95 protein-coding genes, 5 tRNA genes and 1 other RNA gene (1 of these 101 running past the window's edge) are annotated in these 115,343 nt (G+C 49.5%); 49 read left to right on the top strand and 52 right to left on the bottom strand.

Annotated elements, in window-relative coordinates:
• The 7 genes from DFR27_RS06770 to DFR27_RS06740 form a co-directional block, all read right to left on the bottom strand.
• Positions 1-2,117 carry the 5' portion of a TonB-dependent receptor gene (locus DFR27_RS06770; RefSeq protein WP_121876702.1) on the bottom strand. It extends 412 nt beyond the left edge of the window, so only the first 2,117 of its 2,529 coding nucleotides appear in the window; it begins with the start codon at positions 2,115-2,117; its stop codon lies off the left edge, out of view.
• A gap of 136 nt (positions 2,118-2,253) precedes the next feature.
• Entirely contained in the window at positions 2,254-3,750 is a 1,497-nt protein-coding gene (gene lnt, locus DFR27_RS06765; RefSeq protein WP_121876701.1) for an apolipoprotein N-acyltransferase, read from the bottom strand.
• A 9-nt stretch (positions 3,751-3,759) separates the two neighbouring features.
• On the bottom strand, positions 3,760-4,608 hold the full coding sequence (locus DFR27_RS06760) for a CorC family transporter (protein WP_121876700.1): 849 nt from the start codon (positions 4,606-4,608) through the stop codon (positions 3,760-3,762).
• Positions 4,605-5,084 carry an rRNA maturation RNase YbeY gene (gene ybeY, locus DFR27_RS06755; protein ID WP_121876699.1) on the bottom strand — a complete coding sequence of 160 codons (480 nt, stop codon included), beginning with the start codon at positions 5,082-5,084 and terminating at the stop codon, positions 4,605-4,607. Before ybeY ends, DFR27_RS06760 begins: the two co-directional genes overlap by 4 nt.
• Positions 5,074-6,093, bottom strand: a complete 1,020-nt coding sequence (locus DFR27_RS06750; protein WP_121876698.1) for a PhoH family protein — start codon at positions 6,091-6,093, stop codon at positions 5,074-5,076. Before DFR27_RS06750 ends, ybeY begins: the two co-directional genes overlap by 11 nt.
• A 49-nt stretch (positions 6,094-6,142) precedes the next feature.
• On the bottom strand, positions 6,143-7,501 hold the full coding sequence (gene miaB / locus DFR27_RS06745) for a tRNA (N6-isopentenyl adenosine(37)-C2)-methylthiotransferase MiaB (RefSeq protein WP_121876697.1): 1,359 nt from the start codon (positions 7,499-7,501) through the stop codon (positions 6,143-6,145).
• 363 nt (positions 7,502-7,864) lie between these two features.
• Positions 7,865-9,094: an aspartate aminotransferase type Ic gene (locus tag DFR27_RS06740; RefSeq protein WP_121876696.1), complete on the bottom strand. Its 1,230-nt coding sequence runs from the start codon at positions 9,092-9,094 to the stop codon at positions 7,865-7,867.
• 235 nt (positions 9,095-9,329) lie between these two features.
• On the opposite strand from DFR27_RS06740, the gene DFR27_RS06735 reads away from it, so the two are divergent.
• Positions 9,330-10,037 (top strand): OmpA family protein, encoded by a 708-nt coding sequence (locus DFR27_RS06735; RefSeq protein ID WP_121876695.1) that lies wholly within the window; start codon positions 9,330-9,332, stop codon positions 10,035-10,037.
• 198 nt (positions 10,038-10,235) lie between these two features.
• On the opposite strand, the gene dbpA is transcribed toward DFR27_RS06735, so the two are convergent.
• Positions 10,236-11,606, bottom strand: coding sequence for an ATP-dependent RNA helicase DbpA (gene dbpA, locus DFR27_RS06730; protein WP_211327589.1), 1,371 nt, complete (start codon positions 11,604-11,606; stop codon positions 10,236-10,238).
• A 155-nt stretch (positions 11,607-11,761) separates the two neighbouring features.
• Here dbpA and DFR27_RS06725 point away from each other — a divergent pair, with 155 nt between their 5' ends.
• The 5 genes from DFR27_RS06725 (at position 11,762) to bfr (DFR27_RS06705) (ending at position 16,944) form a co-directional block, all read left to right on the top strand.
• Positions 11,762-13,504 (top strand): DUF885 domain-containing protein, encoded by a 1,743-nt coding sequence (locus DFR27_RS06725; RefSeq protein WP_121876694.1) that lies wholly within the window; start codon positions 11,762-11,764, stop codon positions 13,502-13,504.
• A 71-nt stretch (positions 13,505-13,575) separates the two neighbouring features.
• Positions 13,576-14,190, top strand: a complete 615-nt coding sequence (gene bamJ / locus DFR27_RS06720) for a BamJ family beta-barrel-assembly machinery protein (RefSeq protein ID WP_121876693.1) — start codon at positions 13,576-13,578, stop codon at positions 14,188-14,190.
• 272 nt (positions 14,191-14,462) lie between these two features.
• Positions 14,463-15,683 (top strand): GGDEF domain-containing protein, encoded by a 1,221-nt coding sequence (locus DFR27_RS06715; RefSeq protein ID WP_170150807.1) that lies wholly within the window; start codon positions 14,463-14,465, stop codon positions 15,681-15,683.
• Positions 15,684-15,982: 299 nt separating this feature from the next.
• Entirely contained in the window at positions 15,983-16,456 is a 474-nt protein-coding gene (gene bfr / locus DFR27_RS06710; RefSeq protein WP_121876691.1) for a bacterioferritin, read from the top strand.
• Positions 16,456-16,944, top strand: a complete 489-nt coding sequence (gene bfr / locus DFR27_RS06705; protein WP_121876690.1) for a bacterioferritin — start codon at positions 16,456-16,458, stop codon at positions 16,942-16,944. Before bfr (DFR27_RS06710) ends, bfr (DFR27_RS06705) begins: the two co-directional genes overlap by 1 nt.
• A gap of 30 nt (positions 16,945-16,974) precedes the next feature.
• Here bfr (DFR27_RS06705) and DFR27_RS06700 read toward each other — a convergent pair whose 3' ends face one another.
• Positions 16,975-17,178, bottom strand: a complete 204-nt coding sequence (locus DFR27_RS06700) for a (2Fe-2S)-binding protein (protein WP_121876689.1) — start codon at positions 17,176-17,178, stop codon at positions 16,975-16,977.
• 122 nt (positions 17,179-17,300) lie between these two features.
• Positions 17,301-18,797, bottom strand: coding sequence for a flavin-containing monooxygenase (locus DFR27_RS06695; RefSeq protein ID WP_121876688.1), 1,497 nt, complete (start codon positions 18,795-18,797; stop codon positions 17,301-17,303).
• Between the two features lie 399 nt (positions 18,798-19,196).
• On the opposite strand from DFR27_RS06695, the gene DFR27_RS06690 reads away from it, so the two are divergent.
• Together DFR27_RS06690 and DFR27_RS06685 are read left to right on the top strand one after the other, a co-directional pair.
• Positions 19,197-20,798 (top strand): isocitrate lyase, encoded by a 1,602-nt coding sequence (locus DFR27_RS06690; protein ID WP_121876687.1) that lies wholly within the window; start codon positions 19,197-19,199, stop codon positions 20,796-20,798.
• A 163-nt stretch (positions 20,799-20,961) separates the two neighbouring features.
• Positions 20,962-23,730 carry an FAD-binding and (Fe-S)-binding domain-containing protein gene (locus tag DFR27_RS06685; RefSeq protein ID WP_170150806.1) on the top strand — a complete coding sequence of 923 codons (2,769 nt, stop codon included), beginning with the start codon at positions 20,962-20,964 and terminating at the stop codon, positions 23,728-23,730.
• Here DFR27_RS06685 and DFR27_RS06680 read toward each other — a convergent pair.
• The 6 genes from DFR27_RS06680 to DFR27_RS06655 form a co-directional block, all read right to left on the bottom strand.
• Positions 23,698-24,069 carry a periplasmic thioredoxin of cytochrome c-type biogenesis gene (locus tag DFR27_RS06680; RefSeq protein WP_121876685.1) on the bottom strand — a complete coding sequence of 124 codons (372 nt, stop codon included), beginning with the start codon at positions 24,067-24,069 and terminating at the stop codon, positions 23,698-23,700. The two genes, DFR27_RS06685 and DFR27_RS06680, sit on opposite strands and share 33 nt — an antisense overlap.
• Positions 24,070-24,095: 26 nt before the next feature.
• Positions 24,096-24,737 (bottom strand): pseudouridine synthase, encoded by a 642-nt coding sequence (locus DFR27_RS06675; protein WP_121876684.1) that lies wholly within the window; start codon positions 24,735-24,737, stop codon positions 24,096-24,098.
• The gene (locus DFR27_RS06670; protein WP_342766696.1) at positions 24,737-25,063 is read right to left on the bottom strand and encodes a hypothetical protein; all 327 of its coding nucleotides are present in this window, start codon (positions 25,061-25,063) and stop codon (positions 24,737-24,739) included. The genes DFR27_RS06675 and DFR27_RS06670 overlap by 1 nt, the downstream gene beginning before the upstream one ends.
• A 167-nt stretch (positions 25,064-25,230) precedes the next feature.
• Positions 25,231-27,348, bottom strand: coding sequence for a prolyl oligopeptidase family serine peptidase (locus DFR27_RS06665; RefSeq protein WP_121876682.1), 2,118 nt, complete (start codon positions 27,346-27,348; stop codon positions 25,231-25,233).
• Between the two features lie 102 nt (positions 27,349-27,450).
• Entirely contained in the window at positions 27,451-28,755 is a 1,305-nt protein-coding gene (locus tag DFR27_RS06660; RefSeq protein ID WP_121876681.1) for a Na+/H+ antiporter family protein, read from the bottom strand.
• A gap of 56 nt (positions 28,756-28,811) precedes the next feature.
• A complete protein-coding gene (locus DFR27_RS06655; RefSeq protein ID WP_121876680.1) occupies positions 28,812-30,047 on the bottom strand; it encodes a DEAD/DEAH box helicase in 1,236 nt (411 codons plus the stop codon).
• Positions 30,048-30,418: 371 nt separating this feature from the next.
• Here DFR27_RS06655 and edd point away from each other — a divergent pair, with 371 nt between their 5' ends.
• Genes edd through eda form a run of 4 tightly spaced genes read left to right on the top strand, consistent with a single transcriptional unit; the run spans position 30,419 to position 35,036 of the window.
• Positions 30,419-32,224, top strand: a complete 1,806-nt coding sequence (gene edd / locus DFR27_RS06650; protein ID WP_211327600.1) for a phosphogluconate dehydratase — start codon at positions 30,419-30,421, stop codon at positions 32,222-32,224.
• Between the two features lie 2 nt (positions 32,225-32,226).
• On the top strand, positions 32,227-33,699 hold the full coding sequence (zwf, locus tag DFR27_RS06645) for a glucose-6-phosphate dehydrogenase (protein WP_121876679.1): 1,473 nt from the start codon (positions 32,227-32,229) through the stop codon (positions 33,697-33,699).
• Positions 33,700-33,703: 4 nt separating this feature from the next.
• Entirely contained in the window at positions 33,704-34,399 is a 696-nt protein-coding gene (pgl, locus tag DFR27_RS06640) for a 6-phosphogluconolactonase (RefSeq protein WP_170150805.1), read from the top strand.
• Between the two features lie 10 nt (positions 34,400-34,409).
• Complete coding sequence (eda, locus tag DFR27_RS06635) at positions 34,410-35,036, top strand: bifunctional 4-hydroxy-2-oxoglutarate aldolase/2-dehydro-3-deoxy-phosphogluconate aldolase (RefSeq protein ID WP_121876677.1); 627 nt, start codon at positions 34,410-34,412, stop codon at positions 35,034-35,036.
• A gap of 104 nt (positions 35,037-35,140) precedes the next feature.
• Here the strand turns inward: eda and hutG are convergent, their stop codons facing one another.
• Complete coding sequence (gene hutG / locus DFR27_RS06630) at positions 35,141-36,064, bottom strand: formimidoylglutamase (RefSeq protein WP_121876676.1); 924 nt, start codon at positions 36,062-36,064, stop codon at positions 35,141-35,143.
• The gene (gene hutI, locus DFR27_RS06625; RefSeq protein ID WP_121876675.1) at positions 36,061-37,284 is read right to left on the bottom strand and encodes an imidazolonepropionase; all 1,224 of its coding nucleotides are present in this window, start codon (positions 37,282-37,284) and stop codon (positions 36,061-36,063) included. The genes hutG and hutI overlap by 4 nt, the downstream gene beginning before the upstream one ends.
• Positions 37,285-37,355: 71 nt before the next feature.
• On the opposite strand from hutI, the gene hutC reads away from it, so the two are divergent.
• The 4 genes from hutC (at position 37,356) to DFR27_RS06605 (ending at position 42,264) form a co-directional block, all read left to right on the top strand.
• On the top strand, positions 37,356-38,060 hold the full coding sequence (hutC, locus tag DFR27_RS06620; RefSeq protein WP_121876674.1) for a histidine utilization transcriptional repressor HutC: 705 nt from the start codon (positions 37,356-37,358) through the stop codon (positions 38,058-38,060).
• Between the two features lie 8 nt (positions 38,061-38,068).
• Entirely contained in the window at positions 38,069-39,745 is a 1,677-nt protein-coding gene (gene hutU, locus DFR27_RS06615) for a urocanate hydratase (protein WP_121876673.1), read from the top strand.
• The gene (gene hutH / locus DFR27_RS06610; RefSeq protein ID WP_245962621.1) at positions 39,742-41,277 is read left to right on the top strand and encodes a histidine ammonia-lyase; all 1,536 of its coding nucleotides are present in this window, start codon (positions 39,742-39,744) and stop codon (positions 41,275-41,277) included. Before hutU ends, hutH begins: the two co-directional genes overlap by 4 nt.
• A gap of 144 nt (positions 41,278-41,421) precedes the next feature.
• Positions 41,422-42,264, top strand: a complete 843-nt coding sequence (locus DFR27_RS06605; protein WP_121876672.1) for an isopenicillin N synthase family dioxygenase — start codon at positions 41,422-41,424, stop codon at positions 42,262-42,264.
• 141 nt (positions 42,265-42,405) lie between these two features.
• On the opposite strand, the gene DFR27_RS06600 is transcribed toward DFR27_RS06605, so the two are convergent.
• Entirely contained in the window at positions 42,406-43,662 is a 1,257-nt protein-coding gene (locus DFR27_RS06600) for a NupC/NupG family nucleoside CNT transporter (protein ID WP_211327588.1), read from the bottom strand.
• A 136-nt stretch (positions 43,663-43,798) separates the two neighbouring features.
• On the opposite strand from DFR27_RS06600, the gene DFR27_RS06595 reads away from it, so the two are divergent.
• From DFR27_RS06595 to ung, 3 genes are all read left to right on the top strand, one after another.
• Complete coding sequence (locus DFR27_RS06595; protein WP_121876671.1) at positions 43,799-44,635, top strand: SIS domain-containing protein; 837 nt, start codon at positions 43,799-43,801, stop codon at positions 44,633-44,635.
• A 30-nt stretch (positions 44,636-44,665) separates the two neighbouring features.
• Positions 44,666-45,667: a type I glyceraldehyde-3-phosphate dehydrogenase gene (gene gap / locus DFR27_RS06590; protein ID WP_121876670.1), complete on the top strand. Its 1,002-nt coding sequence runs from the start codon at positions 44,666-44,668 to the stop codon at positions 45,665-45,667.
• 128 nt (positions 45,668-45,795) lie between these two features.
• The gene (gene ung / locus DFR27_RS06585) at positions 45,796-46,479 is read left to right on the top strand and encodes a uracil-DNA glycosylase (RefSeq protein WP_121876977.1); all 684 of its coding nucleotides are present in this window, start codon (positions 45,796-45,798) and stop codon (positions 46,477-46,479) included.
• Here ung and DFR27_RS06580 read toward each other — a convergent pair.
• Positions 46,460-47,791, bottom strand: coding sequence for a TRZ/ATZ family hydrolase (locus DFR27_RS06580; protein WP_121876669.1), 1,332 nt, complete (start codon positions 47,789-47,791; stop codon positions 46,460-46,462). The two genes, ung and DFR27_RS06580, sit on opposite strands and share 20 nt — an antisense overlap.
• A 176-nt stretch (positions 47,792-47,967) precedes the next feature.
• On the opposite strand from DFR27_RS06580, the gene DFR27_RS06575 reads away from it, so the two are divergent.
• The gene (locus tag DFR27_RS06575; RefSeq protein ID WP_121876668.1) at positions 47,968-48,921 is read left to right on the top strand and encodes a hypothetical protein; all 954 of its coding nucleotides are present in this window, start codon (positions 47,968-47,970) and stop codon (positions 48,919-48,921) included.
• Between the two features lie 4 nt (positions 48,922-48,925).
• Here the strand turns inward: DFR27_RS06575 and DFR27_RS06570 are convergent, their stop codons facing one another.
• Positions 48,926-49,777: an EamA family transporter gene (locus DFR27_RS06570; protein WP_121876667.1), complete on the bottom strand. Its 852-nt coding sequence runs from the start codon at positions 49,775-49,777 to the stop codon at positions 48,926-48,928.
• A gap of 26 nt (positions 49,778-49,803) precedes the next feature.
• A complete protein-coding gene (gene sstT / locus DFR27_RS06565; protein ID WP_121876666.1) occupies positions 49,804-51,045 on the bottom strand; it encodes a serine/threonine transporter SstT in 1,242 nt (413 codons plus the stop codon).
• A gap of 175 nt (positions 51,046-51,220) precedes the next feature.
• Between sstT and DFR27_RS06560 the strand changes: the two genes are divergently transcribed.
• Positions 51,221-51,421 carry a hypothetical protein gene (locus tag DFR27_RS06560; protein WP_121876665.1) on the top strand — a complete coding sequence of 67 codons (201 nt, stop codon included), beginning with the start codon at positions 51,221-51,223 and terminating at the stop codon, positions 51,419-51,421.
• Positions 51,422-51,495: 74 nt separating this feature from the next.
• Positions 51,496-53,064, top strand: a complete 1,569-nt coding sequence (locus DFR27_RS06555) for an FMN-binding glutamate synthase family protein (protein WP_121876664.1) — start codon at positions 51,496-51,498, stop codon at positions 53,062-53,064.
• Between the two features lie 59 nt (positions 53,065-53,123).
• Here the strand turns inward: DFR27_RS06555 and DFR27_RS06550 are convergent, their stop codons facing one another.
• The 12 genes from DFR27_RS06550 to DFR27_RS06495 all read right to left on the bottom strand — a co-directional run bounded on the left by DFR27_RS06550 (position 53,124) and on the right by DFR27_RS06495 (position 61,223).
• On the bottom strand, positions 53,124-53,837 hold the full coding sequence (locus tag DFR27_RS06550; protein ID WP_121876663.1) for a YebC/PmpR family DNA-binding transcriptional regulator: 714 nt from the start codon (positions 53,835-53,837) through the stop codon (positions 53,124-53,126).
• A 113-nt stretch (positions 53,838-53,950) separates the two neighbouring features.
• A tRNA-Met gene (locus DFR27_RS06545) sits at positions 53,951-54,027 on the bottom strand.
• Positions 54,028-54,257: 230 nt separating this feature from the next.
• Positions 54,258-54,332: transfer RNA gene (locus tag DFR27_RS06540), tRNA-Gln, on the bottom strand.
• 16 nt (positions 54,333-54,348) lie between these two features.
• Positions 54,349-54,423 (bottom strand) — tRNA-Gln (locus DFR27_RS06535).
• Between the two features lie 155 nt (positions 54,424-54,578).
• Positions 54,579-55,670, bottom strand: a complete 1,092-nt coding sequence (gene ychF / locus DFR27_RS06530) for a redox-regulated ATPase YchF (protein WP_121876662.1) — start codon at positions 55,668-55,670, stop codon at positions 54,579-54,581.
• 15 nt (positions 55,671-55,685) lie between these two features.
• On the bottom strand, positions 55,686-56,267 hold the full coding sequence (pth, locus tag DFR27_RS06525) for an aminoacyl-tRNA hydrolase (protein ID WP_121876661.1): 582 nt from the start codon (positions 56,265-56,267) through the stop codon (positions 55,686-55,688).
• A gap of 26 nt (positions 56,268-56,293) precedes the next feature.
• The gene (locus tag DFR27_RS06520) at positions 56,294-56,929 is read right to left on the bottom strand and encodes a 50S ribosomal protein L25/general stress protein Ctc (protein WP_121876660.1); all 636 of its coding nucleotides are present in this window, start codon (positions 56,927-56,929) and stop codon (positions 56,294-56,296) included.
• 126 nt (positions 56,930-57,055) lie between these two features.
• Entirely contained in the window at positions 57,056-57,985 is a 930-nt protein-coding gene (locus tag DFR27_RS06515) for a ribose-phosphate pyrophosphokinase (RefSeq protein ID WP_121876976.1), read from the bottom strand.
• 70 nt (positions 57,986-58,055) lie between these two features.
• Positions 58,056-58,130, bottom strand: a tRNA-Gln gene (locus DFR27_RS06510).
• A gap of 9 nt (positions 58,131-58,139) precedes the next feature.
• Entirely contained in the window at positions 58,140-58,970 is an 831-nt protein-coding gene (gene ispE / locus DFR27_RS06505) for a 4-(cytidine 5'-diphospho)-2-C-methyl-D-erythritol kinase (RefSeq protein ID WP_121876659.1), read from the bottom strand.
• 1 nt (position 58,971) lies between these two features.
• The gene (locus tag DFR27_RS06500) at positions 58,972-59,520 is read right to left on the bottom strand and encodes an outer membrane lipoprotein LolB (RefSeq protein WP_121876658.1); all 549 of its coding nucleotides are present in this window, start codon (positions 59,518-59,520) and stop codon (positions 58,972-58,974) included.
• On the bottom strand, positions 59,517-61,223 hold the full coding sequence (locus tag DFR27_RS06495) for a tetratricopeptide repeat protein (protein ID WP_121876657.1): 1,707 nt from the start codon (positions 61,221-61,223) through the stop codon (positions 59,517-59,519). The genes DFR27_RS06500 and DFR27_RS06495 overlap by 4 nt, the downstream gene beginning before the upstream one ends.
• A gap of 121 nt (positions 61,224-61,344) precedes the next feature.
• On the opposite strand from DFR27_RS06495, the gene hemA reads away from it, so the two are divergent.
• From hemA to rhlB, 6 genes are read left to right on the top strand one after another with little or no spacing between them, the layout of a single operon-like run.
• Positions 61,345-62,625, top strand: coding sequence for a glutamyl-tRNA reductase (hemA, locus tag DFR27_RS06490; RefSeq protein ID WP_342766695.1), 1,281 nt, complete (start codon positions 61,345-61,347; stop codon positions 62,623-62,625).
• A 13-nt stretch (positions 62,626-62,638) separates the two neighbouring features.
• Positions 62,639-63,730: a peptide chain release factor 1 gene (gene prfA, locus DFR27_RS06485; protein WP_121876975.1), complete on the top strand. Its 1,092-nt coding sequence runs from the start codon at positions 62,639-62,641 to the stop codon at positions 63,728-63,730.
• Positions 63,727-64,569, top strand: a complete 843-nt coding sequence (gene prmC, locus DFR27_RS06480) for a peptide chain release factor N(5)-glutamine methyltransferase (RefSeq protein ID WP_121876655.1) — start codon at positions 63,727-63,729, stop codon at positions 64,567-64,569. The genes prfA and prmC overlap by 4 nt, the downstream gene beginning before the upstream one ends.
• A gap of 9 nt (positions 64,570-64,578) precedes the next feature.
• A complete protein-coding gene (locus DFR27_RS06475; RefSeq protein ID WP_121876654.1) occupies positions 64,579-65,256 on the top strand; it encodes a YciC family protein in 678 nt (225 codons plus the stop codon).
• A 10-nt stretch (positions 65,257-65,266) separates the two neighbouring features.
• Positions 65,267-65,875 (top strand): HvfX family Cu-binding RiPP maturation protein, encoded by a 609-nt coding sequence (locus DFR27_RS06470; RefSeq protein ID WP_121876653.1) that lies wholly within the window; start codon positions 65,267-65,269, stop codon positions 65,873-65,875.
• A gap of 31 nt (positions 65,876-65,906) precedes the next feature.
• Positions 65,907-67,370 (top strand): ATP-dependent RNA helicase RhlB, encoded by a 1,464-nt coding sequence (gene rhlB / locus DFR27_RS06465; RefSeq protein ID WP_121876652.1) that lies wholly within the window; start codon positions 65,907-65,909, stop codon positions 67,368-67,370.
• Between the two features lie 17 nt (positions 67,371-67,387).
• Here rhlB and DFR27_RS12650 read toward each other — a convergent pair whose 3' ends face one another.
• Positions 67,388-67,963, bottom strand: a complete 576-nt coding sequence (locus tag DFR27_RS12650; RefSeq protein WP_211327585.1) for a response regulator transcription factor — start codon at positions 67,961-67,963, stop codon at positions 67,388-67,390.
• 24 nt (positions 67,964-67,987) lie between these two features.
• Complete coding sequence (locus DFR27_RS06455; RefSeq protein WP_121876651.1) at positions 67,988-69,103, bottom strand: TonB family protein; 1,116 nt, start codon at positions 69,101-69,103, stop codon at positions 67,988-67,990.
• Between the two features lie 228 nt (positions 69,104-69,331).
• Here DFR27_RS06455 and DFR27_RS06450 point away from each other — a divergent pair, with 228 nt between their 5' ends.
• Positions 69,332-69,949, top strand: a complete 618-nt coding sequence (locus DFR27_RS06450; protein WP_121876650.1) for a cyclic nucleotide-binding domain-containing protein — start codon at positions 69,332-69,334, stop codon at positions 69,947-69,949.
• 37 nt (positions 69,950-69,986) lie between these two features.
• Here DFR27_RS06450 and DFR27_RS06445 read toward each other — a convergent pair whose 3' ends face one another.
• Positions 69,987-71,963: an ATP-binding protein gene (locus DFR27_RS06445; RefSeq protein ID WP_121876649.1), complete on the bottom strand. Its 1,977-nt coding sequence runs from the start codon at positions 71,961-71,963 to the stop codon at positions 69,987-69,989.
• A gap of 161 nt (positions 71,964-72,124) precedes the next feature.
• On the opposite strand from DFR27_RS06445, the gene DFR27_RS06440 reads away from it, so the two are divergent.
• On the top strand, positions 72,125-73,171 hold the full coding sequence (locus tag DFR27_RS06440; RefSeq protein WP_121876648.1) for an efflux RND transporter periplasmic adaptor subunit: 1,047 nt from the start codon (positions 72,125-72,127) through the stop codon (positions 73,169-73,171).
• A gap of 3 nt (positions 73,172-73,174) precedes the next feature.
• Positions 73,175-76,351 carry an efflux RND transporter permease subunit gene (locus DFR27_RS06435; protein WP_121876647.1) on the top strand — a complete coding sequence of 1,059 codons (3,177 nt, stop codon included), beginning with the start codon at positions 73,175-73,177 and terminating at the stop codon, positions 76,349-76,351.
• A gap of 101 nt (positions 76,352-76,452) precedes the next feature.
• On the opposite strand, the gene DFR27_RS06430 is transcribed toward DFR27_RS06435, so the two are convergent.
• Positions 76,453-76,908 (bottom strand): Lrp/AsnC family transcriptional regulator, encoded by a 456-nt coding sequence (locus tag DFR27_RS06430; RefSeq protein WP_121876646.1) that lies wholly within the window; start codon positions 76,906-76,908, stop codon positions 76,453-76,455.
• Between the two features lie 141 nt (positions 76,909-77,049).
• Between DFR27_RS06430 and DFR27_RS06425 the strand changes: the two genes are divergently transcribed.
• Positions 77,050-78,669: an aminotransferase class V-fold PLP-dependent enzyme gene (locus tag DFR27_RS06425; RefSeq protein ID WP_121876645.1), complete on the top strand. Its 1,620-nt coding sequence runs from the start codon at positions 77,050-77,052 to the stop codon at positions 78,667-78,669.
• Positions 78,670-78,936: 267 nt separating this feature from the next.
• Positions 78,937-81,399: a TonB-dependent receptor plug domain-containing protein gene (locus DFR27_RS06420; protein ID WP_121876644.1), complete on the top strand. Its 2,463-nt coding sequence runs from the start codon at positions 78,937-78,939 to the stop codon at positions 81,397-81,399.
• A 138-nt stretch (positions 81,400-81,537) separates the two neighbouring features.
• On the opposite strand, the gene DFR27_RS06415 is transcribed toward DFR27_RS06420, so the two are convergent.
• The 3 genes from DFR27_RS06415 to DFR27_RS06405 form a co-directional block, all read right to left on the bottom strand.
• Positions 81,538-84,306, bottom strand: coding sequence for a valine--tRNA ligase (locus DFR27_RS06415; RefSeq protein WP_121876643.1), 2,769 nt, complete (start codon positions 84,304-84,306; stop codon positions 81,538-81,540).
• 150 nt (positions 84,307-84,456) lie between these two features.
• The gene (locus tag DFR27_RS06410) at positions 84,457-84,885 is read right to left on the bottom strand and encodes a DNA polymerase III subunit chi (RefSeq protein ID WP_170150804.1); all 429 of its coding nucleotides are present in this window, start codon (positions 84,883-84,885) and stop codon (positions 84,457-84,459) included.
• Positions 84,882-86,354, bottom strand: a complete 1,473-nt coding sequence (locus tag DFR27_RS06405) for a leucyl aminopeptidase (protein WP_121876641.1) — start codon at positions 86,352-86,354, stop codon at positions 84,882-84,884. Before DFR27_RS06405 ends, DFR27_RS06410 begins: the two co-directional genes overlap by 4 nt.
• A gap of 87 nt (positions 86,355-86,441) precedes the next feature.
• Between DFR27_RS06405 and lptF the strand changes: the two genes are divergently transcribed.
• On the top strand, positions 86,442-87,530 hold the full coding sequence (gene lptF, locus DFR27_RS06400; RefSeq protein WP_170150803.1) for an LPS export ABC transporter permease LptF: 1,089 nt from the start codon (positions 86,442-86,444) through the stop codon (positions 87,528-87,530).
• Positions 87,517-88,587 carry an LPS export ABC transporter permease LptG gene (gene lptG, locus DFR27_RS06395; RefSeq protein ID WP_121876639.1) on the top strand — a complete coding sequence of 357 codons (1,071 nt, stop codon included), beginning with the start codon at positions 87,517-87,519 and terminating at the stop codon, positions 88,585-88,587. The genes lptF and lptG overlap by 14 nt, the downstream gene beginning before the upstream one ends.
• 18 nt (positions 88,588-88,605) lie before the next feature.
• Here lptG and DFR27_RS06390 read toward each other — a convergent pair whose 3' ends face one another.
• The 3 genes from DFR27_RS06390 to DFR27_RS06370 form a co-directional block, all read right to left on the bottom strand.
• Complete coding sequence (locus DFR27_RS06390) at positions 88,606-89,169, bottom strand: RDD family protein (RefSeq protein ID WP_121876638.1); 564 nt, start codon at positions 89,167-89,169, stop codon at positions 88,606-88,608.
• 455 nt (positions 89,170-89,624) lie between these two features.
• A complete protein-coding gene (gene putP / locus DFR27_RS06380; protein WP_121876636.1) occupies positions 89,625-91,082 on the bottom strand; it encodes a sodium/proline symporter PutP in 1,458 nt (485 codons plus the stop codon).
• A 419-nt stretch (positions 91,083-91,501) separates the two neighbouring features.
• Positions 91,502-91,587: transfer RNA gene (locus DFR27_RS06370), tRNA-Leu, on the bottom strand.
• 295 nt (positions 91,588-91,882) lie between these two features.
• Between DFR27_RS06370 and queA the strand changes: the two genes are divergently transcribed.
• The 4 genes from queA to secF all read left to right on the top strand — a co-directional run bounded on the left by queA (position 91,883) and on the right by secF (position 96,990).
• Positions 91,883-92,941 carry a tRNA preQ1(34) S-adenosylmethionine ribosyltransferase-isomerase QueA gene (gene queA / locus DFR27_RS06365; protein ID WP_121876634.1) on the top strand — a complete coding sequence of 353 codons (1,059 nt, stop codon included), beginning with the start codon at positions 91,883-91,885 and terminating at the stop codon, positions 92,939-92,941.
• Between the two features lie 10 nt (positions 92,942-92,951).
• Positions 92,952-94,082 carry a tRNA guanosine(34) transglycosylase Tgt gene (gene tgt, locus DFR27_RS06360; protein ID WP_121876973.1) on the top strand — a complete coding sequence of 377 codons (1,131 nt, stop codon included), beginning with the start codon at positions 92,952-92,954 and terminating at the stop codon, positions 94,080-94,082.
• 129 nt (positions 94,083-94,211) lie between these two features.
• Positions 94,212-96,062: a protein translocase subunit SecD gene (gene secD, locus DFR27_RS06355; RefSeq protein WP_121876633.1), complete on the top strand. Its 1,851-nt coding sequence runs from the start codon at positions 94,212-94,214 to the stop codon at positions 96,060-96,062.
• A 10-nt stretch (positions 96,063-96,072) separates the two neighbouring features.
• Positions 96,073-96,990 (top strand): protein translocase subunit SecF, encoded by a 918-nt coding sequence (gene secF / locus DFR27_RS06350; protein WP_121876632.1) that lies wholly within the window; start codon positions 96,073-96,075, stop codon positions 96,988-96,990.
• Positions 96,991-97,103: 113 nt separating this feature from the next.
• Here the strand turns inward: secF and DFR27_RS06345 are convergent, their stop codons facing one another.
• Positions 97,104-97,568 (bottom strand): Lrp/AsnC family transcriptional regulator, encoded by a 465-nt coding sequence (locus DFR27_RS06345; RefSeq protein ID WP_121876631.1) that lies wholly within the window; start codon positions 97,566-97,568, stop codon positions 97,104-97,106.
• Between the two features lie 194 nt (positions 97,569-97,762).
• On the opposite strand from DFR27_RS06345, the gene DFR27_RS06340 reads away from it, so the two are divergent.
• The 4 genes from DFR27_RS06340 (at position 97,763) to DFR27_RS06325 (ending at position 104,601) form a co-directional block, all read left to right on the top strand.
• Positions 97,763-101,254, top strand: a complete 3,492-nt coding sequence (locus DFR27_RS06340) for an indolepyruvate ferredoxin oxidoreductase family protein (protein WP_121876630.1) — start codon at positions 97,763-97,765, stop codon at positions 101,252-101,254.
• Positions 101,254-102,318: a Glu/Leu/Phe/Val family dehydrogenase gene (locus DFR27_RS06335; protein WP_121876629.1), complete on the top strand. Its 1,065-nt coding sequence runs from the start codon at positions 101,254-101,256 to the stop codon at positions 102,316-102,318. Before DFR27_RS06340 ends, DFR27_RS06335 begins: the two co-directional genes overlap by 1 nt.
• 96 nt (positions 102,319-102,414) lie before the next feature.
• The gene (locus tag DFR27_RS06330) at positions 102,415-103,686 is read left to right on the top strand and encodes a glycosyltransferase (protein ID WP_121876628.1); all 1,272 of its coding nucleotides are present in this window, start codon (positions 102,415-102,417) and stop codon (positions 103,684-103,686) included.
• 39 nt (positions 103,687-103,725) lie between these two features.
• Positions 103,726-104,601, top strand: coding sequence for a glycerophosphodiester phosphodiesterase family protein (locus DFR27_RS06325; RefSeq protein ID WP_121876627.1), 876 nt, complete (start codon positions 103,726-103,728; stop codon positions 104,599-104,601).
• Positions 104,602-104,654: 53 nt separating this feature from the next.
• On the opposite strand, the gene DFR27_RS06320 is transcribed toward DFR27_RS06325, so the two are convergent.
• Positions 104,655-105,449 carry an inositol monophosphatase family protein gene (locus DFR27_RS06320; protein ID WP_121876626.1) on the bottom strand — a complete coding sequence of 265 codons (795 nt, stop codon included), beginning with the start codon at positions 105,447-105,449 and terminating at the stop codon, positions 104,655-104,657.
• Positions 105,450-105,608: 159 nt separating this feature from the next.
• On the opposite strand from DFR27_RS06320, the gene DFR27_RS06315 reads away from it, so the two are divergent.
• Together DFR27_RS06315 and DFR27_RS06310 are read left to right on the top strand one after the other, a co-directional pair.
• The gene (locus tag DFR27_RS06315) at positions 105,609-106,358 is read left to right on the top strand and encodes an RNA methyltransferase (RefSeq protein ID WP_121876625.1); all 750 of its coding nucleotides are present in this window, start codon (positions 105,609-105,611) and stop codon (positions 106,356-106,358) included.
• 22 nt (positions 106,359-106,380) lie between these two features.
• The gene (locus DFR27_RS06310; RefSeq protein ID WP_121876624.1) at positions 106,381-107,529 is read left to right on the top strand and encodes an IscS subfamily cysteine desulfurase; all 1,149 of its coding nucleotides are present in this window, start codon (positions 106,381-106,383) and stop codon (positions 107,527-107,529) included.
• Here DFR27_RS06310 and DFR27_RS06305 read toward each other — a convergent pair.
• Positions 107,526-108,851, bottom strand: a complete 1,326-nt coding sequence (locus tag DFR27_RS06305) for an MFS transporter (protein WP_170150802.1) — start codon at positions 108,849-108,851, stop codon at positions 107,526-107,528. The two genes, DFR27_RS06310 and DFR27_RS06305, sit on opposite strands and share 4 nt — an antisense overlap.
• A 66-nt stretch (positions 108,852-108,917) precedes the next feature.
• Between DFR27_RS06305 and DFR27_RS06300 the strand changes: the two genes are divergently transcribed.
• Both DFR27_RS06300 and DFR27_RS06295 read left to right on the top strand, forming a co-directional pair.
• The gene (locus DFR27_RS06300) at positions 108,918-110,024 is read left to right on the top strand and encodes a serine hydrolase (RefSeq protein WP_121876622.1); all 1,107 of its coding nucleotides are present in this window, start codon (positions 108,918-108,920) and stop codon (positions 110,022-110,024) included.
• Complete coding sequence (locus DFR27_RS06295) at positions 110,014-110,217, top strand: SlyX family protein (RefSeq protein ID WP_121876621.1); 204 nt, start codon at positions 110,014-110,016, stop codon at positions 110,215-110,217. Before DFR27_RS06300 ends, DFR27_RS06295 begins: the two co-directional genes overlap by 11 nt.
• Positions 110,218-110,225: 8 nt before the next feature.
• On the opposite strand, the gene DFR27_RS06290 is transcribed toward DFR27_RS06295, so the two are convergent.
• From DFR27_RS06290 to DFR27_RS06270, 5 genes are read right to left on the bottom strand one after another with little or no spacing between them, the layout of a single operon-like run.
• Positions 110,226-110,588 carry a hypothetical protein gene (locus DFR27_RS06290; RefSeq protein WP_121876620.1) on the bottom strand — a complete coding sequence of 121 codons (363 nt, stop codon included), beginning with the start codon at positions 110,586-110,588 and terminating at the stop codon, positions 110,226-110,228.
• A gap of 4 nt (positions 110,589-110,592) precedes the next feature.
• Positions 110,593-111,180, bottom strand: a complete 588-nt coding sequence (locus DFR27_RS06285) for a BON domain-containing protein (protein ID WP_121876619.1) — start codon at positions 111,178-111,180, stop codon at positions 110,593-110,595.
• The gene (locus DFR27_RS06280) at positions 111,168-111,770 is read right to left on the bottom strand and encodes an SIS domain-containing protein (protein ID WP_121876618.1); all 603 of its coding nucleotides are present in this window, start codon (positions 111,768-111,770) and stop codon (positions 111,168-111,170) included. The genes DFR27_RS06285 and DFR27_RS06280 overlap by 13 nt, the downstream gene beginning before the upstream one ends.
• Positions 111,761-112,129 carry a YraN family protein gene (locus DFR27_RS06275; RefSeq protein ID WP_121876617.1) on the bottom strand — a complete coding sequence of 123 codons (369 nt, stop codon included), beginning with the start codon at positions 112,127-112,129 and terminating at the stop codon, positions 111,761-111,763. Before DFR27_RS06275 ends, DFR27_RS06280 begins: the two co-directional genes overlap by 10 nt.
• Positions 112,116-113,936: a penicillin-binding protein activator gene (locus DFR27_RS06270; protein WP_121876616.1), complete on the bottom strand. Its 1,821-nt coding sequence runs from the start codon at positions 113,934-113,936 to the stop codon at positions 112,116-112,118. Before DFR27_RS06270 ends, DFR27_RS06275 begins: the two co-directional genes overlap by 14 nt.
• A gap of 36 nt (positions 113,937-113,972) precedes the next feature.
• Between DFR27_RS06270 and rsmI the strand changes: the two genes are divergently transcribed.
• Together rsmI and rnpB are read left to right on the top strand one after the other, a co-directional pair.
• Positions 113,973-114,818: a 16S rRNA (cytidine(1402)-2'-O)-methyltransferase gene (gene rsmI, locus DFR27_RS06265; protein WP_121876972.1), complete on the top strand. Its 846-nt coding sequence runs from the start codon at positions 113,973-113,975 to the stop codon at positions 114,816-114,818.
• Between the two features lie 20 nt (positions 114,819-114,838).
• Positions 114,839-115,187: RNase P RNA component class A (gene rnpB / locus DFR27_RS06260), an RNA gene on the top strand.
• The last annotated feature ends 156 nt before the right edge of the window (positions 115,188-115,343 follow it).

The raw sequence follows: 115,343 nt of genomic DNA, 5'->3' as shown, positions 1-115,343 counted from the left end.
GGTGTTGCTACCCAGCAGTTGCCTTGCTTGAAGTCCTTGAAGCTGGCATCGGTGTAAGCATAACCAAGATTCGCAGTCAGTAGGTCTGTAACCGCCCAAAGTACTTCCAGCTCACCACCTGATGTTTCTAGCTGACCAGCATTCTGCAGATTAAAACCAGTACCGGTGAAGGCGTTTGCTTGGAAATCATCAACGGTGCTTGCGAACAGCGCCGCGTTGACTCGCATGCCAATGCTATCGAAGTCACGCTTGAAGCCTAGTTCGTAAGTGATTGAGGTTTCGGCATCGAATACTGGGTCAAATGCGGCATCGATACGGTCAGTGTTGGTACCACCTGACTTGTAGCCAGTACCCACCGAGGCATACATTAAGGTGTTGTCGTCCGGAAGGAACGCCAACTTCACGCTACCGGTGATCTGCTCGTCTGAGAGATTTGCAGTGATATCAGGACGCGGGGCGAGTACTGCAAGTGCGTAGTTTGCCCAACCCTGTGAGAAGTAGGGTTGATACTGAGGCATAAGCTGCAGTGCGGTAGCCGTATCACCTGTAGCTAGCGCATATCCTAGCGCTGGCAAGTCTGCGCCTGCTGCGCCAATCTGTGCCAGACTGGTTGCTGGTCCCCAAGTTACCTCTTGGCCGCCATCAAGCTCGTAGTATTTGGTGTTGAGATCTTTCTCTTCGCTCGTGAAGCGAACACCTGCGGTCAAGATTAAAGAGTCCGTGAAGGAATAGTCCATTTGACCAAACACAGCATAGGAATTTTGATCTTGCATCGCATCGTGTTGCGCGCTGTATTCGTCGAAGAACGGCTTAGCCGCACCCGGGAAGAGTGGTGCGAACGGCGTGCCTGCGAGCTGGGCAGCGATGGTATCAATACCGCCGATAAACGCATCTAAACCTAGTGCCGTTACCGCGTACGGTTCTAGCTGGTCGTAGCCATTAAGCTCGTAATGCAGATCAACTTCTTGCTGATAGTAGTAGAGACCACCCACAGCGGTTAGGTTGTCACCTTGGAAGGTTAAGCGTAATTCTTGAGAAAAAGAGTCGCTTTCGGCATCGTTGATGGTGGTAATAATTCGAACGTCAGAGAAATCCGAGTCAATCTCATCGCCAGAGTCGAAGCTACGCAGGGCCGTGACAGAAGTAAGCGTTAAGCTGTCGTTAAGATCGTAGTTCACTTCTAACGAGTAGCCTGAGTCGACAACCGTTGAAGTTGGTACGATGTTCGAAGACATCTGGCGATTGTAGTAATCGTCATCGTTTAGGACAGTGCCGCCAAGCGATTGGAATAGCGCATCTGTACCGAATTCTGGGGCGCCATTAGCAGTGGTATAAAAGCTATTGAGTTTGGTGGGTGCCACACAGCAAATTTCATTTAGTTCGGCGTGATCGGCAATGAAACGAACACTTAACTCGTCCGAAGGCTCCCAAAGCGCTTGGAAGCGAAGTCCCCAACGGTTGCGGTTGTTGATGTCTTGATCAAGGTTGACGATCTCACCAAAGCCGTCGCGTTCTGAGCTAAAGCCGGTGATGCGGAACGCTAGTTCGTCATCAATTGCGGAGATAGATTTTGCTAACTGCACGTTAGTTAGGCCATAGTTGCCGACATTGACATTGATGTAACCATCACCGTCATGGGTAGGCTTAGCCGAGCGGAATAAGATAGCACCGGAAGGGGTGTTTTTACCGAATAGCGTGCCTTGAGGACCTTTAAGTACCTCAACCGCTTCGAGATCAACCATCTCGTTGATCATTGAGCTTTGGCGTGCACGGTAGACACCGTCAACGTAAAGACCAACTGATGACTCAAGTCCGTAGTTCTGGCTTGAGGTCCCAACGCCACGGATAGAGAAGTTGGCGGTGTTGGCCGTTTGGTTAATACCAGCGATTAAGCCAGGCACGTTAGTTTGTAGATCGAAAACGTCTTTGATCACACTCTCTTGGAGCGCTTCACCCGAAATAGCGGTAACAGCAACAGGAACTTCCTGCAGGCTCTGCTCGCGTTTTTGAGCGGTAACAAGGACTTCTTCAAGGACAGCTGAGTGAGCAACATTCGCCAAGCAGATAGCGGCAGCTAGTGCTGAAATGCGAGTAGTCGGCTTCGAGGACTTTATCATTTTTATTTCCCTAACAAGCGATTCATTATAATTATTAGTCAGTCCGTTTAGACTTAAATAATACGTTGCCACATTTGTGGCGGCTTGTCATGGGGAATTTGAGTTTTTGCGGGTGTAAAAAGTGACTATTTAGTCACTATCTTTTTTTACGATGAATTAGCAGTGCAGTTAGCAGCATCAAGAAGCAAAAGCAGACGAGCGGCAGATTTAACCAGTACTGGAAGGGGGTAGTGCCTTTACGAGGTTGGAGCGTTCCGTCAAATCGGGTAGCAACAAAGCGCTGAGCGCTAATCTCAATGCCGCCCCAGCGGTTAATCAACGCAGAAATGCCGTTGTTGGTGACACGAACCATTGGGCGGTGAGTTTCAATGGCCCGCCAGCGCGCGATCTCGAAATGTTGAATTGGACCGAGCGTGTCACCGAACCAGGTATCGTTGCTATGGTTGCTCAAAAACTGGCTATCTCGACTTGATGCTGCAATGAGACTGCCATACGCCACTTCATAGCAGACAGCAGGGGTTACCTTGCGACCATTTAGGGCGACTGGCTGTTGAGTTGATAGCCCTGCAGCTTGCGAGCCAACGGGCAAATCGAACAGCAGGAAGATTGGTCCGAGTAAGTCGATTAGTGGGATGTACTCGCCGAAAGGGACGAGTTGCTGTTTGTCGTAGACACCACTCGAATCACCCAGGGCAACAATTGAGTTTCGAATTGCCAAATTACCGTCTACAACGCGTCGCGTCGGCACGCCACCTAAAATGTGTAGGTTTTGGGTAGCGGCAAGGTCATTCAGCTGAGAGAGCAGCGGCGAGTGATCGCCTGCAATAATCGGCAACGCAGCTTCCGGCCAGAAGATTACTGAATTAGGGCTTTCTCTGCGAGTGAGTTGCCATAGCTGGTTAACGATTTGCTCGCGATATTGCGGCTGCCACTTTATGTCTTGGTCAACATTGGGTTGAATGACGGTGAAAGCCATCGGCTCCCCGTCGGGCTGTGTCCACGGGACCTGCTTGAACTGCCACCCCAATGCTACGAAGATTAGCAGCGCACCAAAAAAGCTAATTGCGCCCATTTGTTTCCGGTGACGTAGCCAATGGCTAAGAAGCGTAGCAAGAAATATAACTACCCAAGAGACGAGCAGTGTGCCGCCAATGGTGGCGTAGCCGGAAAACGGTGAGTCGATTAAACCGTGTGCGGTCTGCAGCCAAGGGAATCCAGTTAGGAACCATTCTCGGCTCCATTCGCCTAGCACCCAGACGGAGGGGAAGCTAAGCAGCTGTATACTTAATTTTCGGGAGCGTATCTTTAGCCACGCTAAGAACGGCAGCCACCAGAGCAGCGCCATAAATGCGCAGAACATTAGGGTGGCGAGAGCGCTAAGCGCCCAAGGTAGGTTACCGAAATTATAGATACTGTGATGAATCCAGCCCACGCCAAAAAGCCAATAGCCCAGCGCAAAGCTATAGAGGCGTTTGGCGCGCTTTTTCTTCGGACTGTATTCGATAACAGTGAGTAGCGCGGGAATGATGGCAAACCAGAGCGGCCAGAAATTGAATGGCGCAAAGCTCAAGATAGCCAATGCGCCTAAACAAAATGACAGGAGGCCGCCCCATTGATTCACCTGTGCGCGCATAGACTCAGACTATTCCTTGGGCGGAGTAACGCGCAGTAAATGGATTTGTCGGCTATCGGCATTCAGCACCTCAAAGCCATAGCCTTCGATGAGTGTGATCTCGCCGCGGTTAGGCAAGTGGCCAAACGCTTGCATCGCTAAACCGCCGATGGTGTCGAATTCTTCATCAGAAAACTCACTCTCAACCACCTCGTTAAACTCATCAATAGGGGTAAGCGCCTGCGCAACGTAGCTACCATTTGGCATCTTGCGGATGAAGGTGTCATCATCGTGATCATCATCGGTTTCATCTTCGATTTCACCGACAATTTCTTCTAATACGTCTTCAATCGTTACCAGACCAGCAACCCCTCCGTATTCATCAACCACCACAGCCATGTGTTGGCGATCTTCGCGGAATTCGCTCAGTAGGATATTAAGACGCTTCGACTCGGGGACTAAATTAACTTTACGAAGGATGTCGGCAACGGAGAAGTTACTATGATCCTGAAGTGCTACAGGCAGTAAGTCCTTGGCAAGGAGGAGGCCTTTGATATCGTCGTTACTGTCGCCAACCACCGGAAATCGAGAATGAGCAGACTCCATGACGGCGTTGCAGATTTCTCGGAATGAGTCATTGTAATGAATCACTACCATCTGAGAACGAGGGATCATGATGTCTCGAACTTGAGCATCCGATACGCCTAGAGCGCCCTCCATGATATCTAACGCTTCGCGGTTGAGAAGTTTGTTTTCATGTGCATTTTGCAGCACATCTACCAGCTCCTCACGTGATCGTGGTTCATTCGAAAATAAACCAGCGACCTTCTCAACCCAAGATTTCTCCTGTGAGGAACTGCTCGATCGGTCTTCGCTCATAGCGAGTCTTCATCTCCATTTGATGGTTCGTAAGGGGGAGGATACCCCATCGTCGTTAAAATTTTTGTTTCTAAAGATTCCATAATATCAGCTTCTGCGTCATCAATATGATCATAGCCCAGTAAATGCAAAGTACCATGGATTGTAAGGTGTGCCCAGTGGGCGCTGACCAATTTGCGTTGTTCAGCAGCTTCTTGCTCTACCAGAGGCTGGCAAATAACAAGATCACCGAGCAATGGAATCTCTAAACCACTGGGGAAGTCAGTAGGAAAAGATAAGACGTTGGTCGGCTTGTCTTTTCCCCTATATTGCAGGTTCAACGCTTGGCTCTCGGCACAACCGACAATACGGATGCTGACCTCTGCTTCACTTCTGTGATCTTGAAGTGCGGCCGCTATCCATCGTTGGAACGCGTCGAGGCTGGGCGCTGAGAGGTCAGCACTATTATCGAGGTCAACCGTTAGTTCAACGTTCATGGGATTTCGGTGGTTCACTCGTGTCGTTTGCCTCAAATTCATCATAGGCGTCTACGATGCGCTGAACCAGTGGGTGGCGAACTACGTCGGCGGAGGCAAAATAGGTGAAACTGATGCCATCCACGTCACGGAGGACCCGGCTGACATGTACCAGCCCAGACTGAGTTCCACGAGGTAAATCAATTTGGGACATATCACCAGTGATCACCGCCGTTGACCCAAACCCAATCCGGGTTAGAAACATTTTCATCTGCGCGCGCGTGGTATTCTGGGACTCATCGAGAATAATGTACGAGCTGTTCAAGGTTCTACCACGCATATAAGCGAGTGGGGCAATTTCAATAACCTGACGTTCGATAAGTTTATTCACCGTTTCAACGCCAAGCATTTCATAGAGTGCATCGTAAAGCGGGCGCAAGTAGGGATCAATCTTTTGGGCTAGGTCACCCGGTAAAAAGCCTAGTTTTTCACCGGCCTCAACCGCAGGTCTTACCAGTAAAATACGCTCAACTTCGTTGTTGAGTAACGCTTCTACGGCAAGTGCCACCGCTAGATAGGTTTTACCCGTTCCCGCTGGACCAACGCCGAAGTTGATGTCATGGCGGCGCACCGATTGAACGTACTTCTGCTGATTAAGGCCGCGTGGTTTGATCAACTCTTTCTTGGTGCGAATGACCGGAATCTCGTTCACGCTGTCCGTTGACTTATCTGGCGCATGGTCGTGTCCAGCATGACGGAGTTGGACATGAATCATCTCTGCCGTAATGGTGTCATGCTCAGTCTGCTTGAAAACAGCCTGTAGGAACTGCTGCGCAAGCTCAGCGGCGTCCGACTTACCATAAATGGAGAACTGATTCCCACGATTGTGGATGGCAACGTTAAGCCGCTTTTCAATAAGTCTTAGGTGCTGGTCAAAGGGTCCGCAGAGGTTGGCCAAACGTTGGACATCATTGGGTTCCAGTGATAGTACACTGGGCTTTTGCTCGGACTTGCTTACATCGGTAGTCAACGGCTTTGTTTCCCTAACTATATTTAGTGTCGATCTGAGTGTTAATCATTCATCCATCGAGTTCAGAATGCAAGAGTTGTCCACGAAGCGAGTTCGGCAGCGCCTCTTCAATCAGAACCGTGGCAAATTTGCCAATTAGTGCTGGTTGATCGCAGCGGAAATTAACTACTCGATTGTTCTCTGTACGACCCTGTAACTGACCTGGATCCTTTTTAGAGAAACCGGTGACAAGAATCTTTTCCTCATTGCCAACCATCTTGCGTGATATATCTTGGGCGTGTTGGCTGATACGCGCTTGGAGGACATGCAATCGCTCTTTTTTAACCTTTTCTTCGGTTTCATCCTTTAGGTCGGCCGCCGGTGTACCTGGGCGCGCACTATAGATAAAGCTGAATGAGGTATCAAAGCCAATGTCGTTGATGAGCTTCATGGTTTGTTCGAAATCGGCTTCGGTTTCACCCGGGAAGCCAATAATAAAATCAGAACTCATTGAGAGGTTAGGTCGAATAGCACGCAGTTTGCGAATCTTACTCTTGTATTCCAGTGCGGTGTGGCCACGCTTCATTGCTGCGAGAATTCGATCCGAACCACTTTGTACTGGCAGGTGCAAATGTGACACTAGCTCAGGAATATCAGCATAGGCCTGGATGAGGCTTGGGCTAAATTCAACCGGGTGCGAGGTGGTGAAACGGATGCGATCAATCCCTTCGATCTGAGCCACATAGGAAATTAGTTCGGCAAGATCAACCGTATGACCTTCCTCATTGGTGTCACGATAGGCATTAACGTTCTGTCCTAGCAAATTAATCTCGCGAACACCTTGTTCCGCCAAAGACATACATTCAGCCAGTACATCGGCTACTGGACGGCTAACTTCCTCACCACGGGTGTAGGGCACTACGCAGAACGTACAGTATTTAGAACAGCCTTCCATGATAGACACGAATGCCGAAGCACCGTCGGCTTCCGGCGTAGGGAGGTGATCAAACTTCTCAATTTCAGGAAAAGTGATGTCCACCACTACGGCGCCATTTCCCTGACGTTTTTCGTCAATCATTTCCGGGAGGCGGTGGAGAGTTTGCGGGCCGAAAACAACATCAACGAAGGGCGCGCGTTTAGCAATGTTTTCACCTTCCTGTGAGGCCACACAGCCGCCAACACCAATGATTAGATCGGGATTCTTTTCCTTTAAGTTCTTCCAGCGTCCTAGCTGGTGGAAAACTTTCTCTTGAGCTTTCTCACGAATAGAGCAGGTGTTGAGGAGAATGACATCGGCTTCCTCAGGGTTGTCTGTGGCAATCATGTCTTGCTCTTCACCAAGAAGGTCACGCATCCGTGAACTGTCATACTCATTCATCTGACAGCCATGTGTCTGAATAAATAGCTTCTTTTCGGTTGAGGTGCTCATGCTGACTCCGTGAATACAAATTGGCCGTAAAATTCGGCAAAAAAAAGTGCCGCTATATTAACCGCAAAACGCGCTTATTGCTACGATACGAATACAGTCATTCTAGTTGCGTACTGGGAAGAAAACGAATTGCCACGCGCGGGTGTTTCGGTTTGGCTCTAATTGGGGGGGAGTCGCTTGAATTTGTGGCCGAATTTGCTGTAACTGCGCGGTAGCGTTCTAACAATGAGGGCGAACAGTGTCCAGGATCAAGGCGAGATAGTTAGGTTCAACGGGCGCCAACCCGTGCGCGCTGTGACTAACGCGTGAGCCAATTACACTCGCCGCGGCTGAGCTAACACCGCGGTAAGTGAGAAATGGTGGCTATTGGGCTGTGGCCAAGGCTACACAGAGGCAGAAGGCATCCATTGCTTCGTCTAGCTCGGCGACACTTGGGAAGCTTGGTGCCAAACGAATCACCGAGTCACTGTCATCATTTCCGTAGGGGTGCGTGGCGCCAGCGGGAGTCAGTTTTACGCCAAGACCAGCCGCTAGTGCAACGATTTTTGTTGCGGTGCCTTGCGGTGCATAAAAGGTGACAAAATAGCCACCGTTGGGTCTTGTCCATTCGCCCTGTGAGGGTGCTTTGAGGTGCTCATCAAGTTTACGGACTACTAGTTCCATGCGCGGCTTGATGAGCTCAGCGTGAAGTGCCATGTGATTAGCTAATGCCGATTTAGTTGGGAACAGCTTCACATGACGAAGCTGATTTACTTTATCGGGGCCGATAGAGCTCATTCCCAGATGCTTTAGGAAGAAGGCTCGCTGAGTATCACTACAGGCCATAAAGGCAACGCCTGAGCCCGCATGGCTAATCTTCGATGTCGAAGCAAAGAGGAAGGCAGAATCTAGAGTGCCTGCGGCCTCGCTGAGGGCCCAAAAGTCTGCAAGCGGATCGGGATGCTTGTTATCGAGGTGGTGAACGGCATAAGCGTTGTCCCAGAGGACAATAAAACCATCACCAGCAAGATTACCCAGATTTGCTAAGCGCGCTACGGTCTCATCGTCAAAGGTGACGCCGGTTGGGTTCTGATATTTTGGTACGCACCAGATCCCTTTAATGCTCTTGTCATTGCTAACGAGTTCTTCGGCCAATTCCATATCAGGCCCACCCGCAACAAGGGGCACTGGAATCATCTTAATGCCCAGTTCTTCACAGATGCTAAAGTGGCGGTCGTAGCCTGGGGTTGGGCAGAGAAAACTAATCTCACCTTGCCAGCTTGGGTTAAACAATTTTTGAAACAAAACAGTTTGATACATCATGGTGAGTGATGAGTTACCGCCGGCAATAACAGCTGATTCCGGGGTATCTAACAACCATGAACCCAGTGCTTTGATATCCGCTAAGCCATCCAGCCCACCATAGTTGCGCGTGTCTGTATTGCTCGCGACAAAGCTGGACTCAAGAATGCCGTCAATCCGATCTGCCAAATTGAGTTGCTTCGCACTTGGCTTGCCACGAGTGAGATCAAGCGCTAGCTGTTTGCTTTGATACTGGGTGTAGAGAGTCTGTAGGTTTTCGGTACTCAAAGTTCCAAGAGGTTGTTGGCTCACGTTAAAGCTCCTGCGGAGGGTAATGGAGTTCAGTATACAATCTAGCGCCTATTTTGGCTGAGGCTTTTAGAATGGGTCAAATGAATTTAGCGCATTGAAGCTATTCTTATTATGCCTGTCAGTTTTGATCAGAGTTCAACCATTAATGTTAATAGTGTATCCCCGCTAGTGTCAGATTTGAGTGTTGTAATGAAGTCATTGAAGACAAACAACTAACTCGCTAGAGGGAACAACCATGACATCATCAATCTTTAAAAATACAGCACTGGCCACTGCACTAACCATTGCAACAATGGCTCCAGCGGCTATGGCTGAAACTAATAATACGCTTGAAGCGAAACAGGGCGCTACCTTTCTCGGCGGCGCAATTACCGGCGCTGCAGTGGGGGGGCCAGTTGGTTTCGTCATTGGTGCGGTATTGGGCGCCTATTACGCCGAGGAGCTAGCCGACGCAGATCAGGTAGAGCAAGTGACACTTGAGATGCAGGATCTAAACGTGAGTTTGGCTGAGAAAACTGCCGAAGTAAGGGCGATTGAAGCGCGTTTAGTTCAACAGCGTCAACTTCAGCAACAGTCTTTACTGGCGCTAGAACGCGCGTTAAATGTTGAGACCCTTTTTGCCACCGATCAGTACGAACTTTATGACGGCGATAAGCGTCGTCTTCAACAAGTTGCTCAAGCTTTAAACGAATACCCTGAGGTGCTCATTGAAATTCATGGCTTTGCCGATCACCGCGGTGACGCGAATTATAATGCCGAGCTGTCGCAAAAACGGGCTGATGCGGTAGCTAGCGCATTGGTTGAAGCAGGAATTGACTCTAATCGGCTGGTGGTTGTAGCCGGTGGTGAAGTGGTGACCGCGGAATTGGGAGGAGATCTAAGTCGCCATCGCCGAGCCACCATTAATATTGAGCTTCTTGCCACTGGCATTGCACAGAACTGAGCGTCGGCACCGCCAAGCGCTGTTAACTAAGTCTCAAAGAGCCCTAGGGATATCACCTTAGGGCTTTTTATTGAGGTTCATAGCGTTCGTTTCTTGGATTTAGTCATTTCTAGCGTTTGTGGTAGTCCCGCAAGCCCTTTCCTTAGGGCCTGTGAACTGACGAATTAGAAACCAGCTGCGAGCTGGCTCAGGTAGCTCTCAGAAGCGACGTGACTTGTAGAACCGTCCTTTGATTTTACCGTTCTGGAGGAAGGAAATGGCTTTGGCTGCAGCGGGCCTGGCAATCGCGATATAGGACTGAAAGTTGAGGATCTGAATGGCGCCAATCTGATCGCCACGAAGTCCTCCGTCACCCGTTAATGCCCCCAGAATATCGCCCTTGCGGACTTTATTCTTCTTGCCGCCAGCAATGGCAACGGTGACGTACTCGGGCTCTTTCGGTTTCGCCGCCTGCACAAAGTCAGATGGAAACGGCACAATTCGCGCGTCATCGTCATTCGATAAGACTTTATCGACTAAATAGCTCGCACCAAGCAGTGTAACGGCAACCCCTTTTTTACCCGCGCGGCCAGTCCGACCGATGCGATGGGTGTGAGTAGCTCTATCACGGGCGAGTTCATAGTTGAGCACCAAGTCGACATCATCAATATCAAGACCTCGTGCGGCCACATCAGTAGCTACCAGTATCTGAGTGCTCAGGTTGCTAAAGCGGACGATGTTTTCGTCGCGCTGCTTCTGCTCTAGATCACCGTGAAGTGCCAGTGTAACGAAGCCGGACTCATAGAGTTCTCGGCTAAATTGCTTAACATTGGCAATCGTGTTGCAGAAAACGATAGCAGTGGTGGGTTCCAATTCGCTCAAGATAGATATTGCGGCTTCATTTGGGGCTAAATGACTGCAGTCATAGTAAGTGTGTTCAATGGTGTTATTAGTTACCACGGGCTCTGAGCTAATACGCTCGGCATTACGCTGAAAACGACTGCTAATGGACTCAATTCCCTTTGGGAAGGTAGCAGAAAACAGCCAGGTATGTTCGCGCTGGGTGCATTCGTCTAGCAGCTCGCTGATGACATCAATAAAACCCATGTCCAGCATTCTATCAGCTTCGTCGAGCACCACGGTGTGAACGCGATGCAGCGGCAGGCTCTCCTTGCCAACAAGGTCAGCAATTCTGCCGGGAGTGCCGACGACAATATCGCAACCATGTTCTAACGAGCGCAGCTGCGGCCCAATAGGTTGGCCTCCACAGAGCGTTAGGATTTTTAAATTCTCAATCAACACAGCCGCTTTACGCAAACTCTCCGCGACTTGCTGGGCCAGTTCTCGAGTAGGACATAGCACTAAGGCCTGAGGTACTCGTTGTGCTGGCTTAATGTACTGCAGAAGTGCCGCCCCGAATGCCAGCGTTTTACCGCTGCCGGTTTGGGCTTGAGCAATAATATCTCGGCCTTCGAGAAGTAGCGGCAGACTGTCACGCTGAATAGGAGTAAGTTGACGAATATTTTGACTGTCTAGAGCTTTAACGATGCGCTCATCAAGTGGCAAATCGCTGAATTGAGAAATAGGCACAAGGTGCTCCTCTAAAGTTGATAGAGGCAGTATACCAGTCAAATTTCATGGGCGCGGATAAATTAGCACTAAATAGGGTCTTCTTTTACGCGCCGATCAATTTCCATGCGGCAGTGTGCTAACATCGTTGCAGTTTTATAAAAAGGAATAGGCTAATGCGTGTTATCAAGACCTTCGTGGCGGTGGCTTTCATGAGTTTACTTGGCTGCTCTGATGCGAATCTCGATTTTGAGAGCCAGTTACAGGCGGAGTATGATCGACGGGTCAACTCGTCGCCACTGGCGATGTCGATGCGTGGCGATCGCTCTCGCAACGGCGAGTGGGGTGAGTTTTCACCGGCTGCTGCCACGACAGAGTATCAGGCAGATTTGGCCTATCGGTCAGCATTACTCGCCGTCGACGCGATGTCACTATCGACGGCTAATAAGCTGAACTTACAGATGGCATTGTTTGAGGTTAACGATCGTATTGAGGCGTATGAGTACGGCTCACATCTACTTCCGCTAACGATGCGTGAAGGTCCGCAAACTAGCTATGACATTGCTTCCTATCTTCGCTTCGAAACCGAGCAAGACTTTATCGATTGGGTTGAGCGTCTCGAGACGATTGATCAAATGCTCAACGGCTATGAAGCCTTGATGCGCGAGGGTATGTCTCGCAATCTCGTCCAGCCGCGGGTGGTGATGGAACGAGTTGTTCATCAACTGGATCTGCTGTTAGCAGGTAGCGCCGAGGATAACGCATTCTATCGGCCGTTCGAGAGTGAAGTGTTAGATCAATATGCCTCCGCGGCCACGATTCGAGCCAGGGCACAGGCGGCTATTAGCGATCACGTCATTCCCGCGTTCGCGGACTTTAAAGCATTCTTCGTCAATGAATACCTGCCGGCTTGTCGCGACCAACCGGGCGTAGGGGGCAACGCCGAGGGACTTGCTTACTACCAATACTTGGCAAAACACTTCACCACAACTTCGTTGACGCCCGCGCAGATTCATCAGATTGGTCTTGATGAAGTCGCTCGCTTACGTGGTGAAATGCACGAAGTGATGGAGGAAGTAGGCTTTGAGGGCGAATTGCTGGCGTTTTTTGATTTTCTTCGCAATGATCCGCAGTTCTATTACTCAACCTCAGAGGAACTCCTCCAGGCCTACCTGGCAACCTCCAAACGGCTTGATCCAGAATTAGTGTCGTTGTTTGGACGTCTGCCGCGCACACCCTATGGTGTCAAAGCCATTCCGGATGAAATCGCGCCGGATACAACCACTGCCTATTATATGCAGCCGGCGGTAGATGGATCTCGCGCAGGCTACTATTACGTCAATCTCTATGCGCCAGAGAGTCGTCCTATTTGGGAGATTGAAGTGTTATCGGTGCATGAGGCTGTGCCTGGGCATCATCTGCAGATAGCGCTAGCACAGGAGCAGGAGTCGCTGCCACCATTTCGTCGTGAAATGGGGATTGGTGCCTTTGTAGAGGGTTGGGGGCTCTATTCAGAGCGCTTAGGTTATGAGATGGGGCTATATCAAGACCCCTACTCCAAGTTCGGGCAATTAACCTACGATATGTGGCGTTCAATCCGGCTGGTGGTTGATACAGGTATCCACGCCATGGGCTGGAGCCGAGAGGAAGCTATTGAGTACTTCAAGCAAAATGCCCCGAAATCGGAACTTGATATCGTTAACGAGATTGACCGCTATATCGGTTGGCCGGGGCAGGCGCTTGGTTACAAGATAGGCCAGCTAAAAATCCTTGAGCTGCGTGCGGAAGCTGAACGCCGTTTGGGGGAAGAATTTGATATTCGTCGCTTCCACGATGCGCTACTTGAAAACGGTTCAATCCCCCTAGATGTTCTGGAAACGCGGATGCTGGAGTGGATGGAAGAAGAAAATGGGCGCTAGGGGTTTTATTTTTAGAAAACGCCCCTATATAAGAAGTTCGACAAAGAATTTATTCACTTAAGAGAGATATTATGACTGATTTCAACACGACTGAGGAACGCGTAAGCTACGGTATTGGCCGTCAAATGGGCGACCAGCTAGCTCAAGGTGCTTTCAAAGAAGTTTCCTTGGCCTCTGTTATCGCCGGTATTACCGATGCGATGGAAGGCAATGCAAGCGCCGTTCCTGAAGCAGAGCTTAGCGCTGCATTCCAGGAAATCATGGCTCGTATGGAAGAAGAGCAAAAAGCTGCTTCGGCTGACGTGATTGCAGCGGGCGAAAAGTTTCTTGAAGAAAACGGTCAGCGTCTTGAAGTAACCGTTACCGAGTCAGGCCTTCAGTACGAAGTACTTACGCAGGGTATCGGCGAGAAGCCAAGTGCAGAAAGCACCGTTTCATGTCACTACCACGGTACGCTAATTGACGGTACTGTCTTCGATAGCTCAGTAGAGCGTGGCCAGCCGGCTGAATTCCCAGTCTCTGGTGTCATCGCTGGTTGGACTGAGGCGCTTCAGCTGATGAACGTGGGCTCTAAGTACCGTTTGTACGTTCCTTCTGAGCTAGCCTATGGCGAGCGCGGTGCGGGTGGTGCAATTGGTCCATACCAGACATTGGTATTCGACGTAGAGTTACTTGCCGTCGTCTAATCACCCAAGTACACGCTAACGCTAGGCATCATGTTTAGTGTTAACAAAGAGCCCTGCCAATTTCGGCGGGGCTTTTTTTTTTGCAAGTCAAATGGGGAAATAGGGCCAGCAAGTAGGCCTATCTAGCTTTAGCTCAGACGGCGCGAGTGTGATTGAAGTCTGCTTTGTCGGTTGTCAGCGTTACGCAATGTTGTTTTTAGCTTCCACCCGAAAAGCTAGCGCGCTACACTCGATGAAAAATAAAATAATGAGATGACTGAATGCTAGCTGTCATGAATTGGTCACGCAATTTGCCTATCCTTCTTGCCATATTGATGGCCGCCTTCGCGCTGAATTCTTCCTGGAAGGAAGGTGTGCCGGCGTTGGAAGTTTACGCGGTTATCACCCTCACGATATCCTGCTTACTGGCCTTAACCCTTCGTCAGACTCGGTTGTTATTTCTTTCTATTCTGTTGGTGTGGTCTGCCTTCCTAGCACCGCTACTGGTGAATTACAGTGCCCAGCCATTAATTAGCTCGGCGATCTATAAACTGGTGGCAATCATAGCGGTTTGCCTCGTTACACTTTTCAGTGATGGGCCGTTTCGTCGTCAACAAACCTTGGTCTTTACGCTGCTACTGGGAATGATTTCGCTGGCTGGGTTTAGTTCATTTGGCTTAAGTACTACTCAGCTGGAAAGCTGGGGCGTCGCAACATTACTGCCTTGGGAGTTAGTTAGCTTGACGGAATTGGATGCACTGCTGCTAAGCATTCCCGTTATGACAACGCTGATTCATTTCGCGCTAACACGCCAAGCGGATCTTAGCTATGTGGTGGTGTCTTGTTTTGTTCTTCTGCTCATCAACAACCCTGATTTGATCACGCGGCTTTGGCTGCTGATCTCGGTTGAGGGCGCGCTACTTATTGTGCTTCTGCTAACAATGAGTCAGCGAGTTTGGCGTGATAGTTTAACGGGTCTGCCTGGACGCCAGCGTTTAGACTCAGACCTTAAACGAATGCCGGTGGGATCACTGGCAGCGTTCATTGATATTGATCACTTCAAAAAATTTAACACCAAGTACGGCCACGCCAACGGTGACATCGTGTTACAGCGCGTAGCCAAAGATCTAGCGCGGTGCGGCTTCGCTCAGGCTTATCGCTATGGAGGTGAAGAGTTTGTGCTATTGACTAAGCCTATGAGCTTAGAGCGCTTCACAGCGCAGCTAGATAGCCTACGCGAACGAATCGGCACACGGCGCTTTCAACTAACGCCAATGGATGTCAACACTAAGGGTGCAAAGGGCTCCGGGACTTCGGGCAAAACTAAGAAGGCGGTGAAAGAGAAAGCTATCTCCGTAAACATTAGTGCGGGTGTTAGTAAGTTACTACTCTCAATGAGCCATCAGGATTGGTTGAAGCAAGCAGATGATGCGCTTTACAGGGCCAAGTCGTCCGGGCGCAACTGCGTAGTTGTGACTAAAACACTCATTGAACGTCGATCGAAAAAGCGTTAGATCTGCCGGATCAGTTGAACAAAACTGAAGTGTCGATATCTTAGACCAGAAAAGCATTCGCGCTTTAATCGGTTGAGCGATTTCTGCATAACTTAACAATGAGCGCGTGTTGCGTTTGGTTGATGAAAGGCGGAATTGGCGCTAGGCTAGTTTAAGTCTTCGTTATAATTTTGCAGCGATCAGAGATCATCGGCTTACCTTTCGCTCTGAAAGACACATTACCGAAACGATCACTATAAATAATGGATCCTTGTCAGATGATCTAGACAAAACGACCCTGAAGCGAGGTAGCTAGAGCTATGCAATCATCTCCAGTAATTATATCCACTCTTAACAGCGCCCTAAAAGGGCAGCTCACGTTGATAAACCAAAGCTTTCTGCACGCGCGAATCGCTAAAAACTGGGGGCTTTGCGAAATTAATGAATACGAGTACAAAGTCTCTATTGGAGCAATGAAAGATGCCGATAGGTTGATTGAGCGTATTCTGTTGCTGGAGGCGCTGCCTGGTATGCAAGCGCTTGATCGTTTGCGTATTGGTGAGGGTGTTGTGGAAATCTTTAACGGTGATTTGCGGGTTCTTGAGCCGATCATGGAACAACTTCGCGATGGGATAAAATGCTGTGAAGCGGAGAAAGATTTTATCAGTCGAACATTATTAGTGGATCTCTTAGGTACCGCGGAGGACATTGTTGATTGGATTGAAACCCAGCACTGGCAAATTGACAATGCAGGGATCGAAAACTATATCGCCGCGCAAATGGAGTCAGAGTGATGAAAGCGAATACTCAAGTCGTAGAGCATTTACAGCTACTTTTGAACAATGAACTCATGGCGCGCGATCAATATTTGGCGCATGCGAGTATCCTCAAGGATTGGGGTTTAGACGCTATTGCCGAGCGAATGTTTCATGAGTCAGAGGAAGAGGGCGAGCACGCTCAGGCATTAATTGATCGAATGCTCTTTCTAGAGGTGACTCCCAATATGAACTCAGCGTCGCCAACGCGAGTTGGGTCAACAATTGTAGAAATGTTTGAGTTTGACCTAGTGGTTGAGCGAGAGGTTGCGGCGTTGCTTAAGCAGGCTATTAGTGTTTGTGAAACTTCCGCGGACTATGTTACTAGGGAGATCTTGGTGAAGTTACTCGATGATACCGAGATGGACCATATGTATTGGCTAGAACAGCAACTGCGCTTAATCAAAATGGTTGGACTAGCCAACTTTATTCAATCTCAAATGACGGCTAAACCGGCAGCGGAGTAGAATGGCCAGTTAGCAGTTAGCAGTTAGCAGTTAGCAGCTAGCTGCGGCGTCAGTAAACTCAGCGGCGGTATGGGTAGAATGGTGACTTAGCTGTTCAGTCACGTCTTCAAGACACATCCCGCAGCCACTCGCTACATTTAGCTGGCTGCGCAATTGATCTACAGTTCTTGCGCCTCGAGTGACGGCATTGTTGATCTGTTGTTGTGTAATTCCAGCGCAAACGCAAACAAACATAATAGAAGCTCCAGTTGATGCTCATAACATTAATGAGAATCGTTCGCATTATCAATAGGTTTTTTTGCGTAGCGCGATAGTTTGTAGATCAGCGGTAGTAAACCTTGGCTAAATAGCGCTGATTACGGGGCGTTTTCCGTCTCAGCGCGCGATGTGAACTGCAAAAATTCGTCTTCAATACGTCCTTTGCGGAAGAACTTTACGTCTGGGCCATAGCTCATAGACATATCCCACGGGCTTGCTTGGCCTTTCTTCGGCATGAGATGAAGTGAGCGCTGGATATAACCCGCACCAAAATCCAAAAGTGGGCTGGTGGTAAAATTCTCGGTTGGAACCTCGGGTACACACTTTGCGTAACCGGTGACCTCCATATGATTGAAGACGCGACAAAAGTATTCGCAAAGTAAGCCAATCTTTAGCGTCCAGGATGCATTGGTATAGCCTACCGCAAAGCAAAAATTCGGTACGCCGGATAACATTGCTCCTTTGTAGGTCACAGTGCTAGGGAAGTCGAGGGGTTTTCCGTCAATAATGATATCAACCCCACCCATAAGCTTAATGTTCAGTCCTGTGGCGGTAACGATGGTGTCGGCTTTAATTTCCTTTCCAGACTTGAGTTTGACGCCGTCGTGCGTGAAACGCTCAATGTGATCCGTTTGCATGTCCAGATCACCACGATGAATGGCTTTAAAGAGATCGCCGTCGGTCACCGCGCATAATCGTTGATCCCAAGGGTTATAGGGTGGAGTGAAGTGTTTAGCCACATCATAGCCCTCGGGAAGCCTACTAGCGACATGGCGTAATAACAGTCGTTTAGCGAGCTTTGGGAAACGCGTGCTAAATCGCCAGAAACTTCGGTGGAAGAATATATTTTTTTTCCGAATTAGTGCGTGTGCTGTTTGCTTCGGGAAGATCGACTTGAGCAGGTTGGCAATTGGATCCCCAGTCGGCAAATGCATCATGTAGGTGGGTGTACGTTGCAGTAGGGTAACGTGCTCCGCCACTTTAGCGAGTTCGGGCGCTAGAGTAATAGCGGTGGCTCCACTGCCAATCACCAACATCTTCTTATTTTCAGCAGTGAAGTTTTCAGGCCAATGCTGCGGGTGTATCAGCTCGCCATCAAATTCATCAAGGTCATTGAATTGTGGTTGAAAACCCTGCTGGTAATCGTAGTACCCAGTTGCCGAGAAGATCCAGCGAGCTTTAAGAGTGACTTGTTGTTGTGTTTGTTGATTAAGCGTTGTGACACACCAAAGGCTGTCAGATGAGTTCCACTCAAGCTTTACCACTGCCGTGTTGAAACGGATATGCTGACGAATACCGTACTCATCCGCCGTTTCATTCAAGTAGTCGAGTATAAGCTGAGCTGATGCAATGGACTTATTAGACTCCCAGGGTTTGAACTCGTACGCGAAGGTATAAAGATCCGAATCAGATCGAATGCCTGGGTACTTGAATAGATCCCATGTGCCGCCAAGATTCGCTCTGCTTTCTAGGATTGCATAACGCTTGCCGGGACAGTCACGTTGAAAGTAGTAGGCCGCGCCAATACCTGAAATACCAGCGCCAACAATAAGCGTGTCGAGTACTTCAATCTGGGTGTTGTTATCTGAAATCATGATTATCTGCCGAATTATTGTTATTAGAGGTGACTTATATACACCACTTAACAACATTTCGGTTTAGTTCTCAAATGAGCGCTGGTTGAAAAGCAGGCAATTCGTTGATGACCAAGAAAAAAGCTAAAAAAAGTGAATTGTAGTAAAACTACAGATTGCGAAATTTGCGTTAAAAATTTCCTGTAAGAAAAACTACTTACTCACTACAGGCTAGTGAAATCAATGCTTGTGTCTGTGTAGCTAGTATTTAAAATGTGTCGTAAAACTCACATGAATGGCAAATTGCAATTGATAAATATGGTGAATGGTTGCTAGAGATTACGCTTATTTCACAAAGCTAGGGGGTCCGAGTACCTTGAAGTCAAGCAACGAAATTAACCCAGTAGGAGGGTCGTCACCATGGCTTACAAAAATGAAATTGAATTGATCAACGCGCTCAAAGCATCACGTGGCGAAGCATGGCGTAATATTAACCCTGAGTATGCAGCACGTATGCGTGCTCAGAATCGCTTCCAGACGGGGCTAGATGTGGCGAAGTACACGGCTGGTATCATGCGCAAAGACATGGCCGAATTCGACGCCGACAAGACTAAGTACACTCAGTCGCTAGGTTGCTGGCACGGTTTCATCGGCCAGCAGAAGATGATCTCTATCAAGAAGCATCACGGTACCACTGACAAGCGTTATCTCTACCTTTCTGGTTGGATGATTGCAGCACTGCGCTCTGAGTTCGGACCGCTTCCGGATCAGTCAATGCATGAGAAGACCTCAGTACCAAGCCTTATCGAAGAGCTTTACACCTTCCTTCGCCAGGCTGATGCACGTGAATTAGGTCACCTCTTCGGCGATTTAGACAAAGCGCGTGCAGCGGGTGATGAAGTGGCTGAAGCTGCAGCGATCAACGCCATCGAAAACTACGAAACGCACGTAGTACCTATCATTGCTGACATCGATGCAGGTTTCGGTAACGAGGAGGCAACTTACCTGCTAGCGAAGCGTATGATCGAAGCGGGCGCGGCATGTATCCAGATTGAGAACCAGGTTTCCGATGCGAAGCAGTGTGGTCACCAAGATGGAAAGGTAACCGTTCCTCATGAAGATTTCCTTTCTAAGATCAATGCAGTTCGCTACGCATTCTTAGAGCTAGGTGTTGACGACGGTGTTATCGTTGCGCGTACAGATTCATTAGGTGCAGGCCTTACTCAGAAGATCCCAGTGTCTAAAGAGCCAGGTGACTTAGCCTCTCAGTACAATGCATTCTTAGAGACTACGCCAGTTAATGGTCCAGAGGACATCAATGACGGCGACATGATCATCAAGCAAGATGGTGAGCTTCGTAAGCCAGTTCGTTTGCCAAACGGTCTATATCGCTTTAAAGAGAATACAGGCTTCGATCGTGTTGTTTTGGACTGTGTGACTAGCCTTCAGTATGGTGCCGATCTACTTTGGATTGAAACTGAGAAGCCTCACGTACAGCAGATTGCTGAAATGGTTAACGCAATTCGCGCCATTGTTCCTGATGCTAAGTTAGTTTACAACAACTCACCTAGCTTCAACTGGACCTTGAACTTCCGTCAGCAGGTATTTGATGCTTGGACTGAAGAAGGCCGTGATATGTCAGAGTATGACCGTGATAAGTTAATGTCTGTAGATTACGACACCTCTGAGCTAGCGGTTGAAGCTGATGTTCGTATTCGTGACTTCCAGTCCACTGCGGCACGTGAAGCGAACATTTTCCACCACTTGATCACGTTGCCGACTTACCACACTGCGGCACTGTCAACGGACACGCTGGCACAGGGTTACTTCGGTGGCGAAGGCATGTTGGCATATGTTCGTGGCGTTCAGCGTCGTGAGATTCGTCGCGGTATCGCTTGTGTTAAGCACCAAGACATGGCCGGTTCAAACCTCGGTGACGATCACAAAGAGTACTTCTCTGGAGATCAAGCATTAAAGGCTTCAGGTGAAGACAACACTATGAACCAGTTCGAAGTAGCGTAATTATCGCGCTTACTTCGAACCATTAACATTTCAGTTAGTTTTACCACATTGGGCGAGTCGTATGACTCGCCCTTTTTTGTTCTAGCGTGGGCAGCTTCGCACGGAGCGAGCATGAAATTTTTGCTAAAAGCCGTTAGTCTTAATGAAAATCAAGGAAGCTTTCATGAATCGGCTGATCACTACTCTAGAATCCGCGTTGGGCGCTCATCGAGTCTGCGCGACTGAACCGCGTTTAAGCGCTTGGTCAACGGATGCAAGTTACTTTGCGATTACACCACAAGCTGTGGTCACCGTAGATGCGGTTGAGCAGCTTCAAACCGTATTGAAGATTGCCGCACAATTTACCGTTAGTGTTACCTTTCGCGCGGCGGGGACCTCGCTTTCTGGGCAGGCTGTGGGGGAGGGTATCCTCGTTCGTTTGGGCTTCACCGGTTTTAGGGAGCTAACGATTGCTGACGATGGCGAGGTGATCAAACTCGGTGCTGCGGTGCGCGGAGCGGAGGCAAACGCAGCACTGGCTAAGTTTAATCGCAAGATTGGCCCGGACCCCGCAACACTCAAAGTGGCAATGATGGGAGGTATCGTCGCCAATAACTCCTCGGGCATGTGCTGCGGTGTAAACGGCAACAGTTATCATACACTGCGATCGCTCAAGATGGTCCTAGCCGATGGCACCGTTGTTGATACGAGCTCAGCCAAGTCGGTGGCGAGTTTTCGCCATAGTCATCATTCTTTATTGGCGGAGCTTGAAGCGCTAGCATTGGCGACTCAAGGCAATGAATCCCTAAGTAAACTCATTAAAAGAAAGTACGCAATTAAGAACACCACCGGATTCAGCATTAATAGTCTGGTGGATTTTTCTGACGGCGTAGATATTCTCAGTCACTTAGTGGTTGGCTCAGAGGGGACGCTAGCATTCATCGATCAAGTCGAACTTGAAACCGTTAGTGCGCCCCCATCCCGAGCAACGGCACTGCTGGCCTTTCGTGATATCCATAAAGCCTGCGAAGCCATTCCTGTCATCGGCGCGATGAATGTTTCTGCTGCTGAACTCCTTGATTCTAGTGCCATCGAGACAATGCGCAATAAGCCCGGCGTACCGAAATGGTTGAATACTCTCAATGAAGGTGCGGCCGTCTTGCTAGTTGAAGTCGCGGCAGATAATTTTGAGCGTACCCAGGCATTGGCTGAGACCGTCGTTGCGGCTAATTTTGCTGGCTTAAGTCGTGAGGTAGAGTTCGAATTCGATGAAGCGGCATGTCAGGCTCTCTGGAATGTTCGTACTGGTATATTCCCGGTTGTTGGCGCTCAGCGTCCTGCGGGGACTACGGTGATTATCGAAGACGTCGCGGTAGCAACTCGGTATCTGGCGGAAATGGTTGTGGAGCTAAGGCTACAGCTCGACAAGTACAATTTTTCAGAGAATGCGGTAATTTTTGGACACGCGCTCGATGGTAATCTCCATTTTATTGTTACCCCAAACCTCAATGATGACGACGAATTGGCTCGATTTGAGTCTTTGATGGCGGAGTTGAGTGAAAATATCGTGATGCGCTTTGAGGGCTCACTCAAAGCGGAGCATGGTACCGGCCGTGCAATGGCTCCGTTTGTGGAGAAGGAGTGGGGCCATGAAGCGTATCAGTTAATGAAACGCATCAAGGCGTTACTGGATCCGCAGAGTCGCTTAAACCCTGGGGTCATCATTAATGCAGATGAAAGCGTTCATATGAAGCAAACGAAGCGAATGCCGCTGGTTGATCCCGTTATCGACCAATGCATTGAATGCGGGTTTTGCGAGCCTGCTTGCCCAAGTAGCGATCTAAGCCTCTCGCCAAGGCAACGGATTGCCACGCTGCGCCGCGGACAACGCATACCAATATCGCAATTGCGATACGATATTGATCAAAGCTGTGCACAGTGTGGTCAATGCGCTTCAGTGTGTCCGGTTGGCATTGACACAGGTCAAGCCGTGGCCAATTTTTCATCCACTAAGCTGGACTCGAGCTTTGCTCGTCAGCGACGAGTTTGGCAGGCAAATCATTGGGGGTTGGTATTGAGTTGCTATCGAGCCGGCTTCACTTTATTCCATCAGTTGATCGGACGCTGGCCCGATTCTTGGCGGCGCGGATATGCTCAACTTGTTCGCAAATTCAATGTGCCCTTGCCGCGTTATCTACCGCAAGCGGCCATTTCGCCACAGCGGAAACAGTTAGTTCAGCGGGCGAAAGGCGAACGCCTGATACCCTTAGGTGAAGAGGCTGAGACCGTCTTTCTGCTTGCTTCTTGTAGCGCGCGCATCTTTGGAGGTGACCAAGGCAGTACCGATGAGCAGCTGCAAGTAGTACTGGCTCATGCCGGCTTCAAGTTAGAAACGCTCACAGGCGACGGTGGCCTTTGCTGTGGACAACAGTGGTCAAATAGGGGTGAGCGTTCGGTTGCTAGTCAAAAACAACAAGGGCTACAACGGGTGTTGAGTGAAGTTCCCCAGAAGGCGGTGATACTGACCGATGCGCAGAGCTGTTTTAATTCGATGAATACTGCGGGCAGACCATTTACCAATCTGTTGACGTTTCTTGACTCGTCGGTGGTGCCAAAGCTCAAGCTTAAGCGGAGTAGTGAGGCAATCGCCGTACACTTCGGTTGTGAACTAACGGATGTTGATTACCAGCGTCTGGTATCACTTGCCGGGCATTGCAGTACCGATGTTCGGACTTTCCCTCAAACTTGCTGCGGTGGTGGTGGGGCGAAGCAGTTTTTGAACGATGAACTTGCGCAGCATGCCGGCGGTAAAATCGCAAAGCAGTGGGGAGCTTGTGAACGAGGGGTCTATCTTAACGGAGCGTGTGAGGTGGCGTTGAGCCAGCATACTCAGCGCCCCGTCCACCACATCATTGAGTTACTATTTAATCAGTTGCAGGAAACTGCTCGCTAACTGGTTTAGCGCTGTTTCGTCAGTGATTTCCACGTTGTCACTCGATACCGGTTCGCCGTTCAGAATTAGCACGGTTCTTGGGAAACCATGACCACCAAACCCCAGCGTTAATGCTTGGTGTAAAGGTGATAGGTATTCATGTTTATGTTCCTGGACCAGTAAGTTGGCAAAGAGCACACCATCCTCAACGAGGGGACTTCGTAGCGCATCGATATTGGCGGCTTGAGCTTCATAGCAATCTGGGCACCAGGCAGCTACTAGGTTGATGACCGCGGTGCCGTTGTTCGCGAGTAAATCCTGTACGGCATCGGCTTCGATCAAATAGGGGAATTTAGTCATTATCTTGGGGCTCTCATCATAGTTGTTCAAAAAGGTACGGCTGAGCTAAGGCGATGGCGCTGTCCCGTAACAGGGTCATCAAAATCAAGCTCCGCCGCATGCAGTAGCAGACGATCAGAGGCCAATTTTGCGTGGCCTTCAGCATAGAATTCGTCTCCTAAGATGGGGTGTCCTAGCCACTGCAAGTGCACGCGTAATTGATGGGAACGCCCGGTAATTGGCACCAGGGAAACTCGGCATCGGTCCGCTAATTTCTCAGTGATTTTCCACTGTGTTTGCGAGGCTTTGCCGTGCTCATAGCAGACAATTTGACGCGGCCGGTTGTCCCAGTCACAGATTAACGGTTGATCAATAACTCCCGACTCTTGCTCTGGGAGGCCCCAAATCATCGCTTCGTAGCGTTTGCGCGTTGTTCTTTCGCTGAACTGTCGCTTTAGGGCTTTATCTGCATCCTTGGTGAGTGCAACGAGCATGATGCCTGAGGTAGGCATATCAAGTCGGTGGACTGCCTCAGCAAAGCCAAATTGGGCTCGTGCTCGATGAACAACTGAATCAATCTTCTCGACCCCTCTCCCAGGAACGCTCAGCAGATCTGCCGGTTTGTTGACGGCAATAAAGTGTTCGGTTTGGAACAGAATATCCAATTGTGAATGTTGAGCTGCGGCCATTAGCGCCACTCGTAACGGATAATCTCACCAAAATCGTCGTAGACCGGGACTTGTTTTGGTGGTGGAGTGCGGGTGGGGCTGTTTTTTTCAGCTGAGGGCTTCTTGCGTGATTCCATCTTTTTAATGACATCTGTCAGATATTCGCGTTTCGGAGCACGCGGGCCGGTAAAGAGCTCGGTAACGGCGGCGGGAACGCCGTTCTTTACTATTCGCCCAGTTTCACCTCGGGGAACGACATCCACAGAGCCACCTGCTTTAAGGAAGCGATTCACGTCATTTTGCATTTGTTGACGTACTTCTTTTTTGCTGGGGCCTTTAGCTTTCACGTGGTCTACTGAAAAAAGTTAATGTCTATTAACTATAACAGAATTAGCCGCACATCGGCGGCTAATTGTAGAGCTAATTATTGATATAAATTGGCGCGAGACCGAGCGCGGTGTTGAGTTTCGCGCTATGAATTGCCATTACTCCAAGGCAGTGGCTACAGTTGCTGTTAGTTTGCTTGCGCGTCGGGCAGTGCATTAATCAGAAAGCGATAGGATAGGGCGATACGATGTGCCAGCTGTTCATTCGTGACGCTGCCGCCGTGACCACCCTCTAAGTTTTCGTAGTAAAAGACCTGATGCCCTTGTTCTAACATTTTGGCAGCCATCTTTCGTGCATGGGCAGGATGTACTCGGTCATCTCGTGTTGAGGTGTAGAAGAACACCGGTGGGTAATCAACATCCGCGCGAACGTTTTGATACGGTGAATAGGACTGAATGAAGTTCCAGTCAGCCGAATCAGGGTCACCGTATTCCCCCATCCAGCTAGCGCCAGCGAGGAGCAGGTGATAGCGCTGCATATCGAGTAGTGGCACGCCACTGATCACGGCACTATAAAGTTCGGGGTGCCTCACCATAGAAGCTCCAGTGAGTAGACCTCCGTTGCTGCGGCCTTCAATGCTAGTGTATGCGGCTGAACTAATCTGCCGATTGGCAAGGTCCCGCGCCACGGCTTCTAAGTCAGAGAAGGCGCGCTGACGGTTTTCTCCTAATGCGGCAGAGTGCCATTCGGGGCCATATTCGCCGCCACCGCGAATGTTGGCAATGACGTAAACACCACCGCGTTCTAGCCATAACTTGCCGTATGAGCCATTGGTTGCTTCATAGCTGCCTGAATAGCTAGGCGTTAGTGAAGAGCGGAATCCGCCATAGGCAAAAATATGAGCAGGGTTGGTGCCGTTTAAGCTGATATCCTGGCGGTGCACAACGAAGTAGGGCACTTTCGTTTCGTCCGCGGAGGTCGCAAAGAACTGACTAACCGTATATGGGCTGGCGTCAAAGGTGGCGGATTGCTGAGCGATTTGCGCTACCGAGCTATCAGTAGGATCGAAAGCGAAGAGCGTAGGTGGTACCAAAAAGCTCTCGAAACGGAGAAGACTCTTACCGGAGTTTTCATCAATAGATTGCAGTGCAACGGTGCCATGGTCTGGGAGTTGAATCTGCTCTTTGGTCCAAACACCATCTTCCTGCGGCGCGTACCAGTGTGCCTGTGCCACCACATCTTTGAGACTGACGATGAGAATGCCTTGATCGGTAACCGTGGTGTCTTCAATGATGTGTTCACGGCTTGATTCGGCTAATACAAACAATTCGCCATTGAGTCGTAGCTGTTCGTCAGCCGCCATGACAACTGCGCCAGCCGGATAGCTGTAGTCCCCGAGCTGCCAGTCGCTTTTGAGTGAAATAACCCATTGCCCAGCTAAGCGGCCTAATAAAATAGCACTCTCGGGAATTTTTAATTGGGTCAAAAGATTGGTTTCAGGGTCACTCAGATAGTATTTACGTGTCCAGAAACTGGTGCTTTCAAAAATAACTAAATGACTATCTTCGGCTTGTCCCAGCGTATAGGCGCCAGCACTGACAGAGGCTTTATTTCCCACATAGATGAGCTTCGCGTCAGCCATATCATCACCGCGCTGATGCACCTTTAGCTTGCGCGGGTAGCCAGAATCGGTGAGTGAATCGTCGCCGAAGTCGGTGGCAATAATCCAACTGTCGGTGTCCAACCAACTCACCGAAGATTTAGCGAGCGGTAAATAGAAACCGTCCTCAATAAACTCGCCAGTTAGGGCATTAAATTCTCTTAGCTCATCCGCATCGGTGCCACCAGGTGATAGTGAGATCAAGCACTGCGACGGGTCATTCTGGTAGCAGTTTAGCCCATGATAGACCCATGCTTGGCCTTCATCGCTGGCTAGCGCATCAACATCTAGTACCAGTTCCCATTGCGCATCGCCCGTCAAAAATGCATTGCTGGGGGATCGCATTAGGACCCCGCGAGGGTTGTCAGTGGTTTTTTTAAGCTCGAAGTAGTAATCACCAATCGCGTAGGCGCTGGTCAGTTTACCCTCTTGGTTAAGTACATCTAGCGCGGTACTGTATAGCGAAGCGTAGAGCGGGTCTTCGAGTTGCTCGGCAGTAAGCTGGTTATGCTCTGCTACCCAATTAAGGGACGCTTCGCTTTCGACGGCTTCCAGCCATTCCCATTTGTCGGCATCGGCATTGACGCTTAGCGAACTTGTTAACGTTAACAAAGCAGCGAGTTTTCGAGCATGACGCAATTGCATGTTGTTGAACCTCAAAATTTGATCAGTAATCGTTAGTGTAGAATAAACCTACCTGACGGCAATGAATTAAGCGTTATGGCGGCAATGATTTTAGCGCTATTGTCAGGAACTCAAGACCATTGCTGCCAACCAACCAAATACCAGTAACGGAATATTGTAGTGTAAAAAGGTTGGGATGACGGTGTCGCGGATATGATCGTGCTGACCGTCAACGTTAAGCCCAGCGGTGGGTCCCAGTGTGGTGTCTGAGGCCGGTGAACCAGCATCGCCGAGAGCGCCTGCCGTGCCAACTAGCGCAACGATTGCCAGCGGTGATAGTCCTAACTGCAGGGATAGCGGGACGAACAGGGTGGCGATAATAGGAACGGTTGAAAAAGAACTACCAATGCCCATGGTTACAAATAAACCAACTACCAGCATAAGCAAGGCGCCCAGCGCGGCACTGCCGCCAACGAAGCTTGCGGTGGCGTTGACGAGCGTGGTGACTTCACCGGTGTCTTGAATGACGTTGGCAAATCCAGCCGCCGCAATCATGATAAAGCCGATGTTAGCCATTAAACGCATCCCTTGAATGAAGGTATCGTCAACCGAGCGCCATTGCAGGACTCCACTGAGCGAGAATATTGCAAAGCCAGAGAGCGCGCCAATAATCATTGAATTGGTGAATAACTGAACCGCGAAAGCTAATACCACCGCCACCGCACCAACTAACAAAGGCTTTAAGTTGATTTGCTCAGAGTGGGTGTTGCTATGATGTTCTTCACTGTGTTGGTAGCTACGCGGGTCTCGATAGCTAACAAGTAACGCGAAGAGAAGCCCTAAACACATCCCCAGAGCGGGTAGCCACATAGCTTCAAAGATATTCACACCCTCAACAGCTAAGCCCGCGAGTTCAATGTTGGCGAGCAAAATTTCATGAATGTAAATGCCGCCAAAGCCCACGGGAAGAATCATGTAGGTGGTCACTAAACCGAAGCTGATAACGCAGGCAATTGCGCGGCGATCTATATGCAGTTTGGTCATCATGCCCAGCAGAGCTGGGACCACTAGGGGAATAAAGGCAATATGAATAGGAATAACGTTCTGAGACATGATGGCCGCTAGACCTAAGGCCAGGAACAACATCCACTTTCCTGCATCGGCGGAGGCACCGAGGAATTTTGTTGCGATGAACTGTGGTATGCCAGACTGAGCCATCGCCGCGGCGAAAGCGCCGAGCATAGCATAACTTAACGCGGTACTTGCACCGGCACCAATACCCGCTTCGAAGGAATTGATGGTAGTTTGAAGGTCCATGCCGGACGATAGTCCCGCTGCAATGGCGGAGACAACAATTGCGGCAACCACTGGGACTCGGCTAATGCTTAAGCCGAGCATGAGAAGAACTGCAAGAATAACGGCGTTCATGAAAGGTCTCTTTAGTGTTTTAGACCTAGTTTGCCTCCTCTGGGCTGACGAGGCAATTACTTACGCTTGGATTTTAGCTTTTTGCTTTTTTTTCCGCTGGCTTTGGCGCTTGATTTCTTCTTTTTGCTGCCCGCAGCTTTGCCCGAGGCCTTAAGTTTCTTAGGGCCACGATAAAGTCCCGCCAACTCTTGAGGTAACCATGATTGAATAGGGAGTTCTAAACGGCGAGCAAACCCGACGACACGGTTCCATTCTGCGGCAATCACGAAGTTGACCACGGTGTTTGCTCCGCCGTCGCGTCCGCCGCGACCAATACGATGGCAAAAATTGTCGAACTGTTTAGGACTGTCGACGTTGACGACTGCGTTCACCTTTTCAATATCAAGACCGCGAGCCGAAAGATCGGTGGTGACGAGCACGGCGCTTTCGCTGTTGCGAAAATTCTCAATGACGACCCGTCGGCCTTTCGGTGTGAGGGCGCCATGAAGTGCTGCCGCATTGATGCCGTGATATTTCAACTTGCCCTCAAGCGTTTGAGCCTGCTCCTGCCTGCTGCAGAAGACCACCTGCTTACCGTCTTGATTTCGCTGCAACCAAGCTACTAATAAGCGCAATTTATGAGCTCGATCATCGGCGGGTGTAATCAGCAGTTGAAGTGCCGCTCTATCAACGTGGTCACTCTTTATGACTGTCGGACGAAAGCCTAAATGCTGTTCGCATAATTTGAGTGTATTTCGGTGCATTGTTGCCGAAAGGAGGCTGACATGCTTCGGAATTGCTGGGAGCTTTTGATACAATCCAACCATTTCCTGAATTTTATCAGGGCCAAGTTGCTGATCGGCTTCATCAATAATCAAAAAATCTACTTGATCGAGGAGCCTAGGTTGACTTTCTAGGTGGGTTTCGAGTCGGCCAACAGTCGCTACGAGAATATCTGCGCCACGCTCCAATGCAATAGCCTGAGCTTTGTAGTCTTCACCGCCAATGAGTGCATAGGCGGAGAGCGGCGAATCTCCAATGACAGTTTGAATCACATCGAACCACTGCTGCGCGAGTTCACGGGTAGGCAACAGCACTAGACATTGAAAAGCGCGTCCAGCTTCGAGCTGGTGAAAGTAGCGAATGACAGCGGCTAAGGTCTTACCTTCGCCAGTTGGAGCGAGGAGAAAGACCTTGTCACCATCGTTAGCAAAAGCACGTGATTGGATGCTTGTTGCCTGTTCATGACCTTGCAGCGTCAACTGGGCGTGGCAAAGATCTGAAAAGCTGATTTCGCGGTGGCTGTCGGTCATTTGTCTTCCCTTATTTGTCCTTGTAATACCTTCGAGACCTTAAATGACGAAGGATAAAATTCAGCCGCACTTTAATCTACTCGGCCCTTTAAGGCTAATGATTTGTGTCGTAGTGATCGAGATGTCCAACGAAGCATAGACGAGAGTTATCGAGTGCGCTGACGTCATGATGGAGCTGGGCTTTAGTGGTAAATCAGCAGAGCGAGTTTGGGAATGTATTTAGAAACGTTTGACAGCGCTGTCATTTACTGTCAGAGTAACCACTGACAGCGCTGTCTTTTAGGTGGATGTGATGTGTGGAGCACCACCGCCTAGAAGATGGCGCTGCGTATTTAAAGAAGCCCTACCGTATTACAAGAGGCCGCTATACCATGCTTAATGCTATCCCCCTTAATGCGTCGCTGATTGAAGTGACTCAAACAATTGTTGAACGATCCAAAGTTAGCCGAGCGCGCTACCTGGCTGACATGACGGCCGCTCGCTCAGCAGAACCACCACGTAAACATTTGAGTTGTGGAAACTTAGCGCATGCCATGGCTGCCTGTGACCAAACTGATAAAGACTTGCTTGCAGTGGGTAGAGCTAAGAACGTTGGTATTGTTACCGCCTACAATGACATGCTGTCTGCCCATCAGCCCTACCAACATTATCCAGATCAGCTAAAGGCGCAGGCTCGCGAATTAGGCGGTAGTGCTCAAGTAGCTGGTGGTGTTCCGGCAATGTGTGATGGCGTTACACAGGGTCGAGGTGGCATGGAGTTATCGCTATTCTCTCGTGATTTGATTGCCATGTCGGCAGCGGTTGCGATGTCTCATGACGTGTTTGATGCTGGTCTCTATTTAGGTGTATGTGACAAGATTGTGCCGGGATTGGTCATAGGCGCCTTGCGCTTTGGCCATTTGCCTGCAGTGTTCGTCCCCGCAGGTCCAATGTCTACGGGTTTGAGTAATAGTGAGAAGGTCCGAGTTCGACAATTATTCGCCGAGGGTAAAGCCGACAGAGACGCGCTATTAGCAGCAGAGTCAGCTTCGTACCATAGCGCCGGTACCTGTACTTTCTACGGCACTGCGAATTCGAATCAGATGGTCCTTGAAGTCATGGGGCTCCAGTTGCCTGGTAGTTCATTTGTTCCGCCTTCAGGTGGTTTGCGCGATGCCTTATCTCGCGCTGCAGTGACCGCGGCATTTGAGACTGCCCCAGCGATGGGTGAGTTAGCAGATGAAAAAGCGTTTGTGAACGCTATTGTGGCATTGCTCGCTAGTGGTGGTTCCACGAATCACACCTTACATCTAATGGCCATGGCCGCGGCAGCGGGCGTTAAGCTACTTTGGGACGACTTTGCGAAGCTGTCTGAGGTGGTACCACTGCTTTGTAGGATTTACCCAAATGGTACGGCAGACGTCAACCACTTCCATGCCGCTGGAGGCACTGCAGTACTGATAGGCAATTTACTTGATGCTGGCCTGTTGCACGAAGACGTGAACACAGTGGCTGGCTTTGGCTTAAATCACTATCGTGCTACCCCTAAGCTTGAAGGCGATAAGGTCGTCTGGGATACATCACTGAGTAAATCGCTTGATGAGGATATTATCCGTACGGCTGCTGAGCCTTTTAGTCCCAACGGCGGACTGCAGTTGCTCACCGGCAACGTAGGCCGAAGTGTTATTAAAGTGAGTGCCGTGGCACCAGAGCGACAAAAGATTTCGGCGCCAGCGAAGGTGTTTCATAGTCAGCAGGCCCTTAAGGATGCCTTTGCAGCTGGGGAACTCGAATGTGATTTTGTCGCCGTATTGAGCTTTCAAGGCCCTAAGGCGAAGGGAATGCCTGAGCTTCATGAGCTGACTCCAGTCCTTGGTGTGCTGCAAGACCGAGGCTTTAAAGTCGCCCTGGTGACGGACGGACGAATGTCGGGTGCGTCGGGCAAAGTGCCTGCTGCTATTCACATGTCACCAGAAGCATTAGATGGCGGAAATATCGCAAAGATTCGCGATGGTGATATGATTCATCTAAATTGTGTAGAGGGAAGTTTGCTGGTAGACGGTGACGCTTGGCTTCAACGCGAAGTAGAAACACCAAAGATTGCCCAGCAGGGTTACGGTAGAGAATTATTCAGCGGTTTTAGATCGCTCGTCTCTGAAGCAGAGAAGGGCGGATCATTTTTTAACTTGGGAGAATAATCATGTCGGCGCAAGCCTTTGATTTGGTGATTTTCGGCGGCGGTGGCGATTTGAGTTGCCGCAAGCTGATTCCTGCTATGTATCGAGCCTTCAAGGAGGGGATGTTTACCCCTGAATCTCGATTGATTGTAACGTTAAGAACCAAGGAAGAAGTTGGCTCAATCAAGGACCATATCCTTAACAAGCTAATAGAGTTTCTAAAAGCTGATGAATACGATGTGTCATCCGCCCAACAATTTATGACGTTGGTGAAGCCGGTCGTTGTTGATATAGCAGAAGCTAACGATAGCTGGCTTGACCTTGAAGCGCTGCTGGATAGTGACGTTACTCGTGCGCGTGTGTTTTATTTAGCCATTCCTCCTACCATCTTTGGACTTTGCTGTGAGCAACTCGATCACTTCAAGCTCAATCACGAGAATTCTCGAGTAGTGGTCGAAAAACCACTTGGTTATGATGCGGCATCGGCTAACGAACTACATTCGAAAATGGCACTCTACTTCGATGAGAGCCAAACTTTCCGTATCGATCATTACCTTGGAAAGGAGCCCGTTCAGAATCTGATGGCGCTGCGCTTTGGTAATACAATGTTCGAGCACCTTTGGGATGCCAAGACAATTGATCATGTACAAATCTCTATCTCCGAGGAAGTAGGGGTAGAGGGCAGAGCCAACTTCTACGATGCCGCCGGAGCGGCGCGAGATATGTTGCAGAATCATTTGCTACAACTGCTTTGCCTAGTAGCAATGGAATCGCCAAACACGCTAAATGCAGACGATATTCGTTCTGAGAAGGTCAAGGTGCTCAAAGCACTTCGCCCTATCATTGATGAAGATGTAGACCTTCATACCGTTCGTGGCCAGTACGTAGCGGGTCAAGTTAATGGGAGTATGGTTCGTGGCTACCTTGAAGAATTAGATGATAATTCTACCACCGAAACATTTGTTGCGGTTCGAGCATTTATTGACAACTGGCGTTGGTCGCAAGTCCCGTTCTATCTTCGCACCGGTAAACGTTTAGCTAAGCGTTGTGCGGAAATCGTTATTCAGTACAAAGACGTTTCTCACAATGTGTTCCCAAATTCATCTCAAAAACCGCGGGCGAACCGTTTAGTGATTCGCTTACAGCCAGAAGAGAAAATTCAACTGCACGTAATGACCAAGCAGCTGGACTGCTTGGATATGACTTTGAAGCCAGTGACTTTGGATTTGAACTTAGCGGACACTTACGATGCAGTTTATAGTGATGCCTATAAACGTTTGATTCTCGATGCAGCGCATAATAACGCGAGCTTGTTTGTGCACCGCGAAGAAGCTACAGCAGCTTGGACTTGGGTAGATCCTATCATTGAGCACTGGCGCTCGTCGGGCACGCCGTCACTGTATCGCTCGGGAAGTTGGGGGCCTGATGCCTCCGACCGCTTACTCACCGCAGATGGTCGACGTTGGTTCAACGTTGGCACTAACGAAGAAGGCTAGTTTAATGGCAATTATAGAATTTGCATCGGCTGACGAGCAGTTAGCTGCATTAATTGAGGTGATTAGCGAATCGTTAACAGATGCTATTCAGGAGCGCGGACGAGCTTGTTTCGCGGTTTCCGGAGGTAACTCTCCTAAAGCGCTCTATCAAGCACTTAGTAAGTTGGCTTTACCTTGGAATAAAGTGGATATCGTGATGGTTGATGATCGTTTCGTTCCTCTTGATCATGCGGCGAGTAACGAAGCGATGATTCGAGCGGCGTTATTGGTCGATAAGGCTGAAGCTGCAAAATTTTGGTCGCTCTATCAACCTGGCGAACTCGCAGAGGTTGCAGCCTCGCGGGCTGTTGAATGGCGCGACTTAAGTGCTCCCGATTGCGCAATTGTTGGTATGGGTAGCGATGGCCACACCGCCAGTTGGTTTCCCGATGCAGAGGGCCTGGACGAAGCACTTTCGCTCAATGCTGCCCCTGTGTGTGCGGTGACGGCTAAGCAATCGGACGTAACTGGTCCGAACTTAAAACGTTTGACTGTGAGCTATGCCTATTTAAGCAACTGCCCCGTTAGACTCCTGCTTATGGCAGGTCAAGAAAAACGCAGCGTATTTGAGCAAGCAAGTGGGGTAGGTGCGGTAAACGAAATGCCCATCCGAGCCTTAATTCGCGATGCTCATTCCGTTACCGCCTATTGGACAAAATAAGAGATTATTCATGGATAGTAAGTCATTGCTACTGGCAGCAAAGGTGTTACCAGTATTAGTTATTGAGCGCGTAGAAGATGCTGTGCCGCTCGCCAAAGCCCTTGTTGAGGGTGGTATTAAGGTATTAGAAGTTACGCTTCGCTCAGACGCAGCGCTTGGAGCCATTGAGGCAATCCGTGCGAATGTTGACGATGCGGTAGTTGGTGTGGGGAGTGTTCGTACCGAGGCAGAATGGCATGCGGCGGTTGCCGCCGGTGCGCAATTTGGTGTCAGTCCAGGCTGTACTACAGCGTTGGCGGATGCCGTCAGCAAAGGTCCGGTGCCTTTTGTGCCGGGTGTCGCAACACCTTCTGAAGCCATGAAGATGGCGGAATATGGCTTTGAAGTTGTCAAACTATTCCCCGCTACAGTGGTAGGCGGAGTGGGACTACTCAAGGCAATGAGTGGCCCTTTAGCTGATATTAAATTCTGCCCAACCGGCGGTGTTGGTCCAGCTAACGCCAAAGACTTCTTGGCACTACCTAATGTGGTCTGCGTGGGTGGTAGTTGGATGGTTGATAATGCAAATATTCGCGCGGGTAACTGGTTAGCAATTACTGAAGCGGCTAAGCAAGCTGTTGAGGCGTGTACCCTTTAAACACCTCCTTCTAGGTGTTCAAATGATGAAGTCATGTTGGCGGGTGCCTCGAACTAGATTAAGGATTAGGATCTAGCACTTGGCGAACGCCAGCAATGAATTTCTTACAGGTAGCGGCTGATCCGGTAAAGTACTCGTGCAGCTGTTTTCGAACCAATTGAATCAATATCGTATTCAGGGTTCAGCTCGGCTAGGTCAGCGAGTCGAACTTTACCACTGCGCATCACCGTTGAAATAATTCGTTCAACCATTGCCAAGCTTAGTCCTCCTGCCGCTGGAGCACTGACAGCAGGCATAAATGCTGCTTGCAGGACATCCAGATCAATCGTTAAGTAGATGTCGTCGACTGCGTTGCAAAAGTCAACCAGCTGAGATGCTAACTCAGGTGGTTCACCCAGATTCAGCTGGTTGTCGTAGGTAAGCTGCACGTTTAAGTCCTCCGCGCGCTGGAAAAGCGCAGCGGTATTTGCCACCTCACTGACGCCCAATACCCAGTACTTAAACTGCCCGCCATCTTGCTGAATGGATTGGGCAATTTGGTAGAACGGTGTACCAGAAGATCCTGTAGGATTGGGCTTCCTAAGATCTAAGTGCGCGTCTAAGTTAATAATCCCTAAACTTCGCTGTTGCTTTGCCCAGCGGCGCCAGCCTAGGTAGCTCGCATAGGCAATTTCGTGGCCACCGCCCATGACTATTGGGAACTCGTTACGTGTCAGCTTGTTAGTGACCCACTCAGCGACTTTAACTTGAGCACTTTCTAGGTCGGTACCTTCAACCTCGATGTCGCCGTCGTCCCGAAGGTTGAGGGCTTGATTGATAGGAAGGTTTGCCGCGGCAGCTCGTAAGGCGTTCGGACCATTTTTAGCGCCAACTCGGCCTTTATTTCTCGCTACGCCCTCATCGGTTTGAAAGCCGAGTAGCGCAAGTGTTGGGGATTCAGCCTTATGGCTCGCCTGGACGCGTTGGTGCCAACGCTCGGCTGATGGCCCATCTTCATTGTCGATACGTCCTTTCCATTCAAAGCTCATAGATTAATCTCCCTCCCTGCGCTCCATATTTTAGTTGGGGCGTGAAGGCCGATTTCAACGATGAGCTGTTCCGGGGTCTCGATTGGCCAAAGGCAAACGTCAGCGCGTTTGCCAACGGCGATACTCCCGCGGCTATCTTCAATGCCGAGCGCTTTGGCTGCGTGAAGTGTTATTCCCCAGAGCGCCTCCTCAATAGTTAGTTGGAACTGATTGACCGCCATGTTCGCCACCAATAGCAACGAGCCGATGGGAGAACTTCCCGGATTTAAATCAGTCGAAACTGCTAGCGTTACGCCCGCGTTACGTAGTGCATCGATAGGTGGTTTTTGAGTGTCGTTAAGTGTATAGAAAGCACCCGGAAGCAACACGCCTACTACGTTGTTTTTTGCCATTGCTTTAATATCAGGGAGGCTTAAATACTCAATATGATCCGCGGACAAGCCCTGGTACTGAGCGATGAGTGCTGCGCCACCGGAGCGACTAAGTTGCTCAGCGTGTGCTTTAATTTTGAGTCCAAGCGCTTGAGCGGCGCAAATAATTCGCTCACATTCTGAAGCGTTAAAACCAATCCCTTCGCAAAACATATCTACCGCGCTGGCGAGCTTCAATTGCGCGAGCTTGGGTAGATGATTATTACAGATTATATCAACGTAGGCGGCGCGGTTAGTGCTGTATTCAGGGGGGAGGGCGTGGGCGCCCAGGTAGGTGCAACTGACTTCAATGTTAAGGGCTGTGCCGATGCGCTGAGCGACACGAAGCATCTTAGCCTCGTTATCCCAGTCCAGACCATAGCCTGACTTGATCTCGAGGTGGGTGACGCCGCCGCTAACAAGCGCCTTAGCGCGAACTAAACTCACTTCGAAGAGCTCGTCTTCGCTTGCTTCACGCGTAGCGCGGACGGTGGAAAGGATACCGCCACCAGACGCGGCAATTTGTTGATAGCTTTCGCCCCGAGCTCGACGCGCGAATTCGTCGGCGCGATTCCCGGCAAAAACTAAGTGGGTATGGCAATCTAAAAATCCGGGTAGCAGCCATTGACCCGAGGCATCGATAACCTTTGAGCTACTCGCTTCTTGGGCTTTATCGGCCTCCCAAATGGCTTCAATAATTCCGTCTTTTATTCCTACTGAGGCGCCATAAAGGCAGTTTAGTTCCGCGGAGTTAACGGTATTGCCGGTCAGCGCAAGATTGGCGTTTTTTATTATCAGATCAAAGAACATAACTTGACAGCACTCACTAAAATTGTGTTGTATATACAACCATAGTCAACAATACGATATCAAGCTCTAATATGAAGGCACCGCATTACCAACGCATTAAAGAACATATTCTGACACAAATCGAGCAAGGATTATTGCTCAGTCACGATCGAGTGCCATCGGAAAACGAACTAGCACAGCAATTTAATGTGAGCAGAATGACTGCGCGCAAGGCCCTTGAGGCGCTGCTAGCGACCAATGTGGTGACACGAATTCGCGGTAAGGGGACCTTTGTCAGAGATTTAGCGGCATCAGGTTCTACCATGTCAGTACGGAATATTGCGGAGGAAATTACTGCCCTAGGGCATCGCTACCAAGCACGACTACTGATGCTAGAGGAGCGGGAACCCAGCGCACACGTCGCGAATTTATTTGAGCTGACGCCGGGTGATAAGGTGTTCTACTCCAGTATCGTCCATTGTCAAAATGACCGCCCGCTTCAATGGGAGCAGCGCTATGTGAAGTGCTCAGCGGTACCGGAATATCTAGAACAGGATTTTATACTAATGACGCCTAATGCCTACCTCAGTGAGGTGTCGCCGTTACAATCCGCTTCCTCTACTATCAGCGCGGTGAATGCGAGTGCTACGGCCGCAGAGCACCTCGAAATTTCCATTGGCACAGCCTGCCTTAACATTGAACGAATCACAGCTAGTCGGAATGGCATAGTGTCACTGGCTGAGCTCATTTACCCCGGAGAGCGCTACAAATTAAGCGCCGATTTAGACTACAGCTAGGATCTATCATGAATAAGCGAATTGATAATAATCGAATAATAAAATCGCCAACCGGTTCCGTGCTCAGCTGCCAATCTTGGCAGACTGAAGCCGCTATGCGAATGTTGATGAATAATCTACACCCCGACGTGGCGGAGAAACCGCAGGAGCTCGTGGTCTATGGGGGCATCGGCCGCGCCGCGCGCGACTGGGAAAGTTATGATCGAATTATTGAGGTTCTTCAGCGATTGACCGATGAGCAGACGCTGTTGATCCAGTCCGGTAAGCCAGTTGGTGTGTTTACCACTCACCCGAATGCACCGCGAGTACTGATTGCCAATTCGAACCTTGTACCAGCTTGGGCCAATTGGGAACACTTCAATGAACTCGATAAGAAAGGTCTTGCCATGTACGGGCAGATGACCGCTGGATCGTGGATTTATATTGGTTCTCAGGGCATTGTGCAGGGAACCTATGAAACTTTTGTGGCGATGGCAAAGCAGCACTTCAGCGGTATTGCCTCAGGCCGATGGATTCTCACCGGTGGCCTAGGTGGCATGGGAGGCGCTCAACCACTGGCTGCTACCATGGCAGGCTTCTCAATGCTTGCGGTGGAAGTGGATCAAGAACGTATCGACTTCCGACTACGCACAGGATATCTCGATGAGCAAGCTACGGATCTGGATGACGCGCTGCAGCGCCTTGAGCAGGCCAAGCTAGACGGTCGACCTGTCAGTATTGGGCTCTGTGCTAATGCAGCCGATGTCTATCCAAGTCTGCTTGGGCGAGGCGTGATTCCCGATGTCGTGACTGATCAAACTTCTGCACACGATCCGTTGAATGGCTATTTACCAAGGGGCTGGAGCTTGGTTGAGGCGGCTGAGCTGCGCCTGAAGGATGAGGCTAAGGTGGTTTTGGCGGCCAAGGAGTCAATGGCGATTCAGGTAGAAGCGATGCTAGGATTTCAGCGTGCTGGTTCCGCGGTAGTGGATTATGGCAACAATATCCGACAAATGGCGAAGGACATGGGCGTTGAATCAGCCTTTGATTTCCCCGGTTTTGTACCGGCTTATATCCGCCCGCTATTTTGCGAAGGTATTGGCCCATTTCGGTGGGTAGCGCTATCTGGGAATCCAGAAGATATCTATAAAACGGATGCCAAAGTTAAAGAATTGATTCCCGACGACCCGCACCTACACAACTGGTTGGATATGGCCCGCGAACGCATCAACTTCCAAGGGCTACCCGCTCGAATATGTTGGGTGGGCTTAAAGGGTCGCGCGCGATTAGCCAGAGCCTTCAACCAAATGGTTGCATCCGGTGAGCTTGACGCCCCCATTGTGATCGGCAGAGATCACCTTGACTCGGGCTCGGTTGCCAGTCCTAACCGCGAGACGGAGGCGATGATGGATGGCAGTGATGCGGTCTCGGATTGGCCACTGCTCAACGCGCTTTTGAACACTGCGTCAGGTGCCACATGGGTATCCTTACACCATGGTGGGGGAGTAGGCATGGGTTACTCTCAACATTCAGGGGTAGTGATTGTCTGTGACGGGACGGAGGAGGCTGCTGAACGAGTTAGCCGCGTCCTATGGAACGATCCGGCAACCGGTGTCATGCGGCATGCGGATGCCGGCTATGATATCGCTAAAGCGTGTGCTCAGGAGCAAGGTCTTGATCTACCGATGCTGAGAGGGCAGAAATGATGGAAAAGTTCACTATTACTCCCGGAACGCTCACATTAGCCGATTTGCGCTTCATTGCGCGGAATCGAGTTCAACTTGTCTTAGATGAAAGCTGTTATCAGCAAGTTAATGCGTCTTCCGCAGCCGTTCAGCGAGTCATCACTGAAGGGCGAACGGTCTACGGGGTGAACACCGGCTTTGGTTTGTTGGCCAATACCACGATTGCGGAAGAGGATTTGGAACTCCTGCAGCGTTCAATTGTACTTTCACATGCAGCAGGCGTGGGTGAGCTCATGGCGCCTGAAGTTGTGCGCCTGTTAATGGTGCTCAAGATTAACTCATTGGCACGCGGATTTTCGGGTATTCGCTTAGCGGTAATCCAAGCCCTGATCCAATTGCTCAACCATGAAGTCTATCCGGCTATTCCCGAAAAGGGCTCAGTAGGTGCTTCAGGCGATCTGGCGCCGCTCGCTCATATGAGCATCGTGCTATTGGGGGAGGGTGAAGTAATCGTTGACGGAGAGCGACTCCCTGCAAAGGATGGCTTGGTACTGGCCGGACTCGAACCAATTAGTCTTGCTCCAAAAGAGGGGCTTGCACTCCTGAATGGTACCCAAGCTTCTACCGCTTTTGCGTTAATGGGCTTGTTCGGAGCGGAAGACAATTTCGCCGCGGCGATGGTGACTGGCGCAATGTGCGTTGAGGCAGCGATGGGCTCGCGGAGACCCTTTGACGAACGTATTCACCTGGCTCGCGGGCACGAGGCGCAAATTGCTACGGCGGCCATTTACCGCCGACTACTGGGAGAGAGTGAGCTGGGCGATGCTCACATCGATTGTCAAAAGGTGCAAGATCCCTATTCGCTGCGTTGTCAGCCGCAAGTGATGGGAGCCTGTTTACAACAGCTTGAGAATGCGGCCAAAATTTTGCACGTCGAAGCGAATGGTGTCTCTGATAACCCACTCGTATTTGCCGAGGACGACGAGTTTATTTCGGGCGGCAACTTTCATGCCGAACCCGTAGCGATGGCGGCGGATAATATAGCGCTAGCTATTGCCGAAATTGGTGCGCTCTCGGAACGACGTATGGCATTGCTCATTGATTCAAATTTATCGGGCTTACCGCCGTTTTTGGTTGATAACGGTGGCGTAAACTCTGGATTCATGATTGCTCAGGTCACCGCAGCCGCGCTCGCGAGTGAAAATAAAAGCTTGGCGCATCCCTCGTCGGTGGATTCGCTTCCCACCTCGGCCAATCAAGAGGATCACGTTTCGATGGCGACCTACGCAGGTCGAAGACTGAGAGATATGAACACCAATACTGCGGGCATTTTGGCAGTGGAGCTGCTGTCAGTGGCTCAAGGTCTAGATTTTCGAGCACCTTTGAAGAGTAGTGATGAGATCGAAGCCGCTAAGGCGTTATTGCGCGCCGTGGTGCCGTTCTATGACAAAGATCGTTACTTCGCGCCTGATATCGCTGACGCCCAAACCTTAATTGAAACAGGAGCGTATTTGCCTTTCTTGGAACAGCAGCTATTTAGCTCACTGTTGTAAGCAAATATTTTACGCTAGGATTGGCTCGGATTTCCGCCAACTTACGGAATTTGGTTTATAATTTGGCAGCTGGCTGGCTCAGATTTACGTTTGAGCCAGCATTAAATTTTGCGAGTGAAAATACCCACATATTAAGGAAAATCCATGCAGATCCCTGTCGTTGACTATCGGGCAGCCGACGCCCCTCAGCGTTTTGTTGAATCACTTAGAGAGACCGGTTTTGGCGTCCTAGTGAATCACCCTATTAGTAAACAACTTGTGCAGTCAATTTATGACCGCTGGTATGACTTCTTTTTGAGTGACGCTAAGTTTCAGTATGAATTCGACCCCGAGAAACAAGATGGCTACTTCTCGAAGGTTATCTCTGAAACCGCCAAGGGCGCGAGAAAAAAAGATCTTAAAGAATACTACCATGTCTATCCTTGGGGACGGATACCGGTGGAGTTGAGCGATGAAATTCTATCCTACTATGAGCAGGCGTCTGAATTAGCGTCGGAACTGCTTAATTGGGTTGAGGATAACTCGCCGGTCGAGGTTGCAGATAAGTATCTCGAACCGCTGGCTGATATGATTAAAGATACGCCAAATACACTACTTCGAGTATTGCACTATCCTCCACTGTCGGGAGAAGAAGAGCCTGACGCCATCCGCGCTGCTGCACACGAAGATATCAATCTATTGACCATTCTTCCTGCTGCGAATGAACCTGGCTTGCAGGTATTGACCAAGGAAAATGAGTGGCTAGATGTACCCTGCGAGTTTGGCTACTTGGTGATTAATATTGGCGATATGCTACAGGAAGCCTCGGGAGGGTACTTTCCCTCAACCACTCATCGAGTAGTGAACCCGGTTGGTGAGGCGGCAACGCAATCACGCATATCTCTGCCGTTATTCTTGCACCCGCGAGCAGAGGTAAAACTCTCAGAGCGCTATACTCAGGCAAGCTATCTTTTAGAGCGTTTAAGGGAGCTAGGAGTTAAGTCCTAGTTCGCATCATTAGTGCTCATTCAAGAGGTTACTCACGGCGCGGCCGTTCCCATAGCGAGTAGTTTAAGTAGGTAATTTGTTAGTAGCGTCCTTGAATGCCCAGTTACGCATCGGAGTGACCGGGCACTATTAGTGGTTCAGCTAAGACACAGCCATAAAGAAGCCAGCAAGTGTGGCGCTCATTAAATTCGCTAAGGTTGCGGCAGTTACCGCTAGTAAACCGAGTTTCGCAATTTCGTGGCGTCGGGACGGCGCCATTCCTCCAATTCCACCAACCAAAATGGCGATACTAGAAAAGTTAGCGAAGCCACAGAGTGCGAAAGTCACTATAACCTGAGTGTTGAGGCTAAGTGTTTCTTTGATTTGAGCAAATTCAAGATAGGCTACAAACTCGTTGATCACAATCTTCTGACCGATGAAACTTCCAGCAATTGAAGCTTCGTTCCATGGGACGCCTAATAACCAGGTGACCGGCTGGAACAGCTTACCTAACAGATAGTCCATGCTAAGCGCATCAATCGCGAGGAAGCCGGCAATTCCTGTTACTTCACCAAACCATCCTAGGAAGCCGTTCAGCAAGGCAATAAGTGATACAAAAGCTAGTACCATCGCGCCGACATTAGCGGCCAATTTCATGCCACTTGCCGCCCCAGATGCGGCAGCATCGATAACATTTACCGGTCCATCTTCTTGTTCGTCGAGTTCCGCCAAGCTTTCTTTGGGTGTTTCTACCTCAGGCAAGATGAGCTTTGCCATCAGTAAGCTTCCCGGTGCAGCCATAAAGCTAGCGGCAATTAAAAACTTCAGTTCAATACCTACTGCCAGCAAGCCCGCAATGATGGAACCCGCTACGGTAGAGAGCCCGCCAACCATGACGGCAAAGAGTTCAGACCTGGTCATTGTTGGTAAGAACGGTTTAACCAGCAAGGGGGCTTCGGTTTGGCCAACAAATATGTTTGCGGCGGCAGAAAGCGATTCGGGACGACTTGTTTTGGTTACTCGCTGGAGTGCGCCACCAAGAATGCGAATTACCCATTCCATTAAGCCAATGTAATAGAGCACGGCAATCAATGAAGAAATAAAGATGATCATTGGGAGTACCATGAAGGCAAAAACAAAGCCGATGCTGCCGCCGCCACCGGCGGCAATCTCGGGCCCAAAGATGAAGCTAATTCCCTCTGTACCATAAGCGATGACATTGCTGACACCGTTAGATAGTGCGAACAGCATGTCTTTACCTGGCTCCCACCAGAGCACCATAGCGCCAATGGAAAATTGCAGTAAGAACGCGCTCACAACGGTACGATAATTAATCCTGTCCTTATGCTTCGAGAGGCAGTAGGCCACCGTCAAGAGGAACAAGATACCGATGATAGAACGTAAAAAAGTCAAATCCATTGAGAGTTCTCTTTGAGAAAGTTTCCGCTAGTTTAAACCACCCAGAGAGTGTGGCAATAAAACATTGAAATAAAATGACTTGCTTTGGTGATATCATGCGGTAATATGTAATCAAATTACATGAGGTGTAATTACTGTGTCTGAATTACAAGTTCAAATGGAAGCGTCGCTGGCTAGTCTTTCAACTGCGGAACGTGCAGTAGCGGAAGTCATTTTAGCGGATGTTGTCTCGGCAACGCGCATCAGCACTGCCGAGTTAGCAGCAAAAGCTGAAGTCAGTCCGCCAACGGTCGGCAGACTCGCCAAACGTCTTGGTTGTGATGGATTTCCGGACCTTAAGCTTAAGTTGGCATCGTCAGTTGCCGTTGATGCGCAGTTTAGCGGTGGTGTTATTGATGATAGTTCCGACAGCGATATCGTCCACGGTTTGATTCGTCAGGCTAAGGCAGATTTAGATGCGCTGCCTGCCGCCGTTAACTCGGTTGATATGAACGCGGTGGAGCAAGCGTTAAATAAAGCAAAGCGATTAGAGTTTTATGGGATCGGTGCTGCCGCAGCCGTGGCGGCTGATGCGCAACACCGCTTTTTTCGAATGGGTGTATCTGCCGTTTACTACGAGGATATATTGAAGCAGCGGATGGCTGCGGTAGCGGCGGATGAATCGGTTTGTATTGTGCTGTTCTCGTTTACTGGGAGAACTTCATTGACCATCGAGGTAGCAGAGTTAGCTAAGCAATCCAACGCTACGGTCATTGCAATCACCCGCGCAGGGAGTTCATTGGCTAAGGTTGCCGATTTCGTCCTACCTATTCGCTCCACTGAGAATACTGAGCTCGTAACCCCAATGAGCTCCCGGTTGCTGATGATGATGTGGGTGGATCTGCTGTCAACAGCTATGTACCGCCTCCGTGGCGAGCGCGCTAAATCAACTTATCAGCGTGTCAAAAAGAGTCTCGCGGATACGCGAAAATAACTGTCATAAGATTATAAATAAGGTAGTAAAATGATTAACGTTGCAATTAATGGTTTTGGACGTATTGGCCGTATGGTTACTAGAGCGCTATATGAGTCTGGGGCCAATAACAAAATTAAATTGGTAGCAATCAATGATTTGATGTCCAACGAACATCGTGCGCACCTGCTCAATTTCGATACTGTTCATGGTGTTTTTCCAGAAACTGTAGCGCTTGAAGGTGATCAACTTTCCATTGCGAATGACCAGATAACATTGCTTTCTCAAGCGGATCCAAGCAAGTTGCCATGGGCTGATCTTAAGGTTGATATCGTACTGGAGTGCACGGGACGCTTTAATTCTAAGGACGCTTCAGGCGTACATCTGGAAGCCGGTGCAAAAAAAGTGCTGTGCAGTGCGCCAGTGGCCGATGCGGATAAAACTATTGTTTTCGGCGTTAACGACGATACCTTAACGGCATTGGATACCGTGGTGTCTAATGCGTCCTGTACCACTAATTGCCTTGCACCTGTCGCTCAAGCTCTCCATAAAGCGTTGACTATAGTGCAGGGTAATATGACTACCGTACATGCGTATACCGCTGACCAAATGTTGATGGATGGACCTCATTCAGATATGTATCGAGCTCGCGCCGCGGCACACAATATGGTGCCAACGAAGACTGGTGCGGCAGCAGCGGTAGGTCTTGTTTTACCCGCACTTCAAGGGAAGCTAGACGGCATGGCGGTTCGTGTTCCTACGGCGAATGTCTCTTTGGTTGATTTGACGGTGTTAGTAGAAAAGGATACTAGTGTCGAGGTGGTTAACGAAATCCTTCGTTTGCGAGCCGAGCAGACGCCAGGTGTGGTTGGCTTTAATCAACTACCGCTAGTTTCGAGCGATTTTAACCACAATCCTGCGAGTTCAACCATTGATGCAACTCAGACGCGCGTCAATGGCAAACTCGTTAAAGTAATGGCTTGGTATGACAACGAGTGGGGCTTCTCGAATCGAATGCTTGATACGGCTCAAGCCATGTTTAACGCTCAGTAATAGATCCCGTACAAGGTGTGGCTCAGCTACATCTGTCCTCTTCGCCGGCTTATGCCGGCATTTTTTTGTCGGCATTTTTTTGTTGGCTGATCGTGGCTCACCGACCCAATCAGCGGTAGACTATGAAGATGAAAGAAAATCTACCTTCACTTCCCAATTCATGGGTCCCTTTCTTGGGTGCAGCTTGGTCCCAGTTAATCCGAGATAACCGGGATCAGTTGACTAGAACAGACCTAACACCGCCCAAAGCGTTGTGGTTTAGAGTGTTTGAGATGCTTGCGCCTCAAGCGGTTAGGGTGGTGATTTTAGGGCAGGATCCCTACCATGGAGCACATCAGGCTGAAGGTCTGAGTTTTTCCGTCCCTGATGATCAGCGGGTCCCACCGTCGTTAAAGAATATCCTAAAAGAACTGGCTCAGGATGAGCAAACCTATCCTGTTGATCATGGGAACCTCTCTGAATGGGTAGAGCAGGGGGTAATGCTACTTAATTCCGCATTAACTGTACCTCTTGGCGATCCTGGCGCACAGCTTGCGGTATGGGAAGCGTTTACCGACGAAATAATTCGGACGCTTAACAATCAGCCGAATGGCATCGTATTTCTACTATGGGGAGCGTTTGCTCAATCCAAGGGCGCGTTGGTTGATGCCGATAAACACCTAGTACTGACGGCAGCGCACCCTTCGCCGCTATCGGCCCATCGGGGTTTTTTTGGCTGTCGCCATTTTAGTCAAGCGAATCGCTGGCTAGAAGCTCACGGTCAGACCGCAATCAATTGGCAATTAACCCCTATCAATCCTTCGCTGTTTTAGTCAGCGCTTGCTCAGTGAATGCTTGTACTCGCGACCGCAGATGTTTGTTGTCGATAGTGGTGAGTTGTTGGTCTTGAACGAGGCGTCTACCGGCCACCCAAACGTCCGTTACCCGATGACCTATTTGTGAGTAGACGAGTTCAGCAATAAGATTGAAGCACGGCTGCAAGTCGATCCCGCTCATATCAATTGCAATCATGTCAGCTGACTTTCCGCGTTCTAGTGTTCCGCAGATATCCTGCACACCCAGCGCTTTGGCGCCATTAATTGTGGCCATTTCTAGGGCGCTTGTCGCGGAGATAGCCTCAGGATTGCCGTGCTTTATCTTTGCGGTAAGGGCGGTGTATTGGAGTTCGCTAAACATATCTAGAGCATTGTTACTGGCAGCACCGTCAGTACCAATCGCTACGTTAACACCGTTATCTAATAGCGCCTGGGTTGGGCACATACCCGAGGCTAGCTTAAGGTTTGAACGCGGACAGGTAATCACCGATGCCCCAAGTTTGGCGACAGCTTCTATATCGGCGGCAGTGAGCGCCGTCATGTGAACGAGTTGTGATTTCGCATCGATAAATTGGTTGTCAATGAGCCGGTTAAGAGGACGAGTGCCACTACTGGCTACCGCGTCATCAACCTCCTGCTGTGTTTCGTGGAGATGAACCTGCAACGGAATGTCAAATTCATCCGCAAAAGCCTTGGCCTTGGCGAAGTTTGTATCATTAACCGTATAGGGAGCATGGGGAGCAATGGCAAAGTTAATTAACTCATGCTGTTTTAGGTCTTCGGCCATACTTCTCGCTTTGCTGAGGTAATCGTCTGGTCCCGAACCCCAATTACACGGAAAATCAAAAATGGTCGCAGCAATTTGTGCGCGCATACCAACCCTATCTACCGCTTCAGCGGCAGCGTCAGGGAAGAAATACATATCAGAGAAACAGGTGGTGCCGGTCATCAACATTTCAGCCATAGCCAGCTCGGTACCTAGCTCGACAAAGGCTGCACTCACAAATTTGGTTTCAGCCGGCCAGATGTGATCGTTGAGCCAAGTTTGTAATGCCAAATCGTCTGCAAAGCCGCGAAGTAGGCTCATGGCTGCGTGGCCGTGCGTGTTGATTAAGCCGGGCATTAGGAGATGATTGTCGAAGAAGAGTTCGTCGGCCGCGCGATAGCTGAAGGGGATCTCGTGAGACGCAACCAAATCTACGATTTGGCCTTCATCAATGACAATGGCGCATTCGTTCTGAATTGTCATTGGCTTGATGGCTAAGAGATATTTGCAGTGCAGAATGGTGTCAACGAATTGTACGCTCATGGCTAATTCCCTTTAGTTATCATCTCATTTTAGCCTTACTCGTTGCTCAGTGATACTGTGATAAACACTTGAGTGATCTGATACGAGAATAATTGACTATACATTGATCAATCATTAGCTAATAATTCCTGGTAGGTAGTAGCTATTCTCTCGTTTCAACAAAGGAATGCTTCAACGTGTTTGAATTTCGATCCGGCTGGTTAGATCTAGTTTCTTGTGGGGCCGTACCACGGCTGATTCTCAACGAGCTTAGACGCCAAGGCATTGATGATTCAGTCCTTTACACAAGGCTTTCAATTTCGGCTGCTGAGTTTACTGATCTTGACCGACCATGGTGTTTTAAGGAGTTAAATCTGCTGCTCTCGTTGGCTCAGAGCCATACGGGGCAGTATCTCATTTTTAGTGACCCTGTCGATGTCGCACGTCGTTTGGCAATCGGTAAGGCTCGCCTCGGGGCTCACTATGCCGAGGACTTCCGTGGTGCAGTAGGTTTCCTCGCCGAGAGTTCTCAAAGTATCCAGCGCTATATTCAGCTCTCGGTTGAAGAGAGCGATAGCCACGTAGACCTGGTACTTTCGCCGACGATGGAATTGGGAGGCCTGTCTGCTTTCTTGCACTTTTTAGTACTGCTGACTACCATGCAAATGCTGAAATTCCTCGCCGCGGATGAAATGCACTGTTTCGATGCGACACTCTCTGGTGATCTTGTTGGTAGCGCCCCTGAGTTAAGTAGCCAGAGCCAGTTAGGACAGTTCAATTATGGCGGAAATCGGACTTTTATTCGGTACTCGAGCGCACTCCAAGCAGCGGGTATGAGCAGCTATGATTTAAGTCGTTTCACGCTTGCAAAGTGTAATGCGGCGCAATCGAGGCAATTAGACTACTGTCAGATGAGCTGGGGAGATAAGACCCGAGTAGTTCTCATGGATTCCAATTTTAGCGCCATGGCACAAGACGTAGCCGCTGAATTCGGGCTTACCGCCAAGACTTTTTCGCATTACCTTTCACGTGAGGGATTAACTTTCAAGGAGCTTAAGGGCTTCATGGTGGCCGAGCGAGAAGTTCTTTCGCAAGTTGCACGAGATAGTCAGGGTAAACACAGTGCAGTGTCTAGCACGGAAAGGTTGTGAACGTTTAGTTGTTAGCTGCGTTGAGTTGCCGATGTAACAGCATGGCAAGCAGGATTATTGCTCCACCAAGAAGTAGTTTTGTTACATTCACCTCGGCACCCCATAAAGCCAGGTTAACCGCTAAGCCCACAGGTATTACGGCGTTATTCATGATAGCTAATGTACCCGTATCGGTGGTCGCCGCACCTCGATTCCACCAAAAGTAACCAACCCCTGACGCAACAACCCCCAGCCAAATCAGGATGCCTATCTGCTCAAGCGTAATATTTGTGGGGGCTTCTCCATAACCAAGCATTGCAATGAAGGTAACCAATGTGGCGCCAAGGAAAAAGTAGCGTTGTTGTTCCGGAAGGAGGCAGCGGGGCGCCCGTTGAGCGAGGCGTTTGAAGGCCACCTGGCCAAAGGCAAAGCAAACGTTAGCGCCCTGCAGGACTGCGAAGCCAAACCAGAAATCTTGACCGGGGGAGTGTTGGCGAATGACAAATGCGCCGATCACAGCTAGTGAGGCAACCAGCAGTACTCTTGGCTGAAAACGACAATTAAATAGATCATCGATCAGGGTCACGTAGATAGGAGTGAGGATAGTAAATAATAGAACTAGCGGCACACTAAGAAAATTAAATGCATGAAAATAGCATACGTACATTAAGCCGAGCTGCACCCCGCCAATGGCAATAAGCTTCAGACTCAATGAATCAATCGCTAGTGGCTTTCTCAGTATCAGTGTAAAAGTGAGAAGCGCAAGGAACGAGCGGATGAATGCAGCCGTATAACTATTCACTGAACCGGCGAGAAACTCGCCGATTAAGCTAAAAGAAAAGGCCCACAAAAATGTGGTGGCAATCAAATATTTCATGAGCCGCGGACGCTTTGTTAGGAGGATTATTGCTCGGTGATGTTCTTATACAGCGAGGGATCATCCATAATACAAGCCGTAGTGGTATAAACCACGTCCGTTGAGCTATTGAGAGCCGTTTCGAGTGAATCCTGGAGTACCGAAATGACAAAGCCTATAGCCACTACTTGCATAGATATCTCGTTATCGATACCAAACAATGAACAGGCAAGCGGAATCAGTAATAGTGAACCACCGGCCACCCCCGATGCTCCGCAAGCACTCACTGCGGCAACCACACATAATAAGAGTGCCGACGCGAAGTCCACTTGGATACCCAAAGTTGCTGTTGCGGCTAAGGTCAATGTTGTAATCGTAATAGCTGCACCAGCCATATTGACCGTAGCGCCTAAAGGAATTGAAACCGCGTAGGTGTCTTCTGGTAGGCCGTAGCGCTTACACAAATTCATGTTTACCGGGATATTCGCGGCCGAAGAGCGCGTAAAAAAAGCGGGCAAACCGCTAGCAAGCAAGGTTGGAAAGATCATCGGATAAGGATTGCGGCCAATAACGAGGAACACAATCAGCGGGTTAACTACCAACGCCATTACCAGCATGCAACCAATGAGTACGGCGAGCAGGTGTGCGTAGTTCATCATTGCCTCAAAACCCGTGGTCGCGATTGAGTAGGCGACCAGGCCTAAGATGCCGATAGGAGCGAAAGCAATCACAATGCGCACTACTCGCGTAATCGCTTCGGCAAGGTCAGAGAGTGATTGTTTAGTGGTGTCACTTGATTTTTGCAGGCCTAAACCAAGTAATACAGCCCAGGTGAGAATGCCAATGTAGTTGGCAGATAACAATGCATCGATTGGATTGGCTACGATGTTGAAAATTAGGGTGTTCAATACACCACCGATGCCCGAAGGCGGAGTAATGCTGGTATCGCCAACGAACAGCACGAGCTCGGATGGAAAGAGAGTGCTAGCTGATAACGCAATAACGGCGGCGGTTACCGTACCGAGTCCGTAAAGCACTAGTAGAGCGCGGATGCTCGTTTTTTTCCCTGGTTGATGGTTAGCAATTGCTGAGCAAACCAAGATAAAGACCAGGATAGGTGCAACTGCCTTCAAACCGCCAACAAACAGGTCGCCGAGTAGACCTAGAGAGACGGCTGTCGATGGTGCAACGAGTCCAATCACCGCGCCGATAAGAAGTCCTACGAAGATTTGTAGAATGAGACTACTCGTTTGCCAGAGGCGAACAAAAGGTTGAAATACGGCTAGCATCGATTGGTACTACCTTAAAATTAGCTATTTAGATGGTTCCAAGAGTAACGGTTCACTAGCCAGATAACAATACAATCGGCAGTGAATATTCGCGCAAGCGGTAATTCATATGGGTTGTATTTACACTTAATGTTATATATATTTAACTAATGTTATCAGCTTTGAGGAGTGTTGTATGAGTGGCCAAGGTTCTACCGCTAACGTTATTGCGGCAATTTGCAGTGTTATCATCCCTGGTTTAGGGCAGCTAGTCCAAGGGCGGTTATTGGCGGCAATTATCCAATTCGGGCTCGCCGCATTACTGTGGCTGGTATTGTTGGGGTGGATTATTCATATCTATAGCATTATCGACGCGGCGCGATTCAAGGCGAGTTGAGGGCAGTCGGTCCTAAGAATTCAAGTGTGTTGTAAAATTGGTTTAGGCTATAGTGAGATCAAAGAGGATTTGCTATGACACTAATGCAACGCGTTTTACTATTAGTTTCCACAGTTGGTAATGTTTTCGCAGCGGGGATCGCCGTCGTCTTTGATAGTTATTTCCTGTTGCTCTTAACACTCAGTTATTCCGTCATTGGCCTGTATGACGTTTTGTTAAATCGGCATACTATTACCACGTTATACCCTGTTGTGGCGCACATCCGATTTATCCTCGAATCCTTTCACGACGAAATTCATCAGTATTTTGTTGCCTCGAATACCGAGGAAAAGCCCTTTAATCGAGAGCAACGCAATACCGTCTATCGACGAGCGAAGCGTTTAAATGATGCTAAGGCGTTCGGGACCGAGCACGATCTTTACGAAGAAAATTATCTATCCATCGAGCATTCTATCTATCCCGTGGAGGTCACTGAGGCTGCGAAACGTCACGTCATTGGCTCATCCTCGTGCACCAAACCCTACTCGGCGTCGCGCTTGAACACCTCAGCGATGAGTTTCGGTTCACTGAGCGCGAATGCGATTAGTGCCTTGAATCGCGCTGCTAAAATCGGTGGCTATTATCATAATACGGGGGAAGGGGGCATTAGCCCCTATCACCAACAGGGGGGTGATCTGGTCTGGCAAATTGGGTCTGGCTTATTCGGATGTAGAACTGCTAGCGGAACTTTTGATGAGGATAAATTCAAAGAAGCTGCGTCAAAAGATATGGTCAAAATGATTGAGATTAAACTTTCTCAGGGTGCGAAGCCTGGCCATGGCGGCGTACTCCCCAAGGAGAAGATTACCGAGGAAATCGCCGCTGTACGGTTGATCGCAACCGATGAGGATTGTGTCTCCCCTGCGAGGCACCCGTTCGCCGCGTCGCCAGAGGGTTTGATGCAAAATATTGCGCGACTACGTGCGCTTTCTGGCGGAAAGCCTGTGGGTTTTAAACTCTGTCTTGGAAGACCCGTTGAGTTTGTGCAATTAGTGAAGGCAATGATCAATACCCAAATTGTTCCTGACTTTATTACTGTGGATGGTGCCGAGGGTGGCACTGGCGCTGCACCGGTAGAGTTCTCTAACCGTCTAGGCTACCCCGTAGCCGAGGGCATTGCCTTCGTCAATCAAGTGCTGACAGGAGCGGGACTACGCTCGGAGATTACTGTGATCGCGTCTGGAAAGACGGCCACAGGGTTCGATGTGCTGTCGAAACTGGCGCTGGGAGCAGATGTGGTCAATGCCGCACGGACGATGATGTTAGCGATGGGCTGCATACAATCACAAAGCTGCCATACGAATCACTGTCCCACTGGTATCGCAACGCAAGATCCAGTTCGCTCATCCGCTCTGGACCCGGCAAGTAAATCGGTCAGGATTGCTAATTTTCAAGCCGCTACCTGCGAACACTTCTTCGAGTTACTCGGCGCTATGGGCTTAGCTGATCCAGCTCAGCTTAAGCCTTGGATGATAAAGCGTAGAGATGGTGACGGAAATATTAGTGATTGTATTGAACCGGAGCAACTACTAGCAAACGGGCAGTTACTTACGGACGACATACCTGAGCGCTGGCGACAACTTTGGTCGACGGACGTCACCTAGCGATTACAAAAAAGCCCGAAGCTGAATGCCTCGGGCTTTTCATATCTTAGCAAAGCAAATTACTCAGCATTATGATAAACGCGCTGAACGTCATCTAGGTCATCAAGCATCCCGATGAACTTGTCGAACATGGGTCTATCTTCTTCGCTTATCTCGGTGGTAGTTTGTGGAATGAACTGAATTTCAGCCATTTCGAAGTCAATTTCGCCGAACGCATCCTGCAACGCTTGTTTAGCTTTGAAAAAGTCTGTCTGTGGCGCAAAGACGTTGATCAGGTCGTCTTCCTGCTCAATATCACTTACGTCCACGTCTGCCATCATGAGCGCTTCAAGGACTGCATCTTCGTCGTCGTGCTTGAAGGAAAAGATGGCACTATGATCAAACATATGACTGACGCTACCCTGGGTGCCAATCTTTGTTTTAGTCTTGGTGAAGCATTGGCGGACATCGCCGAAAGTTCGATTTGGATTGTCTGTTAGGCAGTCTACAATAACCATGCAGTTGCCTGGACCGAAACCCTCGTAACGAGCGCGATCAAAATTTTCACCACCGCCGCCTTCAGCTTTCTTGATCGCCTTGTCAATGACATGCGAGGGAACTTGATCCTTCTTCGCACGATCAATCAGTCCGCGAAGGCTAAGATTGCCGTCTGGGTCACTGCCACCTTGTTTGGCGACAACGTAAATCTCACGCCCGTACTTGCTATACACTTTTGATTTAGCGTCAGATGTCTTTGCAATAGATTCTTTGCGGTTTTGAAATGCTCTGCCCATGATCAACTCTCGAGGTTTTTAGTTAGGTTGATTTTAAAGAATGTCGGCGCGAATGCCAAACTATCTTACACAGCAAAAAAAAGACCGTCGTAAAACGACGGCCTTTTTAGATATGGTAGCAAGAGGCGGACTTGAACCGCCGACCCCAGCATTATGAGTGCTGTGCTCTAACCAGCTGAGCTACCTTGCCTTAACGAAGCGGAATTATAAGGATGAGCCGCTGAGTGTCAACCATTTTTTAGGAAAAAGCTAAACAAAATCAATCCCTTATGAAATTAACGAGCAATTGTACAGTTTGAGACGGAGAAATGACTAAATTGGCTATGTGCTCGGCTGGTCATCGATGGCATGAAGGGCTAATCAGTTCGCCAATAATTATGAAAAGATGATATGAGTTTTGTCGAGAATTGACGATGGAAATGGCTGGGGTGGTAGGGCTCGAACCTACGCATGACGGGATCAAAACCCGTTGCCTTACCACTTGGCTACACCCCAAGGAAGAGAGAGAAATTGGCTGGGGTGGTAGGGCTCGAACCTACGCATGACGGGATCAAAACCCGTTGCCTTACCACTTGGCTACACCCCAATTTCTCATCGCTTAAGGTCATTGCCTTAAGTCGATGCGAATTATAAACATGCTATTTAAATTGTAAAGAGAAAAGGTGAAAAAATTAGTTAATTCAGTAGCTTAGCGAGAGCTAAGTATCCCGAAGCTACCGAATCGAACTAAACGGCTCGCTATTAGACGTTAAAGCGGAAGTGAATGACATCGCCATCGGCAACAATATAGTCTTTGCCTTCGAGTCGCCATTTCCCGGCTTCTTTCGCGCCGGCTTCACCGTTATGCTCAATGTAGTGATCATAGCCAATCACTTCTGCGCGAATAAAGCCTTTCTCAAAGTCCGTGTGGATCTTTCCTGCGGCCTGTGGCGCGGTCGCGCCAATAGGGATGGTCCAGGCGCGGACTTCTTTTACACCAGCGGTGAAGTAGGTGTGTAAGCCAAGAAGATCATATCCAGCGCGAATGACACGGTCCAAGCCAGCTTCATCCCAGCCGAGTTCCGCGAGGAATTCGGCTTTTTCATCGTCTTCGAGTTCGGCGATCTCAGCTTCCATTTTATTACAGATAACGACGAGTTCAGCACGCTCTTCAGTTGCAATGGCGCGAACCACCTCAAGGTGAGGATTATTCTCGAAACCCTCTTCATCAACGTTGGCGATGTACATGGTTGGCTTCAATGTGAGGAAGTTAAAATGCTTAACCGCCTTAAGTTCGTCTTCACTGAGATCTAGGCTACGAAGAGGTTTGGCTTCGTTGAGATGAGGGATAAGCTGCTCAAGGATTGCGACGAGCTTAATCGCGTCCGCGTCACGACCTTTAGCTAGTTTTTGGTTACGCTGAAGGGCTTTTTCGCAACTTTCCAAGTCCGCTAGTGCCAGTTCAGTATTGATCACTTCAATATCAGCTGCTGGATTAATGGCGTTGGCAACGTGGATAACGTTGTCGTCATCGAAGCAGCGAACAACGTGGGCAATAGCATCGGTATCACGGATATTGCCGAGGAACTTGTTGCCAAGACCTTCGCCCTTTGATGCACCGGCTACGAGGCCAGCGATGTCAACAAACTCCATGGTGGTAGGCACAATGCGCTCGGGACCAACGATGGCTGAAATAGCATCTACCCGAGGGTCGGGAACAGGTACCACGCCTGCATTGGGCTCAATAGTACAAAACGGGAAGTTTTCGGCGTCGATACCCGCTTTAGTTAACGCGTTAAATAACGTTGATTTACCTACGTTCGGTAGGCCGACAATTCCGCAATTAAAACCCATGGTTATGCTTCCGTATCAATTCTGTGTGTGAAGTTTGAGCATTGCCTGATCAAGATCACCAGCGGCAATGGGCTCAATACATTTTAGTGTACGATCAATAGAGTGATCGATGCCAATTCGATCGTCCGCGCTAGGTTGGGACAGTACATAGTTGGCGACTTGTTTCGCCGAGCCTGGATGGCCGATGCCAATGCGTAGGCGGATAAAATTCTTACTGTTACCAAGCGAAGAGATAATGTCTCTAAGGCCATTATGCCCGCCATGGCCACCACCTTTCTTCAATTTAACGATACCTGGCCCAAGATCAAGCTCGTCATGAGCGACTAGGATTTGCTCAGGTTCAATTTTGAAGAAATTTGCCAGCGCCGCCACCGATTGACCGGAGCGATTCATAAAGGTAGTAGGAATGAGGAGGCGAACGTCTCGGCCTGCAATCGTAGTTCGCGTTGCTAGGCCATGAAATCGGGATTCAGAAACAAGTGACGCGCCATAAAGGCGCGCCAACTCGTTGACGAAGTCGGCGCCAGCATTGTGTCGAGTGCCCTCGTATTCTCTGCCTGGATTAGCAAGGCCTACGATGAGTTTGATATTCGACAAAACTAGCGCTCCCTTCAGCGGAGGAATTACTCCGCCGCGTCTTCTTCGCCTTCAGCTTCAGCAGAATCGTCTGCCGCAGCACCCTTAGGCTTCTTGATAGTAAGAATCGCTAAGTCGTGGTCTGAGCCGTGGCTAAGTGCAACACTTTCAACGCCCTTCGGAAGAACAACGTCAGAAATGTGTAGCGTGTCACCAGCGCCAACTTCTTGAAGGTCAACTTCGATGAACTCTGGAAGGTCCTTCGGAAGTGTGCTTACTTCTAGTTCGTTGAGCTGAGTAATAACAGAACCACCTTCTAGCTTAACGCCCTTTGAAGACTCAGCGTTTAGGAAGTGAAGTGGAACTTTCACGTTGATCTTTTCTTTTGCAGAAACGCGCAAGAAATCGGCGTGAACAATGATTGGCTTAGCCGGGTGGCGTTGTAGGTCTTTAAGGATAACCTTTTCAGACTTACGACCAATCTTGATCGTGATGATGTGGCTGTAGAACGCCTCATCTTCAAGCGCACGAGAAAGATCTTTGTGTGGTAGTGAGATAGTTAAAGGCTCTTTGTCGCCACCGTAAACGATAGCTGGAACTTGGCCTTCCAAGCGACGCAGGCGGCGGCTCGCACCTTTCCCCATGTTGTCACGGACTTCAGCCTTCAATGTGTAATCAGTCATTTATAACTCCTTAAAAATACAAAACCATCGCACACCCGCGACCAGGCTTATTGCGATGGCGTAAACCAATTCGACTGGTGTCGAATTAGTATTTGAGCGGTAATGAACCGCTCAAATTTGGGTCAATCAGTCGAACAGAGCGCTGATTGATTCCTCGTTGCTAATGCGTCGAACGGATTCGGCTAGCATCGGCGCGAGGGATAATACACGAATCTTTTTACAATTGCGCGCATCTTCTGAGAGCGGGATTGTATCGTTAACGATCAATTCGTCAAGCTCAGAATTATTTAGGTTGTCAATTGCAGGGCCAGAAAGTACTGGATGGGTGCAATAGGCAACAACTTTCGCCGCGCCACGCTTCTTTAGTGCCGATGCGGCGCTACAGAGTGTACCAGCGGTATCAACGATATCGTCGACCATAATACAGGTTCGACCATCGACTTCACCGATGATATTCATGACTTCGGCGACGTTTGCGCGAGGACGGCGCTTATCGATAATAGCAAGATCTGTGTCTAGCTTTTTGGCAACCGCTCGAGCGCGAACTACGCCACCGATATCCGGAGACACTGCGATGGGGTTGTCGTAGCTTTGATCAATGATGTCTTGCAGCTGACGAACGCTGCCATAACAGTTATCTACCGCTACATCGAAGAAGCCTTGAATCTGCTCAGCGTGAAGGTCGACGGTGAGTACACGGTCAACACCTACACCAACCAACATATCGGCAACCACCTTGGCAGAGATGGCAACACGTGCTGAACGAACGCGTCGATCTTGACGGGCGTAACCAAAGTAGGGAACGACAGCAGTGATTCGCTGAGCAGAAGCTCGACGGAGGGCGTCAACCATTACGATCAACTCCATCAGGTTGTCATTCGCTGGGGCGCATGTTGGCTGAATAATGAAAACATCCTGTCCACGAACATTTTCTTTAATTTCTACCATTACTTCACCGTCGGAGAAGGATCCTACTGACGCCTTTCCAAGTGGAATGTGAAGTTCATCGCATACTTTTTTTGCTAGTTCCGGGTTTGCATTCCCGGTAAATACCATTAGGTTAGCCACTGATATCGCCCTTGTTTGTTGAAGTCATTCAATCTGCGTTGTCGGTCTCATAAAGAGATGGCTGGGGTGGTAGGGCTCGAACCTACGCATGACGGGATCAAAACCCGTTGCCTTACCACTTGGCTACACCCCAGTGTATTAACTAACTAATTTGTGCAACAGGTGAATCGTTTATCCCCTGCGCTACGAAACCGTCGCAATTATCAGGCCGCCGGCGGAAAACTGCCTCTGCGTCCTGTTTGCTTTTGAATGCTGCAAAAACGCAAGCACCTGTACCGGTTAGTCTAGCTGGCGAAAATTTATTCAGCCAGTCAATTGTGCGATCTATCTCCGCGTACAGCGATCTAACGACAGGCTCGCAATCATTGCGACCACCCTGCCTCAAAACGGCCGCTACTGTACTGCTCGGGGTGTCTCTTGTCAATTCGGGATGGCTAAAAATAGCCGCCGTAGAGACCGAGACACGAGGGCGTAGTACAACGTACCAGTGGCAGTTTGAAGGGTAGGGTGTAATTCGTTCGCCAATTCCTTCAACCCACGCACTATGTCCACGAACAAAGAATGGGACGTCCGCTCCCAGGCTTAGTCCCATCGTCGCCAGTTCATCAATACTCAGGTTTAACTGCCATAGTGCATTCAGCGCAATCAGTGTCGTTGCGGCATTCGAACTTCCCCCGCCTAACCCACCGCCCATGGGGAGTAGCTTTTTTAGGCTTATCTTGGCGCCAAGTTGCGGATCGTCGGCAGTGAGCTTTAGCAGCTGTGCGGCCCGGAAAATGAGGTTCTCTTCCGGCGTAACACCTGGGATTTCGGGGCTGATGTCAATACGTGAGGTTTGTGGTTCAAAACCCATGTGATCGCCGAAGTTGAGGAGCTGAAAATAACTCTCAAGCAGGTGATAGCCATCCTCGCGTTGACCGATGATGTGAAGATTTAGATTCAGTTTTGCAGGGCTAAGTATTTCAAGGGTCATCTTAAACTCCAAGGTTCCAACTGGATACCAAGAGGGTAAGGCGCTGGCCATCGCGTTCGCAGATGATCCGGTGGGCCAGTGTGTAACCGTCTACCACTCGGAAGCGGTCAAGCTGAACGTGGGTACCGTCTTGGGTAAAACTTACTTGCGAGCTAGTTCGTTGATAGTTGGTTGCCGGCTTATCAGGGGCGGCCTCGCCATTGAGCCAAAAGGGCCAGGCATCGATTGGTGTGCTCCAGCCCAATTGCTCCAGCATTATAATTTCGGCCGGCCCAGTCATTAACACTTCATCGGTACGGATACTTAGATTGCTGGCATTACCGGCTATTTGGGTTGCGTAGCTGCCAAACGGACCGCTTAGGTTAATGAGATGATTGCTGTCAGCATAACGCCATGTGATGGTAGCTGAACCGCTCTCGCTTCCACGATATCCGAGTTTGCCAGACAGCGACCAGTTAGCTGGCAGAACATTGGTGTTGGAGGAGGGTGGCGCATAACTTTGACAAGCGCTCACCAAGCTTAAGAGGATGATAACGGCAATTCGAATCATCTTTCAGTGCTCCAGGTGATAGTTGGGAATCGCTCACGAGCGAAGCTGCGCACTTCGTCGGCCTGAGCTTGATTGCTCATGGCCTCCAGAATGGTGATTAGATGCGCCAGGATTTCGGGGTGATCAACGAGTTGGCTAGCTCGACTCACGTACTCATAGGCAAGGGTGAGATTTCCTTGTAGGTAATATAGCCAGCCAAGACTATCTAGGTAGGCTGGGTTCTCCGGCTCCGCGCTCAGGGCGATTTGGAGCTGCTGCTCCGCTTCATCAAGCCGAACTTCACGGGAGATCCAGCCGTAGGCTAGATTATTGCGTATTAAATGTGCATCTGGGTTATAACTGAGAAATTGCTCGTAGTATTGCTCGAGCTGGGTTTGTTGGCCGCTACGAGTTAATATTTCCGACAAGACTTCAAGCGCACTGAAACTGTGGGGGTTAGTCTCAAGAATTGACGCGGCTCGAGCTCGGCATACTGCCATCTCCTCACGGCCACACAGGTCTCGAAGTTCCAGTTGTATCCATTGTTCTGAGTAGGAAGGGTTTTCAATTCGTCGTTCATCATACCATTGCTCGATAACGGTGAGATTATCGCTGCTGAGCTCCATCCGCGCGAAGCTTTCTGCGGCGACGGTCACGTGCTCAGGCTGTTTGATCTGCATCAGCAGGCCTAAAGCCGCGCCCTGATTACCCTGCGCAATGAGGATTTCAGCGTCGATAAGCGCGGCGCGTTCGAGTAGTGCGGGGCGTTTTGCTAAATGCGCTGAAAATTCCGTAGCTTGTGTGAAGAAGCCTTGGGCCGTTAACCAGTTTGCGGTTTCCACGAGCCAAGCTACGGTGATATCAGGAGTGTCCAATAGCGGTCGGAAATTCGGTTCTCGGCGGTTGTCGAAATATTCAGTTTTTAATCGTTGCGTTTGAATATCAACGCTTTGGTGCTGTTCAAGAAATTTGTCGAGCACGGCGAGCGCTTTGTCGATATCGCCGACTTCAGCCATTAGCCCTGCGGTATTAGCGACAACAGCCTCGTCGTTGGGGAACTCAGTTAGCAGCTGCTCCATGAGCTCAATAGACTGCTCAGGAAATCGGTAGAAGTGAGTGAGGGCGATAGCAATGGTCACCGCGGATAAGTCGGGCCTCGCCGCCTGAACAGCTTTAAGTACCTCAACAAAGCGATCCTGGTTATCTGCGGGCCACCGCATTGCCGTTGCGCCCACGGACTGAAAGAAAGGGTTGGCTAGCGAGGGTTCTTTAATCTGACTAGCATAGCGAAGCGTTTCACCAAAATTTTGTTTGCTTAATTCATAGCGCGCATTTGATACCAGATACGCATCGGATGAATTATCCCATGAAGCCCAGTAGCTAAGCGCCGGTTTAAGATCGCTGCCAGACTGCTGAAGGTGCCACATTGACTCTTCTGCTAAAGATGGTTCATTAAACGCCTTTGCCGTCTCCATAGTGAGTTCGGCAGCCTGCTGATGTTGACCGCGAAATGCAAGGATGTCAGCGAGAAATAAATTCTCGATCATTTGCCTTGGGAGTGGCTTTTCTGGTGGTGAATTGTTGATGCTCTCGAGCCGGCTCGGCTGCGCTTCGATGTTATTGCCTTGAGAAGATGGTTGCGGCGAGGAAGCGCATGCGGTCAGCACAAGCACGGTGCTGATTAGAAGTAGCTTCTTGACGTGAGCGAAGGTTGATTTTCTCATTAGCTATTGAACACCGAAAACTGCCGTATCATTTCACTTAAGTGTAAAGGTATAATAACGGCTTTGAAACGAAATAATTGTAGTTGCTCAGATCTTTAGCAACCCTGTTAAAGAAAACTACTTGGAAAGAGATCAAACTTCTATGCCGTTACTGGCTATTGGATTTAATCACAAATCTGCAAGTCTCGCGTTACGCGAACAGCTTGCTTTTGCTCCTGATGCACTTCAGCATGCGCACCGTGAACTGTGTTCGTCATCGCATGCAGACGAAGCCGTCATCATATCTACGTGTAATCGAACGGAAATTGTCGTTCACGGTGCCTGTAATGTTACTGAAATTACCGAGTGGTTGGCTGAGTTTCATCAAGTGAGCGCTGAGGAATTGTCAGCGAGTTTGTATAGCTACTCCGATCGCGACGCGGTGGCGCACCTGATGAAAGTAGCAAGTGGGCTAGATTCATTAGTACTTGGAGAACCGCAGATTTTAGGCCAAGTTAAGTCTGCTTTTGCGGTGGCCACGGAGGCCGGTACGGTTACCGGTGCGTTCCATCAATTGTTTCAACAGGTCTTCAGCGCTGCTAAACGCGTTCGTTCCCAGACTGCTATTGGCTCTAGTCCCGTCTCGGTTGCCTATGCGGCGGTGTCATTAGCGCAAAGAATCTTTAGCGATCTTTCATCAACACATGCGTTACTTATCGGTGCGGGTGAGACCATTGACTTGGTTGCGCAGCACTTACACCAGCAGGGCGTGGCAAGTATGGTGGTTGCAAATCGAACGCTGGCTCGCGCCGAAGATGTAGCGGCGCGCTTCCAAGCACGGGGTGTGTTACTTAGTGAGATTCCTGATCATTTACCAAAAGCTGATATTATCATCAGCTCTACCGCCAGTCAGTTACCTGTCCTAGGTAAGGGTACGGTAGAAACGGCTATGACCAAACGACGACACCGGCCGCAATTTATGGTTGATATTGCGGTTCCCCGAGATATCGAGGCGGAAGTTGGCCAACTTGAAGACGTTTACCTCTACACGGTAGACGATCTGGCTAACGTCATAAATGACGGCTTAGCGGCTCGTGAGCAAGCCGCCACTCAAGCCGTTAAAATTATTGATGAACAAGTTGACCATTACCTCAAGCACCTCAGAGCTCAGGATGCTGTAGATACCATCAAGGCGTTCCGACAGCAAATTAGCGAGCATAAAGATATTGAATTGGAGCGCGCTGTAAAATTGTTAGCGCGAGGAGAAGATCCAGAGCTCGTACTGAACCAATTTGCTAGGGCGCTCACGAATAAAATCGTACATCAACCAACTAACGCGCTAAGTCAGGCCGGAAGAGAAGGGCGTCTTGACGTAATTGAATGGAGTCGCGAGCTGTTTGGTATTGATGGCGAACCGAGTTGATAAGAAGGTAACAATGAAACAATCTATACGAGAGAAACTCGAACAACTGGTAGATCGGCATGAAGAAGTTGGGCAATTACTGTCCGACCCCTCCATTATTTCACAACAGAACCGTTTTCGGGAGCTCTCTCAGGAGTATGCGGAGATTGAACCAGTGGTTCTCGAATTTAACTCCTGGCAGCGAGCTACTTCAGACATAGCTGAAGCGAAAGAGATGCTTGATTCCGGCGATCCGGAGATGGTGGAGATGGCTCAAGAGGAGCTTGGCGAGCTTGCTGGGCAATTATCGGCGTCAGAAGTTGAGCTTGAACGCTTAATGCTCCCGAAAGATCCAAATGATCAACGCAACGTATTTCTTGAGGTCCGAGCGGGAACTGGTGGAGACGAAGCCGCGATCTTCGCGGGTGATTTGTTCCGAATGTATAGCCGCTATGCCGAAGGGCGCGGTTGGCGTGTAGAAGTGATTAGTGAACGTGAAGGTGAACACGGTGGCTTCAAAGAGGTTATTACCCGCGTCGTGGGCCAGGGTGCTTTTTCAGCGTTAAAGTTTGAGAGCGGTGCTCATCGCGTTCAGCGCGTACCAGAAACTGAATCTCAGGGGCGTATTCATACATCGGCCTGCACGGTGGCCGTTATGCCTGAGGCTGATGAAATGGATGCGGTCGAAATTAACAAAGCGGATCTTCGTATCGATACCTATCGGGCTTCCGGTGCGGGGGGGCAGCACGTCAACAAAACCGATTCTGCCATTCGAATCACTCACCTGCCAACGGGGTTAGTCGTGGAGTGCCAAGAGGAGCGCTCTCAACACAAGAACCGAGCCAAGGCAATGTCATTGCTCGTTACGCGGTTGCGTGATTCAGCTGAACAAAGTCGCGCCACTGAACAAGCCGAAGAGCGCCGTAATTTAGTGGGATCAGGAGATCGTTCAGAGCGAATCCGCACCTATAATTATCCGCAGGGACGAGTCAGCGATCATCGTATTAACCTGACCTTATACAAGCTTGACGAGATCATGCAGGGGGATCTGGGGTTGGTTATTGAGCCGCTTATGCAAGAGCATCAAGCCGATCTGCTTGCTAGCTTATCTGAGGGCGATGCGTGAATGTAGCCCAAGCTCTCGCAAGTGCGACTGCTGAGCTAGCAACCACCTCGCCTGAGCCTGAGGTGGACGCCAAGTGGTTACTGGCAGATGTATTAGATTGTGAACTCACCCGCTTAATTCTTGACCGCGCTAAAGTGCTTAGTGACGTTCAGTGCCAGCAGTACCATGATTTCATTGCAAGACGAGCAGCGGGTGAGCCTGTTGCTTATATCACTGGGCGGCGCGGCTTTTGGTCAATTGAGTTGCAAGTGAATACAAGTACCTTAATTCCCCGCGCTGACACCGAATGCTTAGTAGATTACGCACTACAGTTATCGCTTCCTGCAAAGGCCAGTGTTTTAGATTTGGGGACGGGCACCGGAGCGATTGCCTTAGCCTTAGCTGCCGAGAACCCGAGTTGGGCCGTCACTGCCGTGGATAAGTTCGCGGAAGTGGTGGCGTTAGCTCGCGCGAATCAACAGCAATTGCAATTAAAGAATGTGAGTATTTTTCAAAGTGATTGGCTCGATTCAGTCGATGGAGAATTTGATTTAATCACTGCCAATCCCCCGTATATTGATTCACTAGACCCTCACTTAGCTCAGGGTGATGTGAGTTTTGAGCCCAAGTCGGCGCTCGTGGCGGCTGAAAGTGGGCTGGCTGATATCCATACTATCGCGAGGGGTGCCAGACAGCATCTTGTTAATGGTGGAGTGTTGGTGGTAGAGCACGGTTATCAGCAGGGTCGTGCTGTGCGTCAAATTATGCAAGATTATGGCTACGATCAGGTTGAAACTGGTCAAGATTTCGGCCGTAATGATCGTTTTACTAGCGCGCATTGGCGCGTAAATTTGCCTTAGGATTTCTTTATGTCGCCTCTTGTTCTAGATACCTTTAAGTTCTTCAAACAGTACTGGCGCTACTTGGTGCTTTTTGTGGTGCCGCTCGCGCTGATTGAGCATTTCGCCTTTCGAAACCTTATTGATCTGGAGCTTATACAGGCGGCGCAAACCGACGAAGCTTTGGCGGAGGCGTTGGCTGGGCAGTTTCCAACGCTTGCAACCCTAGAATTAATCTTTAAACCTCTGATTGAGGGTGTGGTTATCACTGCCACGCTTTCCGCTGTGATGTCTGGTGCCCTGGTAACTCGGGTGGTTCTCAATCGACTGTTGTCCGTATCGCCACACCTCTTGCTCGCTTTTGCGTTGCGTACCGTGCTGATTGTATTTGGCTTATTGCTGTTTATTGTGCCGGGTGTCTACCTATATCTTCGGCTTATCTTGATGCCGGTTATCGTTGTAGATAAGTCTGTGGGGGCGCTGTCTGCGATGAAGCAAAGTTGGCAGCTTACTGGGCCGGCGATGGGAACGGTATTTATTGGACTTCTGCAAATGGTGATGTGGGTGTTCTTCCCGCTGTTTTTTATTGGTCAGGTGGTTCCTACAGGCGCTGCCATGTTTGCGTGGGCCGCTATATCCGCCGTCGCCTTGGCAACATTCGATATCTTTAAGTGTCGACTCTATAATGAATTGAGCAAAGGCTCTTAAGGATGAGGAGATGAAGTTGATCACAACGTTGAAGCAAACGATTAGTCCCCGCTTAGCGAGTGCTAGCTTCTTGGCGAATCTAGCTTTACGCCTATTCTTGGCACCTATCTTTATTATGGCTGGATCGAAGAAACTGGCGAATATTGATAATACCATTGCGTGGTTTGCCAACGATGACTGGGGCTTGGGTTTGCCTTTTCCAGAGTTATTAGGCTGGTCGGTAGCGCTGCTGGAATTTGTTGGTGGTTTTCTTATTTTGTTTGGCCTGGCAACGCGGCTGATAGCGCTATTATTGTTCTTCACTATGATTGTTGCTGCGTTTACGGCACACTGGGCAAATGGTTGGCAGATGATTGCAGATCCAAGCTGGTTTGGCGTTAATGAGCGCGTTGCCGAATCGGCGGCAAAGTTAAGCAAAGCCAAGGAAATCTTGCAACAACACGGGAACTATCGTTGGTTGAGTTCCAGTGGATCAATCGTTATTTTAAATAATGGCATAGAAACAGCAATTAATTATGCCGTGATGTTGTTGGCGTTAGCAAAACTCGGTGGCGGGCGCTGGATCAGCATTGACTTCTGGATCAAGCGACGCGTCGGTAATAAAGTCGACGCATCATAACTCAGCTAATCAAAGCTGAACTTAATAGGAAATGAACTTGTTAAAACGATTTTTTACCAAGAAAAAAGAAACTCAAGCATCCGCGAACGAGATAGCTAGGGAATCAACCCGTGCATCGGGTGGAGCACAGCGTGAAAACGCGACGCAAAATAAGCGAAAAGGCTCCCCAAAGCCGAAGGGTAGAGCAAAAAAGTCGGTTGCAGCGAAGGCTGAACCAGTTTGGCAGCCAGCGGATTTTGAGGTGCCCGTCGTCGAAGGTAAAACCCGCTTTCATGATTTGAATCTTGAGCCTTCGTTACTGCATGGTATCGCTGATCTTGGGTTCGAATATTGCTCGCCTATTCAGGCTGAGTCGCTGCCTTTCGCACTTCAGGGAAATGATGTGGTGGGTAAGGCGCAAACCGGAACCGGAAAGACCGCTGCATTCCTGGTTGCTATTATCAATGACCTCCTTCGCAATCCTATCACTGAGGGGCGCTACGCGGGTGAAGCCCGCTCGTTGGTTATCGCACCAACTCGAGAGTTGGTCATGCAAATCGCCGATGACGCCAAAGCGCTCACTAAGCACACGGGGCTAAAGGTTCATACGTTAGTTGGTGGGATGGACTACGACAAACAGCTACGGCAAATTGAGCGCGAGTACATTGATATTCTTGTCGCCACGCCTGGGCGCTTATTGGATTTTGTTTCCAATCGACACTGCTATTTGGATGAGTGTGAGCTGCTTGTGATTGACGAGGCGGATCGAATGCTGGATATGGGCTTTATTCCCCAAGTTCGTCGGATTATTCAAGCGTCACCGCGTAAGGAAAACCGCCAAACACTCATGTTCTCGGCTACTTTCACGGATGATGTTAACAACTTGGCAAGTCAGTGGACAATTGACCCACACAAAGTTGAAATTGAGCCTGAGTCCGTGGCAACCGATTCTGTGGAACAGAAGGTCTATATGTGCAGCGCCGATGAAAAATTTGACGTGTTGTACAATGTTGTGCGCTTACCGGAAGTCGAAAACGTCATCGTATTTGCTAATCGCCGAGATACTACCCATCGTTTATATGACCGCCTGAAGGCCCACGGCTTTAAGGTAGGGATTCTTTCCGGTGATGTGGCTCAAGCGCGCAGAGTGAAGACCTTGGAGCAATTTAAGAATGGGCAGATTAATATTATGGTCGCCACTGATGTCGCAGGTCGCGGGATACATGTGGATGGTATTACCCATGTGATTAATTATACCCTCCCTGAAGAAGCTGAAGATTATGTTCATCGTATCGGGCGAACGGGGAGAGCGGGTTCGAAGGGAACCTCAATCAGTTTTGCCTGTGAAGATGACGCGTTTTTATTGCCGAACATTGAGGCGTTACTTGGTGATTCGCTGAAGTGTGAGCAACCACCTGAAGCATTGATGACGACTGCACCGTATGTGAAGGTTGAGTCAAAAAGTCAGCCGCCGCGCCGGAACGCTGGTCGTCGTCATCCGTCCGGAAGACGATAGCTCACTCCAAGCAATGTCTAGTGCCCGTGAGCGATAAAGTACTCTCGGGCGACTACGGCAGCCTCAGTTCGGTTCTTTACTCTTAAGCGCCTATAGATAGCGGTAAGATGGGTACGTACTGTTGCCTCTGAAATCGCCAGCTGCCTCGCAATCTCCTTGTTAACCATTCCTTGAACAACTAGATGAACAACTTCTTCCTGCATTTTTGTTAGATCCGCGGGGCGTTCTCTTACGTCATATTTCGCCGAAACAACGTGACGAATAACTTCTTCGAATCGTTTGAGCTCGATATCACGTTCGATAGCATGAAACGGGAATTCTGGTTCGATCGCCCATTGCTCACCAATTATGAAAATGGTTGTGCGGTTGGTTTTGGTGCGATTTAACTCCTCCATAATTTTGTCGCAGAAGTCCGATCCGGAGTCAATAATTACCAGTGGGTAAGCAGCAATGGTCGGGCGCTGGTTCTCGTAATGTGGTGTGAGGCAAACATTGCTGACTTGGTTAAATAGCGCGTCAATGGCGACAGATATCCCCTGCGCCATCAATGCGGAATTGGAGCAAATCAGTGTTGATATTCGACTATGTCCCACTGCTTTTGCTCCAAAGGTGACTCATTACTGAAGGATAAAAGAAATCGGTACGCTTGCTGTGTACGTAGACGTATCTAGCTCACTAGGGAAGCGCGGGTACGGGGCTGATCGATCAACCGCCCGAAGCGCCTCGCGATCCAATATCCCGTGACCTGAAGATTCGGTAATCTCAGCTGATACAACATTGCCGGCTTGGTCAACAGTAACATTCAAGGTAACTCGCCCCTCACGTCCCCTGTCTAAGGCTCTAGAAGGGTAGCGTACGTTGCGGTTTGTCCATTGCAGCATCTGCGATGAGTAGACCGCACCCATAAAGGCTTTCTGCGCTTCAAGCGCGGCCTCTTCGGCACTTTCATCTTCTTCGAACTCATCATCGAAGCTTAGTGCCGCAACAGTAGGCTCTGGTTCTAGTTCTGGCTCTGGCTCCGGTTGACGAACTGGCGCAGCAACAACCTCTACGACTGGCTCTGGCTCAGCTTCAACGACTGGTTCGGGTTCTACGGCAACTTCAACGGCTTCCGCTACGACTAGCCAGCCAGCGATGGCGGCTATTCGCTCGTCGCTAGGCTCGGTAGAAGCTAATGCGAGCAGCTCACTCGTGTTGGCGGGTAGTGATAAAATATCTTGGCGATAGTCCTGATCAACGCGAGGGCCAACCCAGTTAGATACAAGCAACGGCCATAGCTCAGGTGAGTACTGATCTAGTTCTATATCGTTAAGGCTGACAATGGTTGCCTCACCAGGAATAAAGTCGATGCTAAAACGATCATTCTGCCGCATTCGGCCTTTTAGAACCGTAGCGAGATCAAGTAGTTCAGTTTGATGCGCCGTCATTTCCTCTAAACCGACATTAATAGCAATACCTGACAGCCAGTATTGACGGAACTGACGTGAGCTCCAGCTACGCTTGAGAAGCGTCAGCTCCATCTGAGCTGGTGCTCCCGGGGTACGTGCCTCATTCGGCGTTGACGCAGGGTGAGTGACGTTAAGTTTGGCAAGAAACACGGGCTGTCGAAGTTCGCTGTGAACTGCTATACCGTTGAGTACTAAATTGTTTTCTGTTGCGAAATCAGCTTGACTGAAAGTGCTTAGCGAAACCAAGCAAAATCCAATCAGTGCTCCGTTTATTAACTTCTTCATCGGAGGGCTCTCTCTAAGTTACAGGCAATATTTTTTTAGTTGTAATACTGTCTACTATAACCTGATAGAAATAATGAGTACAGAATCAAATGGTTCATTTTTGATCATATTCATTTGTTGGTTCTGTGAGCCAATTCTCGCAATGATTATTGTTTTTTCGTCAATATCCCATCTTAGGATAAATGGTAAAAATTGGCCCATAGAAAACACGGAAGGAAAGCAACTCAGATGCGAGTATTATCAGGAAGTGAATTATTTGAAGATCGAACTCGGCTGATTCTCAATGCGACCCGTTTTTTACGTTCGGTAGAGGCTTTGTTTCCCAACGATTATAGGGAAATGATGCAAAGTGCTCATCTCTGGTGCTACGACGGTGGTGAATCAGTGATTCAAGAGGGTGATTCTGCAGGGAGTGTTTTCCTCGTCGTCAGTGGCTCGGTTAGTGTTAGATCTTCGAGGGTAGGTGAGCTTGCAGTGATAGGCGCCGGAGAGTGGCTTGGAGATATGTCACTATTTTCCGCGCGGAGCAGAACAGCAGATGTGCAGGTAGAAAGTAGTGTTGCTCGATTACTGATGATTCCAAAGAATATTCTGCAACCGGCTGATAGTAAGTTGTCCGATGATTTCAAACGGTATATCTACGAGTCTATTAGCCAGGGAATTCGCTGGAAGTTGGAGCAGGCTAAGATCAAGCATCCGAGCCCTGAACTCAATGAATCATTAATTCGTCTGGCTCGCCTTCCTGCGCGAGGCGGTGTTGAGGACTTCTATCAATTATTGACAGAAATGGCAGTATCGCTTCAAGCTTGGAATACCTACCGAGAGTCAGAGACCATAGTGAGCTAATATCGACTCGCACCCCAGCGATCCGCAGCAATGACCGTTACGCTAACTTCTCGTCGTCACGCAGCGGCTCAGCTGTTATGGTAAAGCGCACCCTACCTGGGTTCAAGTTCTCGGCGAACAGTTGGTGGGCAAAGTGTTCACAGATTAATTTGCTAAGGTAGAGCCCAAAGCCTAGATGTTGTGACGCGTCTCGCTTTCTCATGCTGACGAAGGCTTCGAATAGCTGTTTTGTTGGCTCAACAAGTTCCGGCCCCTCATTGGTAACGCTAAGGCGAATGGCATCAGGCTGCTCGTCGACATTTACGACTATGCAGCTGCCCTCATTATGGAAAGAGATCGCGTTATCAATTAGTTTCGTCATCGCTTGCGCCAAGAAATCGCTATCCGAGAGAGTAAAGCATGGAGTGGTTGGGCCTTGAAACTCGATCTTGAGTGTTGGATGAGCCAATTGATAACCCTGGACAACTTGATGGCCCAAGTCATTGAGATCTGTTCTTTGTGGTGTGACGCCGAGAAGAAGTTGCTCTAAGTTTCTTGCTTCGGTGATGCGCTGAAAAATAACTTGGAGTTGTTCGCTCCCTCTGACAGCGCGTTCAACATAAACAAGTGAATCGCCGCTTGTCTGACGGGCTAAGTGCTCCAAGCTGGACTGGATGACCGTAAGGGGCGTCCGTAATTCGTGGCTTAAACGGTTCGCAAGCTGTTCTAGGTATTCGGTATTGGCGTTCACCTGAAGCTGTAAGTCATCAAATACTTTAGCTAAAACACTTACCTCATCTAAGCCCTGGCGACTATGCTGCTGACGACCAAAGTTAACCATGTTGTATTCAAGTCTTCTCAGGCGTTTAGCCAACCAGCGAGCCCAGAGGCTAATCACAGCAATGATGACGATAGCCCCAGCGAACAGGACTGCGATCAGCTTTAGGTGTCCTGCCGACCATAATATTTCGCCCATTACTTTGGGTTCAATAATAACTAGGGTGGGGCAGCTGGGTTGGTTGCAGTTTAACCGAGTTAAGCCAGCCAGCGCGCCCGATGGCCAAGCGGGTGAGGAGATATGAATAACCTCTGTTGTCGTCTTATTTATTGTCAGCGTGCCTATTAGCTGCGCTAGCGCCCAGCTTGACGTTAGACTTAGCTGCCTGCCGTTTGGACGTTTGGCCGTTGCCAAACTTAGTCTTTGAAGCCAATTCAGCGGCTCGGGGCTTCTTAGGTTGCTCGCGTTTCCCGACCACGCAAGTAAGTTGAAATTGTCATCGATCAGACGAATTTCGGCTTGCGCATCAAGCGCTTGATACTGACTGAGCAAGCGCTGTGCTTCCGAATTTGTCCAGACCACTGCAGGAATCGAGTCTGCCTCCTCATAACTGCGTAGTTGAAGCGACCCCAGAGGAGTCTTTGCGAGCTGCAGTACCATACCCAGTTGTTGACCCACTAAATCTTTCGGTATCCGTAATTCAATGATGCTGCCAGTAGCCATCGCTTTCCAGTAGCCAGATATTCGCTGGTTAAGCAGCTGGCCTCGCTCCCTGGTTGACGTCTCATTACTTAGGTTTGGCGTGATGGAATATTCATTGAACTCGGTCCTAAGGACGAGACGATCTCCGGCAACAAAACGTCCAGACTGGAAAAAGCGTTGTGGGTCATGACCTTCAATGCGAATTGATAGCCACAGGTGTTGTTTAGTCTCGATGGACTGCACGGTAGCGCTAGTCTCGCCGAACTCTAATGTGAGTCCGCGCTGAGGAATGAGGCTCCAATCGTCAAGATAGCCATCAGCTCGCATTGTTCGTTGAGCAGCGAAGGGGTTAATTACCGAGCTGTTGCTTGATAGGTCGAATTGAGCCTGCGCCGTAACTAACGTCGTGAGTGCTTCTAATCGCTGCGCGAGGGTTTCAGCTTGATATTCACTTAAGCGTGTCTCAACAAGGCGTAACGACATCAGCCCAAAAGCTGGGAGTAGTAGGAGTAAAAGGCCGATAATACCAATTTGGCGCTTTAGGGGAATCCACATTGCTTAACGTTCCAATTTAGCTTTGAATAGCGGGCAAATACAATTGTCCTTGAATGACTGAGGTTTGACCACTTTAGTGGCGTTATTATTAGGCTAACAGGCTATAACTATAGGCTGAGACTAACTCCAGTCTACTCGTTTACTTCGGAACATTCTAACAAATGAATAAAACACTGCTTTCTCTTATTTTTACGGTACTTCTTGTTGTTTGGCTAGCTTCAGGTGCCCTTGGCGATGACCCACATCTGGAGTCGACAAATGCCAATGCGAACAATTTTAGTGTTCGGGTGGTCAGTTCCGAAGAACAAGTCCATCGGTTGGTAGTGGAACTGCGAGGCCGCGTAGACGCTGATAAAGAAGTCTTGGTTGCCGCAAAACTGCAGGGACAAGTGATCGCCACTCCGAATCGCGAAGGGTCGCAGGTCAAAGCGGGTGATGTTCTTTGCGAAATCGAGGCAGGAGATCGCTACTATCAGCTTGAAAGAGCTGAGTCGGCACTTCGATTAGCTGAATTAGAGTACGAAGGTGTTAGTCGCCTCACAACCGGCGGTTTGCAGTCAGACCTGGCATTAGCCAATGCAGAAAATTCGCTAGCTGCGGCGCGCTTAGCGGCGCGCCAAGCAGAACTGGCGGTATCCTATTTAAAGATTACCGCGCCGTTTGATGGCATCGTAGAGCAGTTACTTACCGATGAGGGTAGCTATATCAAAAGCGGTATGGCGTGCGCCCGTATGCTTGATGTAACGCCAATGATTTTCAGCGCGCAAGTATCAGAATCTCAGGTAGCTTATCTCTCGTCGGGCCAAGCGGGAACGGTGGAAATCGGTGAGGCACACACTGTTCCTGCCTCGGTTAGGTTCATCGCTTCTCAAGCCGATCAAATTACCCGTAATTACACCGTTGAATCAGTGTTGTCACTAGACGAATCCCTACCCGCAGGGTTAACGGCGAAGATGCGTATTCAGCTAGCCGAAGTGCCGGCTCATTTGCTAGCGCCATCAGTATTAAGTCTAAGTACGAATGGCGTTTTGCGCGTCAAAATCGTTAATGATCAATCCCGAGTTGAGTATGTCCCAGTTAGTTTAGTGGACGAAACCGCTGAAGGTATTTGGGTGAGCGGTCTCCCTCAACGCGCTCGTGTGATTGCCGTGGGCGGCGAATTTGTTGCCGAGGGTGATCAGGTTACCGTTGAAGTCGTTGAGGGTTAAGGCGTGCGTACTTTCCTAAATCTATGTATTGAACGCTCTCGTACAACGCTTTCGATTCTCGCTTTGCTGTTAATCGCTGGGCTCTATGCTCGAAGCGATATCTCGATTGAGGCTAGCCCCGATGTCCAAGTACCGGTTCTTCAAGTCCTAATTATTAATCCTGGGATCTCGCCGGACGATGCCGAGCGGCTGTTGCTGAAACCGGTAGAGCTTGAATTGCGTACTATCGACGGCGTCGATGAGCTGAATGCCGCAGCGAAAGAAAGTTTGGCTTCTTTCATGATCCGATTTGATTCCGCTATCAACATCGACTTGGCCATGAATGACGTGCGCGCGGCCATAGATAGGGCTCGAGAAAAGCTGCCCGAATCCATTGAAGAGCCGATCATCAATGAAATCTCGGCCGATAAATTTCCGACCATGGTCGTTGGCTTATCAAGCACGGCGTTAGATGAACGCGAATTGTTTACCATTGCCCAGACCATGCGTCTGGATATCGAAATGATTTCCGATGTGTTATCTGCGGATCTGCGTGGCAGTCGAGAAGAAGTTGTTGAAGTGATGATCGATCGAGATAAACTCGAGAACTTCAATATCACTCCCTTTGAACTCATTCAGGCGGTAAACGCTAATAATCAGTTGATTCCTGCGGGTGAGATCGATACGGGTGCGGGACGTTTCGGCGTAAAGGTGCCCGGCTTGATTGAAAGTTATTTTGACGTTATTAACCTGCCGATTAAATCAACACCAGCCGGTGTTGTCGTCTTGTCTGATATTGCCGAGATTACCCGGCGATTTAAAGATGCTGATGGCTACAGCCTAATCAATGGCGATCCCGCCATCTCCATCGAGGTTAAAAAGCGCTCCGGTACCAATCAGCTCGAAGTAGCGGCGCAAATTCGCGAAGTCGTCGATAGCTATCGTGGTGTCTATGCGGACTCGTTGACGATTCAATCTATTCTCGATCAAACGCCTCAGACAGAGCAAATGGTCAACGAACTACAGGGTAATATTGTTACCGCTGTGTGTTTAGTGATGATTATTGTGGTGGGAGCGCTAGGCTTCCGTTCGGGGCTACTCGTAGGGGCCGGGATTCCAGTTAGTCTATTGATGGGGACTATCTGGATTTACTTACTGGGCTATTCCTTTAACTTTATGGTGATGTTCGGCATGTTGTTGGCGTTGGGGATGCTTATTGACGGCTCGATTGTCATCACCGAGTATGCGGACCGACGAATGGCCGATGGGGCGTCTTCACGCCAAGCCTATATCTCTGCTGCACGAAGAATGTTCTTACCGGTGCTTGCTTCCACTGCCACCACTTTGGCGGCGTTTTTACCTATGATGCTTTGGCCTGGTACTGTCGGCGACTTCATGGCCTATCTACCGACCACGGTGTTCGCCGTGCTCACGAGCTCGTTAATCTACGCGCTGGTCTTTGCGCCAGTGCTGGGTTCCATGTTTGGTCGGTCGAATTTCACTAAGAAGGATATCGAGCATTTTCGCGTCTTAGAGTCCAGTGATCCCGTTGAGTTGAAGGGAGTAACGGGGCTTTACGCCCGTCTCCTCGCACGGCTAGTTCGATTTCCGGTATTAGTGACTTTGTTGAGCATCGTGTTGATTATGGCTATCTATTCGGCCTATGGAAAATACAATAAAGGTGTCGAGTTCTTCACTACATCCGAGGCGGTTTATGGTCAGGCTGCAGTCCGAGCGCGTGGGAACCTGTCGGCGCTTGAGGTGCTTGAAGTGGTTCGTGGTGTTGAGCGACGCATTGCTGAAACGCCAGGAGTGCTAACGGTCTATACCTCCACTTATCAGCCAGGGAAAGGTAGTGGCCGTAATGAATCGCCAGATCGGATTGCTACGGTGCTAATTCAACTCGTAGACCATAATGATCGCGAGCTAAATTCAGCGGAAACCTTTGAGTTAATACGACAGCGAACCGCTGATATTTCTGGCGTCCATGTCGAGGCGGGGGTCATAGAGCAAGGCCCTCCCGTAGGTAAGCCAATTAAGATTGAGCTGAGCGCCGTGGACCGTGAATTATTGATTGCCCAAACAGCTCGTCTAAGTCATCTAATTCAATCCGAGGTAGCTGATCTTCGTGATATGGATGATTCGCGACCGCTGCCGTCCATTGAGTGGCAAATCGATGTTGACCGGCGTTTAGCAGCGCAGCTTGGTGCTAATGTGCTTGAGGTGGGCACGGTTGTGCAGCTGCTGACTAACGGTGTAGAGATTGGCGATTATCGTCCGAGTGATGCGGAAGAAGAAGTTGAGATTCGCGCCCGTTTTGCCGCCGCTGAACGACGGATGCAACAGCTTAATGAGTTGCGTGTATATACCCCGAATGGCTCGGTGCCACTCTCTACGATTGCCACCGTCTCACCTCGAAACGCCACCGGTACCATTGAGCGCTTTAATGGTCGTCAGGTCATGTTCATTAACGCTGATACCGTCGAAGGCGTGTTAGCGGATAATAAGGCCAAAGAAATTATGGCTTTGGTTGAACGTTATGATTGGCCGGGCGAGCTAAGCATAACCTTCCGTGGCGCTAATGAAGAGCAAGAAGAGTCTGCGCAATTCCTTCAAGTAGCAATGATTCTCGCCATGTTCCTCATGGCAGTCCTATTGATTTCTCAGTTTAATAGTTTCTATCAGGCTGGACTCATTATGACCGCGGTGGTGATGTCCACGGCGGGAGTGATGGGTGGATTGTTAATTACGGGTGATGTGTTCAGTGTGATCTTGACCGGTGTCGGCGTGGTTGCGCTGGCAGGGATTGTCGTCAACAACAATATTGTTCTTATCGATACCTTTAATGTCCTGCGCCGGGAGAATCCCGCGATGTCCCTCTCGGATGTTATTGTTCGCACAGGTGCTCAACGTTTACGCCCAGTATTCCTGACCACTGCAACAACCATCCTTGGCTTACTCCCTATTGCTACCAATTGGTCAATTGACGTAGTGAGTAGAGCGCTAGATCACGGAGGTACGGTAGCTTCTTATTGGGTGCCGTTGGCCTCTGCGATTGTTTGGGGACTTGCCTTCTCCACGTTACTTACGCTGATCGTGACGCCGTGTATGTTGCTCTTGCCACAAGGATTAAAGCGTAATCTGAGGTGGGCGAAGCAGCAGTTGCTGATGAGTAGCAAGCGGCTGTTTAAAAAGGTTTAAACCCACTATAACTTGGCGCGGTGCTAGCATAGTCAGCCGCGCCATTTTCTCTGTCGCCTTCGCGGAAAATCGATACGATCCCGTTCAACTAGGTTTGTTGATTAGATTGGCAATTGGGTAGTCGCCTTGAGTTCTTCCATGACAAACGAAGAGCTTACGTCATAGAGGTCAGCCTTGATCAATTCCTGATACAGACGATCAAAATCCTTCATGTCTATCACCACCGCTTTGATTAAATAATCTAGATCGCCGCTCATACGATGGACTTCAAGCACGTTATCTAAGCGATGGGTAATGTCTTTGAATCGTTCAGACCATTCTACATTGTGCTGGTTGGTTCGCACCGAGATATAGACGGTCAAAGCAAGCCCTAAAGATTCAGCATCTAAAATGGCCGTCCGCGTTTTAATGATTCCAGCTTCGTCGAAACTTTGGATGCGTCGCCAGCAGGCTGACTTGGATAAGCTGCATCGCTCCGCGATATCGCCAATCGAAAGGTTGCCGTCGCCTTGCATTAGCCTCAGAATTTCACGGTCTTTTTGGTCCAATTTTTTCATATTTCAATACATCATCCGAAAAGTTATCTTTATTTTGAATTTTTGTTTCGTTTTAATCCTAATTTTTCGTTCATCTTAGCACAATGTTTAGCATTTGTTTCTTTAGCATAGACTCATCTAATCTCTACGAGTTAAAGTGGTATGTCTAATCCATTAATTGAACAAATCCGTCAGGGAGTAATTGGTGAGAAGCTTGCCATTACCACACCCTTTGGAACCCGACCTCTGATCTACGCTGATTACACGGCATCGGGTAGAAGCCTCGATTTCGTTGAGCGCTTCATCCAGCAGCGAGTACTACCATTCTACGCCAACACCCACTCAGAGAGCTCGTTAACAGGTCGGCAGACCACGGCGCTTCGCGAGGAGGCGAGGGCGGCTATTAAACAGTCACTTAACGCAACGGATGAGCATAGACTGATATTTTGTGGCTCGGGCGCTACGGCAGCTATCCATAAGTTCATCGGGGTTATGGGGTTGCTGGAGGCGAGGGCAGAGCGTCCAGTGGTATTTATTGGGCCCTATGAGCATCACTCCAATGATCTTCCATGGCGCGAGGCGCCTGTAGACCTAGTTCGAATCCCACTCTGTTCGGCAGGTCTCCCCGATGAAGCCGAGCTCGAGGCCCAGTTAGGCAAATATCAGCACCGCAAGCTGCTAATCGGGTCATTTTCAGCGGCATCAAACGTCACTGGGATAAAGACCCAAGTAAAGCGGATAAGCGAGCTTCTCCATCGGTTCGGCGCGCTGTCGTGCTGGGACTATGCCGCTGCGGGTCCGTACGTGGATATTGACGTCCAAAACACCTTGGCAGCAAGTGAAGGTGACAACAGTCTTGATGCAGTGTATCTATCTCCGCATAAATTCATTGGTGGTCCAGGTACGCCGGGCGTGCTGCTACTCAAATCCGAACTGACTGCCAATAGCTGCCCAACTGTCCCCGGTGGCGGAACGGTGTCTTTTGTGGCCGCAAACCGACACACCTTTCTAGCGGATATCGAACGACGTGAAGAGGGTGGGACACCGGCAATTGTCGAGGCGATTCGTGCCGGTTTGGTGTTTAGCATCAAAGACAAAGTCGGTGCCGAAACAATTGTCGCCCGCGAGCACGCCTATCTCCAGCAGGCGTTTCGCTTGTGGGAGAAAAATCCAAATATCGACATCTTAGGTGGTACCTCATTGGACCGACTAGGTATTGTCTCATTGCGATTTCTAGAAGGTGATAAGGATCTACATTACGGCTTCATTGTTGCCCTGCTCAATGACCTCTTTGGTATCCAAGCTCGAGGAGGCTGTTCCTGTGCTGGCCCCTACGGTCATGAATTACTTGGTTTAAGCGAAGCGCAGTCGCTCGCCATTGAGGCCGCCAATCAGCGTGGTGATATGGTCTTAAGGCCGGGGTGGGTTCGCCTAAATTTCAATTACTTTATTGATCATGACACTGCCAGCTATCTCATTGATGCCGTGAACTGGGTGGCCAGTCATGGTATTAAACTCCTCAATCATTATCACTATGATCGAACTTCTGGTACATGGAATTACCGCGGTAACCGCCTGCCTTTATCGGTAAGTTTAAACGATCTCTTCAACCAAGAGATGACCGAGCAAATGGAGCATATCGACAAGCCCTTGACGCATTATTTGGACCGCGCTGATGCCGTCTTGGCCCTTGGTTTAGAGGCTCCAGCGCGAGGTAGCTGCGTATTGAGCGAAGCAAGTAGCGAGCTATGCTGGTTTGTTAGGCCAAGTGAAGCAGGTTAATTCAACGCGATGGCTTTAGTGCTAGCTAGTTGATTCTGCAAGCGTGTATTCCGTGATTGAATAACGGTACATTCTGAGTATTCATGAGGACAGTCAATTTTGTAGGTTATTAACCATTGTTTTTATAGATTTAATCCCGTATTTTTGAGTGATGGAGTACGCTGTTTTACGTAGTCCTAGTGGGAAAACTGCCATAAGTGACGTTAGATCACGGCGGCGGAATTAATTATTCCGTTTTATTACTCAATCTTTACCTTAGGGGAAATTATGAAAAACAATTCTCGCAAGCTACTTAGCGTAGCGATTGCTGCCGCAACCTTTACAAGCGCTGCTGCTTGGGCTCAGCCGGAAGGCGAAGTCGAAGAAGTAGTCACCATTGGTAGTCGAAGCGAAGGGCGTTCGGTTACTCAATCAATGGCGCCAATCGATGTCATTAGCTCGGAGAGCCTAACCTCACGCGGTGACGGCGATATGGCGAACATCCTTCGCTCGGCTATCCCGTCCTACAACGTAAACGATCAGCCTATTTCAGATGCGGCCACCGTAGTGAGACCGGCTAACCTCCGAGGTTTAGCGCCTGACCAAACATTGGTAATGGTGAACGGTAAACGACGTCATCGCGCGGCGGTGATTTCATTCTTAGGTGGCGGTCTTTCAGATGGTGCCCAGGGCGCTGATATCTCCGTTATCCCAGCGGCAGCGCTAAAGCAGGTTGAAGTATTGCGTGATGGTGCCGCTGCTCAGTATGGTTCAGATGCTATTGCCGGTGTTATTAACTTCGTACTTAATGATGCCGCAGAAGGTGGTTCAGCTGAAGTTAAGTTGGGTTCTACCTACGAAGGTGATGGCAACTTCTACACGCTGTCGCTTAATAATGGTTTCGCACTTGGCCCAAATGGCTTCGCGAACTTAACGCTAGAATATGGTGAGAAAGACCCTACTAGCCGTTCAGTACAGCGTGCTGACGCTGCCGGTCTGATAGCAGGTGGTAACACCGCCGTAGCAAATCCTGCTCAAGTTTGGGGTCAGCCTGAAACTCGCGGTGATCTAAAAGTATTCCTAAATACCGGCATCGATACCGGTAACGGCAATGAGGTGTATGCGTTTGGTAACTACGCGCGTCGCACCGTAGAGGGTGGTTTCTATTTCCGTAACCCCACTAATCGTGGTGGTATTTACTCAAATGACGGTGGCGCAACGGACTTGATTGGCGATCTGACCGGAAATATGTCAGGTAACTGCGCAGGCCTCACCCACGCTCAGGCTCAGGGTAATCCGGACTGCTATTCGTTCACTGAGATGTTCCCAGGTGGCTTTACGCCAAGCTTTGGTGCTGATGTCGTTGATCTTGCTGGTGTCGTGGGTTTCCGCGGTGAATTGCCAAGTGGGATTAACTATGATGTTAGCTACGGTGCTGGTTACAACGAAGCGGCATTCTTTATTTCAAATACGGTTAACCCATCTTTGGGGCCCAATACCCCAACTGACTTCAAGCCGGGTACTTACATTCAGGTTGAGAACACCTTTAACGTTGACCTAAACAAAACCATGGGTGACTTTAACGTTGCCGGTGGTTTCGAATGGCATGAAGAAACCTTCGAAGCGAAGATCGGTGATATCGCTTCTTGGGAGAGCGGCCCGTTAACGGATCAAGGCTTCGGGATTGGCTCAAACGGCTTCCAAGGCTTTGGCCCGCAAGTTGCAGGTAAGTGGTCACGCGAAAACTATGCTGTATATGGCGATGTTGAGTGGACGCCAATTGATGCATTGACCTTGGGTGCAGCACTTCGCTATGAAGACTTCGATAGTTTTGGCTCAACGTCAAACTGGAAGCTATCGGGTCGTTATGACTTCAACGAGTCATTAGCGATTCGCGCAACGGCTTCTACCGGTTTCCGCGCGCCAACTCCGGGCCAGGCTAACGTAGTGAACACTACTACCGCTTCGGTATCTGATGGAATGGGCGGTCAAAAGTTGGTGGATCAGGGCACGATTGCACCCACTACCGCTATGTTGATCAACTCAACGGCGGAAGTACTTCAGCCAGAGGAGTCAGAAAATATCAGTGTTGGTTTAGTCGCGCAGCTGGGAATGTTTGACATTACCGCTGATGTTTACCGCATTGACGTAACTGATCGTATTGCGTTGACCGATAACTTCGATGTTACGCCGGCGGATCGTCAGATCTTGCTAGACAATGGTGTTCCTGGCGCCGAAGGCCTTGCTTCATACCGCTTCTTCGCCAATGACTTTGATACGCAAACTACCGGCTTAGATGTGGTGGTTTCCACATCCTTGTTTGACGAGCGTGGTGATCTTTCGTTGGTCTACAACTACAACGAAACAGAGGTTGTTGGCGGGTCACTCAGTGCCGATCGCGAGCGCCAGCTGGAGGAGAATCTTCCTAAGCAGCGCGCGAACTTGAGCTATCGCCACATGATTAGTGACTCGTTCTATGCAATGGCCCGAGTGAACTACTATTCGTCAGTCTGGGAAGCTCATCTTGATGACGCTACGCTTCCGATCGATATCGATTCGGCATTCACCATGGATGCAGAATTAGGTTATAACGTATCGGACTCGCTTGCGATTATTGGTGGGGTAGCTAACTTAACTGATGAAGCGCCTGATAACCCGTGGGCAGATATCGCCGGCGCTCAATACGCCGTGACTTCGCCTTATGGTTTCCAAGGTGGCAGCTACTACGTTCGCGTACGTTACGACTTCTAAACTGCGTTTAGCTTCTGAGTAACCAAAGCCGCGACGAGTTCGCGGCTTTTTTTCGCCTCAAAATCTAGGTGATGATAATTGCCAACAAAAAGCCCAGCTAGAAAGGCTGGGCTTTTTGTTGTTTAGTTGAGTGAGCTGCTAGAGTGAATTGATCTCATCACGCTGCTGACAAAGCTTAGTAAATGCGAGCTCCGTGGCCGCTAACTTCTCACGCTCTTTGCTAATGACCGCCTCAGGTGCCTTAGCGACAAACCCTTGGTTATTAAGCTTCGCTGAGATGCGGGTAACTTCTTTCTCCAACTTTGCAATCTCCTTATCAAGACGCGCTAGCTCTGCGTTCTTGTCAATAAGGCCCGCCATAGGAACTAAGACTTCCATATCGCCCACCAGGGCCGTTGCAGACATTGGTGCGGACTCATCGGCAGAGAGAATTGTAGCGCTCTCAAGCTTCGCGAGAGACAGCAAGGTAGAGCGATTCTCATCAAGTCTTGATTGATCGAGCTCACTCGCGTTGCGCAGAAGCACTGGAATCGGCTTGCCGGGAGAGATATTCATTTCACCTCGGATAGTTCGAATACCATCGATGAAGGACTTCAGCCATTCAATGTTAGCTTCGGATTCAGTATCGATCTTGTCTTCGTTCGCAACAGGATACGGGGCTAGCATTATTGACTCGCCGGACTGACCCGCCAGTGTTTTAACTCGCTGCCAAATTTCCTCGGTGATAAATGGCATGAATGGGTGAGCCAGTCGAAGCGATGTTTCCAAAACCCGAATCAAGGTACGACGAGTTCCTTGTTTCAACGCTTCTGGGCTGTCTTCATTCCAGAGGACCGGTTTGGATAATTCGAGATACCAATCACAGTATTCATTCCAGATGAACTCATAGATTGCCTGGCTCGCGATGTCGAACCGATAGTTGCTCACTGCTTCAGCAACCGCTTTCTCCGTGTGTTGAAGGCGAGAAATGATCCAGCGATCTGCCAAACTCAATTGGTAATCTGTACTGCCATCCTGTGCACAGTTATGGCCCTCGGTATTCATTAATACATAACGAGCAGCGTTCCAGATTTTATTACAGAAATTACGGAAGCCTTCAATACGGCCCATGTCGAACTTAATGTCTCGGCCGGTAGAGGCAAGCGATAGGTAGGTGAAACGCAGGGCGTCAGTACCGTAGGCGCCAATCCCTTCTGGAAATTCCTTGCGTGTCTTCTTTTCGACCTTCGCGCGCATCTTTGGCTGCATGAGACCAGTGGTGCGTTTTTCAACTAAGGTATCAATGTCGATGCCATCGATTAGATCAATTGGATCCAGCACATTGCCCTTAGATTTGGACATCTTCTGACCTTCGCCATCGCGTACTAAACCATGCACATAGACGGTGTGGAACGGTACTTCACGCTTAAAGTGCAGCGTCATCATAATCATTCGCGCTACCCAGAAGAATATGATGTCAAAGCCAGTAACAAGTACGCTAGTAGGGTGAAAAGTTTTTAGCTCGGGCGTCTCTTCAGGCCAACCTAGCGTGCTAAAGGTCCATAGCGCCGATGAGAACCAAGTATCTAATACATCGTTATCTTGGCGCAGCGGGCGGTCGCCGAGGTCATTCTTGCTGCGGACCTCTTCTTCGGAGCGACCTACATATACCTTGCCTTGATCATCGTACCAAGCCGGGATGCGGTGGCCCCACCAAAGCTGACGGGAAATACACCAATCTTGGATGTCTCGCATCCAGGCAAAGTAGGTGTTCTCCCACTGCTTGGGAACAAATTGAATATCACCAGACTCAACGGCCTCTATGGCCGGCTTCGCCAAGGTTTTTGCGTCAACATACCACTGATCCGTTAACCAAGGCTCAATCACAACGCCAGAACGATCACCACGGGGAACCTTCAATTTGTGCGGCTCAACTTTGACGAGTAGTCCTGCCTCGTCGAAATCAGCCACAATTTGTGTGCGTGCTTCTTCGCGCGTTAATCCTCGATAGGCTTCTGGGGCAACGTCATTGATCTTTGCGTCGGCGGTAAAGATGTTGATCAACGGCATGTTATGGCGCTGTCCAACCTCATAATCATTGAAATCGTGGGCGGGGGTAATCTTTACGCAACCGGTACCAAACTCGGCATCGACATAGCTATCTGCAACCACTGGAATATTGCGCTGACAGAATGGGAGGGCAATCTCCTTACCAACTAAGCTTTGGTAGCGTTCGTCCTCGGGATTAACTGCTACACAGGTATCACCCAGCATAGTTTCTGGGCGAGTTGTTGCGACAACGACGTCACCGCTACCATCGGCTAATGGGTAGCGGAAATACCACATGAAGCCATCTTCTTCTTCGGACACCACTTCTAAATCTGAAATCGCGGTGTGCAGCTTAGGATCCCAATTAACTAAACGCTGGCCGCGGTAAATAAGTCCCTCATTATAAAGTTCTACAAAAACTTCTTGAACGGCGTGAGATAAACCTGGATCCATAGTGAAGCGCTCGCGGCTCCAGTCTGGTGAAGCGCCTAAGCGTCGAAGTTGCTTGGTGATGGTCCCGCCGGATTTCTCCTTCCAGTCCCAGACCTTTTCAATAAATGCATCACGACCAAGCTCTTGACGTGTTGTCTCGCCTTGCTCGAGTAACTGACGCTCTACCACCATCTGCGTAGCGATACCCGCATGATCCGTTCCTGGTTGCCATAAGGTATTACAGCCGGCCATACGGTGGTAACGAGTTAACACGTCCATGATGGTATCTTGGAAGCCATGGCCCATATGTAAACTGCCGGTTACGTTAGGCGGGGGGATCATGATTGAGTAGGGAGTGCCTTCGCCAGAAGGGCGGAAGTATCCACTCTCTTCCCAGTTTTGATAGATGCGAGTTTCGATGTCTTGTGGCTGGTAGGTTTTATCCATGAGTCCTCTAAACGGTCCGCTTTGTTGCGCTACCGGAAAATACTATTGTCTTCGCGCGAGTATAACGCAAGGCACAACATTTGTTGACTATGAATGGAGATTTTAATGTGATTTGTAGCGAAATTTTGCGCGAAGCGAAGGATCGGTCAGTTAGATTTCGTGATAGCGAAGCGGGTAGCCTCGGGATTTATAGAACTTCCATGCCTCACGTTTTGCGCTGGCATACTCTTCGTTGGTGTTAGTGAGCTCTAATAAACGCGCAAATCGGCTAAAGCACTTTGAGAGGTTGCTACTGACCTGAATCATGATCTCGGCAGCCGCGACAGGTGCGTGCGATTCGTCAAAGCCAAAGGCTATTGCCGTGGATTGTGCTTGGTATGGCCCCACGTAACCGGGCACAAGGGAGTGCGGAGAAAGCGTGTTGAGCTGTGATAACAATGCCTTTGCCTGTTCTTCGGAGGCGCAGTGAACATAGGTATTGTGACCTGCACGCCAAGACTTACAAGCAAGTCTTAGCGCGCAGAATGACAGCGACGCTGGGTCGCTATCATTGATCTTGTAGAAATCGACGGCGGTCATACTGAAGCGTTGCGCAACCATTCTACGAGTAGCTTAACCGGACGACCGGTAGCGCCTTTCTGCGCCCCAGACACCCAAGCGGAGCCAGCAATATCTAGGTGTGCCCAAGGCGTATCACCAACAAAGCGAGATAGGAAGCACGCGGCCGTAACCGATCCGGCTTCTTTACCGCCGATATTACCCATGTCAGCGAAATTGCTATTCAACTGCTGCTGATAAATGTCCCACAATGGCATGCGCCAAGCGCGATCGCCAGTTTGCTCTCCCGCAGAGAGAAGATCGTCTGCTAAGTCTTCGTTATTGGAGTACATTCCTGAAGCATGGTGCCCCAGTGCAATAACACATGCGCCAGTAAGCGTAGCAATATCAACAACGGCGGCGGGCTTAAAGTTTTCGATGGTGTAAGTTAAGGCATCACAAAGTACCAAACGGCCTTCCGCGTCGGTGTTTAGAATTTCGACCGTTTGCCCACTCATTGTGGTGACAATATCACCAGGCTTAGAGGCATTACCCGCCGGCATATTTTCAGCAGCTGCAACAATACATACCAAATTAATAGGTAGTTCCATATCTAACACAGCTTCGATGGTGCCGAATACCGATGCAGCACCGCACATATCGAATTTCATTTCGTCCATGCCTGCGCCTGGTTTGAGGCTGATACCACCGGTGTCAAAGGTAATCCCCTTACCAACTAGTGCGATGGGCGCACTGTCTTCTGGGCCATTGTTGTACTCCATAACAATGAGTTGGCCGGGAATAGTGGAACCTTTTGCAACAGAGATGAAGGCGCCCATGCCCAGTGCTTCCATTTCGTCCATACCCAACACCTTGGTGTTTAGCTTCTCGTGAACTTGCGCCAATTCTACCGCGCGCTCAGCAAGAAATACCGGGTGAGCAACGTTACCAGGCAGGTTACCTAAAGTTCGGGCAACGTTAACGCCTGAGGCGATGATCGCTCCTTCGTTAAGGGCCGCGTCAAGTAGGTCGTTGTCACCGTCACAATGCAAGGTAACTTCTTCTAGCGCACTGACTGGCGCTGGTTCGCTTTTGTAATCGTCAAAACGATAGGCCGAGTGCACGATAGCGGATGACACTGCTTCTGCGCGTTCAGACAAGTATTCATCGCCAAGTAGTTCGTTGAGATATAGTGTGGCATCACTTGCATTGGCTTTTAGCATCGCCGAAGCCATTGCCGTCAGACATTTCTGTAAGCTCGCCAAATTATCATCGGCTCCGCAACCAACTAGAAGAATGCGTCGAGCTGGACCTTCGACCAGCGGAAGCAACAGTGTTTCACCAGCCTTTGCGTTAAAATCGCCAGACTCTAAAACGCGAGCGATAGCACCGTTGGCGGCGGCATTCAATGCTTCCGATTGACCTTGTAAGTCTTGTTTCGGACGCAGTGCGAGTACCGCGAGTTCTGTCGTTTGGGTAGTGACATCACATGACTTGGCAGTAAATTGCATAATACTTAACTCTCTTTTTAAGGTTAATTTCGACAAATATGGGGTATAGTGTAAGTCAAACTGTCCCAACATAGAAAATATATTACAGTGATCTTGTTTCGATACGTATCGCGTGAAATCTTAGCAACCTTCTTTGCGGTAGCCAGCGTGCTGCTGCTTATTGTTGTGAGCAACTCACTAGCGCACTATTTGAGCCGTGCAGCGGCAGGTTCCCTAGACCCCAGCGTACTTTTTTGGATATTGCTTTACCGTATCCCCGCCAGTTTGGAAATTATCTTTCCCTTGAGTTTATTCCTTGCTGTTTTGCTTGGAGTTGGGCGCATGTATATGGATAGTGAAGTCGCTGTCCTCTTTGCTACCGGGACTAGTCTTAAGAAGCTAAGTCGTTGGATTCTTACGCCAGCATTAGTAATCGCTGCGTCAGTGGGTTTCATCACTTTCTATCTTGGCCCCACGGGCCTGCAGTCAGCGAATGAGGTATTTGATCAACAGCGGAGTCGCTCCGAGGTTGATCGATTGATACCCGGTCGCTTTATGAATATCGGTGGTGGCTCGGGCGTCGTTTATACTGAATCGGTGGGCGAGGGGCAATTAGGCAGAGTGTTCGTTGCATCGGCTGAAAAGGACGAACAGGCTTTCGTCATATTGGCGCCGTCAGCTCACGAAGAGCAACTGGGCGAGAATCGCTATATTGTGTTAAAGGACGGTGTACGTTTCGATGTGACTCCAGGCGAGCTAGGTGGTCGAGAACTTCGCTTTGGCGCACATGGTATTTTGATTCCACAAGCGGATATTGTCGCAAAAGAATCGAAATTAAAGACTTGGAGTACACTAGCACTTTGGGATGCCGGTGAAGCTGAGCATATGGCAGTCCTTCATTACCGCCTGTCATTAACGCTGATGGTGCCTATCATCACGTTGCTAGCGATTGGCTTTGGTCGGTCAAATCCGCGCTCCGGACGCTTCGCTAAGATCATACCGGGAATCCTAATATTTCTCCTTTATTTTGCGCTAATCACCGCCACGCAGTCCGCCATTGAGGATGGCCAAGTTCCCATTTGGTTAGGAATGTGGTGGATTCATTTAAGCTTCGGAGGGCTGGCTTGGTGGTTGCTAACGTCCGATGAGCGTGAGATGAAGAAGTCGGGCGGGGGTGTACAGAATGCGTCTAATTAAGCAATACGTCTCTAGTAGTGTTCTGAAAAGTACCTTGGTTGTGCTGTTGGCTGTTTGCTCGCTCGATGTCATTACCACAATCGTAGATCAAGCTGATTCAATGCGCGGGGATTACACTTTCCCAGCTGTACTGGAATACACCGCTTATCTTATTCCCAAAAAGCTCGTGACGAGTATACCCATCGCGGTGTTAATAGGGGTCTTATTCGGATTGGGGCAGTTGGCTTCTACCAGTGAACTAACAGTGATGCGTGCAGCCGGTTTGTCGGTGCGAAAACTGGGCTGGTTTGCCATGCGCGGCGCGTTGCTAATTATCTTTGTCGGCATGTTTATTGCTGAGTACGTAGCCGCTCCGCTAGAACTTCATGCCGAGGCGAAGCGAGATATCAAAAGAATGGGCGAGGAAGTTGCCGCGATTCAGGATTCTGATAACGGTTTTTGGGGACTTGAAGGTGATGAGTTCTTCCACGTAAATACTATTCTCCCCTCGGGAAAGATGTACGGGTTGGTTCGTTTTAAGTTTAATGAAGCCTATCAGCTTGAGCGGGTTGAATTCAGTGAAGAAGCCCTCTATCTCGATGGCGCTTGGCTGCTTCAGGATACCTCGGTGCTAGCTATTAATGAGCGCTCAATGGCTGAAGATTTGGTACCTGAGTCATGGTGGCGCTCGGAGATGTCGCCACGGGTTATGCAAATTGTTGCAGCGGATGAGGCGAATTTATCGATTCGCGATCTTTGGTATTACGCAAACTTTTTGTCATCTCAAGGCCTTGATAACCGCGTTTACGAGCTCACATTTTGGCAAAAAGTACTTCAGCCCTTAGCGAGTATGAGCTTAGTTTTTATTGCCATATCCTTTGTTTTCGGGCCGTTAAGACAGGTCACCATGGGCGCTCGAATCTTCACCGGCGTCATTGTAGGCATTGTTTTCTCTACCGTTCAGCACATCCTTGGGCCTATCAGCTTAGTGTATGGACTATCTCCAGTGCTAGCGGTTACTATACCAATTCTAGGTTGCTTCGTTATTGGTGGTTATTTATTGCGGCGAGCGAAATAACAACAAGCGCAGAGGTGTCTAGAAGACACCTCCACTCTTAACACCTATTCGCTGGTCTTTAGGGACCTCAACAACACGCGTAGCGCTAATTATGTCAGTTAAGCTATCCTTTTTTGCGAACAAACACGCCGCATAGTTAACCACAAAGATGCCGTAAGCCAGCCAGCTAAGGATGGTTGATTCGAGGCTTGACGCGGCCAAGAGGACAGCAACCCCGAAACCTACTACGGCGAATCGGCAAACGGATTCTCGCCAGCTAATGAGCTCGCCACTGGGCTTCTGTACGCGAAGTTTCCACGCTTGCATCCCAAGTGTTTGTCCATTTCGAGTCCAAAAGAGGCCGAAAAAAAGTATGACAACGACAACCCAGCCCGCAAACAGAATTAGCTTCCAGGCATCGCTGTACATCACACCGTAGTCACCTTCAGCTGGTGTAGTCTGAAATTGGTAGGCAATCAAGGTAACGACCCCGAAATAGGCGAGACTCAAGGCCATGACGAGTAGGGTATCGTAAGCTAGGGCCGCGACGCGTCGCCAGATACGTCCAGACGGCATGTTTTCGTAATCGGTGGGAGTTAACATGGGTGGCTTCCGTAATATTTTCCCAGCAGTCTACCAAGCTTTTGCTGGCTTAAAAAGTTCTACGGAGGCTAGTGCTTAAACCAAATTGAAAGTATAAGTCTTTCTTCTCTAGAAGTTGATATAACTGTGGGGCGGTAGATCGGCCGCTGAGCGCCACTTTACATTCGTGATTGAGTCGTAACAGATTGTGTACCATACGCTCGGCCGAGTACCGAGGAGCGTCTTGATCAGCTTCCTCGTAGGCGGGAGAACTCAGTCGAGCAATTTTGGCATCGAGATACTTGTGGAACTGCTCTATTTCGCGCAGCTCAATGCGGTACCGAGACTTCAATATGCGTTGTGAAGAATGCTCGACGGTAGGTGTAAAATACAGAATTTCAGACATCAGATTAACTCAAAATAAGGTGCGACTACTCATTTAGTGTAGTCGCACCTCGCTAGATTGTCCGTTATATTTAGTCTAACTGACGCTTCATTTCATCAAATACAGCTAGTTTTAGCTGATTTGGTTTAGGGGTTAAGAGGCTAGCGATGATGGCGGTGATCAAACCCGCTACGAAGCCTGGAACGATTTCATAAATCACTCCGCTCAGTCCTAGTTTAATCCAGACTAGTACCACCGCAGCGCCTGTAATCATCCCAAGTACCGCACCCCAATAACTGAGGTTTCGCCAAAATAGTGCGAGTAGAATCACTGGCCCGAAGGCCGCCCCGAAGCCAGCCCAAGCATTACCAACAAGGCCTAGAATACTCTCGCTGGGATCCATCGCTAGCCATCCTGCTACTAGACAGACCGCGACCACCGATAACCTACCAATAACCACGACGTGAGAAGAGGAGGCGTTCTTTGCAAAGAGCTTGTGAAAGAGGTCTTCGCTAAGGGAGCTAGCCGAGACTAATAGCTGTGATGAGATGGTACTCATAATGGCCGCAAGAATGGCAGCTAAGAGGAAGCCCGCAATAAGAGGATGAAAGATGATTTGCGAAAGCACGATAAATATCGTTTCGGGGTCAGCAATATCGACGTTGAATTCGCTGCTGTATGCGCGTCCAATTAGACCCACGCCTAGGGCACCTAATACGGAAATAATCATCCACCCCATACCAATACGTCGCGCAGTGGGTAACTCTCGGATTGAGCGAATGGCCATAAAGCGGACAATGATATGAGGTTGACCAAAATAGCCCAACCCCCATGCTGCACTAGAAATTATGGCGATAATACTCACGCCTGTTGTCATTTGTAGTAGCTGAGGGTCTATCTGTTGAAGGCTATCAAACGGAGCATCTGTCAGTGTAAAAGCGACAACAGGTACAACTACCAGGGCGATGAACATAATACAGCCCTGCACGAAGTCAGTAAGACTAACAGCGAGAAAGCCGCCGAACAGCGTATAGGCAACGACTACCGCTGCGGTAATCATAATGCCCAGCTCATAGCTCTGACCGAAGGCCGATTCAAAGAGCTTTCCCCCGGCTACGAGGCCTGCAGAGGTATACAAAGTAAAGAAGACGACAATCACCAGTGCCGAGATGGTTCGCAGCGCTTGACCGTCATTACTAAACCGACTGCCTAGAAAGTCCGGAATAGTCACGGCATCGTTAGCGAGTTCTGTGTAAATTCGAAGGCGTGGGGCAACCAGTCGATAATTAAAGTAGGCGCCGATTATTAGGCCAACCGCAATCCATGCGGACGACAAGCCGCTTATGAACATAGCACCTGGGAGTCCCATAAGAATCCAGCCGCTCATGTCCGAGGCGCCTGCGGATAACGCCATCACGCCGGGACTGAGTTGTCGGCCACCTAAAAGGTATCCTTCAACATCATCTTGGGTGTTTCGGTAGGCGTAAAGACCGATGGCGAGCATGACTAGAAAATAGCTGCCGATTGAAATGAGAAGGTAGGTATCCATTAGTACTCCCGTTTGTTATCCCGAAAGCATGAACGCTTCTACTCGGATTTTCAACCTACAAAAATGCCCCGCATTCGCGAGGCATTAATTTGTATGGCCCCAGTGGGCGGACGATTCAAAACAGCATTTACAAAAATGCCCCGCATTCGCGAGGCATTAATTTGTATGGTACCAGTGGGCGGACGATTCAAAACAGCATTTACAAAAATGCCCCGCATTCGCGAGGCATTAATTTGTATGGTACCAGTGGGCGGACGATTCAAAACAGCATTGGCTGTTTTGCCCCTTCGGGCGATGGCTCGCAGGCTCGCATCGATTCTCATTACTCCTAAGTCGTAATGAGTCGAACCGGAGTGGCGGTCTCGACGCCCCCAGGCCACATACAAAAATGCCCCGCATTCGCGAGGCATTAATTTGTATGGTACCAGTGGGCGGACTCGAACCGCCACGCTTATTCAGCGGGGGATTTTGAATCCCCTATGTCTACCAATTTCATCACACTGGCACAGCAACACGTATGGCTATAATTCTAGCTAAGATTCAAGCCAATAAGCCGAGAACCTTGAATTATTAGAAGCACTGTCGTGTATGGGGCGCATATTACTTATGAGCTCTAGAGCTGTCAACCAACTTTGTGGCTAAGTTGCTGTTTTTAATGCAGTTAGGCTATTTTTCAGTGATGCGTGAGCGGTCGCATCTCACTTTAGGTAGCACTTGCTATTTATAGATAGTATTCCGAAGTGGTAATTGGCGGGGTTTTTCGCTAAGGTTGCGCGCGCAAAATATACTCAGAGAATACTATGAAACGATCCTCCTTTAGCTTCGAACTTCCACCCCATCTCATTGCGGATATGCCGATGAGCGAGCGAACGAATTCGCGCCTTCTGAAGCTAGATGGGGAAACCGGCGACACCGAAGATCTCGGCTTTCGCGATATATTATCGCTAATCAATGCTGGTGATTTATTAGTCTTCAACGATACACGAGTGATCCCAGCTAGACTGTTTGCTCAGAAAGCAACTGGCGGCAAGCTTGAAGTCCTAGTAGAACGTGTCTTATCCGAAGACTCGGTTCTGGCACATATTCGTTCATCTAAATCCCCAAAAGAGGGGAGTATCATCAAATTTCCAGATGACGCGAACGCCCAGGCGGAGATGGTGGGCCGAGACGGCGCGTTATTCAAATTAGTATTTAATCAGCCAGTACTACCGCTTCTTGATCGCATAGGCCACATGCCTTTGCCGCCATACATTGAACGTTCTGACAACGACGAAGATAAAGAGCGCTATCAGACTGTCTATAACCGAGCCCCAGGGGCAGTTGCGGCGCCGACAGCGGGGTTGCACTTTGACGAAGCGCTGTTGGCAGAATTAAGAGAGAAAGGCGTAGAGACGGCCTTTGTCACGCTTCACGTTGGTGCTGGTACCTTCCAGCCGGTTCGTGCCGATGACATTGAATCACATGAAATGCACTCGGAATGGGTTGAGGTGAATGATTCTGTGGTTGAGGCGGTTAAGCAGACGAAAGCTCGAGGTGGGCGCGTCATTGCCGTAGGTACTACGTCGGTGCGGAGCTTAGAGAGTGCGGCACAGTCTGGTCAGCTCGAACCGATGAGCGATGATACGTCAATCTTTATCTACCCAGGTAAGTCGTTCAACGTTGTCGACGCGCTGATCACCAATTTTCACCTATCAGAATCAACACTCATTATGTTGGTTTCTGCTTTTGCAGGATATCATCACACCATGAGCGCTTATCAGCACGCGATAGCGGAAGAATACCGTTTCTTCAGCTATGGTGATGCCATGTTTATTACTCGCAATAACGCTGCGAATGCGGAAGAGGTTCCCAATGCGTAAAGAATGTTTTATGAGTTTTGAGTTGGACAAGACTTCAGGCCGAGCACGTCGTGGGCGTCTCAAGTTTCCTCGCGGCACGGTAGAAACGCCAATCTTTATGCCAGTGGGCACCTATGGCACCGTTAAGGGTATGACGCCCGAAGATCTATTGAAGATAGGCTCGCAAATCATTCTTGGCAATACCTTCCACCTGTGGCTTCGCCCCGGAACCGAGGTCATAAAGGCGCATGGAGATCTCCATGACTTTGCTGGCTGGGATAAGCCGATACTCACGGACTCCGGTGGTTTTCAGGTTTTTTCCTTGGGTAAATTGCGCAAAATCACCGAGGCAGGCGTCAGCTTCCAGTCGCCGATTAACGGCGATAAAGTATTCCTCGACCCAGAGAAATCCATGCAAATTCAACGTGACCTTGGGTCAGACGTGGTGATGTGCTTCGATGAGTGTACGCCATATCCGGCCACCCATCGTGAGGCCAAAGACAGTATGGAGATGTCGCTGCGTTGGGCACAGCGCTCAAAGGATGCTCATGGTGATAACCCGTCAGCGTTGTTCGGTATTATTCAAGGCGGCATGTATCAAGACTTAAGGGAAGAAAGTGTTAAAGGGCTGTTAGATATCGGCTTTGATGGTTATGCGATTGGCGGCCTGTCAGTGGGTGAGCCCAAAGAGGATATGTTCCGAGTCTTGGATGTGACTGAACCGCTGATGAATGAGGATCAACCGCGCTACTTGATGGGCGTTGGTAAGCCAGGCGATTTAGTTGAAGGCGTTCGCCGTGGTGTGGATATGTTTGATTGCGTCATGCCAACCCGTAATGCGCGAAATGGCCACCTCTTTATCCATGAAGGCGTGGTCAAGATTCGTAATGCCAAGCACAAACTGGATACCTCACCACTGGATCCGCACTGTGACTGCTATACCTGTCAGAATTTTTCACGCGCTTATCTACACCATTTGCATCGCTGTAACGAAATGTTGGGTGCGCAGTTAAATACCATTCACAATCTCCGTTTTTACGTTCGTCTGATGGAGCGAATTCGCGAAGCGTTGGATGAAGATCGTTTCGATCAATTCGTTGTTGATTTCTACGCCGCGCAAGGTCTTGATGTACCTGAATTGGTGCCGCCAAGCGAATCCTAACGACCATCAGGTCATAAAAAACACCTTAAGTAGGGAATTCGGTTGAGCTCTCTACTTGAAGTGCGCATAATCGACCCCATATAACCCTTTCATAATGATAATTGGATCAGCTGCGGCTGAAGACGTTTTATGCCTAATAAAAATAGCTTCTTGAAGAGCTTTGCCATCCTTGTGCTGTGTTTACTCGGCGCATTGTACGCACTCCCTAATATCTATGCGCCGGACCATGCTTTGCAGATAAATGGTTACGACGGTCGACTTGAAAACATCGATGTCGTTGAGAGGCAGGTTAGTACCGCGTTGGAAAACGCCGGTATTGAGACCCTTCGCATGGAACAGACTGACGCTGGAATTCTAGTTAGACTAAACAGTGCGGATACCCAGTTACGAGCTAAAGAGATCATTAGCGATGCCCTAGGCCGTGAGTTCGTCGTGGCAATGAACCTCGCCGATACAACGCCTCAATGGCTAATTGATTTGGGTGCTTCGCCAATGACCCTAGGTCTTGACCTGTCTGGTGGCGTTCACTTCTTACTCCAGGTAGATACGGCTCAGGCAGTACAAAATAGTTTAGAAAGTCGTGAAAGCGAGGTTCGTACCCAACTTCGTGAGAATCGAATTCGCTACAGCAACGTGGCAACCGAAAATGGCCGTCTGAATGTTATTCTTCGTGACGTTGCGAAAGTGGCAGAAACAACCTCGTTATTGAGAACCACTTACCCAGACCTTAATGTTGAAGTAAGTGAAACAGACGCCCTAGCGGTTAATATTAGTTTTTCTGATGCTAAGGTACGAGAGCTCGAAGACTATGCAGTCCAGCAGAACTTGACCAGTTTACGTAACCGCGTAAACGAGTTGGGTGTGGCAGAGCCCATCGTTCAACGTCAGGGTCGTTCGCGGATCGTAGTGCAGTTACCTGGTGTTCAGGATGCAGCACAGGCGAAGCGGATTATTGGTAAGACGGCGAATCTCCAGTTCCACCTCGAGTCGAATTCCTCTACGCCATCTTATTTGCGAGAAACGCTGCCTAACCGTGATAACCCCAACCTCACTGCGGTAATTGACCGCACGCCTATTGTTACTGGCGATCAGGTGACTAATGCGCAGCCTACGTTTGATCCACAAACGAGCACGCCTCAGGTTTCTATCACTCTTGATGGTGCCGGTGGAACACAGATAAACCGGGCAACACGCGATAACGTTGGTCGTAGGATGGCGGTGCAGTTCATCGAATATAAAACGCGATTCCGAACGGTAACGAATGAGCAGGGGGAAACCGTTGAAGAGCCTTATCAAGAGGCCGAGCGCAGCTGGATTTCACTAGCGACCATTAACTCACCTTTGTCGAACCGCTTTGTTATCACTGGTATCAGTCCAGTTGAAGCCAGAGAACTCTCATTACTACTAAGAGCAGGCGCACTAGCCGCACCGGTGTATTTCGAAGAGGAGCGCACAATCGGACCGTCACTAGGTGCTGAGAATATTGCTAAGGGTATCGACTCTATTAAGATCGGCCTCGGGCTAGTGGTTATCTTTATGATTCTCTACTACCGTGTTTTCGGATTCATTGCGAATGTCGCACTAACCGTGAACTTAGTGCTGATGGTTGCCGTAATGAGCGTGCTCGGTGCGACGTTAACGATGCCAGGTATCGCCGGCATGGTGCTTACTGTTGGTATGGCAGTTGACGCCAACGTACTCATCTTCGCCCGAATACGGGAAGAACTGAAGAACGGAAAGAACCCTCAAGTTGCGATTAATTCCGGCTACGAACGAGCGTTTAATACCATCTTCGATGCCAACATCACCACCTTCTTAGTGGCGGTAATCTTATATGCAGTAGGCACTGGCCCAGTTCAGGGCTTCGCGGTTACCTTGATGGTGGGTATTGCCACCTCTATGTTCACAGCAATTTTGCTAACCCGACTCATCGTCAATGCCATTTATGGCGGTCGTCGTGTGTCGAAGTTGATGATTTGAGGAGCGAGTTATGAGTGAGCAAAAAACAATTGATTTCATGTCGCGTCGTAAGTGGGCGGCACTATTTTCAGCCATCTTAGTGGTGGCGTCTATCGCATCCATTGCCACTAAAGGGCTAAATTTCGGCTTAGATTTTACTGGCGGAACCTTGCTGGAGCTGGAGTATGAACAACCGGCAGAGCTAACGGCAATTAGAGAGCAGTTAAACGAAGCCGGCTTCGCCCATTTTACCGTTGTAAACTACGGCTCAGAACGTGACGTGATGGTTCGTATGCAGGGAACGGGTAGTGCCCAACTATCGGACAGTGTCCTCACTACGTTGCGCGAATCAGGTGAGCGTATTGTCCTAAAGCGGGGTGAGTTTGTTGGTCCTCAGGTAGGTAATGAACTTCGAGAGCAGGGCGTATTAGCTATGCTGGCGGCGTTGGCGGTAATGATGGTCTATGTATCGGTACGCTTCCAGTATAAGTTCTCGATTGGTGCCGTGGCAGCCTTGGCGCATGACGTGATCATCACTGTAGGTATCTTTTCGTTCTTTCAGTGGTCGTTTGATCTGACGGTTCTAGCCGCGGTGTTAGCGGTCATTGGCTACTCTTTGAATGACACGATTGTTGTCTCAGATCATATTCGCGAGAATTTCCGTAAGTTGCGTAGTGATGACGCGGCATACGTGATCAATTTCGCCATCACTCAAACCTTAGAGCGTACGGTAATTACCTCGTTTACCACCTTGTTAGTTGTGCTTTCGTTATTCTACTTCGGTGGTGAGATGATTCACGGTTTTGCGTCAGCCTTGCTCATCGGTATCGTTGTGGGTACTTATTCATCGATTTACTTGTCTGCAAACGCGTTAATGTCGATGAAGCTCTCTCGAGAGGATTTACTCCTCAAAGAGAAAGAGGAAATTGACCCTAACGGTGTTGTTTAACGCACCGTTTAAACTAAAAAAAATGCCCGCTACTGTGTCAGTAACGGGCATTTTTTTTACATCAGTATTCGGCTCTAGGCGTTGCACTCTTCAGCGCGCTAAGCCAAGGCTTGCTAATCCAGCGGCAGCGCGGTGCTGTTTTTAATCTCGGTTACGGCGATATGCGAGTGAATCTCTCGTACCAGTTTGTTCGCGGTCAACGTATGGCGGATAAAGTGCTCGTAGCTCTTAATATCTTTGGTGATAATTTTTAGCATGTAATCCCACGTTCCGGCCATGGTATAGCATTCAACAACCAGTGGCTCTGTGGACATAGCCTCTTCGAAGGCATTGAGATCGAGATTACTTTGTGCCGCCAGGTTCACGGTTGCAAAGACAACAATATCCACACCAACTGACTCTCGGTTCAGGATGGCTACTTGGCGCTTAATGACACCCAAATCTTGCAATCTTTTGATCCGACGCCAGCAAGGCGATTGGCTCATATTAACGCGCTCAGCAATCTCTGACGAAGTGAGCGAAGCATCTTGCTGAAGAACGTTCAAAATGCGCTTGTCCTGTTGGTCGAGCTCTGTCACAAGCCTCTCCTTATCTAAGTGGAATTCTTTTTTTGTAAATTATATACATAATTCACTTGTAAGTTGAATAAAAAATTCAAATTAAAAGAAAAGTAAGCTTATTGGAAATAACAATTTCACTGCGGAGATTCTAAGATTATGTAACAACTAATCGCCTGATCTTATAACAAAAATGAAGTGGTGGAGTAGCAATTATGATCGATAAGTCGGTAACGCTCGACGATAAGTACAACCCAGAGGCCAAACGTGCCTATATGACTGGTATTGAGGCGCTCGTAAGATTGCCTCTTCTTCAGCGTCAGCGCGACCTTGCGCGCGGCATCAATACCGCCGGCTTTATTTCGGGATATCGTGGCTCTCCGTTAGGCGGTGTCGATCAAGCGCTTTGGCGAGCGCGAAACTACCTCGAAGAGAATCACGTTAAATTTCAGCCTGGTATTAACGAAGATCTTGCTGCGACAGCCGTATGGGGAACGCAGCAAGTAAACTTCAATCCAGGAGCGAACTACGACGGTGTATTCTCCATGTGGTACGGCAAGGGACCGGGCGTGGATCGTTCGATGGATGTGATTAAGCATGCGAATGCGGCCGGTACTTCCAAGTACGGCGGTGTCCTAGCTGTGGCGGGTGATGATCACGCCTGTAAGTCCTCTACCTTGCCTCACCAGAGTGAGCATATGTTTATCGGCGCGTCGGTCCCAGTTCTAAATCCGTCCAATGTACAGGAAGTGCTAGATCTTGGTATTTTTGGTTGGGAGCTCTCTCGTTACTGTGGTTGTTGGGTTGCGTTGAAGGCAATTACTGAGAACATGGACTCGGCGATTTCCGCCAACATTGATCCAAATCGGATTGAAATAAAGATTCCTAATGACTTTGCGTTGCCGGAAGGAGGCGTCCACGCCCGCTGGCCAGATCGCCCGCTTGAGCAAGAGGAGCGGCTTAACAAATACAAGATTTACGCAGCGCGCGAGTTCGCTAGGGTTAATAACCTAAATAAGATTGTGATTGACTCGGACAAGCCACGGTTAGGTATCATCACCACAGGTAAGTCCTATCTTGATGTAATGCAAGCACTGGATGATTTGGGTATAGACGAAGGCTTAGCGGCAAACATTGGACTTCGCGTATACAAGGTCGGGATGAGTTGGCCGCTTGAACCGGTTGTTACTCATCAATTCGCCGAAGGGCTTGATGAGATTTTGGTCGTCGAGGAAAAGCGTTCGATTATTGAAGATCAGCTCACCGGCCAACTCTATAACTGGCCTACCGAACAGCGTCCACGGGTGGTAGGCGAGTTTGACGAGGCTGGCAAAGATCTATTACCAAACTTAAGTGAATTAACGCCAGCGATGATTGCTCGCGTGATTGCGCACCGGATTGCTCGGTTCTTTACGTCAGACATTGTTCAGCAGCGTTTAGATTTTATTAATAACAAAGAGCTCGCGCTTTTTGCTCGAAAACCGCTAGTTGAACGATCTCCCCACTATTGCTCAGGTTGTCCACACAACACCTCCACGAAAGTACCCGAAGGTTCCAGGGCCATGGCAGGTATCGGCTGTCATTATATGGCAACTTGGATGCCGGGCGAGCGCGAAGGCGTCAGCTTTACTCAGATGGGTGGCGAAGGTGTGACTTGGGTAGGGCAGGCTCCGTTTACCTCAACGAAACACGTATTCCAGAACTTGGGTGATGGTACCTATTTCCATTCGGGTATTTTGGCAATTCGTCAAGCGGTCTCAGCAAAGGTTAATATCACCTATAAGATTCTCTTTAATGATGCCGTTGCGATGACCGGCGGCCAGCCAATTGACGGTGAGCTAAGTATTGATCGCTTACTCTTTCAATTGAAAGGTGAAGGGGTAGATCGAATAGCTTGGGTGATTGACCCCAAGGAAGTTGATAATGTCATGCCTAACGCACCATTTGACGGAGTCAGTGTTCACTGGCGAGATGACCTTGATGCGGTGCAGCGAGACTTGCGCGAAACACCGGGATGTACGGTTATTGTATACCAGCAAACCTGTGCTTCCGAGAAACGTCGTCGACGCAAAAAGAATGCGTTCCCAACACCAAAAGAGCGCTTGATTATTAATCCGGAGGTTTGCGAGGGGTGCGGTGATTGCGGCGTAGCATCAAATTGTCTGTCACTTCAGCCATTGAAGACCGAACTCGGGGTTAAGCGCCGGATAGACCAAAGCGCCTGTAACCTGGATTTCAGCTGTGTGAAAGGTTTCTGCCCAAGTTTTGTTAGCGTTGAGGGAACCTTACGAAAGCAGACAGCTCAAGGCGATCTGCCGCAGATAGCGATTCCAGAGCCCAAGCAGCAAGTGAGCTTAGATAAGCCGTGGAATATTGTCGCTACAGGTGTTGGCGGTACAGGTGTACTCACCGTAACGAGCCTGATTGCTATGGCGGCTCACCTTGAAGGCAAGGGTTGCGCAACGATGAATCAAACTGGCCTAGCGCAGAAGTTTGGTGCGGTAGTTTGCCACGTTCGCGTAGCAGCCAAGCAAGAAGATATTTTCGCCGTCCGCGTTCCCGCCGGCGAAGCAGACCTTTTACTAGGCTGTGATTTAGTTGTCGCGGGCAGTGACGAGTCCCTGGCAAAGGTTGATAGTCAGCGTTCATTTGCCATTATTAATGAAGTGGATACACCCACCTCTGAGATATTTAAAGATCGCGACCATGCGCTGCCAATGGAAGCGATCAAGGCTGAGATTTCAGGCCATTTAGGCGCTGATCGGGTCGCCTTCTATCATGCTACCGACCTTGCCGAGCAACTCCTCGGCGATTCAATTGGCTCGAACCTGATGTTGATGGGGTGCGCTTATCAGCGCGGACTGCTCCCTGTTTCTCAAGAAGCTATGTTTCGAGCGATTGAATTGAATGGAGTAGCGATTGATCAGAACAAACGAGCCTTCGAACTCGGTCGACTACTCGCGCATGATCCAAGTGCATTTTCCGCCAAGGTTCACCAAGAGGTTGTGCTATTAAATGACTACCAAGACGTCGTCGACGATCGATTTGAACGCCTAGTTGAATATCAAAACGAACGCTATGCACAACAATTTGTTGCGGATGTTGCGGCCGTTGCCGAAGCAGAGAAGGCGCTGTTTGATGACAGTTCGTTACCCCTTTCTACAGCGGTTGCGAGGTCGCTATTCAAACTGATGGCCTATAAGGACGAATACGAGGTTGCTCGATTGCAAACCACAAGCGCTTTCAAGAAGTCGCTAGCAGCGCAGTTTGAAGATGGCTTTAAGGTTGCCTATAACTTAGCTCCGCCCCTGCTGGCTAAGCAGGGCAGTGACGGGCGAATTCACAAACGCCGCTTCGGTGCTTGGCTAACGCCGGTGTTATCGGGCCTAGCCAAGTTCAAAATGTTACGTGGCACCCGTTTTGATGTATTTGGCTACCACAAAGATCGAGTCGAAGAGCGCGAACTCATCGAAGAATATCGAGAGGTGCTTAAGACACTTTCAAAGCGGATTACCGTTGAAAACTTTGATATCGCGCTTGAGGTGGCTGCGCTACCGATGTCGCTTCGTGGCTATGGTCATATCAAGGCCGCCGCAGTGCCCGAGTATCGTCAGCAACTGCAGCATGCCATGGGAGCAATGCTCGCTGAGCGGATTCCTGTAACCAACCTTAGTAATGATAATAATAAAGTGAATGAGGAAGCTTAATGAGTGTCTTTAGTAATAGAAACTTCGATCAGCATGAAAATGTGGTATTTCATGAGTGTCGAGCCAGTGGCTTAAAGGCGATTATCGCGATACACGATTCGCGTTTAGGTCCTGCCATGGGAGGCTGTAGAATGTTTCCTTATTCGAGTGACGAAGCGGCGATCAATGACGTACTGCGTCTCTCTCAAGGTATGACCTACAAAAATGCTTTGGCCGGCTTAGCAATTGGTGGTGGTAAGGCCGTAATTATCGGTAATCCACGCGAAGCGACGGCGGCCACTTGGGGCGCGATGGGGGATTTCGTTCAATCCTTGTCAGGTCGCTACATTACGGCCGAAGATTCTGGTACTAGTGTCTCGGCAATGCAGCTAATCGCTCAGCGTACTCCTTATGTAACCGGTGTATCGAGCACTCAAGCGCACCAAGGTGACCCGTCACCGAGTACTGCGAAAGGCGTTTACTTCGCCATGAAGGAGTCCGTTCGCGTTCGCTATGGTCAAAATCATCTTTCTGGCTTGACCGTGGGTATCCAAGGTTTTGGAAATGTTGGCCGCCACCTATGTAAATTGTTGATCGAAGCTGGAGTCAGCGTGTTTGGCGCCGATCCAAACCAAGATAACGCCGATAGCGCGAGAGCCCTAGGTGCCAAGATTGTTGATCCAGGCTTGTTAATGACGCTTCCGATGGATGTCTTCGCGCCCTGTGCGATGGGGGCGATTCTTAACAGCGACACCGTCGCTAAGTTGCAGACAGGCTTAGTATGCGGAGCGGCCAATAACCAGCTAGCAACCCCGGACGTTGAGCTTGAACTAATGAAGCGAGAGATTCTCTATGCGCCTGACTTCGCGGTGAACTCAGGTGGAATTATCGACGCATTTTCACAGTATTCACCAACAGCGAATATCAATGTTGAACAGCAGATAGCCGAGATATCTAATACCTTGGCGGCGGTGTTTGACTACGCGAACGCTAATGGTGTTACCGCCGGCTCCGCCGCGGTCAAACTTGCGAAGTTGCGTGTTGAAAACGGACTTACCCCTGAGAAGAGCTTATTGTCGGCATAGCAGAGCGTTCATACGCAGCTCTGTACTCCTTTTGGCCCGTGAATACACGGGCCTTTTTTTTGCGCTACAATACCGACAAATTCAACGGAACTCCCTATGCGTGTATTAATGATTGGCTATGTTTGGCCAGAACCCTCGTCTTCGGCGGCGGGGCGCCACTTCATGTCGCTAGCTAAATTGCTGGCGATTGGGGCAAGCCGACTTTGTATCGCGAGTGCGGCCGAGCGCACTGAATATTCGGCGAACTTCGAAGTCTTCGGTTTTGAATCGCAGCAACTCGAGATCAATAGCGCTAGTTTTGATGAATATGTCAGCGACTTTGATCCGCAGCTTGTCGTCTTCGATCGTTTTATGACTGAAGAGCAGTTCGGTTGGCGGGTAGCGAAAGCTTGCCCTAATGCGTTGAAGATCTTGGACACCGAGGACCTGCAGTCACTAAGAGAGGAGCGGAGACGTTGTGTGATGGCGGGGGAAATATTTCAGACTCGCATGCTGCTATCTGCTGAGAAATTTAAACGTGAAATCGCTGCCATCCATCGAAGTGATTTGAGCTTGATTATCTCGCCCTATGAGCACCGGCTATTGATCGATAGTTTCAATGTCCCTCAATCACATTTGGTGTTACTTCCATTCCTCGTGGAAGCTGATGAATTATCGGTCTCAACAAGACCGCTAAGCGAACGCAACGGCGCGGTAGCTATCGGAAACTTTCGCCATGCGCCAAATTGGGATAGCGTTCGAGAGCTTTATCGTTTGTGGCCACGTATTCGCGAACGGCAACCAAGCGCAACAATCAGTATATTTGGTGCTTACTTACCTCCTAAGGCGATGCAACTCAATCAACCACAAATAGGTTTCTGCGTGAAAGGCCGAGCAGAGGATGCGCTAAAGGTTATCGGTGAAGCTCGGTTGCTGTTAGCGCCGCTGCGATTTGGAGCGGGTTTAAAGGGGAAGCTATTAGAGGCGGCTATTATGGGGACGCCGTCTGTTACCTCGGCAATCGGCGCTGAAGGAATGCTGATAGACTCCGATAAATGGCCGGGCGTCATCGCCAATGACGACGACCACTTTGTCGAGGCGGCTGTTCGTCTATTCCGCGATGACGACTACTTTCATGAGTGCCAGCGCCCAACAAAGTCTTTCGTCTCGCAGTTTAAGTACGAAAATTGGGCACCTAAGTTAAAGGAACGACTGGCTCACATTTTAGAACTAGGCATTGAGAACCACCGACAGGGAAATCTGACCGGACTACTCATGAACTATCATGGTGCCAAAAGCTATCAGTTCATGTCGCAATGGATTCAGGTGAAGACCGAATTTGCGGCATTTCGAAACGCCGTTGACGAAGGCGATCACAATAGCGAATAATTCAACAACAACAATAATAATTTAGCAGAGTGTAACGCTATGAAACGATTGATCGTCAGTCTTTTGGTGCTGGGAATTATCTACACAGTATTAAGACTGTGGCCAAGTTCCGTTCCTACCGAACCCCCTTCTTTTTTTAGCTCCAATAGCTTCGATGTGATCGCACATCGGGGCGGAAAAGATCACCGCCCTGAAAATACCCTAGTTGCGTTTCGGCATGCGGCGGCAATTGGCGCTACCGTATTAGAGTTGGATGTGCATCTAAGCGCCGATGATAAGCTGGTGGTCATTCACGATGATCGCGTTGATCGAACCACGGATGGTAATGGCTTAGTCGCCGAATTGACGCTGTCGGAACTTAAGGCGCTTGATGCTGGTTACGGGATGGCCGTAGGTGCGAGCTATCCATATCGTGGTTTGGGAATCGGGGTTCCTTCACTAAGATCGGTCACCGATGAATTTAGTGAGTTGCGTTTTGTCATGGAAATCAAGCCGAACAGCGAACATGCCGCCGTGCGCTTGTGTGAATTTATTATCGCCAACGAAATATCGGAGCGAGTCATCGTAGGGTCGTTTCATACGGTTGCGATGAAGGCGTTCAGAGCTATGTGCCCAAATGTCGTGACGTCTTCGCCAACCTTAGAAGTTGCCCGGTTCTTTGTGCTTCATAAACTCGGTTTGACTCACTGGTACAGTGGTGAAGGGATGACCTTACAGATACCGCTAGCGCATTTTGGCCTGACAGTGGTAACGCCGGAACTTATTGCCGATGCCCAGGAGAATGGGCTAAAGGTGCATGTCTGGACAATAAATGATGGTGAGACAATGCGTGAATTGATAGCGTGGGGTGTAGATGGAATCATTACCGACGTTCCGGAATTACTGCAAAACATAGCAACCACGGACGATAAATAGAGGTTGTTTCCCACCCGCTGAGTGCAAAGGCCCTTGGGTGGGAAGCAAAAATGCTACAGTGACAAGTGTGGACGCACGTTTTGTAGAATAGGCTTGATTAGCTTTGGCGTAGCGGCCACTACATGGCCTTTGCTAAGGTAGTCGTGGCCACCGTCTAGGTCCGTGACTAGACCGCCAGCTTCCTTTACTAGCAGGGTGCCCGCCGCCATGTCCCAGCTGGCTAAACCAAGTTCCCAGAAACCATCTACTCTACCGGTAGCTACGTAAGCGAGGTCAAGGCTAGCAGCGCCAGCACGACGGATTCCAGTGCTCAAGGCCGCAATTTGCGCCATGCCCTTGGTGTAGCCTTCAATATGCTTATCTTGCTTACCACGGAAGGGAATACCAGTTGCCAGCAGTGCGCTGTCTAAATTTCGCGCCGAGCTGACCCTGATGCGACGACCATTGAGGTTAGCGCCGCGACCTCGAGTAGCGGTAAACTCTTCACGGCGAACTGGGTCGAGAACAACAGCATGTTCAACCTTGCCGCGGTAGATACAGGCGATAGAAATAGCGTAGTGGGGAATTCCACGAATGAAGTTAAGAGTGCCGTCAAGCGGATCGATAATCCACTCGTATTCGGCAGTACCATCAGTGGTTCCAGTTTCTTCGCCTAATATCTTGTGATCAGGGTAAGCTTTGCGTAGGTGGTAGATGATCTCAGCTTCTGCTCGGCGATCCACTTCGGTGACGAAGTCATTCAAGCCCTTCTCATCAACCTTAATAAGTTCTAGTTCTTCTGAGGCACGAACGATTAACTCGCCTGCCTTACGCGCAGCGCGAAGCGCTATGGTTAGCATGGGTTCCATGATGGCAATCTCTTTTTTAAAAAAACGGTTCGACTTAGCGAGCACTTAGCTTAACAAAACTTTGCCCGCATCCCTATAAGAATTTTTCCTCATTATAGCTAGTCATATCTCGGTAGTGCTAAACTTCACTCCAACTTAAGTTTAGTCGAGAATTATTTAATGTTAGAGCGCGTTTCGGTGGTCATGGTAGGAACAAGTCACCCAGGGAATATCGGCGCAACGGCGCGAGCGATGGCGGTGATGGGCTTGTCTAAGTTGGTGCTGGCTAAGCCTCGATGCGAAGTAAATGATCAGTCCGAAGCGATGGCCTCCAAAGGGCAGGGGGTACTGGAGGCTCGCATTGAGACGAACTCTTTAGCGGAAGCCCTAGCTGGGCAGCAGCTGGTTATCGGTGCCAGCGCTCGTGTTCGAGGGCTTGATTGGCCACTGGTAAGTCCACGGGAAGCTAGTGCAATTATGGCAGCCAAGCTCAAGAGTGGTGAGGCGAGTGAGGTGGCGTGGGTGTTAGGTCGAGAAGATACCGGCCTAACTAACGAAGAGCTCGCGCATTGTCATTACCATGTACACATTCCCACCAGTGCTGAGTATTCATCGTTAAATGTCGCTGCGGCTGCGCAGATACTGGCCTACGAAAGTCGATTAGCCCTCTTAGATATTGGTGCGGCTGCGGTAACGAGTAGTGCCGACGAAGCCTTGGCCACTGGTGACGACTTGGCATTCTTTTTCGATCACCTTGAACAGGTAATGGTTGAGGTTGGCTTCCACAATAGAGCGGAGCCTAAGCAAACGATGCAGCGGTTACGAAAATTGTTTTATCGTAGTCATCCTAAGTCTGCGGAGATTTCAATCCTTCGTGGTATTCTCAGTGGTGTACAGAAGAAAATTAGCAACAACGATAACATGACCTAGCGAGGTCTATGAGGAAGCATTAATGAAACGTCCTATTTTTCTTGATTACGCCGCGACAACTCCTGTCGATCCTCGCGTGGCAAAGGAAATGATCAACTGTCTTGAACTAGACGGCAATTTTGGTAATCCCGCGTCGCGCTCGCATGTTATTGGTTGGCAGGCCGAGGCCGCTGTTGAAGCAGCTCGATCACACGTTGCTAAGTTGATCGGCGCTAACCCGCGAGAGATTGTCTGGACTTCAGGCGCAACAGAGTCCGATAACTTAGCCATTAAGGGAATTGCGGAGAGTTTGGCGGCGAAGGGAAAACATATCATTACTTCGGCCATCGAGCACAAGGCAGTTCTTGATTCCTGTGACTATTTGAGCAGTAAGGGATTTGAGATTACGAAATTGCAGCCCGATTCATCTGGCCGGATTAATCCCGATCAAGTTGAGGCTGCGCTGCGTAACGATACGATCTTAGTGAGTATCATGCACGTAAATAACGAGATTGGCGTTGTTAATCCCGTCGCCGAAATCGGTGAAATATGTCGCCGTAATCAAGTCGTATTCCATGTAGATGGTGCTCAGTCAGCAGCAAAAGTCGCTATTGATGTGGTAGCGATGAACATCGATTTGTTGAGTATTTCGGCTCATAAAATGTATGGGCCTAAGGGAATTGGCGCGCTGTATGTTCGCCGAGCACCGGAAGTTAAGGTTGCGGCGCAGATTCATGGTGGTGGGCATGAACGCGGTATGCGTTCTGGCACGCTCCCTACTCATCAGATAGTTGGATTCGGGGAAGCGGCTCGAATCGCCTCGGCTGAATTAGCCCAAGATCGTACTCATGCATCGCTACTACAAAAGGCCTTCCTCGCGGAGCTAGATGGGATAGAAGGTATACATGTAAATGGCTCGATGGAACACCGATCTCCTATGAATCTGAATCTCAGCTTCGCTGGTGTTGATGGCGAATCGCTGTTGATGTCCCTCAACAGGCTTGCCGTAAGTTCGGGATCTGCCTGTAATTCGGCGAGCGTTGATCCAAGTTTCGTCTTGGTCGGAATTGGCGTTCCCGCCAAACTGGCGCTGACGTCGCTACGATTTAGCTTCGGGCGTTTCAGTACCAAGGAGGAGGTTGTTGAAGCAGCTAAGATACTGGGTTCCGTTTATACCTCGCTGCGCGGTTAGCCCAGCCTGAAGCACTTCTCACTTGGAATGATAAGCGCCAGAGCGAGACAGCCGATTAATGCTAGGCACCAAAGAAGGGTGGTGGCGCTGACTAAATTGAGGTTATTTAGTAGGTAACCCCCCAGCCCGCTTGCAAGCACCACGCCTATGGCGTCAGACATACTTGCAACGGTGGAGGTTTTACCAATTTGATCTGATGGCGCCCTGTCCATTAATTGTGCTGAAGCGCAGTTATAAACCAGCCCCATGCCAGCGCCAACGAGTACCCAGCTCAGTGCAAACAATAGCGGTGTCCAATTCAACTGCAGAATGACGATCGACGCCAAGATCCCAACGAAGATAAGTCCGTTTCCTATCAAGATCAGTTCGCGACGCTGAGTTCGTGCACGGTCAGCCGCTGCGATGGCGCTTGCCGCCGTCCAGCCAAGCGCTCCAATGACTAAGACTAATCCTGCTTCGCTAGCACTGTACGCATATTGACGAACAAGAATCAGCGGGATCATGACATCCGCGGCGTAGAATGAAAAATGAACCAGTCCCCTAGTTGCGGCCAAACGCGCTTGCGGAGCTCGATGTAAGCGCATTGATGCGGGGGAAATTGCCCGAACGCCGAAGACAGCCGTTGCAACAAGGAGTAGGGCCAGTGCTACATAGTTGAGTGTGGTGCCAAAGCTAAGTGCGAGCGAAGCGACGGTAACGAGCAGGGCTATCACTAACGCTAGTATCATGGTGCGTCGCCGGGCCGGGCTTCCGGTAGAGTTGAAACTGAAGTGTCTTAGCCCCACATAGACGGTTGTGAGTGAGACGAACAGTAGCGGTACTTGCAGAATAAACACCGCACGCCAGCTTAGATGATCACTCAGCCAGCCGGCCGTAACGGGCCCTAGCATGGCGGGGACCAACCATGCCGCAGAAATAAGCCCAATTACTTTTGGGCGCACGGCCTCGCTGTAGCAATGTGCGGTTAATGAAAACAGCACTGCATAGAGTGCGCCACCGCCCACTCCTTGAAGAAACCTCGCTGCGACAAAATAGTTCATCGAAGTGGCGAATGAAGCGACGACTAAGCCTAGCGAAAATGCAATAACAGCGAACACTAACGGTAACATAGGTCCTTTGCGATCAAGTCTGTCGCCCGCCCAAACTACCGAGATCAGCGAGCCTATCATGTAGAATGAAAATGCTGCGCCGTAGAGGTGGTCGCCATTTAGATCTGAACTAATAAAAGGCATAATAGTGTTGATGGCGAGCTCGTCGAACGCATAAAGCATGATGCCGAGTATTTGGCCTGTAAGTAGCAGCTTTTGCTCGCGGGAAAACATTATTAATCCTAGTCGGCAGTCAAAAAGCATATTCTGTCCTAGTCTGGAGTGTGGGTAAAATCTTTTATGGCGATAACCGCTGATCAGCGTTCGGAATTTAGTAGCTTTTACCATTCACTCATGCGGCAGCTTGGCGACGAAGGTAGTGCCTTCGTTGTATTTCAAGACGGTCGCTGCGTGATTAACCTCGTGAGTGGAGAGTCAAGTCCTGGTCTAGCTTGGTGTGAAGATACGAAAGTCATCTGCTATTCAGCCTGTAAGGGAGCGCTGGCCATGGCAATTGCTAAATTGGTTGCAAAGACTGAGCTTTCATACCGTGATCCTTTAGGGAAGTGGCTTCCGATACCCAAAGATAAGCCATTGGCGCTGAGCTCTGTTGGGCAGTTGATGTCACATTGCAGTGGTTTCGTGGCTTTCCATGAAAAGGTTGATGGTGAGCTCATTTACGACTACGACGCTATTTGTCGACTTACACTCAACGAGTCCCCCTGGTTTAGTGGCAAGACACTTGCCTACAGTCCGTTTCTCTGGGGGTGGTTGGTCTCACAACTAATTGAGGCGGTTACAGGCGAGTGTTTTACTCATTCTGTTGCGGGGATTAATTATGGCGCGCCCAGCGAGACCGAGCAGTTAGCGACCCTGGCACCTAATCTAGCACCGTTGAAGTCATACCGAGAGCATTCCTTAAAACGACAGTTAGGCCCAAACGGCGATCCGATGACCCGCTCGGCCTTTATGAATCCGAGTACCTTAATGGTAGGCCATAACCAGTCATCATGGACCTCTGCTATGGTCCCGGCGGCAAGCGGCAGAGCGTCGGCATTCGGTCTTGCTGCAGCGTATAGTGATTTTTTGCGCAGTATCCAGAAAGATGACCCCGTGTCACCGGCAACCACGGTGGCACAGGGAATCTGTCAAACCACGCAAACGCCAATGGCATTTTCCTATGGCTTTATGCGCCCACAGGGTACAATTGATACCCAATTTGGCTCGCTGTCCGGAGGCTTCGGTCATAGTGGCGCTGGCGGCAGTTTTGCCTTTGCCGATATCACCCATGGACTGGCAGTGGCCTATGTGACGCGGTCTCTTGGTCAGGCGATGTTTTTAGATCAGCGCGGCGTTGAGCTGGTAACACGATTGTATTCACTTTTGGAGATAGACGATGAACTATGAAGCTGAGATAGAGCAGCTGCAAATCCAAACTGCGTTTCAGGAGTCGGCGCTTTCTGATTTAAACGAGGTAGTGACTAGGCAGGACGAAGAATTACGGGTTATCAAAAAGCAATTACGATATCTCAACGAGATGCTTAAACGAAAAGATGAAGGTGACCCAGCGCCAACGAATGAGCCACCCCCGCATTACTGAGATCGAAGTTATCCGCGGTTAAATAACGCTTTTAGCTTCGCAAACAAACCTTTCTTTTCATGTGTTTGCGTGGCGACAGGAATTTCCTGTTCGTCCTCAGAGATATCTGCTTCATCGTTGATAGCCGACATTGATGCGTCTTGTACGTCGGTAGATTCAACCAAGCACTCTAGGCCACAGCCTTCCACTAGCTTGGCTAGTGCATGGGCCTTCTCGCTGCTGAGATCTGGTTTGATGACAACAGGCGCGATGGTCATCAGTTTCTCGGTGTCGGAATGGCTGATTGAAAATAGGGAGGAAAACGCCTCGAGCGCTTCCGTCCAGTCACTGTGCTCTAGAGTAGAACCTGTCAATTTAAGGTTGTAGCTCATGAGATTATCCCTCTGCATATTCGAAAACCTTTACGATACGCTGTACGCCCCCCGTCTGTCGAGCAATATCGACAGCTACATCAGCTTGAGAGCGAGTAACAATGCCCATCAGGTAGACAACACTGTTTTCGGTTACTACCTTAATATTGGAAAAATCGTAGTCTGAGTCTGAGATGGCGAATCGACTACGAACTTTGGCTGAGAGGTAGGCGTCATTGGCACCTGCGAGCGCAGAAATCTCACCGCTGATAGCGATCTGGTTGTGTACTTGGCGAACCCCTTTAACATCTCGTGCTATCTGCGTTACTCGTTCTCTCTCTGCCTCAGTGGTAAGTTGCCCCACTAGCAAGACAACACCGTTGTAACTGACGACCGAAATATTAGCGTCAGCGAGTGCCTCACTACTGTGGCGAATATTAACGGCAACCACTGTCTCGATCTGTTCGTCATCGATAAATCGACCAAAGCTCCGGTCAAGCTCATCATTCTCAATGGGACCATCAGTGGTTGCGGTAATAATGCTAGTACAGCCTGCCAGTACAGTGAGCGTAACTAAACTAAGTATTGTTAAAGTTCGGCCTAGTCGTCGCATTCATCTACTCCAAAAAGTTGTGCTTCTAGTAATTCAATTAAACATGCAACCGCCAATTGGTGAACTTCGGTTAGCCGAGGGGACGGTTCGATGGGCGTTGCTATCTCAATGTCATCTTCGCCGAGAGCGGAAAGATAGCAATCTAAGTCTGGCCCTCCCAGTATTACAATGCTCATCCCGCGACTCTTTGCGGCATTGATAGCAGTGAGTAGCGCTGGAGAAAATTCCTGTTGAGTGATAATGACAAGGCTATCGCCTTCTTGTCCTAGTCCTATGATTTGGCGCGCATAGATATCGTCAAGACCATGATCATTGGCAATTGCGCTAATCGCGGTGGCGTCTTGGTTGAGGGAGAAAATAGGTAGTGCTGGGCGCTCGCGCTCTAAGCGGTGCATCAGGCTTGCGGTGAGTTGCTGGACAACGCTAGCGGCCTCGGCCGAGCCACAGGCGAGAATTCTCCCCTCGTGAACTAAGGTGTGGGTGAGAAGCTCACTAGCTTCGGCTAGCGGTGCAGCGATGGCTTCACAGGCGGCCATTTTTGCCGCGATACTCTCGTGAAACTGCTCGATAATAAACTGTTCTAAATCCATGATGACTCGCAATCAATAGCATTCTTTATCCAAATGATTTCACTGTTTTTATTCGCAATGACGTCAAATCGGAGTGGTTGATTCTGATATTCTCGATTTTCACATAAAAAGTGATGAGCTGCTTTAATTAATTTTCGTTGTTTCGCAGCGGTAAGATAGTCTTCAGGTAGTCCGAAGGTATTAGCGGTACGATATTTCACTTCGATGAAGATCAGGGAGTCAGGTGAGCTTGCAATAATATCAATCTCGCCGAAACGACAGCGATAGTTAGTGGCGATAATAGCAAGCCCATTGGCAATGAGATATCTGACTACTAATGCTTCGTAGGCAGCACCAAGAGCAACGCTATTTTTCGCCATCAGCTATGGGAATTAGATTGCCGTTGCTATAGACACCCCAGCTCAAGCGCCTGGATATCGAACGATCCGAGCTCACGCTAAGTTTGCCGGTGTAGCCCGAGAGGCGTGTTCCAGGAACCAAATGGAGGTAGTTGAGTCGAGTGCCAATAATCATACTGTCTGCACCAAGCGCCATAAGAGCTTGAAGTGCCGGCTGTCCTTCGGCGGAGGAAAAGATCAGCCTGTTGCTTTCATCTTCATGGAATACTGACCAAGGAGCAACTGAGACGTAGACTCCGTTTAGGTCTCGGTTCCGGGTTTGATTAACCTCGCCCGAATAGACTCTGCTGGTGGCGAAGACCTCTAGGTCATTACCGTGATTGAAGTCAATTTGAGGCTTTATTTGCCTCGCCTCAATTGGAGACCCACTTATAAAGATGCTGTCAATATCTTGGCGGCGTCTATCTTCCGCCTCTACAGGAAGTTGAAGTGCGTTAGAGATGGCTCGAGCGCGCTCCCTTGATTTTCCAATATGCAGAGCGCCGGCGATTTCGTTTGCGAACTGGCTTCCTACGGTTAAGCGAGTGGTCGCGATATCCAGTGATGAAGTATCACCGCTAGCCAATAGTTGATCCTGCCAGGTGGCTTCGAAGGATTGTTGCATCTCGTCATTACTGCTTCCAACGGGAAGTAGGACTAGTGGCTGCCGATAGCCATTGTTGTAGATCATTCTCGCGACTTCGGCGCCTTCCTCGGCAGAGTTTAAGCTAAACGAAAATAACTGCTCGTTATCACTAACGGTATCGTAGCTATTGAGTAACAGCGTGGGTGTATTGACTTCCGCTAACGATGCGATCTGCGCTACTTTTTCCTTTAGTAGCGGTCCAATGATTAAGTCGTATCGGCTGGCTAAATCAAGGTAGGTCGCCATGAAATCATCGGTATTGCTGTCGTAAAAATCAATCGTGGCAACTCGACCGCCAGCCACGCTCATGTTGTAGTGCGACAGTATTATCCCGTTTTGAATCGCGCTCCCGTAAGCAGCGAGCGGCCCACTAAGTGGCAACATTACCGCTGTTCTCGGCGGTGGAAGTAATGAAAGTTCAATGAGTTGAGTGATGAGCTCTGGTGTGTCATTGAAAAACAGGCTTGGATTAGCATCGATGAAAGTCGTTAGCGCCTCACCTTGCTTGTCGATAGATGTGCGCGAGTCAGAAAGTAACAGAGTAAGCGTTATCCAGCTTCGCCAGCTAGGGTCTGAGGAACTAGCCTCCTCGATAATTTGAACTTCTTCCTCAATGAGCAGCTGAATAATCCGTTGGTCGCAGGCGTCTGAAATCATTAGACTACACTGATCAAATACGGCGTGTGCGGCGTTGTAGTATTGGCCTACTAGCTCAAAGCTCTCGGCGGCGCGTTGGCCCTGGTCAATTGCGACGACGTTGGGAAGTTGGACCGATGGTCTATCGGAAGCTAGGTTAAAGAGCGCCGCAGCCTCGGCGTGGCGACCTTCAGCATTTGCAATGACCGCTCGAATTAGTGCTACGCGCGTCTGATCTGCGTTGTTGAGAAATGTGTTGTCCCATTGCTCAAGGTACGGTGTGAAGACTTGGCTATTATCGGCTGTGATATAAGGTGTAAGTTTCAGCGATTCTTCTATTTGTTCACTTGTTGTTAGTTCAGCTAGGTGAGTGAGCGCTGCGGGCAAATCGTACACGGCCGTGTCTTCATTAACGCTTGGTACGACAGGATTGCTTGTTGGTGTGCAGCCAACGATAATACCGATGAATAATACAATTGCAGTGCTTCTGATAACTGACGAGTACATAATCTATAATTGACCTTACTGTATGGGGCGGAACACATTTTGACACAAGCTTTAAAACCGACACTTTATATCGTAGCGACACCGATCGGCAATCTAAATGATATCACGTTACGAGCAATTGACACCTTGAAGCAGGTCGAGTTTATAGCGGCGGAAGACACTCGTCACACACGTAGGCTCCTATCTCAGTTCGAAATCGAGACGTCTGTAATCAGCTTTCACGATTATTCCTCAGAAGAGTCGGCTCGTAAATTACTCGAACGAATAGTTAACGGTGAAAATTGCGCGCTCGTAAGTGATGCAGGAACGCCGCTCATTTCCGATCCAGGATATCGCCTGGTTAGCTTAGCGCCTGAGTATGGCGTGACGGTATCTCCCATTCCAGGAGCTTGTGCGTTAATCGCCGGACTAAGTGCAGCGGGGCTTCCGTCGGATCGATTCTGTTTTGAGGGATTCTTGCCAGCTAAGCCACTTCAAAGGCAGAAGCGCCTTGCTTCACTTGCTGGTGAGGAGCGTACTCTTGTCTTTTACGAGGCGCCTCATCGTATCGAGGCGCTCTTAGCGGATATGAAAATGGAGTTTGGTGAGCAACGGGAGGTGGTTCTCGGGCGCGAGCTTACCAAGACCTTTGAAACGATTACTCGAGGTACGCTGGCGGAGCTTGTTGATTTCACCGCAGCGGATGCCAACCAACGACGCGGCGAGTTTGTGGTCATGGTCGCTGGTGAGCAGGCGGTCAAACTCTTTGATGATAAGGTGAAGGAAACCTTCGCGCTCTTGAATGAGGAGTTGCCGCCTAAGAAGGCCGCCAAAATAGCGGCACAGATCCATGGTGTAAACGCTAAGGATATCTACCAATGGAGCTTGACCAAGAATAGCTAGTTAAGTAAGGTGCGCGCTTGGGAGTCGGCTAGGCAATCGCTATCTATTTATAGGTAGAGGAAAGTCCGGGCACCAAAGGGTAGAGTGCCAGATAACGTCTGGGGGGTGAAAGCCCACGGAAAGTGCAGCAGAGAGTAGACCGCCTAAGCTTCTTCGGAAGCCGGTAAGGCTGAAAGGGTGCGGTAAGAGCGCACCGCGTAACTGGTAACAGCTTACGGCAAGGTAAACCCCACTCGGTGCAAGACCAAATAGGCCTCCGTTGGCGCGACCCGCGCTGGAGGCGGGTAGGTTGCTTGAGACTATCGGTGACGATAGTCCTAGAGGAATGATTGCTCACGACAGAACCCGGCTTATCGGTTGGCTCCCAAACTAATTTAGTCCTTCGTTAAAAACATATTGACGAAGGTCAATGCTATCGGTATTATTGCCGACCTTGCTTGACGGGGGTGACCCGTCGCTAGTCAGAAGTCTTGGCTAAGAGCTGCAGTATCGCGTGTAATTTCACTTAGGCGAAACGCCTTAAAA

This window comes from Umboniibacter marinipuniceus (assembly GCF_003688415.1).
GTDB lineage: Bacteria > Pseudomonadota > Gammaproteobacteria > Pseudomonadales > DSM-25080 > Umboniibacter > Umboniibacter marinipuniceus.
The sequence above is the reverse complement of the archived record's forward strand: the minus strand, read 5'-3'. Positions and strand labels throughout refer to the sequence as shown.

What these genes read in the sequence shown, in the direction of transcription:
- lnt (WP_121876701.1), bottom strand. Translation starts at nt 3,750, where the DNA reads ATGCGCGCACAGGTGAATCAATGGGGCGGCCTCCTGTCATTTTGTTTA.
- DFR27_RS06760 (WP_121876700.1), bottom strand. Translation starts at nt 4,608, where the DNA reads ATGAGCGAAGACCGATCGAGCAGTTCCTCACAGGAGAAATCTTGGGTT.
- ybeY (WP_121876699.1), bottom strand. Translation starts at nt 5,084, where the DNA reads ATGAACGTTGAACTAACGGTTGACCTCGATAATAGTGCTGACCTCTCA.
- miaB (WP_121876697.1), bottom strand. Translation starts at nt 7,501, where the DNA reads ATGAGCACCTCAACCGAAAAGAAGCTATTTATTCAGACACATGGCTGT.
- DFR27_RS06735 (WP_121876695.1), top strand. Translation starts at nt 9,330, where the DNA reads ATGACATCATCAATCTTTAAAAATACAGCACTGGCCACTGCACTAACC.
- DFR27_RS06725 (WP_121876694.1), top strand. Translation starts at nt 11,762, where the DNA reads ATGCGTGTTATCAAGACCTTCGTGGCGGTGGCTTTCATGAGTTTACTT.
- bamJ (WP_121876693.1), top strand. Translation starts at nt 13,576, where the DNA reads ATGACTGATTTCAACACGACTGAGGAACGCGTAAGCTACGGTATTGGC.
- DFR27_RS06715 (WP_170150807.1), top strand. Translation starts at nt 14,463, where the DNA reads ATGAATTGGTCACGCAATTTGCCTATCCTTCTTGCCATATTGATGGCC.
- bfr (WP_121876691.1), top strand. Translation starts at nt 15,983, where the DNA reads ATGCAATCATCTCCAGTAATTATATCCACTCTTAACAGCGCCCTAAAA.
- bfr (WP_121876690.1), top strand. Translation starts at nt 16,456, where the DNA reads ATGAAAGCGAATACTCAAGTCGTAGAGCATTTACAGCTACTTTTGAAC.
- DFR27_RS06700 (WP_121876689.1), bottom strand. Translation starts at nt 17,178, where the DNA reads ATGTTTGTTTGCGTTTGCGCTGGAATTACACAACAACAGATCAACAAT.
- DFR27_RS06695 (WP_121876688.1), bottom strand. Translation starts at nt 18,797, where the DNA reads ATGATTTCAGATAACAACACCCAGATTGAAGTACTCGACACGCTTATT.
- DFR27_RS06690 (WP_121876687.1), top strand. Translation starts at nt 19,197, where the DNA reads ATGGCTTACAAAAATGAAATTGAATTGATCAACGCGCTCAAAGCATCA.
- DFR27_RS06685 (WP_170150806.1), top strand. Translation starts at nt 20,962, where the DNA reads ATGAATCGGCTGATCACTACTCTAGAATCCGCGTTGGGCGCTCATCGA.
- DFR27_RS06680 (WP_121876685.1), bottom strand. Translation starts at nt 24,069, where the DNA reads ATGACTAAATTCCCCTATTTGATCGAAGCCGATGCCGTACAGGATTTA.
- DFR27_RS06675 (WP_121876684.1), bottom strand. Translation starts at nt 24,737, where the DNA reads ATGGCCGCAGCTCAACATTCACAATTGGATATTCTGTTCCAAACCGAA.
- DFR27_RS06665 (WP_121876682.1), bottom strand. Translation starts at nt 27,348, where the DNA reads ATGCAATTGCGTCATGCTCGAAAACTCGCTGCTTTGTTAACGTTAACA.
- DFR27_RS06660 (WP_121876681.1), bottom strand. Translation starts at nt 28,755, where the DNA reads ATGAACGCCGTTATTCTTGCAGTTCTTCTCATGCTCGGCTTAAGCATT.
- DFR27_RS06655 (WP_121876680.1), bottom strand. Translation starts at nt 30,047, where the DNA reads ATGACCGACAGCCACCGCGAAATCAGCTTTTCAGATCTTTGCCACGCC.
- edd (WP_211327600.1), top strand. Translation starts at nt 30,419, where the DNA reads ATGCTTAATGCTATCCCCCTTAATGCGTCGCTGATTGAAGTGACTCAA.
- zwf (WP_121876679.1), top strand. Translation starts at nt 32,227, where the DNA reads ATGTCGGCGCAAGCCTTTGATTTGGTGATTTTCGGCGGCGGTGGCGAT.
- pgl (WP_170150805.1), top strand. Translation starts at nt 33,704, where the DNA reads ATGGCAATTATAGAATTTGCATCGGCTGACGAGCAGTTAGCTGCATTA.
- eda (WP_121876677.1), top strand. Translation starts at nt 34,410, where the DNA reads ATGGATAGTAAGTCATTGCTACTGGCAGCAAAGGTGTTACCAGTATTA.
- hutG (WP_121876676.1), bottom strand. Translation starts at nt 36,064, where the DNA reads ATGAGCTTTGAATGGAAAGGACGTATCGACAATGAAGATGGGCCATCA.
- hutI (WP_121876675.1), bottom strand. Translation starts at nt 37,284, where the DNA reads ATGTTCTTTGATCTGATAATAAAAAACGCCAATCTTGCGCTGACCGGC.
- hutC (WP_121876674.1), top strand. Translation starts at nt 37,356, where the DNA reads ATGAAGGCACCGCATTACCAACGCATTAAAGAACATATTCTGACACAA.
- hutU (WP_121876673.1), top strand. Translation starts at nt 38,069, where the DNA reads ATGAATAAGCGAATTGATAATAATCGAATAATAAAATCGCCAACCGGT.
- hutH (WP_245962621.1), top strand. Translation starts at nt 39,742, where the DNA reads ATGATGGAAAAGTTCACTATTACTCCCGGAACGCTCACATTAGCCGAT.
- DFR27_RS06605 (WP_121876672.1), top strand. Translation starts at nt 41,422, where the DNA reads ATGCAGATCCCTGTCGTTGACTATCGGGCAGCCGACGCCCCTCAGCGT.
- DFR27_RS06600 (WP_211327588.1), bottom strand. Translation starts at nt 43,662, where the DNA reads ATGGATTTGACTTTTTTACGTTCTATCATCGGTATCTTGTTCCTCTTG.
- gap (WP_121876670.1), top strand. Translation starts at nt 44,666, where the DNA reads ATGATTAACGTTGCAATTAATGGTTTTGGACGTATTGGCCGTATGGTT.
- ung (WP_121876977.1), top strand. Translation starts at nt 45,796, where the DNA reads ATGAAAGAAAATCTACCTTCACTTCCCAATTCATGGGTCCCTTTCTTG.
- DFR27_RS06580 (WP_121876669.1), bottom strand. Translation starts at nt 47,791, where the DNA reads ATGAGCGTACAATTCGTTGACACCATTCTGCACTGCAAATATCTCTTA.
- DFR27_RS06570 (WP_121876667.1), bottom strand. Translation starts at nt 49,777, where the DNA reads ATGAAATATTTGATTGCCACCACATTTTTGTGGGCCTTTTCTTTTAGC.
- sstT (WP_121876666.1), bottom strand. Translation starts at nt 51,045, where the DNA reads ATGCTAGCCGTATTTCAACCTTTTGTTCGCCTCTGGCAAACGAGTAGT.
- DFR27_RS06560 (WP_121876665.1), top strand. Translation starts at nt 51,221, where the DNA reads ATGAGTGGCCAAGGTTCTACCGCTAACGTTATTGCGGCAATTTGCAGT.
- DFR27_RS06555 (WP_121876664.1), top strand. Translation starts at nt 51,496, where the DNA reads ATGACACTAATGCAACGCGTTTTACTATTAGTTTCCACAGTTGGTAAT.
- DFR27_RS06550 (WP_121876663.1), bottom strand. Translation starts at nt 53,837, where the DNA reads ATGGGCAGAGCATTTCAAAACCGCAAAGAATCTATTGCAAAGACATCT.
- ychF (WP_121876662.1), bottom strand. Translation starts at nt 55,670, where the DNA reads ATGGGTTTTAATTGCGGAATTGTCGGCCTACCGAACGTAGGTAAATCA.
- DFR27_RS06520 (WP_121876660.1), bottom strand. Translation starts at nt 56,929, where the DNA reads ATGACTGATTACACATTGAAGGCTGAAGTCCGTGACAACATGGGGAAA.
- DFR27_RS06515 (WP_121876976.1), bottom strand. Translation starts at nt 57,985, where the DNA reads ATGGTATTTACCGGGAATGCAAACCCGGAACTAGCAAAAAAAGTATGC.
- ispE (WP_121876659.1), bottom strand. Translation starts at nt 58,970, where the DNA reads ATGACCCTTGAAATACTTAGCCCTGCAAAACTGAATCTAAATCTTCAC.
- DFR27_RS06500 (WP_121876658.1), bottom strand. Translation starts at nt 59,520, where the DNA reads ATGATTCGAATTGCCGTTATCATCCTCTTAAGCTTGGTGAGCGCTTGT.
- DFR27_RS06495 (WP_121876657.1), bottom strand. Translation starts at nt 61,223, where the DNA reads ATGAGAAAATCAACCTTCGCTCACGTCAAGAAGCTACTTCTAATCAGC.
- prfA (WP_121876975.1), top strand. Translation starts at nt 62,639, where the DNA reads ATGAAACAATCTATACGAGAGAAACTCGAACAACTGGTAGATCGGCAT.
- DFR27_RS06475 (WP_121876654.1), top strand. Translation starts at nt 64,579, where the DNA reads ATGTCGCCTCTTGTTCTAGATACCTTTAAGTTCTTCAAACAGTACTGG.
- DFR27_RS06470 (WP_121876653.1), top strand. Translation starts at nt 65,267, where the DNA reads ATGAAGTTGATCACAACGTTGAAGCAAACGATTAGTCCCCGCTTAGCG.
- rhlB (WP_121876652.1), top strand. Translation starts at nt 65,907, where the DNA reads ATGAACTTGTTAAAACGATTTTTTACCAAGAAAAAAGAAACTCAAGCA.
- DFR27_RS06455 (WP_121876651.1), bottom strand. Translation starts at nt 69,103, where the DNA reads ATGAAGAAGTTAATAAACGGAGCACTGATTGGATTTTGCTTGGTTTCG.
- DFR27_RS06450 (WP_121876650.1), top strand. Translation starts at nt 69,332, where the DNA reads ATGCGAGTATTATCAGGAAGTGAATTATTTGAAGATCGAACTCGGCTG.
- DFR27_RS06445 (WP_121876649.1), bottom strand. Translation starts at nt 71,963, where the DNA reads ATGTGGATTCCCCTAAAGCGCCAAATTGGTATTATCGGCCTTTTACTC.
- DFR27_RS06440 (WP_121876648.1), top strand. Translation starts at nt 72,125, where the DNA reads ATGAATAAAACACTGCTTTCTCTTATTTTTACGGTACTTCTTGTTGTT.
- DFR27_RS06430 (WP_121876646.1), bottom strand. Translation starts at nt 76,908, where the DNA reads ATGAAAAAATTGGACCAAAAAGACCGTGAAATTCTGAGGCTAATGCAA.
- DFR27_RS06425 (WP_121876645.1), top strand. Translation starts at nt 77,050, where the DNA reads ATGTCTAATCCATTAATTGAACAAATCCGTCAGGGAGTAATTGGTGAG.
- DFR27_RS06420 (WP_121876644.1), top strand. Translation starts at nt 78,937, where the DNA reads ATGAAAAACAATTCTCGCAAGCTACTTAGCGTAGCGATTGCTGCCGCA.
- DFR27_RS06415 (WP_121876643.1), bottom strand. Translation starts at nt 84,306, where the DNA reads ATGGATAAAACCTACCAGCCACAAGACATCGAAACTCGCATCTATCAA.
- DFR27_RS06410 (WP_170150804.1), bottom strand. Translation starts at nt 84,885, where the DNA reads ATGACCGCCGTCGATTTCTACAAGATCAATGATAGCGACCCAGCGTCG.
- DFR27_RS06405 (WP_121876641.1), bottom strand. Translation starts at nt 86,354, where the DNA reads ATGCAATTTACTGCCAAGTCATGTGATGTCACTACCCAAACGACAGAA.
- lptG (WP_121876639.1), top strand. Translation starts at nt 87,517, where the DNA reads ATGCGTCTAATTAAGCAATACGTCTCTAGTAGTGTTCTGAAAAGTACC.
- DFR27_RS06390 (WP_121876638.1), bottom strand. Translation starts at nt 89,169, where the DNA reads ATGTTAACTCCCACCGATTACGAAAACATGCCGTCTGGACGTATCTGG.
- putP (WP_121876636.1), bottom strand. Translation starts at nt 91,082, where the DNA reads ATGGATACCTACCTTCTCATTTCAATCGGCAGCTATTTTCTAGTCATG.
- queA (WP_121876634.1), top strand. Translation starts at nt 91,883, where the DNA reads ATGAAACGATCCTCCTTTAGCTTCGAACTTCCACCCCATCTCATTGCG.
- tgt (WP_121876973.1), top strand. Translation starts at nt 92,952, where the DNA reads ATGAGTTTTGAGTTGGACAAGACTTCAGGCCGAGCACGTCGTGGGCGT.
- secD (WP_121876633.1), top strand. Translation starts at nt 94,212, where the DNA reads ATGCCTAATAAAAATAGCTTCTTGAAGAGCTTTGCCATCCTTGTGCTG.
- secF (WP_121876632.1), top strand. Translation starts at nt 96,073, where the DNA reads ATGAGTGAGCAAAAAACAATTGATTTCATGTCGCGTCGTAAGTGGGCG.
- DFR27_RS06340 (WP_121876630.1), top strand. Translation starts at nt 97,763, where the DNA reads ATGATCGATAAGTCGGTAACGCTCGACGATAAGTACAACCCAGAGGCC.
- DFR27_RS06335 (WP_121876629.1), top strand. Translation starts at nt 101,254, where the DNA reads ATGAGTGTCTTTAGTAATAGAAACTTCGATCAGCATGAAAATGTGGTA.
- DFR27_RS06330 (WP_121876628.1), top strand. Translation starts at nt 102,415, where the DNA reads ATGCGTGTATTAATGATTGGCTATGTTTGGCCAGAACCCTCGTCTTCG.
- DFR27_RS06325 (WP_121876627.1), top strand. Translation starts at nt 103,726, where the DNA reads ATGAAACGATTGATCGTCAGTCTTTTGGTGCTGGGAATTATCTACACA.
- DFR27_RS06320 (WP_121876626.1), bottom strand. Translation starts at nt 105,449, where the DNA reads ATGGAACCCATGCTAACCATAGCGCTTCGCGCTGCGCGTAAGGCAGGC.
- DFR27_RS06315 (WP_121876625.1), top strand. Translation starts at nt 105,609, where the DNA reads ATGTTAGAGCGCGTTTCGGTGGTCATGGTAGGAACAAGTCACCCAGGG.
- DFR27_RS06310 (WP_121876624.1), top strand. Translation starts at nt 106,381, where the DNA reads ATGAAACGTCCTATTTTTCTTGATTACGCCGCGACAACTCCTGTCGAT.
- DFR27_RS06305 (WP_170150802.1), bottom strand. Translation starts at nt 108,851, where the DNA reads ATGTTTTCCCGCGAGCAAAAGCTGCTACTTACAGGCCAAATACTCGGC.
- DFR27_RS06300 (WP_121876622.1), top strand. Translation starts at nt 108,918, where the DNA reads ATGGCGATAACCGCTGATCAGCGTTCGGAATTTAGTAGCTTTTACCAT.
- DFR27_RS06295 (WP_121876621.1), top strand. Translation starts at nt 110,014, where the DNA reads ATGAACTATGAAGCTGAGATAGAGCAGCTGCAAATCCAAACTGCGTTT.
- DFR27_RS06290 (WP_121876620.1), bottom strand. Translation starts at nt 110,588, where the DNA reads ATGAGCTACAACCTTAAATTGACAGGTTCTACTCTAGAGCACAGTGAC.
- DFR27_RS06285 (WP_121876619.1), bottom strand. Translation starts at nt 111,180, where the DNA reads ATGCGACGACTAGGCCGAACTTTAACAATACTTAGTTTAGTTACGCTC.
- DFR27_RS06280 (WP_121876618.1), bottom strand. Translation starts at nt 111,770, where the DNA reads ATGGATTTAGAACAGTTTATTATCGAGCAGTTTCACGAGAGTATCGCG.
- DFR27_RS06275 (WP_121876617.1), bottom strand. Translation starts at nt 112,129, where the DNA reads ATGGCGAAAAATAGCGTTGCTCTTGGTGCTGCCTACGAAGCATTAGTA.
- DFR27_RS06270 (WP_121876616.1), bottom strand. Translation starts at nt 113,936, where the DNA reads ATGTACTCGTCAGTTATCAGAAGCACTGCAATTGTATTATTCATCGGT.